This window comes from Mesorhizobium sp. C264A (assembly GCF_040324515.1).
In the GTDB taxonomy this organism is placed as follows: Bacteria; Pseudomonadota; Alphaproteobacteria; order Rhizobiales; family Rhizobiaceae; genus Mesorhizobium.
The window spans coordinates 1,525,281-1,637,932 of sequence record NZ_JAMYVY010000001.1 but is presented as its reverse complement, the minus strand read 5'-3'; the positions used below and the strand labels follow the sequence as shown (position 1 = coordinate 1,637,932).

Below are 112,652 nucleotides of genomic sequence, written 5' to 3'. Positions count from 1 at the left end.
GCGGCGCGGCCTTCGGCGCAAGTTCGGCCAGCACGCCCAGCCGATCGAGAACCTTGAGAGCAGGGTTCATCAGCGCCGTGGTCCGGCCATCGGGCCCGCCTGCTTCGGGTCCGACCAGGGTTACCGGAAAGCCCGCCTCGGCGAAACCGAGCGCCGCGATCAGTCCGGCAGGGCCGCTGCCGGCTACCAGTATCCGTGCTGTCTCGCGATGATCCAAATTGGACTTCCAGTTTGCGATGCAGGTGTCTACCCATGGATATAGGTCAGACCATGCGGCTTGATCAACGCGGCGATTAGGCTCATTCGGTTGTCATGACCGGCCAGCAGGACGATTTCAGCCATCTCGACCGCGCCGGCCGCGCCACGGCAAGCCTGGCCCGCAGCCCCCGCCTGACGGTCAACATCGCCATCGCCGGCGGCATTCTGCTCGCCTGGTTCATTCTCGGCGCCATGGCGATCCGCGGCGCCGAAGGCCGGCTCCCCGGCGTACCAGGCGATGTGGTCCTGCGATATCTGCCGCAACTGCCGCTGCCGGATGTCCTCGACCGCTTCTTCGGCATGTGCCTGACGCCCGCACCACTTGATGCCGGCGGCGCACCGGTTCTGGCGCTGATCGTGATGTGGTTTTTGATGGCCGTGGCGACGATGCTGCCGTCGGCGGCGCCGATGATCCGTACCTATTGTGAAATCGCCGACACCGCCCGCATCAAGGGCGAGCCGGTGGCCCATCCGCTGGTCCTGGTTGCCGGCTACCTCTCGACATGGCTTGTCGCCTCTATCGGCTTCGCGGTGCTGACGTTGCTCGTCCACGCATTTGCGTCCTCCGCTCGATTGCTCGATCCGGTGAGCGGCCTTGCCGCGGCGGCCGCGCTGCTGGTTGCCGGCCTCTACCAGTTCAGCAGCCTCAAGCAGGCCTGCCTGACAAAATGCCGGAACCCGTTCTCGACACTGTTTTCCAACTGGAGCGCGGAGCCGGGTGGCATCTTCCGGCTAGGGCTGAAGCAGGGCCTGTGGTGCCTCGGCTGCTGCTGGGCGCTGATGCTGGTGATGTTTGCCGTCGGCGCGATGAACGTGTTCTGGATGGCGCTGATCGGCCTGTTCACCTTGATCGAAAAACAGACCACCGGCAGCCTTCCAACCCGAGTGGCCGGTGCGATACTGCTTGTCTGGGTAGTCGCCCTGCTAGTAGTCTCGGCATGACGGGGGATAATTCCATGGCAGAGCAAGGCTGGGCAATGAAAGGAGAGCTCGTACTCTCCTGCAATTGCACGGTTTTTTGTCCTTGCGTGCTGTCGCTTGGCAGCCATCCGCCGACGGAGGGTTATTGTCAGACCTGGGCGGGTTTCCGCATCGACGCAGGCCATTTCGGCGAGGTCGACCTGTCCGGCCTCAATCTCGGACTGGTCATGGAAATCCCCGGTTATATGAGCCGCGGCAACTGGACCGCAGGCCTGTTCATCGACAAGCGCGCCTCCGTCTATGCGGTGAAAGCGCTGACCAGGATCTTCACCGGAAAGGCCGGCGGAACCACCACGCTGTTGTCCATCCTTGTCGGCAAGTTCCTCGGCGTCGAGCAGGTGCCGATCACCTACGAGACGCGTGACAAGACCCGTATTTTCCAGATACCGAAGATCATCGACGGGGCGGTCACACCGATTCCCGGCAAGGATCGCGAGAAGGATACCGTGATCGGCAATTCGGAATACTGGATCGCGCCGGAGATCATCGTGGCCAGGTCCGACAAGAGCAAGATGCGGGCTTTCGGCCGCAACTGGAACTTTGCCGGCCGCTCGGCCGAAATCTGCAAACTGGATTGGCGGGGCCCGTGAGCAAGAACACAACCGCCAGGAACGCCGCCAAAAAGATCACCGACCGGATTCCGAGGCCGAAGAAGAAGGTCACCTGGCCGCAGGCGCGGGCATTCTCGGTGCATCTGTTGACCGCGTCTGGCTCGTTCCTGGCCTTCCTGTCGCTGGTGGCGGCAAGCGAGCAACGCTGGACGGCGATGTTCTGGTGGCTGGGGCTGGCGCTGTTCGTCGACGGCATAGACGGGCCGATCGCGCGCAAGCTCGAGGTCAAGGAGATTTTGCCGACCTGGTCGGGCGAACTCCTCGACAACATCATCGACTATGTCACCTACGTGCTGATCCCGGCCTTCGCACTCTACCAGCGCGGCTTCATGGGCGAAGGGCTGTCGTTCCTGTCGGCGGCCATCATCGTGGTGTCCAGCGCCATCTATTATGCCGACACCGGAATGAAGACGAAGGAGAACTTCTTCAAAGGCTTTCCGGTGGTCTGGAACATGGTTGTGTTCACGCTGTTCGTCATCGAGCCCGGACAGTGGGTGTCCTTCGGCGTCGTCGTGGCGGCCGGCATCCTGACCTTCGTGCCGATCAACTTCATTCACCCCGTGCGGGTGGTGCGGCTGCGGCCAATCAATCTTGGCATGACGCTGCTCTGGTGCGCTTTCGGTGCGCTGGCGCTGGCGCAGGCGGCCCTTGCCGCCTTCTACGACCAGATCGGCGTTTTGGGCGAACAGGTCAGCGTCTTTACCAAGGTCGGCATCACCATCACCGGACTTTACCTCGCCTGCATCGGCGGTATCATGCAGTTCTTCCCCAAACTCGGCGCCAAGCCGGACACTAAGAAAGCCTGACCGCAGGAAAGCCCACAAATGTCCAAAGCAATCCGTATCCACGCCCATGGCGGTCCGGAAGTCCTGACCTATGAAGACGCCGATCCGGGACAACCCGGCGCCGGGCAGATCCTGGTCAGGCACACCGCGATCGGCCTCAATTTCATCGATGTCTATCACCGCATCGGCCTCTATCCGCCGCCCGGCGGCTTCCCGCTGATCCCCGGCGGCGAGGCGGCAGGTGTGGTTCTCGAGGTCGGCGCAGGCATCGACTGGCTGAAGCCGGGCGACCGCATCGCCTATGCCGTCAACGTCGGCGCCTATGCCGAACAGCGCGTCGTCGCCGCCGACCGCGTCGTCAAGGTGCCGGACCGCATCAGCGACGAACAGGCCGCCGGCATGATGCTTAAAGGCATGACGGCGGAGTATCTGTTGCGCCGGACCTTCAAGGTGAAGGCAGGCGACACCATCCTGTTTCATGCCGCCGCCGGCGGCGTCGGGCTGATCCTGGGACAATGGGCAAAACATCTCGGCGCCACCGTGATCGGCACGGCAAGCTCAACCGATAAGATCGAGCTCGCCAAGGCGCATGGCTTCGGCCATGTCATCAACTACAAGGAGCAGGATTTCGTCGCCGGGGTCGCCGCCATCACCGGCGGCAAGAAATGTGACGTCGTCTACGATTCGGTCGGCAACGACACATTCCCGGCCTCGCTCGACTGTCTGAAGCCGCTCGGCATGTTCGTCTCTTTCGGTCAGTCCTCTGGACCGATCCCGCCATTTTCGATGTCGCTGCTGGCGCAGAAGGGCTCGCTGTTCGCTACCAGGCCGACTTTGTTCGTCTACAACGCCAAGCGTGAAGACCTCGAAGTCTCCGCCGCGGCATTGTTCGACGTGGTGTTGAGCGGTGCGGTCGAGATCAAGATCAACCAGCGTTATGCGCTGAAGGACGCGGGCAAGGCGCAAGCCGATCTCGAAGGGCGCAAGACCACTGGCACGACCATACTGATCCCCTGATCTGCCTTGCTTTTCAGCGTTTTGCCGCGACGCCAGGCACTGTTTACCCGAAAAACCGGACGATCGGTTTGTTGTGCGAAGCAGGTCAATCTTTACCCCTTGAGTTTCCGCTGAAATTCTTGAAGCTCTTTCAAGGTGGGTGCTGCTTTCGCACGAGAGCGGCCAGCGCATACCATGCTGGCGGGAACACAGAACATGTCCGGGAACCGGATGGGAGGCACTGTGAGTGCAGATCATGATGGAGCGAACCTGCTTGAGGTTCGTGGCCTGACCAAGATATTCGGCACGTTGACGGCGTGCGATCATATCGACCTCAACATCGCCAAGGGCGAGATCCACGCGCTGCTTGGCGAAAACGGCGCCGGCAAGTCGACGCTGGTCAAGATGCTGTTCGGTTCGCTGGAGCCCAATTCCGGCGAGATATTCTGGAACGGCGAAGCGGTGCGGATCACCAGTCCGGGCATGGCGAAGAAGCTCGGCATCGGCATGGTGTTTCAGCACTTTTCGCTGTTCGAGGCGCTGACCGCGGCCGAGAATATCGCTCTGTCTCTGGATGACGGCTCACCGATCAGCTCGATCGCGGCCAAGGCGAGGGCGCTTTCCTTCAGCTATGGCCTGCCGCTCGATCCGGACTCGCTGGTCGGCGATCTCTCGGTCGGCGAACGCCAGCGCATCGAGATCATCCGCTGCCTGTTGCAGACGCCGCAGCTCATCATCCTCGACGAGCCGACCTCGGTGCTGACGCCGCAGGAAGCCGACAAGCTGTTCGAAACGCTTGAGCGCCTGCGCTCGGAGGGCAAATCCATCCTCTACATTTCGCACCGGCTGGAAGAGGTCAAACGCATCTGCGACCGCGCCACCGTGCTGCGTCACGGCAAGGTCGTCGGCCATTGCAATCCGCGCGAGGAAACGGCTTCGTCGCTGGCTCGCATGATGGTCGGCAACGAGGTGAAGGCCGTGGTGCGTGCGCCGGCCGAAGGCATCGAGACCGCGCAGCCGCTGCTCGAAATCCGCGCCCTCAGCCGCAAGCCGGCAACGCCGTTTTCGATTCCGCTGAAGAATATCAACCTCACTGTGCGCGCCGGCGAGGTGATCGGCATTGCCGGTGTCGCCGGCAACGGCCAGGGCGAGTTCTTCGAATCCGTCTCCGGCGAGGTGCTGCAGCAGGACGCCGCATCCGTGCGCATCCGCGGCAAGGATGCCGGCTCGCTCTCGATCACAGGCCGGCGGCTGATGGGCGCTGCCTTCGTACCGGAAGAACGCCTCGGCCATGGCGCCGCGCCGCGCATGAAGCTTTCGGAGAACCTGCTCCTGTCGCGCCACGCCACCGACGGCAAGGTTTTTGTCGGCACCGGCGGCACGGTCAAAAGCGGTGCGGTCTATGCCGCCGCCCAGCGCATCATCGTGGTGATGGATGTGCGCAAGAGCGCGCCCGATCCGGAAGCCGCGGCCCTTTCGGGCGGCAATCTGCAGAAATTCATCGTCGGTCGCGAACTCGACCGCAGCCCTGCCGTCATGGTCGTCAACCAGCCGACCTGGGGCGTCGACGCCGGCGCCGCCGCCCACATCCGCCAGGCGCTGATCGAACTGGCGCGCAGCGGCTCGGCAGTTCTGGTCATCAGCCAGGACCTCGATGAGCTGTTCGAGATTTCGGACGCGATCGCGGTCATGCACAATGGCGAATTGTCGAAACCGCTGCCGATCGCCGAGGCAACTTTCGAAAAGATCGGCCTGTTGATGGGCGGCGCCGAGCCCGGCCACGCCGAACATGTTCTGGAGACGGCATGATGCGCCTCGAACTCGTCAAACGCCCGCAGCGCTCTATGCTCTTTTCGGCGCTGTCGCCCTTCATCGCCTTCGCCCTAACGATCATCGCCGGCGCGGTTCTGTTCGCGCTGCTCGGCGTCAACCCGCTGAGCGCATTTGAGATCTATTTCATCGAGCCGATCAGCCAGGTCTGGCAGTTGCATGAGCTGGCGATCAAGGCCGCGCCGTTGATCCTGATCGCGGTCGGCCTGTCGGTCTGTTACAAGGCCAACATCTGGAACATCGGCGCTGAGGGACAGTTCATCCTCGGCGGCATTTTCGGCTCGGCCATTCCGGTGCTGTTTCCCGGGTTCGAAGGCCCACTGGTGCTGCCGCTGATGCTGTTGTTCGGTATGGTCGGCGGTGCCGCCTATGCAGCAATCCCGGCTCTCTTGAAGACGCGCTTCGGCACCAACGAAATCCTGACCAGCCTGATGCTGGTCTATGTCGCCCAGCTTTTCCTCGACTGGCTGGTGCGCGGCCCCTGGCGCGATCCACAGGGCCACGGTTTCCCGCAGACGATCCAGTTCAACGACTCGGCGGTCCTGCCGGAACTGATGCCGGATGCCGGCCGCGCCAATTGGGGTTTTGTCTTCGCGCTTGTTGCAGCCGTGCTGATCTGGGTGCTGATGAGCCGCCTGCTCAAGGGTTTTGAGGTCCGCGTGCTCGGCTCCAGCCCGAGAGCAGGGCGCTTCGCCGGTTTCGGCCTCAACCGCATGGTGTTCTTTGCCTTCCTGCTGTCGGGCGCGCTGGCCGGGCTTGCCGGCATTTCGGAAGTCTCCGGCGCCATCGGCCAGCTCCAACCGGTGATTTCGCCCGGCTACGGCTTCACAGCGATCATTGTGGCGTTCCTCGGCCGGCTCAATCCGCTCGGCATCGTCGCCGCCGGCCTGGTGCTGGCGCTGACCTATCTCGGCGGCGAGGCGGTGCAAAGCGCGCTCGGCATCTCCGACAAGGTGGCGCGTGTGTTCCAGGGCATGCTTTTGTTCTTCGTGCTCGGCTGCGACACGCTCATCCACTATCGCATCCGTCTGGTCGGCATGGCGCTGACGAAAAGCGCGGCGAAGCTTGAAGCCGCGCCGAAGTTGAAGGAAGCCCGCTGATGGACATCGCCGTCAACATCCTTTTGACCATCGCCACGGCGGCGACGCCGCTTTTAATAGCGGCCATCGGCGAACTGGTGGTCGAGCGCTCCGGCGTGCTCAACCTCGGCGTCGAAGGCATGATGATCATGGGCGCCGTCGGCGGCTTCGGAGCCGGCTATCTCACGGGATCGCCCTGGATGGGCCTGTTGGCGGCAATTGCCATGGGCGCGGTGTTCTCGCTGCTGTTTGCGGTGATGACGCTGTCGCTCGCCACCAATCAGGTGGCGACCGGCCTGTCGTTGACGCTGCTCGGCCTCGGCCTGTCCGGCATGATGGGAACCAGCTTCGTCGGCCAGCCCGGCGAGAGGCTGCCAAATCTCTACGTTCCGGTGCTCACCGACATTCCCGTGGTCGGCAGGTTGCTGTTCGGCCAGGACCCGATCTTCTACATCTCGATCGCGCTGACGGCGGCCGTCATGTGGTTCCTGTTCAAGACCCGCACCGGCCTCACCCTGCGCTCGATCGGCGACAGCCACACATCGGCGCATGCACTCGGCATCAAGGTCATCCGCTACCGCTATCTCGCGGTCATCTTCGGCGGCGCCTGCGCCGGCCTTGCCGGCGGCCACCTGTCGCTGGTCTACACGCCGCAATGGGTGGAGAACATGAGCGCGGGCCGCGGCTGGATCGCGCTGGCGCTGGTCGTCTTCGCCTCTTGGCGGCCGTGGCGCGTGCTGGCCGGCGCCTACATCTTCGGCGCGGTGTGGATCGGCCAGCTTCATGCACAGGCATTTGGCATTCCGGTGCCTTCGCAGCTGCTTTCTTCTCTGCCCTATCTGGCAACCGTCGTGGTTCTCGTTCTAATCTCGCGCAACAAGCGTCTGACGATGATGAACACGCCGGCTTCCTTGGGGCAGCCATTCGTTCCGGATCGTTGACAACAAAAACAAACGGGAAGCTCCAAGGCTAAACTCAGAGAGGTAACACAATGAAAAAACTGTTTATCGCGTTGATGACCACGACCGCCGCCATGTCACTGGCGGCGTCGGCGCAGGCCGCCGACAAGTTGAAGGCATGCTGGGTCTACACCGGCCCGATCGGCGATTTCGGCTATTCCTACCAGCACGACCAAGGCCGCCTCGAGGTGGAGAAGGCGCTCGGCGACAAGGTCGAAACCGCCTATCTCGAGAACGTCTCGGAAGGTCCCGATGCCGATCGCGCTTTCGAGCGTCTGGCGCGCGAAGGCTGCAAGATCATCTTCGGCACCTCTTTCGGCTTCATGGACCCGGAAGTGAAGGTCGCCAAGAAGTTCCCCAAAGTGATGTTCGAGCACGCCACCGGCTACAAGACCGCTGACAATCTCGGCATCTACAATGCGCGCTTCTATGAAGGCCGCTACGTGCTCGGCCAGATCGCCGCCAAGGAATCGAAGGCAGGGGTCGCCGGCTATATCGTTTCCTTCCCGATCCCCGAAGTGGTGATGGGCATCAACTCCTTCATGCTCGGCGCGCAGTCGGTCAACCCGAACTTCAAGGCCAAGATCGTCTGGGTGAACTCCTGGTTCGATCCGGGCAAGGAAGCCGACGCGGCCAAGGCGCTGTTCGACCAGGGCGCCGACATCATCGTCCAGCACACCGATTCCACTGCGGCACTGCAGGTGGCGGAAGAGCGCAAGCTGCACGGCTTCGGCCAGTCCTCCGACATGATCAAGTTCGCGCCGAACGCGCAGCTGACCTCGCTGACGGACGAATGGGGGCCGTACTACATCAGCCGCGTTCAGGCAGCGCTCGACGGCACCTGGAAGCCGGACAATGTCTGGCTCGGCATCAAGGACGGCGCCGTCAAGCTGGCGCCCTTCACCAACATGCCGGACGATGTGAAGGCGATGGCCGAGGCAACCGCGAAGAAAATCGCAGATGGCTGGAACCCCTTCACCGGACCGGTCGCCAAGCAGGACGGCACGCCGTGGCTCAAGGACGGCGAAGTCGCCGACGACGGCACGCTGCTCGGCATGAACTTCTATGTGAAGGGCGTCGACGACAAGTTGCCGCAGTAAGTATCGGAAACGCAAAAGAGAAGGGGCGCCGCGCGGCGCCCCTTTTCATTTCGCGGGCTGCACGGCCTCGACTGCGAAACCGCGCCTAATGCATGTCGCCCAGAAGTGTGCCGCGGTTCTGGGGCACGGACATGCATCAAAATAAAGACTTAAAGCGCCTCGTATGAATCCGTTTCAGCGCGACGCGCTTTAGGGCAGTGCCAAAAATCCGAGGGCGCCGGGAGGCGCCCTTTTGGCAATTTTCTAAACCGCCGAGCCGTAAAGGTCGTAGGCGTCGGCGCGGTCGATCTTGACCGTGACGATGTCGCCTTGGCGCAGCGGACGGCGCGACTGGATATGCACCGAACCGTCGATCTCGGGCGCGTCGTATTTTGTCCGGCCCTTGGCAGACGTGCCATGCGCCTCGTCGATCAGCACCGGCAGGCGCTTGCCAACCTTCTTGGCCAGCTGCGTCGCCGAGATCTTCTGCTGGCGCTGCATGAAGCGATGCCAGCGCGCTTCCTTGATCTCCTGCGGCACCTGTTCGAGGCCGAGATCGTTGGAGCGGGCGCCGCGGACCGGCTCGTATTTAAAGCAGCCGGCGCGATCGATCCTGGCCTCGTCCAGCCAGTCGAGCAGCATCTCGAAATCCTCGTCGGTCTCGCCGGGGAAACCGACGATGAATGTCGAGCGTATCGCCAGATCCGGGCACACCTCGCGCCAGCCGCGAATGCGCTCCAGCGTCTTTTCGCCATGGGCTGGACGGCGCATGTTCTTCAGCACCTGCGGCGAGGCGTGCTGGAAGGGGATGTCCAGATAGGGAAGGATTTTTCCATCCGCCATCAGCGGGATGACATCGGCGACATGCGGGTAGGGGTAGACATAGTGCATGCGTACCCAGATGCCGAGCTTGCCCAGCTCCTCCGACAGGTCGAGGAATTTCGCCCGCACTTCGCGGTCGCCGAACATCGACGTCTGGTACTTGATGTCGATGCCGTAGGCGCTGGTGTCCTGCGAGATGACCAGCAATTCCTTGACCCCGGCCTTGGCCAGCTTCTCGGCCTCGCGCAGCACATCGGCCGCCGGGCGCGAGACGAGGTCGCCGCGCAGTGCGGGAATGATGCAGAAGGTGCAGCGGTTGTTGCAGCCTTCGGAAATCTTGAGATAGGCGTAGTGGCGCGGCGTCAGCTTGACGCCTTGCGGCGGCAGAAGGTCGATATAGGGATCGTGGCTGGGCGGCGCCGCCTCATGCACCGCGGCCATCACGCTCTCATAGGCCTGCGGGCCGGTGATGGCGAGGACGTTGGGGTGCTTCTCTCGGATGACGTCCGGCTCGGCGCCGAGGCAGCCGGTGACGATCACCCGGCCGTTTTCCGAAAGCGCCGAACCAATGGCGTTGAGCGATTCGTCGCGGGCTGAGTCGAGAAAGCCGCAGGTGTTGACGACGACAAGGTCGGCGCCGTCATGCTTGCGCGCGATCTCATAGCCTTCGGCGCGCAGGCGCGTGATGATGCGCTCGGAATCCACAAGCGCCTTCGGGCATCCAAGGCTGACGAAACTGACGCGAGGCGCAGACATGAGAAAACATTCCGGGTTTTTCGGGATCGGCGGCCAGTACCACACTTATTGCGGCATTGGTATGGGCAGCGGCTGCGGCGAACGCGACCACTGCCTCCGGCAGATACCCACGCTGCTACAGAAGCTGTGGGACCGGCAGCGTCAGCTCACCACAGGACTGACATGCGGCCAGACCTCGACAACGCCGCGATAGACCATATCGATCGCGACGTAGAGAATGATCAGCAAGCCGACATAGGCGATCCAGCGGTGGCGATGCAGCAGCTTGGCAATGAAGCTCGCGGCCAAGCCCATCAAGGCGATTGACAGCACCAGGCCTATGACAAGCACCGGAAAATGATCGCGCGCCGCACCTGCGACCGCCAGCACATTGTCCAGCGACATCGAAACATCGGCGACGACGATCTGCAGGGCCGCCTGGCCGAGCGTCTTGCGCGGCGCCTTGCCCCCCACCGTTCTGTCGCTGTTGAGGTCGGAATCGGACAGGGCCTCGGTCGCCTCGAACTCGTCGGCATGCGACGTCCGCAGCTCGCGCCACATCTTCCAGCACACCCACAACAAAAGGATGCCGCCGGCCAGCAGCAGGCCGACAATGGCAAGAAGCTTGACGGTGACGGCGGCAAACAGGATGCGCAGCACAGTCGCCGCCAAAACGCCGATCAGGATGGCTTTCTTGCGCTGCTCGACCGGCAGGCCGGCGGCGGCAAGGCCGATGACGATGGCATTGTCGCCGGCAAGCACCAGATCGATGGCGATGACCTGGAGGAGGGCCGTCATGCTTGCAGCGCTGAAAATGTCCATCGACCGGAGCCCCTTGCTGTATCGGCGTGTTCGTCGTCGGATATGCCGACGCCCTAACGTGTATGGTTCCCGCGCGTCAAGAGACTGCCGGCGCAATTCCAGGAAAAGTGCGTAGCGGTTTTCCGTCCGGAATTACGCAAAAACAAAGAGTTACAGTGGGTCAGCTGCTCCATAAAAAGGCTGAACCGCTCTAACCGCCGACGCTGAAAGCCACGGGAATAGGGAAGGTCGTTCTGCCAGAGAGAATTCTGGTCGCAGCGAATTCAGTCGTAGAGATTGTACTTCGCCCAGTCGGCTTCCGGAATCTCGTCGCCGATGCGGTAACGGAACTGCAGGACCTCCATATGGTCCGGCGCCGTCTCGCATTTGAACTTCAGCCGGTACCACTGTCCCTTGCTGCGGAAGGCAGCACCCGGGCTGCGGATGACATCGGCTTTCATTTCCGGCGTCGCGAAGGCGTAGGCGACGACGCGGTCTGCCTTGTACTTGTGGTCGTCATGGCTGATGCGGTCGAGCACTTCGGCGTCGCATCTCTGCTCCAGCCGGGTCTCCGGGTCGAGTTTCAGCAGGCCGGCGCGCAGGGCGGCGTCCATCGCGTGGGCGGGCCAGGCCAGCGTCACCGAGGCCAGCGCCGCAAGGAATAGTTTTTTCATGGGCGGGAGAGCGACCATAACTCGCGTGAAAAATCAACCGGAGTGCCATTTTGGGGCAGCCGGATATGCGCGGAAATCGCCGTTGGCCGGGCAGGGTGTTTTGACGCAGCCGCTTTGATACGTCGCCGGCGCCATTCTTATTTGTCCGGGCTGCCATGCACCGATTGCCTGTTTCGCCATCTTTGCGCTTCTCGCGATCGCGGCAGCCACCGCCACGGCCGCAAGGCGATATAGGCAGCGAGGAAGGTTCTCTGTGCAAGGCCGGCCTCGCTGTGCCAGACCTCCCTTATCCCCGCCGCCCGCAATGCCCTTCGTTGGGTGCTGTTGCGTTCCCAGCGCCGGCTGATGCTGCCCGCCCGGTAGTATTTGTGGCAGAGCACTTGCGGCACGCGGACAAAGCCGCCGAGCAGCGACAGATGCAGAAGCCAGGTCCAGTCGGCGCTGAATTCGCCTTGGCTGTTGGGCTTGATCCCGCCGCTGCGGTGGAACGCCCAGGCCCTGAATACCCCACGGTTGGGGACCCACCATCCATGCGGCTGGCGCGCCATCACCCGGCCACGCGCAAAACCGTCCTGCAAGCCCTCCAGCAGGTCGAACTTCCACGTGGCACTTTCGCCGCTGACTTCGATCACTTCGACATCGCTGAACGACAGTACGGCCTCGGGATTGGCATCGAGCGCCCGCACCAGCGCCTCGATATAGGTTGGATCGATGACGTCGTCATGGAAGGCAAAGAACATCAATTCGCCGCTGGCATTGGCCATCAGGTCGTTGGAGTTCTTCAGCCATCCCAGGTTTTTGTCCCGGCGCAGGATACGGACATCGTCGCGGCCGCCGGCGAAGGCCGAAACGATCTCGAATGTCGCGTCGGTCGAATTGTCCTCGCCGACCAGGATCTCGATATTGTCCCAGGTCTGCGCGGCGAGGCTGTCCAGCGTACGCAAAATGAATGCCGCCGAATTGTAGCATGGCACCAGCGCGGTGACCTTCGGCCGCCAGCCGGATCGAAGCTCGACTTGTTTCTGCGCTACCTGCTTCGCGCCGCCGTGTTCTGTCTCACCCATTCACTCGATCCCGCAGATTTGCCGCGCCAGCCTGTCGGCAAGCCACGGCGCCGTCGAATATTTACCTGTGTCGACCGAGATGTAGTTGCCCAGGCGGTTGACCCCGAATTGGTCGCGGCGATGGATCGTGGCTTTCGGGTCGCTGAGCGAACCACGCCCTTGCGCAAACACGAAGCCGCCGCGTACCTCAAGTTCCTCGGCATCGTCGAACATGCTGGAAACACTGGGCACCAACCGAGCGAGCGTGGCGCGAACGTCGCCGATGAACCGCTGTCGTGCGTCGGCATCGAGCGCTTGTGGCGTTTCGATCGACAATTCGCCACTCTCCGCAAGCAACCCGCTCGGATACCAGGAGAGATAGAAGTTGCGCCCGTTATAGTTTTTTATGTCGCCGAACGGGCCAAGGGCGACGACCGCGCACGGCACATCGACAGGCTGCCTGGTGCGGCCGAACAGGCAAAGCCGGTAGCGGTGCGACCATCCGTGAACCGGCTCGATGCCGGCCGTGCGGTCGACAGCCAGCCGCCCCTCCCAAAGGCAATTGACGACGATGTCGAACGCCTCACTTTTTTCGCCTGCGACCGCCACGCGCCATTTCCCGTCAATTCCGTCCACCGGCTGTGCCGACAGGACTTTGGCCGCCATTCGCAAGCCGGTGTTGGGTTCACTCCGAAGCACGGCGCAAAGCCGGTCGGCAACCCATCGCGTGTTGACGGATCGCTCCGGCACCTGGAAGCCGCCGACGATCTGGTCCGAGTTGGTGACATCGGCCAATTCAGTTTTGGAAAGCCGATTCGATCGCGCCGCCGATACGTCGGCAAGGTAGCTGGTGGCGTCAGCGTGGCTGCGCACCAATACATCTACACGTTCAAAGATCGCCCCCAGCGCCTCGACAGCGACGACCGAGTTGCGATGGACCAGATAAAGGTCTTCCGAAAAGGTCGTGTGCGCTTCCAGATTGCTTCCGATCAGCTCGGAAACAAGCCTGCCGAAACACAGTCCTCCCGAAAGCAGATGCCGGGCGGTCAGCAGCGAGGGATCGTTCCCGTAGAGATAGCCGAGATGAATCTTGCCCTCGTTCCAACGGCTGGCGCAGACCATCGGCTCGCTCTCCTTGTCGAAGAGGGACACCGCGTAGCCTCTGCGGGCCATCATGAGAGCGAGGCTGGCGCCCATGATGCCGGTGCCGAGAATAGCCATTCTGCCGCGAGGCGCTGTCATGTCCTGGCGCGCATCGCGGCCTCTCCTTTCCTGACGATTGTCATCAGGGATACGAGACGTAGTCTTTAGGGTCGTAACGTAAGCCCGCCAGATGCCGGTCGAAATTTTACCGGTTGTGTGCGTCAAGTTCTGCAAAATGGGCGATCATGATGCTGGTCATGCGGCTTGGCGCAGAGCGAGCTTCTTGTGCTCGCGCAGATCATCCATGTTGATATAGCGGTTGGCCTCCATCCAGTTTTCGTTGGTTTCGACGGCCAGCGCCCTGACCAGGCGCAGGCAGCTTTCGGTGTTGGGGAAGATGCGCACGACATAGGTGCGCCGGCGGATTTCCTCGTTGAGCCGCTCCAGCATGTTGGTGGATTTGAGATGCTTGTGGTGCTGTCTCGGCAGCCTGAAGAAGGTCAGGGTTTGTTCGATGGCATCCTCGGCCCAGCCTGTCAGGCGCGGATAGCGTGCCGACCATTTGGCAAGCCATGCGGCAAGATCAGCCCTGGCCTCTGCGAGATCGCGCCGGTCGTAGAGCCAGCGCAATTCCTGCAGGCAGTCGTCGCCGTGCTTCCTCGGCAGATGATCGAGCGCGTTCCTGAGGAAGTGCACGTAGCAGCGTTGCCAGGCGGCTTCGGGGATCACCTCGCCGATCGCTGCCACCAGGCCGGCGTGATCGTCGGACACAACCAACTCGACGCCCTTGAGGCCGCGCGCCTTGAGGCCGACGAGGAAGTCCCTCCAGGCCGAGCGGCTCTCGCGATTGGCCATCTCCACGGCCAGGATCTGGCGCCTTCCGTCCCAGTCGATACCGACCGCGATCAGCACCGCCTGGCTCATGACAACACCGGCTTCACGCACCTTCTCGTAGCGCGCATCGAGGATGAGGTAAGGAAACGGCTCTTGAAGGGGGCGCCTGGCAAAGGCAGCGAGGCTCTCGTCCAGCCGCTTGTTGATGGCCGAGATCGACGAGGCCGAGAAGGCATGGCCGCACAGTTCTTCCGTGATCGCCTTCACCTTGCGGGTCGACACGCCCTGGACATACATCTCGGCCAGTGTCGCCACCAAGGCCCGCTCGGAACGCTGGTAGCGCTCGAACAGCTCGGTGGAGAAGCGCCCGGCCCGGTCCTGCGGAACCCGCAGCTCGAGCTTGCCGACCCGCGTCACAAGGGTACGGCCGTAATAGCCCGAGCGATAGCCAAGCCGTTCGGGCGTGCGCTCGCTCTTCGAGGCACCCAGCGCCTCGTCCATCTCGGCCTCAAGCACCTCCTGCATCACCGCACGGAGCACTTCGTGCAATCCATCCGGGTTCGAAAGCAAAATGTCTTTGACGGCAGCGCTGGTCGATTTACCTTCTGTCTTGGTCATGGTGGCGTTCCTTCCAGGGAATCGGTGACGTTGAACATCACCAGCCTGCCATGACCGCCCTCTCTCAGCGAATTTGCAGAACTCTCAGCACACTACCATTTTACCTCAGACTAGCGCTTATATCAAAAGACAGGGAATACAACCACTTAGGCGGTGTTTGGGAACACTGCAGCGGATCGGTGTCGAGCTCGGCCTCAGGCCGATAGGTGCCGACTACCGAAGGTCGCCGCGCCGTCACGACTTCTGAGTCGCGGCCGAAACCACGGCTTAAGACCTTGGTCCGAGCGGTCTAGGACCTTTGAGTTCGGAAGGCCGGCCGGTTCCAAGGAGGGTGATCTACTTCAGCAATTTCAAAGAGTTATGCTGGTTGGCGTTTCGCCGGCCGACCGCTTCGTTCTCGCAATGAAAGCACAGCTATATCCAAGTTTAGCCTTTGTGTTAGCGATTCCTCATGTTGCCCGCTATAGCGGTTAGTGGCGGTGGCAATCTCGGAGGTAGTTATGACATCCCGAAAGACCCTTTTTGCTGCATTTGCGGTATTCTCGCTTCTGGTGTCGCCGGCCCTGGCTGCTGCTGGTGGCAACGGCCATGGTAACGGCCATGGCAATGGTAACGGTAACGGCAATGGCAAAGGCAATAGCGGAGGAAACGGTAATGCCGGCGGCAATGGCGGAGGCGGCGGTTCGCTCGGCAAGTCGGCATCCGCCAAGGGCCAGGTCGCCAAGGCCGCTACCGGTTCAGTGTCCAAGGAAAAGAATATCCATGCCAAGCTGGGCCGGTTGAACTCACTGCAGCGCAACGCCAACGCCTTTATGCACTCCAAGAGCAAGAACTTCGCTGGCGTGCAGGCTTTTGTGACACAGTCGGCAATAGCCAAGAACGCTCAATCGGCGCTCGATGCCGCTAATCAGGCGGTTGCCGACGCCAAAGCGGCGCTCGACGCGCTGAATGCGAAAGCGGCTGACCCGAATACCCCGCCCGAAGATGTCCCGACGCAGGCCGACCTCGATGCAGCACAGGCAGCGCTCGATGACGCCACCCAGGATGCGGCCGCTGCTCAGACCGCCGCCACAGCTGCCGCTGCCAACGTCCCATCGATCGATGCAGCCCTTGCCCAAATGGCCAACAAGCCCGTTGACCCTGAGGTGACAGATTGGGCCAATAGCGTACTTGCCGACAAGATCGACCAAGTAGCCGCCAAGCTGGCGCCGGCCGCGCCCTAAGGCCCCATGCGGCGGCAGCGATCCAATCGACGATAAGCCGTCGGGTCCGCCCGGCGGCTGCACCTTTCTCGCCTATCTGCAGCGTTGGTCCCAATGCAGGTCCGAGATTCTGGTCATGGCTATTTTGCGAAATCTCCAGCCGGGCCGCCGTCCTCAAGGCTGAATTCATGCGTGCTTCGCGCATCTTCATCGACCACACGAAACCAATGCTCCTGAAGCGCTCTAGGCGACACCCTTTGGCCCGTGACCTTCTCTACCGCAGATAACGGATCATCGGCGCTCGTGGCCTGAGTTGAGACACACTCCTCTCCATGCCACTCTTCCACCTGGTACTCTGGCATGCCGGCCTACCTACCGCTCCCCAGAGCCTTCGCTTCCCGCTCCAGCGTCTCGCGTCGGTTGCCGTGCTTCGCGATCAATTCCTTGACCTGCTGCGGGGTGATGCCGGCCTTGGTGGCGAAATACTCGACTTCATAATCCTCATCGGCAGAGACGCGGTCCCGATCGCGGAAGTCCGTCTTCGTTTTGTCGTCAGCCATTTGCTTTGCTCCTGGTTGAATGATCAACCGCAACGTGCAGCCGCAGCCTTTTGTTGCAGCGGAGCCCGGATTTCCGAAACGGTCACATGGGAAAACGGCCCTCAGTCGCAGGAGGTGCTGGTGTTGCTGTAACTTTGAACGGAACGGTTCTTCTCCTTGACGGTTGTGACGTGAAGGAGATGCCTCATGTTTGAAAGTGTGATGTGGTTGATCGTCGTTGCTGGTGGGCCACTGTTGCTGGCCCTATTGATGGCATACGTTCTTATGACCCGACGCCACCGTGGTCCTGCAGAACGCATGGAAAGCGACCGCGCGACCAAACGGCTCTATCGCCAGGACGAACGTTGATCCTGAGGCTGGCGCAACGTTTGCGCTCACGCTGGCCCGCTGCCTCGCGGTGGCAGGCTTCTTCGTTTTAGGAAGTTAGGAATAACTTAGGAAAGATTTGGCCCTCTTTGAAAATACAGAGGCAATTCAGCACGGTAGCCAAATATCTGGCGGAGGGAGTGGGATTCGAACCCACGGTGGGCTTGCACCCACGCCGGTTTTCAAGACCGGTGCCTTAAACCGCTCGGCCATCCCTCCAACGTGACTTTTCAATCATCTAGGAACATCAACCGACCCAGTGAACGACAGTTGGTATCGAATGATACCTATCCTTCCGGACCAGCTTGCGGTTCATTTCTCTAGAGCGTTGCCCATCGCCAAGTCAACCATCGGCGCTGCCATGGATAATAGGGGGTGGCGTTCGTTACCCGAACGGAGCTGCGAACCCGTTTTCGAAGGAGCCGGGATCTAATTGCGATCCTTGCTGCCGACCTGCACAAGTTGCAGAAGACCCAGCACGACAAGTGCGAGCAAGGTAGCCAAAGCCGCGATCTGCCAGAACCCGAGCCCAACCGCCAGGCCTATGGCGCCTGCCAGCCACATGCCCGCCCCAGTGGTAAGCCCTTGAACCTCGCCCTTGGAGAAGAAGATCAAGCCCGCGGCCAGAAATGCCACGCCGGCAGTCGTGGCTTCGATCAAGCGGATAGGATCAATGGCGATTTCCTGACCATCGAAGACGTGAAGATGAGTAATCTCGATCGTGAGGATGGCAATTAGAGCCGTCGCAACACAGACCAGGATGTGTGTCCTCAATCCGGCCGGTCGGTTACGCCATTCGCGTTCGATCCCAACGATGGAGCCAAGGACGGCCGCGAGCAAAAGCCTGGCTGAAATTACGGAAAAGGGCAGCCACGTCTGTTGCCCGAAACGTTCAATGAATTCATCCATGAGGCGCAGAACGTATCTCGGGTCGGTCGGTTCCAGGCAGCCGCGCTTCATGCCACAGGTTCACTTCCAGACTCCAAAGGACAGAGGTCTCGGATGCCTCCTCACAGGCGCCCGGCCAGCCCGGGACCTGGCCGCCACATTCCTGCCCGGTTCCGGACACAATCGATTAATACGCTGATAAACAATTCCTGCGCACAAGGGATGGGGATTGGCGCGTCGCAGGCATTGCTCATCTGGCTCCGCCGAAATTCTAGAAGCGGCGCCTGTGTCGAGACGGTAGGGGACATCGGAAAACATGCAGACCACGACGCATCGGCGTCTTCGTCGCGCTCCTGCTTTGGTGTTGTGCGCTCTTTCGGCTGCGTTGCTGGCCGCGTGCGCGTCGCCGCAGTCCGAGCCGAAAGCCATGGTCTACAAGAAGCCTCGCTCCAAGGAATATTTTGCCGAGACCGAGTACGGCGTGAAGGCCAGCCCGCGCGTTCAGTACATGCGGCGCGGCGGCGGCCGCGACCAGTTGGGCAAGCCCTATCAGGTGCGCGGCAAGTGGTATTACCCCAAGGAAGACAAGCGCTACGCCAAGGTCGGTCTCGCCTCCTGGTATGGCGATGCCTTCCACGGTCGCCTCACAGCCAATGGCGAAGTCTACGACATGACCCATCTGACGGCGGCGCATCCGACCATGCCGCTGCCAAGCTACGCCCGTGTCACCAACACCGAGACCGGAAGCTCGGTCATCGTGCGCGTCAACGACCGCGGCCCCTATCACGAGGGACGCATCATCGATGTCTCGGAACGCGCCGCGCAAATGCTCGACTATGCCAAGGTCGGCACGGCCAGGGTCAAGGTGGAATATATTGGCCGCGCACCGCTCGACGGCGACGACGACCAATATCTGGTCGCCTCCTACCGCCCGGGCAACCGCCCGGACCCGTCCGATGGCTTGCCGACCGGCGTCATGGTGGCGATGAACGGACCTTCGCCGAGCCTATCTGTTGGCGCACCCCCTGCCGTAGTGCCGTTTCCTGGTCAGTTGACGAATTCCGACACACAGCCAGTGATGTCGATGCAGGCACCGGCCTCAAGCGATGTGACGCTGCCTGAATTCGGGCCGATCGTGCCTCAGCGCCCGGAATCGCCCTTTGCCGTGGCTTCGCTCTCCTATGCGGATGAGCGCGTACAGCGCGCCGACGTCTTTGCAGCGCTTGACGACCAGGGCATGTCGCCAGCCGACATCCTGCAATCGTGGAAGAAATCCAACCCGCAGGCATCGCCTGCCGTTTCCGACTATGTCGCCGCCGGATCCTTCGACGATGCCGCCGAGGCAAAGCGGGTGGCTGCGGCTCTCGAACCGTTCGGCAGGACCGAAATCCAGAGCACCGAACTCGACGGCAATGACTGGTACGCGGTCAATCTCTATCCGGATGGCCATGGCAATGTCGACGACCTCTTGCGCGCGGCATGGTCGCATGGCGCGCCGGACGCGCTGGCTGTGCGCAACTGACCAACAAAGGCACGCCGGTTTTGTCATTGCGCGGTTGATCCGCCGGGAAGAAGCCTGATAGCGTTGCGGCAAGTTTCTGCCGGCTAACAGTCGAGCCTCTTCATGCGATTTCGCCTTTTCCACCCTTTTGCCGGGCTTTTTGGCCTTGGCTTCTTGCTTGCCGCGCTGGTTCCGGCCAACGCGCAGCTTTTCGAGACCAAGGCGACGCAGGCTTTCATGATCGATGCCGAAACCGGCACGGTGCTGTTTTCCAAGGATGCCGACCAACCGATCCCGCCGGCCTCGATGGCCAAGCTGATGACGATGGAGATGGTCTTCAACGCCATCAAGTCGAAGCGCATGAGCCTCGACGACACCTTCGTGGTTTCGGAAAATGCCTGGCGCAAGGGCGGTGCGCCTTCGGGAACGTCGACCATGTTTGCCAAGCTCAAATCGGCGATCCGGGTCGAGGATCTGATCCAGGGGGTCACCATACAGGCCGCCAATGACGGCTGCATGGTGCTGGCCGAAGGCATGGCCGGTTCGGAAGAGAATTTCGCGGCGCAGATGAACGATCGCGCGCGCCAGATCGGGCTGCCGAAATCGACATTTGTCAATTCCACCGGCCTGCCGGCCGACGGCCAGCAGACGACAGTGCGCGAACTGGCGCAGCTTGGCCTGCATATATGGCGCGAATATCCGGATCTCTATCTCTATTACGGCCGGGCCGATTTCACCTGGAACAAGATCTCGCAAAAGAATCGCAACCCGTTGCTGGCCATGGGCATCGGCGCCGATGGGCTGGCGGTCGGGTCGAGCGAGGCGGGCGGTTTCGGCATTGTCGGCTCGGTCAGCCATGACGGAACCAGGGTGTTCGCGGCGATGAGCGGATTGGCCAATGATCGCGAGCGCGCCGAGGAAGCGCGCAAGCTGCTCGAATGGGGCGTCCGCTCCTTCGAGAAGACCGAGATTTTCGCCAGCAACGAAGTGGTCGGCGAGGCCCAGGTGTTCGGCGGCGCCAAATCCAGCGTAGCGCTGAAGGCAAAGGCGCCGATCGACGTCCTGCTGCCGATCGCCAACCGCGACAAGCTGACCGCCAGGATCGTCTATCAGGGGCCGGTATCGGCGCCGGTGGAGGAGGGGCAACCCGTCGGCGCGCTGCGCGTCTGGATCGGCGATACGCTGAGCCAGGAAACGCCGCTTTTCGCCGCGGAATCGGTCGGCGTCGGCACACTGCCGCAACGCGCGTTTGATGCCGCCAGGGAACTGGCCGTAGGCTGGCTGCGTTGAGTTCCTGCGGCGTGGACCTTTTCTCGGGCGCGGACTAAGACACCAGCGCAAAGCAGGACAAAGGCCTTTCGATTGGCAAGCGGATTTTTCATCACCTTCGAAGGCGGCGAGGGCGCCGGCAAGTCGACGCAGATCGAACGGCTGGCCCAGAAGATGCGCGCCAAGAAATACGATGTCCTCCTCACCCGCGAACCCGGGGGGTCACCCGGCGCCGAGGCGGTCAGGCACGTGCTCCTGTCCGGCGCCGCCGAGCCTTTCGGGCCGAAGATGGAGGCGCTGCTGTTTGCCGCCGCGCGCTCCGACCATGTCGAGCAGGTCATCCGGCCGGCGGTGGAGCGCGGCTCCATCGTGCTTTGCGACCGTTTCCTGGATTCGTCGCGCGTCTATCAGGGCGTCACCGGCGGCCTCGATCCGGCTTTCATGGAAGCTCTGGAGGAGGTCGCCATCAACGGCATGATGCCGGACATGACGCTGATCCTTGACATTGACCCCGCCGAGGGCTTGCGGCGCGCCGCCGCGCGGCGTGGCGCCGAGGACGGTCCGGACCGCTTCGAAAAGGAGACGCTGGACATCCACCAGCGCCGCCGTGACGCCTTCCTGGCGATCGCAACCGCCGAGCCGGACCGCTGCATCGTGATCGACGCGTCGGCGCCTCCCGCTACGGTGGAGGATGTCATCACCGCGGTGGTGTTCGCCGCACTTGAGGCGAGGGCGCCCGCGCGCAACCGACAGGCGGCGCCCGCATGATCTTCGAACGCATCGCTCCCGAGCAGCACGACACGCTGGACGGTGTACCGGAGCCGTCCGAGACGCTGCGCCTGGTCGGCCATGAGCAGGCGGCCGCGATGCTCGCTGCCGCCTATCGCTCGGGAAAACTGCCGCATGCGGTGATCTTTGCCGGGCCGATCGGCATCGGCAAGGCGACGCTTGCCTTTCACCTGGCGCACCATCTGTTGAAGCATCCGGCCTTCGACCAGGCGCCGGATGTGTTTGCCGTTCCCGATCCGGCCTCATCGCTGTTTCGCCAGATCGCCACCGGGGCGCATCCCGGCGTGCTGCATCTGACCAGGCCGCTGAACGACAAGACCAAGAGCTTCAAGACGGTCGTCACCGTCGACGAGATCCGCAAGGTCAACCGCTTCCTGTCGCTGACCTCGCATGACGGCAGCTACCGGGTGGTGATCGTCGATCCGGCCGACGACATGAACACCAACGCCGCCAATGCCTTGCTGAAGAACCTCGAGGAGCCGCCGAGCCGCACGCTGTTCATCCTCATCGTGCATGCGCCGGGCAGCCTTTTGCCGACCATCCGCTCGCGCTGCCAGATGGTGCGGCTGACGCCGCTCGATGCCGGCAGCCTGATGAGCGTTCTGGAAACCGTCGAGCCGCCGCCACCTTCCGATCCTGCCGCGCGCGCGGCACTGGCGGAACGGGCAGGGGGCAGCGCCCGCAATGCGATCCTTCTGACCCAATATGGCGGGCTGGAGATTGCCGGCACGCTCGACGCCCTGGTCACGTCGGGCAGGAGCGACATCGCCGGCGCCTATCGCCTTGCCGAGGCCGTCGCCGGCCGCGACCAGGCGATCCAGTTCGACATCTTCAACCGCCGCGCGATCGATCTGCTCTCCACCGGCGCCAGTGAAGCCGCGCTGGCTGGGGATCTCGCGCGGGCGAAAACGCTGTCCGACACTTGGCACGAGGCGCTGAACGCCATATCTGAGACCGATACCTACAATCTTGACAAGAAGCAGCACGCCTTGACCATGATCGACCGCCTGAATTCCGCAATGCGAATGTGACCGGTTTCGGCATTGGGGCGGGATGGCAATCGCCGTCTCGATGCGATATCCACCGCTCACATTCATTCGGCCATTCATCACGGTTAATTCATGTCACGCGACACATTCTACATCACGACACCAATTTTCTATCCGAACGGCAAGCCGCATATCGGCCACGCCTATACGGTCATTGCGACCGACGCGCTGGCCCGCTTCCAGCGCCTGGACGGCAAGGACGTGCTCTCCCTCACCGGCACTGACGAACACGGCCTCAAGATGCAGCAGACGGCCGAGAAGGAAGGCATAACGCCACTCGCGCTTGCCGACCGCAACTCGGCGATCTTCCGTTCGATGACAGAGGTCCTGGGCGGCTCGAATGATGATTACATCCGCACGACGGAACCACGCCACTACGAGTCGTGCCAGGCGATCTGGAAGGCGATGGCGGCCAATGGCGACATCTATCTCGACCGCTACAGCGGCTGGTATTCGATCCGCCAGGAAGCCTATTTCGAAGAGAGCGAAACCACGCTCGGCGACGACGGCGTGCGCCGCGAGCCGCTTGGCTCGCCGGTCGAATGGAATGAGGAGGAAAGCTACTTCTTCAGGCTTTCCGCCTATCAGGACAAATTGCTTGCGCTGTACGAAAGCCAGCCCGATTTCGTCGGTCCGGCCGAGCGCCGAAATGAGGTGATGAGCTTCGTCAGGTCCGGCCTCAAGGACATCTCGGTCTCGCGCACGACCTTCAATTGGGGCGTGCCGGTGCCCGGCGACGACAAGCATGTGATGTATGTCTGGGTCGATGCCTTGACCAACTACATCACCGCTGCCGGCTATCCCGACACCAAGGCCGAGCAATGGCGCTACTGGCCGGCCACGCACATTATCGGCAAGGACATCGTCCGCTTCCATGCCGTCTACTGGCCGGCTTTCCTGATGTCGGCCGGCATCGAACTGCCGAAGCGCGTCTTCGCGCATGGCTTCCTGTTCAACCGCGGCGAGAAAATGTCGAAGTCGGTCGGCAATGTCGTAGACCCCTTCACCATGGTCGAGCATTACGGCCTCGACCAGGTGCGCTATTTCTTCTTGCGTGAGGTGCCATTCGGCCAGGACGGCAGCTACAGCCATGACGCGATCGTCAACCGCACAAATGCCGATCTCGCCAACGGTCTCGGCAATCTGGCGCAGCGCTCGCTGTCGATGATCGCCAAGAACTGCGGCGGCGTGGTGCCGCATCGCGGCGAGCTGACCGAAGCCGACAGCGCGATCCTCGACCAGGCGGTGGAAGCGCTGGGTACCGCGCGCCAGGCGATGGCGGAACAGGGCATCCATCTCGCGTTGGCGGCGATCTTCGGCGTTATGGCGGAAGCGGATCGCTACTTCGCCTCGCAGGCGCCCTGGGCGCTGAAGAAGACCGATCCGGCGCGCATGGAAACAGTGCTGTGGACGACCGCCGAACTGGTGCGGCGCGTGGCATTGCTGTGCCAGCCCTACATTCCGGGGTCGGCCGGCAAGCTGCTGGACCTGCTGGCGGTGCCGGCGGACAAGCGTGACTTCGCGCATGTCCATGCCGACTATGCGCTGGTGCCCGGCACGGCGCTGCCCGCGCCGGAGGGCGTGTTTCCGCGTTATGTCGAAAACCCTGAGGCGAGCGCCTGATGCTCGTCGACAGCCATTGCCATCTCGACTTTCCGGATTTCACCGAGGAGCGGGCGGCCATCGTCGCCCGCGCCAAGGCTGCCGGTATAGGTCACATGGTGACCATCTCGACACGCGTGAAGCGGTTTGCGCAAGTGCTTGAGATTGCCGAGAGTTTCGACGAAATCTATTGCTCGGTCGGCACTCATCCTCACAATGCCGGCGAAGAGCTGGATGTGACGGCTGAGGACCTTGTGCGCCTGTCCGCGCACCCGAAGGTGGTGGCGATCGGCGAGGCCGGGCTCGACTATTTTTACGACAAGGCGCCACGCGATGCGCAGGCGCAGGGCTTTCGCACTCACATAGCGGCCGCGCGCGAGACCGGCTTGCCGCTGGTGATCCATTCGCGCGATGCCGATGACGACATGGCTGCCATCCTCGAAGACGAAACAGGGAAGGGCGCCTTCCCCTTCATCCTGCATTGTTTTTCGTCGGGGCGACGGCTGGCAGAGGTCGGCGTGGCGCTTGGTGGCTATGTGTCCTTCTCGGGCATACTGACCTTCAAGAACTCCGCCGATTTACGCGCCATCGCAGCCGATGTGCCGCATGACCGGCTGCTGGTCGAGACCGACGCACCGTATCTGGCGCCGGTGCCGTTCCGCGGCAAACGCAACGAGCCGGCCTATATCGCGCATACAGCCAAGGTGCTGGCGGAGACGGTCGGCGTTGGCGAAGCCGAGATCGCGACGCTGACGACGGCAAACTTCTTCCGGCTGTTCGGCAAGATGCCGCGGCCCGCCGGGCTCTGACGCATGAGCGACCGGCTGCGCCTCACCATCCTCGGCTGCGGCTCGTCACCTGGCACGCCGCGCATCACCGGCGATTGGGGCAATTGCGACCCGGCCAATCCGAAAAACCGGCGTACACGCTCAGCCGCGCTCGTCGAGCGGATAGCAGCCAACGGCGCCAGAACCACGGTCGTCATCGACACCGGGCCTGATTTCCGTGAGCAGATGCTGATGGCGGCGGTCCGGCGCATCGACGCCGTCGTCTATACGCATCCGCACGCCGACCACATCCACGGCATCGACGATCTGCGCGGCTACGTGCTGGAGCAGCGCCATTTGATCGATGTCCATGCCGACCAGCCGACCATGCTCAGGCTGCGCGAAGCGTTCGGCTATTGCTTCGAGACGCCGCTTGGCAGTTCCTATCCGCCGATCGTCAGGCCGCACATCATCGATCACGCAAGGGCGGTGACGATCGAAGGCGAGGGCGGTGCCCTCACCCTCGAGCCGCTGCCGCAGATCCATGGCGACATCATTTCGCTCGGCTTCCGCATCGGCGGGCTGGCCTACTGCCCCGATATAAGCGACTTCCCGGATACCACCGCCGAGCGGCTGCGCGGCCTGGAAATGCTGGTCATCGATGCCTTGCAGTACCATACCCATCCCAGTCATCTGTCGCTCGGTCAGGCGCTTGGCTGGATTGAAAAACTGGCGCCGAAACAGGCCGTGCTGACGCATATGCATGTGCCGCTCGACTATGCCACGGTCAAGGCTGAGGTGCCGGCCAACGTCACTCCGGCCTATGACGGCATGGTGATCGAAATTCCTTTATGAGACAGCATGATACGAGCAGATCTTTATAAGGACGTTTGGTTCTTCGGCGCGAAGATCAGCAGCGTTCCAATCCGCTTATAGCCCATGCGGGGATAAAGCAGCGCTCCGGCACGCGTCGCCAACAGCATCGAGCACCGCGACGCATGCGCTTTGTCGTCATGCAGCATTTTGGCCATCAGCGCCTGGCCGATGCCTCGACGCCGGTATGAAGGCTCGACAAACATTGCCGAGCACCATGTGGCGCCGATGGCGTCTATGCTGCGCACACGCCCGACGATGGCGTCGCCATCGAGCGCCACATACTGGCGAAACGGCGCATCGTCGCCGAGTTGATCGTCTGGAAGTGGCCGCCTGCGTATGACCTTTCCCAGTTGTGCAGCGCGTTCAGCCGTCCTCACGCGTTCGATAGAGACGATTGCTGGCGGGTCTGGAATTTGGCGCAGCGACTGGATGAAAAAGCCTTCCGTCCGCAGCAGCCGGTAGCCGAGCGCCTTGTAGGCCGTTCGCGTTGGTTCGTCCGGGCCGTCATTCGCGATCACGACCGAAACGGCAAAGCCCGGCCGCGCATGCTGCCGCACGATGGCATCGGCTTCCTCGGCGGCGACGTCATGGACGATCCATTCTTCGCCACGGTAGTCGCGTGCATTCTTGCGCTCGGCATCGCGCATCAGCCACAAGGGTCCGACGCGGCTGGCTTCGTATGGAAAGGTGCGGCTCTTGTCGGTGCTGAAGCCGTGCACGAACACTTCGATCGCCGCTTCGATGTCACGCTTTCCTGTCGTCATCGACACAGCGTAGCGTTGGCCAACGGCTCATGCCAAGTCATCTGATGCTGGCCTCCGATCCAGCCAGCATCTTGAATCACAAAACCACTCTCACGCTTCTGTCAAAATCTGAAACGCTCTATGAAAGTCCGCGTCCTTTCCCAGCTGCGGCCTGATGCATAAGTTCCATAATCTATCTTATGCGACTTTCATATGTGGCTGCTGCTTCCATTAGGGGCCTGCCAATATACGCCCTGCTGACTGAGATGCAGGCCGGCGGCTCTGATTGCTTGGCGGGAGGAACGTTGACGAAGCAGTGGCGAAATGAGTTGGCGTGGTCTTCATTTCTCAAGGGATGGGGCCTTTCGCAAAGGCCTCGACTTCCTGGTCGACCGGCCCGCGCCGGGATAACGAACAGGAGCGTCATCCCGAAAAGCTTTCCAGGAGGCCGCTGAAGGCTGCTGCGATTGCAACAAGATGGAAGACGCCAAGGGCCAGCCATCTGGAGCCGCCGGCGCCCGCAACAAATGCCCCATAGGCAGGAAACTGCAGCGTAGCCAATCCGATGGAAAGGCTGGTGATCGTTGTGTTGGTCAAAAGCGTTGCCAGCATGGGGACCGGATAGAGAAGTCGCGCCAGCCCATAGTCGCCATGCCCGGCCCCGGCCGAATAGAGCGCCAGGAAAAAGGCGACCGGCGTGACGCCGAGGCCGACAAGGAACCCTGCCCGCGAGGAGAATTTTGGCGACGTCATCTGGCCATGGCCATGGCGGCCGGTGGGTCGCCGCCGGGTGGCAGTGGTACGGGAGCGTATCCGGAGTAGTCGGCGCGCAGGCGTGCCAGTCCGTTCGAACAGGACCGGAGCGCATCCTCCAGCATGAACATGTTCGCGAGCGGCATTGTGGCTTTGACAACGACGACCACGCCGCTGATTTCCCGACTCCGGATCAGGCCCCGGCGGCTGTGCAGTTCGGCGATGATTTTGTCGACATAGGCCGCCGACGTGTTCACCTCGACTTGCATGATCGGCTCGAAGAGCTGCACGCCCAGCTTGGGAGCGGCTTCACGGAAGCAGGCTCGGCCGGCGATCTCGAAAGTCAGGGGCGAGGAATCAGTATCGTGATACGCGCCGTCGATCAGCGTTGCCTTCACGCCAAGCAACGGGAAGCCAGCAAACGGGCCTGAAGACAGAATGTTCCGCAGCCCCTTTTCGACGCCCGCAACATATTCGTTCGGAAGCGCACCGTCGGCGACCTTGGACCCGAAGACGAAGTCCCAGCTACCGCCATTCGGCTCGAACGCAATCTTGACGCGGGCGAACTGACCCGTACCACCGGACTGCTTCTTGTGCGTGTAGTCCTGCTCGTGCTTACGGGTGATCGTCTCGCGATACGCTACCTTGGGCGCGCCGACATTCACCTCAATGCGAGACTCGCGGCGCAGGTGGTCGATGACTATGTCGAGGTGGAGTTCGTCCCTGCCGGCGACGATCGTCTGGCCCGATTCCGCATCCTGCTTGACGTGCAACCAGGGATCCTCGTCCGCCAGCTTCGACAAGGCAGTAGCTAGCTTCTCCTGATCGGCCCGCGACTTCGGCTCGATCGCGATTTGCAGCAGAGGCCAGGGCGCGGCAGACTTTTCCATCATGACGCCATGGTTGCAGATCGATCCGATGACCGCAACGGAGGGGTCTACGCCCGGCCGGCCGCCCTGCCCGTCCCTTTCGCTTCCTGACTGTGGACGCGCGCCAGAAAATCGCGCACCAGCGGAAGCGCCTCATCGAAATGGGTTTCGAGCAACCAGTGGCCGGCGCCGCCGATGAGATGAAGTTCTGCTTCCGGCAAATCGCGCTGGTAGGCATGCGCCGATTGCGCCGGCATGTAACCATCCTCGGGACCCCAAACGATGAGCGTCGGAGGTTGGTGCTCGCGCAGAAAGCTCTGATAGCGGGGGAACCAGCCGAGGTTCGCCTCCAACTTCTCCATCAGGTTGACCGCGAGCCGCCGGCGGATCGGCGTGTCCATCAAAGGCCAGTGGAGTTTCCAAAGATCGGGAGGCACGCGCTCGGCTACAGCGTCATCCACCTCTCCGACAAACTCGTGCCGGAAGCCCTCCTCGCTTACCGCCTCTTCCAACGGCCGATGCTTTTCGGGCGTCTTCTCATTCCAATAGGCTTTTATGGCGGCGTATTTCGGCCCGAGAACGTCCTCGTAGATGTCACCGTTCTGGATAATGAGTGCGGCGATGCGCTCGGGATGTGCGATGGCGTGGCGCAGTCCGATCTGAGAGCCATAATCGTGCAGCCAGAGAGCATAGCGCGACATGCCGAGCGCATCGCCGAAAGCTGTCAGAAACCCGGCATAGGCATCGAAATCATAGCCAAAAACCGACGTTTCGGGCGTGGCGCTGTAGCCAAAGCCGGGAAAGTCCGGCGCGAATGTATGCCAGCGATCGGCAAGTGCCGGCATCAACCTTCGGAATTGATAGGACGAGCACGGATAGCCGTGCGGCAGCAGGAGGACGGGAGCATCAGGCGGGCCGTCTTCGCGATAGAAGATGCTGTTTCCGTCAACGTCGATCCGGCGATGTTGCAATTCTACCTCCTTGCTCAAAGCTTGCCCGCCACTTTGTTTACGGCGCTCCGGCAAGAAGGTTCCCTTGAAGTCAGGGCGTGACGGCTTCCGGCTCTCCATTGCCCGACAGGATCTGCAGCGTTCCGCGCGTGGCGTTGCGGAACGCATCGTCGAAACTGACGCCACGTACCTGCCAGCGATACTCCTTATCCTTGAAGCTGAGCCGCCAGTCGCCGACCCAGCCCAGCGCTTCCTGGCGCCATACCAAAGTGCCGGCAAGCAGGGCGTCCCCATCCAGCGTGTTGGCCACGTCGGCGAGCGCGACGTCGGACGGCCGAGGCAACTCCAGCGGCAAACCGGTCCGGTGCGCCGCGTCCGCCAGCGCAACGCGCATATCCGCCGCAAGCTCGCCGCCGCCATCGCGCACCAGCGTGAAGCCGTCGCCTTTCATCGGCCTTACATCCAGCAGTGCGACGATTTTTGGCCGCGGCACCGCCCACGGTTTGCGCCCGAGCGACGCCAGCAAGGCATCGATCTTGTCCGGGTCGAAATCGGCGGTGATGTAATGCGGCCGGTCGTGGGTGCCCTGCTCGTCATGCGGCGGGCGGTTGTTGAGCAGGTCGCGGTAGCCGACACCAGTGACATAGTCGGCCGCGTGCCGGCTCATGTCCGCAACACGCGGGTCGCCGATCAGCCGCGGGTCGCCGGAAACCTTGACCAGCACCTCTTCAAGGCACGGCGCCAGGCCCCACGCCCGGTTCTCCTCGCCAGTGCCGCTGGTCACCGATTGCGCGCGGTAGAGGCTGGCGGCGCGGTCGATGTCGGCGGCAGCGACCGGAAAGACAATCAGCACAGCCAGCGCCGCTGCCACAAAGCCCAATTTCAAGCATCCAGGCACCCGCCGACCCTCCCGAAACGGTCCGGAACATCCGTTGGAGCCATACTCCTGATCATCAGGGAATTTCAAGGTGCCGCCCATCAAGGCGTATCGCCGACGATGCGCCGGTGTACGCCGTCCAGGCTCTCGGTGAGCGCCTCGAAGACGTTTCGCGCCGTGAGTTCGCGAAGAACCTGTTCGTTGATGCCGCCGCGCGTCGCATAGTCCTGCGCCAGATGCATGAAGTCGGCATCCGGCGACATATCAGGAGCGCTTCCCAAGGCTTTGAAAAGCGAGGCGATGTAGTCGCGCCCCTTTCCTTCCTCGACGCCATTCTTCTTGAGCCAGCTGTTGATCGTATCGAGATATCTGAAGTAGCTTGCATAGGTCGCGGTGACCACGCTCAGCGCATTGAATTCGGCTGGGTTCTCGACCTCGATCACTTTCCCCAGACTGCCGAACAAGGCAGCGACAGTGGCATCCGGCGGGCAGATGATCGTTGCCCCCAGCCGGTGGGCAATCATCGGCATGGGCAGCGCTTTCATCACCTGGTGCGCGGGTGCGGTCAAGCCGGCAATCTCCTCGCGCGGCAGCGTGGCGATCAAGCTGATGAGGTGATGCTCGCGCCGAAACCGCAAACCCGGCAGGACGTCATGCGCAATTTGCGGCCGGACAGCCAGCATGACTAGGTCGCATTGATCGAGAACCGCCTGATTGTCATCAGCGATACACACATCCGGATAACGGGCTGCCAGCTCTGCGGCGATCTCTTCATTGCGCGGCGACAGCAGCACGGAGACGGAGTTATCCGCGACGGATTTGAGCCCGCTGACAATGGCCGCTGTAAGGGCACCCGTGCCGATGAAGCCCAGTTTCATCGCGCCTGTCTCTGGTTCATCGGTCACAGCGGCGCATGCTCGAGCCGTACCTGATAGCTCAGCACGCGCTTTTCACCGGGCGCGATCAGCATCACGCCCGGCTTGTCCGCGAACTCGCCATCGAAATCCACGGGGCTGGCAAGCCCGTGCCAGGGTTCGATACACAGGAACGGAGCGCCGCCCGGCTTCGACCAGATGCCCAATTCCTTAAAACCCTGCCACGACATCTCGATCGCCGCACCGTTCGCGGCGGCATAGCGCACGCTGGTGCTGGCCGGCCGGTCGAGGATCACGGCGTCTGCCTCGAACAGCTGTTCGGAAAGCGCCAGCGTTTTGCCTTCGATTGGCGTCGGCCGCGGTGCAGCCAGCACCAGGCCATCCTTCAGCCGGCGGATCGGCGCCGGCTCGTCCTGGGCAAAGGTCAGGTGGTAGTCTGTCTTGGCGAGCCCCGGCTGCAATGGCCAATTGAAAGCCGGATGTGCACCGATGGAGGCTGGCAGCGTCTCGTCGCCGGTGTTGGCAATCTCGAAGCTCACACCAAGTTCGCGACGCTCGAGCGTGTAGGTGATGGCAAGGCGAAAGGCGAACGGATAGCGCGTGCGTGTATCGGCATCGTCGGTCAACACCAGCGTGCAGGATCGGGGGCTCGCGTCAGCCCACACAAATGGCTTGTCGCGGGCAAATCCGTGCTGCGTCAGGGGATAGACCTGGCCCCGATGGCGAAGCTGGTCGCCCTTCAGCCGGCCGACGATCGGAAACAGCACTGGCGAATGCCGCCGCCATTCCGGCCCGGCCTGCCACAAAAACTCCAGACCCTCGGCATTGCGCAAGGAGACGAGCTCGGCCCCCTGCCCGACAATGGTCGCCGAAATGCCGTCGCCGTGAAGCGTCACTTGTTCCATGCGTTCTCGCGGAAAGCTGCGTGCGAGCGGCAGGTTAGCAAAAGCCCGCATGGACTCAAGGGCGCAGCGACATCGCGCTGATAGAGGAGCGATGTCTCGACGGCAAAAACGACAGTGGCCGGAGATTCTCCTCCGGCCACTGCGAGATCGAGATTGTTGCCCTGCTACGGTTCGACTATTCGCGTTCGCCGGTGAAGTTCAGCAGCAGCTGGAAGATGTTGACGAAGTTCAGGTAGAGCGACAGCGCGCCGAAGACGGCGAGCTTCTGCTGCGATTCCGCGTCGAAATTCTCAGCATACTGTTCCTTGATCGTCTGCGTGTCCCAGGCGGTCAGGCCAACGAACACCGCGATGCCGATCACCGAAATGGCGAACTGCAGCGCGGTCGAGCCGAGGAAGATGTTGACGACGCTGGCGATCACCACGCCGATCAGACCCATGATCAGGAACGACGAGAACTGGGTCAGGTCGCGCTTGGTCGTGTAGCCGTAGAGGCTGGTGGCGCCGAACATGGTGGCGGTGATGAAGAAGGTGCGCGCGATGCTGGTGCCGGTGAAGACCAGGAACACCGAAGCCAGCGACAGGCCCATCACCGCGCAGAAGGCCCAGAACATCAACTGGGCGCTCGCCGCCGACATCGTCTGCATCTTGAACGAAAACAACAGCACGAAGGCGAGCGGCGCCAGCATCACCACCCATTTCAGCGGGCTGGAAAAGATCGGCACGTAGAGGGCCGGCGTCGAGGACACCACCATGGCAACGATGCCGGTGACGACGAGGCCGATGCCCATATAATTGTAGACGCGCAGCATGTGGCTGCGCAGGCCCTCGTCATAGACGGCGCCGGCGCGCGCGCCAGTGCCCATGCGGTATCCGAGGTCAGGGGTATTCATTGCGGGTTCTCCTTATGTGGTCTCAGTAAAGCGTCTTGATCAGTAAAGTGTCCTGATCAGTAAAGTGTCTTGGCAAGCGTCTCGGCGGTGCGGTCGAGGTCGTGGACATCGCTGCGCGCGACGACCGCGTACGCGACCTCGCCGATCTGGAAATAGGCAGAGGAGATGTCGCCGGAGGGCGCGATGGCAGGCTTGACCACGTCGAAGGTTCCGGGCCGGATCGCAAACAGCGAGACCAGCCCCATATCCTTCGTCTCCAGCGCCACCTCGACGCTCGGCCCGAAGCGCGACGGATAGATCTGGACGTCGCGGACCTTCCAGTCCTTGGGCAGCGATGGCATGACGATTGCGGTGGCGGCGCGGATTTCGTCGCCATTGTAGTTGGGCGCCTCCAGCTGCGAGGGCATCGCCTCGCGCATGAGCGTCGTCTTGTGCGCCCGGATCGCTTCTTCGACATAGGCGGGCGGCGGCGGCGAAGCCACGACCTTGGTCACCAGCAGCGGCCCGAAGAGGCCGTTCGCCAGCCAGCCGGCAGCGACAAAGATGGCGACCGCGGCCGCCCGCTGCAGCACGGCGAAGACGCGGCGACTGGCCAGCCCCCTGCCCAGCCGGCGCGCGACTTCAGTCGTCGCCGGCCGCGCCATGCCTGTGGAAGCAGCCAGCGCCAGGCGCAGTTCGTCGCGCGTCCTCAAGTCGGACATCACCCGCGCCGCAGCCTCCGGACGAGCCGACAGGAACGCCTCGACCTCGATGCGGCGCGCGACATCCAGCTGGTCGTCGACATAGGCGTCGAGATCGGTATCGGTCACCGGGTCCCGCAACAGGTCGGTCATGACGGGTCTCCCACGATCCTCAGATGGCTTTTGGCCGGCGAAGGTGCAGCGTTTTCCATCTCGCGCAGTGCTGCGCGCGCCCTGCCGATACGCGACATCAGCGTGCCCAGCGGCACCCCGCTGGCGTCGGCGGCCTGCTGGTAGGAAAGGCCCTCGATGGCGACCAGATGCAGCGCCGAACGCTGCTCCTCCGGCAGACTGAAAAAGGCCTCGCGCACCTGCGCCAGTCGCACGGAATGTTCCTGCGGCGCCGGCGTGCTGGCATCGGTGAGATAGCCGGCCTGCTCGACACGCGCTGATTCCGACCGGCGCGAGCGCATCTTGTCGATGAAAGCGTTGTGGACGATCGACAGCAACCATGCCCGCAGATTGCCGCCCGAGCGGAATGTGTCGCGCCGCTCGTAGGCGCGCACCAGCGCATCGTGCACCAGATCCTCGGCGTCAGTGCCGTCGCGCGTCAGCGAGCGTGCGTAGCGCCTGAGCGAACCCAGCTGTCCGACAATATCGAAGCGTGGCATCGACCGTTTCATGCCCCGTTTACGAAACAGGCGGGGATCTTAATCCATCGCCACCAAAACTTTTTTGCGTCGCCACAATAGGCATCATGCAATCAGAAGTCCGCTGCGCACTTACCCATCTCCCGTGCGGCAGATGTTTGCTTTATGGATGAAGTCTAGCCTTATCCGTCTGTCCCAGGAGCAAAAGATGGCCAATGGTAGTCGTGTAACGGGTTTTGCAGCGTTGCCGATCGTCGGCAGGGTGTTCATCATCTTTGGCATTGTCGGACTGATCGCTTCCGGCGTGCTGGCCATCGTCGAGATGTACGGCCCTCGTACCGCTTCGGCGACAGGCAGGATTGTCGCCGCCGAATACAATCCCCGCATCGAGTTCTCGACCGCCGACGGCACCGTCATCCGCTTCAACAATGCCGTCCACAGCTCGTTCTGGGGTGATGGCGACAGCGTCCCTGTCGCTTACGACGCAACCAATCCGCAAAATGCCTCCGTCGACAGCTTCGCCGGACGCTGGTTCCTTGCCGGGCTGGCCGGCATGCTCGGCGGTTTCTCCCTGCTGACCGGCATCGGTCTCGCCGTGATTGGACGGGTGCTTATCCGGCGGATTGGAATGAACCCGTCGCCATAGCCGCCGACCCCTGCCGTACAGACAAAGCTTGGCGTAACGGTCCAGTACGCTAGCGGACTGGCGCAGATGGAAGCACTGGCGAAACGCGGCCGCTTTGCGTATTACTCCGCCGCCATTGGAGCCGTATTGATGTTCGAGACCCTGCAACCTGCCCCGGCCGACAAGATCATCGCCTTGATCGGCCTCTATCGCGCCGATCCGCGCCCCGGCAAGATCGATCTCGGCGTCGGCGTCTACAAGGACCGCGACGGCAGGACGCCGGTCATGCGCGCCCTGCGCGAGGCCGAGAAGCGGTTGCTGCAGGACCAGGACACCAAGACCTATCTCGGCCTTGCCGGCGACACCGGCTTCAACACGGCGATGGTCAAGCTGGCCTTCGGCCCCGCTGCCGACATGACGCGCATCCGCGCCGCGCAAGCGCCTGGCGGTTCCGGCGCGCTGCGGCTGGTGGCGGAGCTGTTGAAGCGGACCCGCCCCGACGCAACCGTCTGGCTGTCGGACCCGACATGGCCGAACCACCCGCCGGTGATGCGCGGGGCCGGCCTCAAGGTGCGCGATTATCCCTATTTCGATGCCGTTTCCGGCGCGGTGCGCTTCCACGAGATGCTGGCAACGCTTGGCGCAGCCGAGCCCGGCGATATCGTGCTGCTGCATGGCTGCTGCCATAACCCGACCGGCGCCAATCTCGATATCGCGCAATGGGCCAGCGTCACCGATCTTGTCGTCGAGCGCGGGCTGTTGCCCTTTGTCGACATTGCCTATCAGGGCTTTGGCGAAGGCCTGGACGCCGATGCGGCCGGCTTGCGCCTTCTCGCGGGCAAGGTGCCTGAAATGGTCGTTGCCTCGAGCTGCTCGAAGAACTTTGCCGTCTACCGCGACCGCGTCGGCGCGGCGATGATCCTGGCGAAGAATAGCGCGCAAGCCGATGTCGCGATGAGCCAGATGCTGGCGGCGGCGCGCGCCATGTATTCGATGCCGCCGGACCACGGCGCCGCCGCCGTGCGCATGGTGCTGGAAGATGATGGCCTTCGCGCCGACTGGGAGGCGGAGCTGGAGGAGATGCGGCTGCGCATGCTGAGGCTGCGGGTCCAGTTCGCCGACGCGCTGCGCCGGCAGTCCAACTCCGACCGCTTCGACTTCATCGCCAGCCATCGCGGCATGTTTTCCAGGCTTGGCCTGACCGAGGCGCAAGTCGAGCGGCTGCGTGCCGAGTATGGCGTCTACATGGTCGGCGACAGCCGCATCAACGTCGCCGGCCTGCCCGAGGACGGCATGGATGACCTCGCCAAGGCGGTTGTGTCGGTACTCGGCTGATACGGCTGAGCTGTGGACAAGGTCAGGCCGCCAGCTGACAGCGTTGGCCGCACGACAGGCAGCGGGATAGCATTCGCCGCATGAAACCTTCGCGCGACATTTCCCGGCTGATCGAGATCATGGCGGCGCTCAGGGCGCCGAAGACCGGCTGTCCCTGGGACATCGAGCAGGATTTCTCGACCATCGCGCCCTATACGATCGAGGAAGCCTATGAGGTGGCGGACGCCATTGCGCGCGGCGATCTCGACGATCTGCGCGACGAACTCGGCGATCTCCTGCTGCAGGTCGTCTACCACGCGCAGATGGCTGAGGAAGCCGGCGATTTTGCCTTCGGTGATGTGGTCGAGGCCATCACCACCAAGATGATCCGGCGCCATCCGCATGTCTTCGGCGACGAGAAGGCGCGCAGCGCCGGCATGGCAAAGGGCATGTGGGAAAAGATCAAGGCTGAGGAAAAAGCCGAAAAGCGAAGTGCGCGCCTCGCCCGCGGCCTCGACCCCGAAGACCATGGCAAGGGTTTCCTGGACAGCGTGCCCGTCGCCCTGCCCGCTTTGACTCGTGCGCTGAAGCTGCAGGAAAAGGCAGCGCGTGTCGGTTTCGACTGGAGCGAGGCAGCACCCATCCTCGACAAGATCGAGGAAGAGATCGGCGAGCTGCGCGAGGCACTGGCTAAGGGCGAAACGGCTGAGATCAAGGACGAATTCGGCGACATGCTGTTTGCCGTCGTCAATCTGGGGCGTCACCTCAAGCTCGATTCGGAAGCGGCGCTTAGCGGCACCAACGAAAAGTTCCGCTCGCGCTTCCACTATGTCGAGCGCGCGATCGATGCATCGGGAAGCACGCTCGAAAAAGCCACGCTGGACGAGATGGAAGTGCTCTGGCAGCAGGCCAAGGGCGTGAAATAATCAGGCTTACTGCCTGTTTTTGCGGTGCAATCGGCTTTCGATCTCTTGCCGGGCGGTGTGCGTGGCCTTGAGTGCGATGGTCGCGCTGCCATCCTCATTGTCTACCCGCGAAACGACGTCGCCGTTACGGTATAGCCAGTCGACAAGGCCGAACTGCGGCGGTTCGATCGTCACCGTCAATTCCTCGAGTTCGCCCGACATCCTGGTCTCGATCAGCGCCTTCAGCGCATCGATGCCTTCGCCGGTGACGGCCGAGATGGCGATCGGCGGCGCCTTGTTGGCGTCAGTGCCGTCGGCAAGCAGACGCTCGCGGTTGCCGTCGTCGAGCAGGTCGACCTTGTTCCACACTTCGACGACGCGCTTGGCATCGCCGGCATCGACGCCGAGATCGGCGAGAATGCGCTCGACGTCCTCGGCTTGCGCTGCGGTATCCGGATCCGAAATATCGCGCAGGTGGATGACCAGATCGGCCTCGACGACCTCTTCCAGCGTGGCGCGGAAGGCGGCGACCAGATGCGTCGGCAGGTCCGAAATGAAGCCGACTGTGTCCGACAGGATGATCGGCGTGCCGTGCGGCAGGCGCACGCGGCGCAGCGTCGGGTCGAGCGTGGCAAACAGCATGTCTTCGGCCAGCACGTCGGCCCCGGTCAGCCGGTTGAACAGCGTCGACTTGCCGGCATTGGTGTAGCCGACGATCGCCACCACCGGGAACGGCACCTTCTTGCGCTTGGCGCGGTGCAGGTCGCGGGTGCGGCGCACCGTTTCCAGCTCATGCTTGAGCTTGATGATTTTTTCCTGCAGCTGCCGCCGGTCCGATTCGATCTGGGTTTCGCCGGGGCCGCCGAGGAAGCCGGCTCCGCCGCGCTGGCGTTCAAGGTGGGTCCAGCTCCGCACCAGGCGGCCCTTCTGGTAGTTGAGATGGGCAAGTTCGACCTGCAGCGTGCCCTCCTTGGTCCGCGCGCGCTCGCCAAAAATCTCCAGGATCAATCCGGTGCGGTCGAGCACCTTGGCATTCATTTCTTTTTCGAGATTGCGCTGCTGCACCGGCGTCAGCGGATGGTCGACGATGACCACCTCCGCGTGACCCTCTTTGACGATCTCGGCGAATTCCGCGACCTTGCCGCTGCCGAGCAAGGTTGCCGGGCGTGGATCGTTGACGGTGACCACCGCCGTGTGGATCAGATCCAGGTTGATGGCGCGGGCAAGGCCGACCGCTTCGTCGTGGCGCGCATCCGCCGAACGCGTCAGCCGTGGACGGTTCGTTTCGTCATCGTTGCGCTGATGCCGGGTAAGCACCGGCACAATGACAACCGCCCGGGTCGGACCTGTGGCTTCCGTCCCGGAATTATGTGCTGGTTTCCCGCGGACGCCGCGGTCCGCGTCTTTTTCACGTGCCAATCAGGCGCCCTGGCTTTCCTCGCCATCGAACATCTGAACCGGCTGGCTCGGCATGATCGTGGAAATGGCATGCTTGTAGACGAGCTGGGAGTGGCCGTCACGGCGCAGCAGAACACAAAAATTGTCGAAGGAAGTGACCACGCCGGTCAGCTTGACGCCGTTGATGAGAAAGATGGTGAGTGGATTTTTGCTCTTGCGAACAGAATTCAGGAACAGGTCCTGAAGGTTTTGCGATCGTTCCGCCATTGTTCTTGTCTTTCGCCGATCCCCTTCGGTTTGCAGGCTAATGCGCCAAATTAGCGGGCACATGTCAAGCTTGCAAACACCCCCTTGCCGTCAGTAACGACAAGCAGAACGAGATATATTGATGTGCAGTCCGTCTGTGCGGTTATCAGGCTGGACTTTTTTCCGCAACGTCAAAAAAGGCTTGCCGCAATGAAAGTGTTATCGAACCGGGGTGCCCATTGGCGACCGCGGCACCGTCGATTGCCACGACCGGCATGGCGATTGTCGTTGCCGAACTGATGAAAGCTTCTCGCGCAGCCTTGGCTTCAGTGACTGAAAAACCGCGCTCCTCGATCGTCAACCCGAGCTTTGCCGCCACTTCGAACATGGTCGTGCGGGTGATGCCGCGCAGGATGCCATGCTCCGCCGGCCGGGTGACCAGAACGCCGTCCCTTGTAACGATCCAGGCGTTGGACGAGCCGCCCTCCTTGACGTTGCCATCGGTGTCGACGAACCAGGCTTCCTGGGCGCCGGCCTCCTTGGCTTTCTGCTTGGCCAGCACGTTGGGCAGCAGGCCGGTGCTCTTGATGTCGACCCGGTCCCAACGGTTTTCCGGCACGGTGATGACCTTGATGCCCGCCTCGGCTCGCTTGGCGGCCGCCGCCGGGTCGGCCTTTCTGGCCGTAATCACTAGCGATGACGGTGTATCGGCGGGGAAAACGAAGTCGCGGCTGGCAACACCGCGCGTAACCTGGACATAGACCAGGCCGTTGACGACGTGGTTGCGCCGGACGATTTCGCGCAGAAGAAGCGGCAGCACACCCTTGGTGACCGGCCAGTCGATCGACAATTCGCTAAGGGAGCGGCTCAGCCGGGCAAGATGGCGCGGCATGTCGACGATAAAGCCCTGCGCCACCTCGCAGACCTCGTAGACGCCGTCGGCGAATTGATAGCCGCGATCCTCGATATGCACGGCAGCGTCGGCATGGGCGACATAGCGCCCGTTCACATAGGTAATGCGCGGCATGGGTGATCCCTCAGAAAAGTCCCGGTTTTTCTATGCGATTCCGCCGCTGCCGTAACCGGCAATTGAATGGGCCACAGCCCGCTGGACCAACAACAACGGGGGTCAGACCCCCAGCGACTTCAGTTTCCGGTGCAGCGCCGAGCGCTCCATGCCGATGAATTCGGCCGTCTTCGAGATGTTGCCGCCGAAACGGTTGATCTGGGCGATCAGATAGTCCTTCTCGAACTGTTCGCGCGCCTCGCGCAGCGGCAGCGCCATGATGTGCTGGTCGGACTGGTTCGGCGTGCGCGGCATGACATCGCCGATCTCCGACGGCAACAGGTCGGCGGTGATCGGCGCATCGATATCGTCGCCACGCGCCAGGATCATCAGCCGTTCGACATTGTTGCGCAGCTGGCGGACATTGCCCGGCCAGTTGTGCGCCTGCAGCACGGCAAGCGCATCGTCGCCGATGCGGCGCGGCTTGATGCCGGCCTGGCGAGCGATCTGCTTCATGAAATTGTCGACGAGATAGGGAATGTCCTCTCGCCGCTCGGCCAGGCCCGGCACCATGACCGGAACCACCGCCAGGCGGTGATAGAGGTCTTCGCGAAAACGGCCGTCGGCGATCATCGCCTCCAGGTTCTGCGAGGTCGAGGAGATGATGCGGACGTCGACCTTGACCCGCTTGGTGCCGCCGACCCGCTCGAACTGCTGTTCGACCAGCACGCGCAAAATCTTGTTCTGCGTCTCGCGCGGCATGTCGGCCACTTCGTCGATGTAGAGAATGCCGCGGTGCGCCTCTTCAAGCGCGCCGACCTTGCGCTCGGTGCCGTTCGATTCGGTACCGAACAGCTCGATCTCCATGCGCTCGGGCGTGATGTTGGCCGCGCTCAGCGTCACGAAGGGCGCGCCCTTGCGCGTCGACAGCGTGTGGATGGCGCGCGCGGCGAGCTCCTTGCCCGAGCCGGACGGACCGATGATCATGACGCGGCTGTTGGTCGGCGCCACGCGCTCGATGGTCTGGCGCAGCTGGCTCATCGCCGACGACATGCCGATCAGGTCGAAGGTTTCGCCGCTGCGCTGCTTGAGGTCGGACACCTCGCGCCGCAATTTCGAGGTTTCGAGCGCCCGCTCGGCGATCAGGATCAGCCTGTCGGCCTTGAACGGCTTCTCGATGAAATCATAGGCGCCGCGGCGGATGGCCGACACCGCTGTCTCGATATTGCCGTGGCCGGAGATCATCACCACCGGCAGGCTCGGATGCATCGTCTTGATCTCGTCGAGCAGCGCCAGCCCGTCGAGGCGCGAGCCCTGCAACCAGATGTCGAGGAAAATCAGCCGCGGCGCCCGGTCGGCGATTGCCGCGAGCGCGCTGTCGGCATCGAATGCCGTGCGGGTTTCATGCCCTTCGTCGCTCAATATGCCCGCGACGAGTTCACGGATGTCTTCCTCGTCATCGACGATGAGAATATCAGACGCCATTACCGACCTTTTCAGTTTCTCGTTCGTGTTCCGTTTCGCCTTGACCGCGTGGCGGCGCGGTTGCGGCAGCTGGCGGCAGGATGATCGAGATCATCGCGCCGCGTCCACCGTGGAAATCCGCGGGCGCATCGTGCAATTCGAGCCGCCCGCCATGGTCCTCCACGATCTTCTTGACGATGGCGAGACCGAGCCCGGTGCCCTTCTCGCGCGTCGTCATGTAGGGCTCGAGCAGCCTTTGGCGGTTCTCGCGCGGCAAGCCTTTGCCATTGTCGATGACGTCGATTCTGATCGCGCCATTCTGCCGGGCAGCTTGAATCCGGATTATGCCGTGCGAACCGTCCTTTTGTTCCAGCCCGTCAATCGCCTCGGCCGCGTTCTTGATGACGTTGCCGAAAGCCTGCGCCATCAATCGGCTATCGAACGTGCCCTTGAGCGGTTCGTTGCCGAACACGCGTTCGAAAGCAATGTCGGCGCGGCTGACTTCGACCAGGAACGACGCCTCGCGCAGCGATTCACGCAGATCGATGGCTTTCATCTCGGGCTTGGGCATGCGGGCGAAAGCCGAGAACTCGTCGACCATGCGGCCGATATCCTCGACCTGCCGGATGATCGTGTCGGTGCACTGGTCGAAAATCTCGCGGTCCTCGGTGATGACCTTGCCGAAGCGTCGCTTGATGCGCTCGGCCGAGAGCTGGATCGGCGTCAGCGGGTTCTTGATTTCATGTGCGATACGCCGCGCCACATCCGCCCAGGCCGACGAGCGCTGTGCCTGGACGAGATCGGTGATGTCGTCGACCGTCACGACGTAGGATTTCTCCTCCTCGCCGTCGTCGCCGGCCTCGATGGTGATCTGCACGTTGAAGGTACGCTCGGCGCCGGTGCGATAGAAGGTGACCTGCTCGCGATAGACCGGCTTGCCGGATTTGCGGCCGATCTCGAAGACACGCCCGACATGCGGTAGCACGGCGGACAGGTTCTGCCCCAGCGCCGCCGTGGCCGATATGGCCAGCATCGTTTCGGCCGATTTGTTGACGATGGAGACGATGCCGTAGGGATCGACGCCGATGACGCCGGCGGTGACGCCGGCCAGCACCGCTTCCGAGAAACGACGCCGTTCGTCGATCAAATCCTTGGCCGACAGGATCTCGTTGCGCTGCGATTTAAGCTCCAGCAGCATCTTGTTGAACGTATCGCCAAGCGAGGCGACATCGCCGTCGGAAGGCCGTACCGGAACGGCGACATCGAGATTGCCGGTCGCAACCTCGTCAGCCGCGCCGATGAGTTGACGGATGGGCCGCACCAGACGGTCGGCCACCGCTATGCCGGTCCAGATGGCCGACAGGATGATGATCAGCGTCAGTGACAGATAGGGCAGCGCGAACGCCACCTGCGACGTCCGCCTGTTGTCTTCCAGGCCGCGATATTCGGCGGTGTTGGACTGGACGATCGCCCTCGCCTTGATCACTTCGGGGTCGACCAGGCGATTGGTGTAGAGGTAGAGGCCTTCGATCTCCCGCAGCTTGATGATGGCGCCCATGATGTTGCGCGTCTTCGGCTCGATCAGCACCGGTTTGCCGTCGGCCGCGGCGCTGACCGCGCCCTCCGGCGGTGGCGGCATAGAGAAATCCGCATCGGTCTTCGCGCTCATGACAAAGGAGCCGTCTTCCCTGACCAGCGCCGCATGCACCAGGCTCCTGCCCACGGCTTCCTTGTTCATCAGGTCGAGAAAGCCGGTTCGATCGAGGCCGTAAAGCGTGCGCGAGGCGTCGAGATCGTAGGCCATCGACAGCGTCGTGCCCTGAAGATTGCGAGCGTTTTCCTGCACATAGGCGTCGGCGATCGACAGCGACGAGTTGACGATCGCCTTGGTGCGGATTTCGAACCAGCGGTCGAGGCCGATATCGAGCGTGATCGAGGCAATGATGGCCACCATGATGGCGGGGATGGCCGCGACCAGCGCAAACATCGTCACGATGCGCACATGCAGCCGTGACGCCGCCTTGCCGTGCCGGCGCGCCATGGTGATGCGATGCACCTCGCGGCCGACCAGGGCGATCAGCGCCAGCACAAATAAGGCATTGGCCGCAATCAGCGTCAGCGTTGTGTTTGCGTCTGGCGTGATCGGCGTGGCGCCGACAAGTATCGCAAACGAGATTGCCGCCGTAACCAGCGCGCCGGCAATTGCCACAACGCCGGGCAACGCAAGCAGCCGCCGTCCATCCCTCTGGCCGGGTCTGCTGAAAAGCGGTTCGTTTGATGTCAGAGCTTGCGAAGCCATGTCGCCGTCTAAGAGCCAGTGATTGCGTTGGATGTATGCAACGCATTGTGGCGATTATGCAACAAGTGTGGCCGTGACGGAAATCTTTCGGCCGCCGATCCCCTGAAAAGGGGATGACCTCGCGTCACTTCGGGCAGCAGGCGCTCATGGTCTCGACGATTTGTAGACGTTGACGCCCAGCTCGCGAATCTTCTTGCGCAACGTGTTGCGATTCAAGCCGAGCAATTCGGCCGCCTTGATCTGGTTGCCGCGCGTTGCCGTCATGGAAGCGAGCACCAGCGGATATTCGACCTCCGACAAGATGCGTTGATAGAGACCTGCCGGCGGCAAATCACCGGCGAAAGAGGCGAAATAGCGCTGCAGGAAGTGCTCCACCGCCTGGCCGATGGACAGATCGTCCGGGATCAAATTGCCGCCGCCGGGAACGACCGGCCTTTCGCCTGTCTTCAGTTCGGCCTCGATGATCTCGGCTGATATTTCGTCCTGCGAATAGAGCGCCGCAAGCCGGCGCACCAGGTTTTCCAGCTCGCGCACGTTTCCCGGCCACGGATAGCGCTTCATCAATTCGATGCCGCCGGTCGAAATGCGCTTGGTCTGCAAGCCTTCGCTGGCGCCGATCTTGAAGAAATGCCGCACCAGATCGGGAATGTCTTCCGATCTCTCACGCAAGCCAGGCAGCCGAAGCGGCACGACATTCAGGCGATAGAACAGATCCTCGCGGAAAAGCCCCTGGTTGATCAGCGTGCGCAGATCCTTGTTGGTGGCGGCGACGATGCGCACATCGGTCTTGATCGGGGTGCGCCCGCCGACAGTGGTGTATTCGCCTTGCTGCAGCACGCGCAGCAGCCGCGTCTGCGCCTCCATCGGCATGTCGCCGATCTCGTCGAGGAACAGCGTGCCGCCCTCGGCCTGCTCGAAGCGGCCTGTCGAGCGGTTCTGTGCGCCGGTGAAGGCACCCTTCTCATGACCGAACAGTTCCGATTCGATGAGGTCGCGCGGGATTGCCGCCATGTTGATGGCGACGAACGGACCGCCTCGGCGGCGGCCATATTCGTGCAGCGCGCGCGCCACCAATTCCTTGCCGGTGCCGGACTCGCCCGAGATCATCACCGTCAGATCCGTCTGCATCATGCGCGCCAGCATGCGGTAGATGTCCTGCATGGCGGCCGAGCGGCCGACCAGCGGCATGGCGTCAGGCTGTTCTTCCGGTCGCGTATCGATCTTCGGTCGGCGCGGCTCTGACAGCGCACGATTGACGATGTTGAGCAGCTCGGTCAGGTCGAACGGCTTCGGCAGATACTCGTAAGCACCTGTTTCGGAAGCACGAATCGCCGTCATGAAAGTGTTTTGCGCGCTCATCACGATGACCGGCAGCTCCGGCCGGGCCTTCTTGATGCGGGGCAGCATGTCGAAGGCGTTCTCGTCCGGCATGACAACGTCGGTGATCACCAGATCGCCCTCGCCCGCCGCCACCCAGCGCCACAGCGTCGAGGCGTTGGAGGTCACGCGCACCTCATGGCCGACGCGCGACAGCGCCTGATTGAGCACGGTGCGGATGGCCGCATCGTCGTCGGCGACGAGAATATTGCCGCGAACCGTCATTTGCGGTCTCCTTCGCCTTCATCATCGGCAGTGTCGATGGGTGTTTCTTTCCAGGCCGGCATCAGGATTCGGAAGGTGGTGCCGCGCGGCGTCGAATCGCATTCGATGATGCCGCCATGCTCGCCGACGATTTTCGCCACCAGCGCCAGGCCGAGCCCCGAGCCGTTCGGCTTGGTGGTGATGAACGGATCGAACAGGATCGGCAGAATGTCTTCCGAAACGCCGGACCCATTGTCGCGCACGCAGAATTCAAGCGGTAGCGACACGCGGTCCTGGGTTCCGGGAACGGAAACGCGGATGCCCGGCCTGAACGCGGTCGACAGCACGATCTCGCCCTGCGGGTCGCCGCCGATCGCCTCGGCAGCGTTCTTGACCAGGTTGAGAAACACCTGGATCAGTTGGTCGCGGTTGGCGAAAACCGGAGGCAATGATGGATCATAGTCCTCCAATATCCTGATTCTCTTGGCAAAACCGTTCTTCGCGATTGCCTTCACATGATCCAGCACGACATGGATGTTGACAGGATAGCGGTCAATCGGCCGCTCGTCGGAAAACACTTCCATGCGGTCGACGAGGGAGACGATACGATCGGTCTCGTCAGTGATGAGGCGGGTCAGCGCGCGATCCTCGTCGGACGCCGAGAGTTCGAGCAGCTGTGCGGCGCCACGTATGCCGGACAGCGGGTTCTTGATCTCATGTGCCAGCATGGCGGCAAGGCCGGTGACCGAACGCGCGGCACCCCTGTGTGTCATCTGCCGGTCGATCTTGTCGGCCATCGAGCGTTCCTGGAACATCACCACGATCGAGCCTGGGAATTCCGGCACCGGCGCGACATAGAGATCGACGACCTTCTCGATGCCGAGACGCGGCGACGACACGTCGACACGGTATTCGTTGACCGGCGCACGGCGCTCGCGCACCTGGTCGACCAGCTGCAGCAACGGGCTGCCGAACGGGATCAGCTTGGAGAGTGTGTTGCGGGCAAGCATGTTGGCACTTGAGCGGAAGAAGTCTTCCGCATCGGCATTGGCGTAGGTGATGAACCCGTCCGGATCGACCATGATGACGGGACGGCGGATGGTGTTCAGCACTATACTGGCGGCATCCGCCATGTCGGAGCTCGGTGTGACGGTGGCGTTCATGCGGCGCTCCGCAAGGGCGTGGCTTCGCCGGAAAACACCTCATGCAGCAAGGCAATGACGCGGGCGGGTTCGAAAGAGGTGAGGATGGCTTTCCGCCGCTCATCGGAAACGCCAGCAGCGTGGCGGTCGAGATACCAGCCGAGATGCTTGCGCGCCTGGCGCAAGCCACTTTCGACGCCGTAAAACGTCAGCATGTCCTCGTAGTGGGAAACGATGTAGTCGGCCATGGCTTGCGGGCTTTCCGGCACGCCGGAGAGCGCGTCGCCCGCAGCCGTCGCCGCAATGCGGCCCGCCGTCCATGGCGCGCCATAATGGGCACGACCGATCATCACCGCGTCGGCGCCCGACTGTTCAAGGATTTCGGCGACCTCCGCGGGCGAGCCCACATCGCCATTGGCGACCACCGGGATCGAGACGGCGTCCTTGATGCGGGCGATGGCGCCCCAATCGGCCTTGCCTTGATAAAACTGGCAGCGCGTGCGCCCATGCACGGTCACCATTTTAACACCGGCCTCTTCGGCGCGGCGCGCCAAAACGGGTGCATTGAGCGCATTGTCGTCCCAGCCGAGCCGCATCTTGACCGTGACCGGCACTGGGACCGCGCCGATCACCGCTTCGATCAGCGACAACGCATGGTCGAGATCGCGCATCAGCGCCGAGCCGGCATAGCCGCCGGTCACCTTCTTGGCCGGGCAGCCCATATTGATGTCGATGATGTCGGCGCCCTCGCCGGCAGCGATGCGCGCGCCCTCGGCCATGTGCTCGGCCTCGCGGCCGGCAAGCTGGACCATATGGACGGGCAGCCCGGAATGACGGATGCGCAGGTCGCATCCGGCCCTGCCCTTGGCAAGCTCGCCGCTCGCCACCATTTCCGACACGACCAGGCCCGCGCCATGCGCGTAGGCGCGCTGCCGGAACGGCTCGTCCGTTATTCCCGACATGGGCGCGAGGAAGACGCGGTTGCGGATCGTCACGCCGCCAACGTCGAGCGGCGAAGCCAATTTTGTCACTTCAGGCATGCACAAAAACCAAGCATATCGAATTGCTGCACATTCTCTAGCCATAAGAAAGGCATTGTGCAACGCGCAATGACGTCACATTGCGGCGCATTTGGGAAAATGCTGGCCTTCGCCATAAGCCGCGACTAAGCCTCTCGGCATGACAGACGCAAGCGAAAAACCGGCCGAGGCGACGACCGACAAGGTCGGCGTGATCATCGTTGCAGCCGGCCGCGGCGCGCGTGCCGGACAGGCCGACGGGCCGAAGCAATATCAGCGCATCGGCGGCCGTGCCGTTATCGCGCGCACGCTGGAGACGTTCCTGGCGCATCCTGAAATTGGTCCCGTCGTCGTCGCGATCCATGCCGATGACCACGCGCTTTTTGACAAGGCAGCCGGCGTATATGCCGAGCGGGTTACCGCCGTGGTCGGTGGCGAGTCGCGCCAGGCATCGGTCCGGCTCGGCCTGCTGGCGCTGAGGGACCGTACGCCCGGCCGTGTCCTTGTCCATGACGCGGTGCGGCCCTTTGTCGACGCGGCCCTGATCGACCGTACCATCGCCGCCATTGGCGAGCGGCAGGGCGCGCTGCCCGCTTTGCCCGTCGCCGATACGCTGAAGCGCGAGTCGACGACCGGCATGATCGAAGAGACGGTGCCAAGGGCCGGCCTTCATGCCGCCCAGACGCCGCAAGGCTTTCCGTTCTGGCCGTTGCTCGCCGCGCACGAAAAGGCCCATCATCTCGGCAAGGCGGATTTCACCGACGATGCCGCGATCGCCGAATGGGCGCATATTCCGGTGAAAATCATTCAGGGGTCGCCGGACAATGTCAAATTGACTTGGGCAAGGGACATTGCGATGGCGGATCAGCGGCTTACTGGCGAGCGTTTTCCAGACATTCGCACCGGCAATGGCTATGACGTGCACGGCTTCGAGGCCGGCGACCACGTCACCCTGTGCGGCGTCGCCATTCCGCACGGCAAGAAGCTTTCCGGCCATTCGGATGCCGATGTCGGCCTGCACGCGCTGACCGATGCGCTGCTCGCCACTTGCGGCGCGGGCGACATCGGCACGCATTTCCCGCCTTCCGATCCGCAATGGAAGGGCGCGGCGTCAAAGATCTTCGTCGAGCATGCGGCCAGGTTGGTGCGCGAACGCGGCGGCCGCATCGCCAATGCCGACATCACGCTGATCTGCGAGGCGCCGCGCGTCGGCCCGCATCGCGAGGCCATGACCAACGCGCTGTCGGCGATGCTGGGCATTTCCAGCGATCGCATCTCCATCAAGGCGACGACCAACGAAAAACTCGGCTTTGTCGGCCGCGAGGAAGGCATCGCCGCCATCGCCACCGCCAGTGTCGTCTTCCCCGGGGAGGTTCCCGCATGAACAACAGCGATCTTGCCAACGCCCTGCTCCAGGTCTGCCAGCAGCGCGGCATCATGCTGGCGACGGCCGAGAGCTGCACCGGCGGCATGATCATCTCGGCACTGACCGACATTGCCGGCTCGTCCGCTGTCGTCGATCGCGGCCTCATCACCTATTCCGATGAAGCAAAGATGGAGATGCTCGGCGTCTCGCCCGCCACACTCGAGGCGCATGGCGCCGTCTCGCGCGAAACGGTTCTGGAGATGGCGACGGGCGCTCTGGCGCGCTCGCGCGCCGGGCTTGCGCTTGCCGTCACCGGCATTGCCGGCCCAGGCGGCGGTTCGCCGGAAAAACCGGTCGGCCTCGTCTGGTTCGGAGTTGCCCTAAGAGGTGGGCCGGTGGCTGCCGAGCTCAATATGTTTGCCGACAATGGCCGCGACTTCATCCGCCGCGAGACGGTCAAGCATGCGCTGGAGATCGGGCTGCGCGCGCTCGGCGACACTCATGAGATGGGCGTCGTTCTGTAGATGACGTCCGCACGTTTTTCGAAGGCTTCGGAAAACATGCGGAAGGCGCGATCGAACATGGTGCCCATCAACACGCCGAGGATACGGCTCTTGAACTCGTAGTCGATGAAGAAGCGAACGTTGCAGCCGCCGCCGTCGGCCGGCTCGAAGCGCCAGATATTGCTTAGATATTTGAACGGCCCATCGATGTATTTGACGTCGATTGTGTTCTCGTCCGGCTTCAACAGCACCTGCGTCGTAAAGGTCTCGCGGATCGCCTTGTAGCCGATGCTCATATCGGCGAGGAGAATGGTGCGGCCATCACGTTCCTTGCGAGAGCGCACCGTCAGCGCCTCGCAAAGCGGCAGAAATTGCGGATAGGTCTCGATATCGGCGACCAGAGCAAACATCTGCTCCGGCGTGTGGGCAACGCGGCGTGTGGCTTCGAATTTCGGCATTGAAGCAGGATTTAACTGGCTTTTTTGAGCTGCGCCTCACGCGCCGCCCGCAGCCTGGCGAAATCGTCACCGGCATGATGCGAGGAGCGCGTCAGCGGGCTCGACGCCACCAGCAGGAAACCCTTGGTCTTGCCGATCGTCGCGAAGGAGTTGAACTCCTCCGGCGTGACGAAGCGGATCACGGGGTGGTGTTTCTTTGACGGCTGCAGATACTGGCCAATGGTCATGAAGTCGACATTGGCCGAGCGCAGGTCGTCCATCAGCTGCAGGATCTCGTTGCGCTCTTCGCCGAGGCCGACCATGATGCCGGACTTCGTGAAGATCGACGGGTCGAGCTCCTTGACCCGCTGCAACAGCCGGATCGAGTGGAAATAGCGGGCACCCGGCCGCACCGTCAGGTAGTTCGACGGCACGGTTTCGAGATTGTGGTTGAAGACATCGGGCTTGGCCGCCACGACGATCTCCAGCGCGCCTTCCTTGCGCAGGAAATCGGGCGTCAGGATTTCGATCGTGGTCAAGGGCGTCGCTGCTCGGATCGCCCGGATAACCTCGGCGAAATGCTGCGCGCCGCCATCGGCGAGATCGTCGCGGTCGACCGAGGTGATGACGACATGGGTCAGCCCCATCTGCTTGACGGCGTGCGCGACGCGTGCCGGCTCATCGGCATCGAGCGCGGTCGGAATGCCGGTGGCGACGTTGCAGAAGGCGCAGGCGCGCGTGCAGATCTCGCCCATGATCATGAAGGTGGCGTGCTTTTTCTCCCAGCACTCGCCGATATTGGGGCAGCCGGCCTCTTCGCAAACCGTGACCAGCTTGTGCGACTTCACGATCTCGCGGGTTTCGGCATAGCCCTTCGACATCGGCGCCTTGACGCGGATCCAGTCGGGTTTGCGCAGCACGTCCTGATCAGGCTTGTGTGCCTTCTCGGGGTGCCGCAGGCGCGGCGCGTTGGCGATCGTGTCGAGAACAGTGACCATCTCAAACCTGACTTGTTGGCGTCTGCCCGTCGGCATTCGCCCTTCTGGCGTCATCTAGGACTTTTCGGTGCAAAGAAAAAGGCTGCGGCGGCGCATGCCGCCACAGCCTTTTTCGCATAGCGGTAGTCTAGCGGCGTATCAGCCGCCCGGCAAAGATCAGCAGGCAGGCGCCGATGAAGCCGGTGATCAGGTAGGCGAGCCAGCCGACACCGAAGGGTTCGATGTTGAGCGCCCTGAGAATTGCGTTCAGCACCACCGCGCCGACAATGCCCATAATGATGTTCATCAAGACGCCGGTATTGCTCTTCATGACCATCTCGGCCAGCCACCCGGCCAAACCGCCGATGATGATGGCCGCAATCCAGCCCACGCCATTCACGTCCATATGCCAACTCCTCCAGTGTCAGGTGAAAATGCATCCGGAAACGAACTGTCTTGCCGTAAGGTTCCTCCGGCGCATGCGTCTGAGTCTCGCGGCAGCAATTTATCACGCGTTGAGCGCACGGCCATAGGCATCGAGCACGCTTTCCTTCATCATCTCCGACAGCGTCGGATGCGGGAAGATGGTGTGCATCAGTTCTTCCTCGGTGGTCTCCAGGTTCATCGCCACGACAAAGCCCTGGATCAGCTCCGTCACCTCGGCGCCGACCATATGCGCGCCGAGCAGCTGGCCGGTCTTCTTGTCGAAGATGGTCTTGATGAAGCCCTGGTCCTCGCCAAGCGCGATCGCCTTGCCGTTGGCGCCGAACTGGAAGCGGCCGACACGAATGTCCTTGCCTTCGGCCTTGGCCTTGGCTTCGGTGAGCCCGACCGATGCGACCTGGGGGTTGCAATAGGTGCAGCCCGGGATCTTCAGCTTGTCTGTCGCATGCACGCCGGGGAAATCGGCGATCTTTTCGATACACACCACGCCTTCATGCTCGGCCTTGTGGGCAAGCATAGGCGGTCCGGCGACATCGCCGATAGCGTAGATGCCGGGAACGTTGGTCTTGCCATAGCCGTCAATGACGACGCAGCCGCGATCGGTCTTCACGCCGAGCGTCTCGAGGCCGAGATTTTCGATGTTGCCCTGCACGCCGACGGCCGAGATCATGCGGTCGGCGGTGATCTTCTCGACCTTGCCGTCTTTCATCTCGACGTGGGCAGTGATCGAGTTGGCACCCTTCTCGACCTTGGTCACCTTGGCCTCGAGGATGATTTTCATGCCCTGCTTCTCGAACTGCTTCTGCGCGAATTTCGAGACCTCGGCATCCTCGACCGGCATCACCGCCGGCAAAAGCTCGACCACCGTCACCTCGGCGCCCATGGTGCGATAGAAGGAGGCGAACTCGATGCCGATGGCGCCCGAACCCATAACCAGCAGCGACTTCGGCATCTCCTTCGGCACCATCGCCTCGAAATAGGTCCAGATCAGTTTGCCGTCCGGCTCGATGCCGGGCAGCGCGCGCGGCCGGGCGCCGGTGGCCAGAATGATGTGCTTGGCGGTATAGGTGCCCTCACCCTTGACGCCCTTGGGCACCGGCGGCTGCGGCTCCATCGGTTTCTTGGCCGTCTTGGAGACGACGATTTCACCCGGCTTGGAGAGCTTGGCCTCGCCCCAGATAACGTCGACCTTGTTCTTCTTCATCAGGAAGGCGACGCCGCCATTGAGCCTCAACGACACTTTGCGCGAGCGGTCGACGACAGCGGCCGTGTCGGCGCTGACCTTGCCGCCTTCGAGCTTCAGGCCGTAGTCCTTCAGATGATCGGAATAGTGCATGATCTCGGCCGAGCGCAGCAGCGCCTTGGTCGGGATGCAGCCCCAGTTGAGGCAGATGCCGCCGAGATGCTCGCGCTCGACGATGGCAGTCTTGAAGCCGAGCTGGGCGGAGCGCACCGCCGTGACATAGCCGCCGGGGCCTGAGCCGATGATGATCACGTCGTAGGATTCAGCCACGGGGTTTCTCCCTGATTTTTCTCTAGAGTTCCAGCATCACGCGCACCAATGGCGCCAGCGCCTGGCCGATATTTCGCGTGTTTTCGGCATCGAGATGGACGCCGTCGATCGGTGTGGTCTCGGCCACCGTGCCGGCATCGAAAAAGCCGCAGCCGGCCTCGTCGGCGAGCGCGGAATATTGCGGCGCCAGCCGCTTCGAGGCCTCGTCGCCGCCGGCAAACATTTCCTTGAATTCGGCATTGTCGGTGCGGCTGACCGCTGGTGGCGCGACGATCAGGATTTGCGGCGCGGCCCAGTCGAACGGATAATCGTGGCCGCGCACGATGTCGATCAGCCGCTGCACCCCTGCTTGGCCGCGACCGGATTGCCGTGGATCCAGGGCTTCATGTCGTTGGCGCCGAGCATGACGATGATCAGGTCGAGCGGCGCATGGCTGGTCAGGATCGTCGGCAGCACCTTGGCGCCATTGCGGTCGGCACCAGCCAGGTGATCGTCGAAAGCCGTGGTGCGGCCGTTCAGACCTTCGGCAATGACTTCGATATCATCGTCGCCCAACGCCGCCTTGAGCACGCTCGGCCAGCGATCTTCCAGCGCATGGCGCCCGAGGCTCGCCGCGTCATAGCCCCAGGTCAGGGAATCGCCGTAGCAGAGGATCGTCTTCATGCACCCGCACCCGCCTCCGCCCTAAGCCCGCGCCGTACGCGCCATCCCACGAACAGCCACTGCACGATAACCGTGGCGATGCTTGGCAAAATCAGACCGGCGACAACGGGGAGATCGCCCGACCACTGGGCCTTGCCCGACGGCTGAGAGAAGGTCCAGGCAATCAGCCCGATCCCGGCCAGCACGAACAACGCAATCCCAACAAGCCCCGTCAGGTTTATCGCCCTTTGCGGGTTTGGCACGAACTGCGCGATGAAAAACGCCACCGTCGCAACGATGGTGACCAGCGCCGAAACCATGAAGACCAGGATGTATTCGGAATTCGCATTGGTGACGATTGCCAGCCACAGCGCCACCAGCCCGCCGGCCAGGCCGGAAAGGATCAGGGCGAAAAGGCTGGTGACGAATTTCCGCACAGCCTTTTTCCTTCCTAGACCAGCATGCCCATCGGATTTTCGATCATGCGCTTGAAGGCGACCAGAAGTTCGGCGCCGAGCGCTCCGTCGACGGCGCGGTGATCGGTCGACAGCGTCACCGACATCACGTTGGCGATTTTGATCTCGCCATTCTTGACCACCGGCCGCTGCTCGCCGGCACCCACCGCCAGGATCGTCGCATGCGGCGGGTTGATGACGGCGGCAAAGTCCTTGATGCCGAACATGCCGAGATTGGAGACAGCCGTCGTGCCGCCTTGATATTCCTCAGGCTTCAGCTTGCGGCTGCGGGCACGGCTCGCCAGATCCTTCATCTCGTTGGAGATAGTGGACAGCGTCTTTTCGTCGGCGTGGCGGATGATCGGCGTGATCAGGCCGCCGGGGATTGACACGGCAACGCCGACATCGGCGTGCTTGTGCTTGACCATGGCGCTTTCGGTCCACGATGCATTGGCATCCGGCACCGCCATCAGCGCCATCGCCATCGCCTTGATCACCATGTCGTTGACCGAGAGTTTGTAGACGGGAGCCTCGCCCTTGTCGGTCTTCTTCGTCGGAGCAGCCGCATTGATCTGTGTGCGCAGCGCCAGCAGCGCATCGAGCTCGCAGTCGAGCGTCAGGTAGAAATGCGGGATGGTTGTCTTGGCCTCGACCAGGCGGCGCGCAATGGTCTTGCGCATATTGTCGTGCGGGACGAGCTCATAGGACCCTTCGGCAAACAGCTTCAGCACCTGTTCGTCCGACATCGCCTTGGGTGCCGCAGCCGGAGCCGCAGGTGCCGGAGCGCCGGCAGGTGCGGCCTTCGCGGCCGGTGCAGCCTTGGCGCCACCGCCGGCAATCGCCGCCTCGACATCGGCATTGACGACACGGCCATGCGGGCCGGTGCCGGTTACGGCGGACACATCGACGCCTGCATCCTTGGCGATGCGACGAGCCAGCGGCGAAGCGAAGGTGCGCTCGCCTGACGATTGGCTGATCTCCCCCCTTGTGGGGGAGATGGCCGGCAGGCCAGAGGGGGGCGCGACAGACTGAGAGGTCGGCGGGGCAGCGCCCCCCTCTGTCGACTTCGTCGACATCTCCCCCACGGGTGGGGAGTTTGACGCCTTATCCTGTTTGGCATCGGCTTTCGCGGGCGCGGCATCGCCGCCGCCCTTTGCCGCTGCACCTGCATCCTCGCCTTCGCCGGCGAGAATGGCGATCAGCGCATTGACCTTCACGCCTTCGGTGCCGGCCGGAACGACCAGCTTGGCGACCGTGCCCTCATCGACGGCCTCGACTTCCATCGTCGCCTTGTCGGTCTCGATCTCGGCGATCACGTCGCCCGGCGAAACCTTGTCGCCTTCCTTGACCAGCCATTTGGAAAGATTGCCCTCTTCCATCGTGGGCGACAGCGCCGGCATGGTGATGTTGATTGGCATGATGTCCTCCCGACCGGCTCAGCGATACGTGACGGCTTTGACCGCCTCGATGACCTCGCCGACATTGGGCAAGGCCAGCTTTTCGAGGTTCGCCGCATAGGGCATCGGCACGTCCTTGCCGGCGATGGTGATGACCGGCGCATCGAGGAAGTCGAAGGCGCGCTGCGAAACCTGGTTGGCGATGTGGTCGCCGACCGAACTTTGCGGGAAACCTTCTTCGACCACGATCAAGCGGTTGGTCTTCTTCACCGAGGCAATGACGGTGTCGAGGTCGAGCGGACGGATGGTCCTGAGATCGATGATCTCGGCATCGATGCCCATGCCGCGCAGCTCGGCTTCCGCCTTGATGGCATAGGTCATGCCGATGCCGAACGAGACGATGGTGACGTCCTTGCCCTGCTTGTGAATGCGCGCCTTGCCGATCGGCAGCACGAAATCGTCGAGCTTCGGCACGTCGAAGGACTGGCCGTAGAGGATTTCGTTTTCAAGGAAGATGACCGGGTTCGGATCGCGGATCGCCGCCTTGAGCAGGCCCTTGGCGTCGGCAGCCGTGTACGGCATCACGACCTTCAGGCCGGGAATATGGCTGTACCAGGCGGCATAGCACTGCGAATGCTGGGCGCCGACGCGGGCGGCCGCACCGTTCGGTCCGCGGAACACGATCGGTGCGCCCATCTGGCCGCCCGACATATAGAGCGTCTTGGCCGCGGAGTTGATGATCTGGTCGATCGCCTGCATGGCGAAGTTGAAGGTCATGAATTCGACGATCGGCTTCAGGCCGGCCATTGCCGCACCGACGCCGACGCCGGCAAAGCCATGCTCGGTGATCGGCGTGTCGACCACGCGGCGCGGCCCGAATTCCTGCAGCAGGCCTTGCGTGATCTTGTAGGCGCCCTGGTATTCCGCGACCTCCTCGCCCATGACGAAGACATCGCCGTCGCGGCGCATTTCCTCGGCCATGGCATCGCGCAAGGCCTCGCGCACCGTGGTCGAGATCATCTCGGTGCCGGCGGGAATATCCGGATCGGCGGCAGGTTTGGCTGCCGGAGCGGCGGGAACTGCCTTCGGAGCCTCGCCGGCATCCTGGGGAGCCGCCTTTGAGCCTTCCTCGGCTGCATCGGTCCGCTGACCGCCAGCGGAAACGGCATCCTGGGTTGAGGCAGGCTGGCCGCTCTTTTCGACATCGCCTGCACTTTCGCCGTCCTGCAGCAACACGGCGATCACCGCATTGACCTTGACGCCTTCGGTGCCGGCGGGAACCACGATCTTGCCGATCGTGCCTTCATCGACGGCCTCGACTTCCATCGTCGCCTTGTCGGTTTCGATCTCGGCGATGACATCACCGGCGACGACCTTGTCGCCCTCGTTCTTCAACCACTTGGAAAGATTGCCCTCTTCCATGGTCGGCGAGAGAGCGGGCATGAGAATTTCGATCGGCATGTCCTTGCCCTCCCGTTACAATACGATGTCGGTCCAGAGCTCGGACGGATCCGGCTCTGCGTCGTGCTGGGCAAATTCGGCGGCGTCGGCGACGATGTCGCGGACTTCCTTGTCGATGTTCTTGAGCTCGTCCTCGGTCGCCCACTTCTTGGCCGTCAGCCGCGCCTTGACCTGCTCGATCGGATCATGATCCGAGCGCATCTTCTGCACTTCTTCCTTGGAGCGGTATTTCGCGGGATCCGACATCGAGTGACCGCGATAGCGATAGGTCTGCATCTCGAGGATGATCGGACCGTTGCCGGCACGGCACCATTCGGTCGCCTGATCGCCGGCGGATTTGACCGCACGCACATCCATGCCGTCGACCTGAATGCCGGGAATCTTGAACGAGGCGCCGCGATGCGAAAAATTGGTTTCGGCCGACGAGCGCGACACCGAAGTGCCCATGGCGTAGCGGTTGTTCTCGATGATGTAGATCACCGGCAGCTTCCACAGCGAGGCCATGTTGAAGCTTTCATAGACCTGACCCTGATTGGCAGCGCCATCGCCGAAATAGGTCAGCGACACATTGTTGTTGTCGCGGTAGCGGTTGGCGAAGGCGAGACCGGTGCCGAGCGAGACCTGCGCGCCGACAATGCCGTGGCCGCCGTAAAAATGCTTCTCCTTGGAGAACATGTGCATGGAGCCGCCCTTGCCCCTCGACAGGCCGCCACGGCGTCCGGTCAGCTCTGCCATGACGCCCCGCGGTGACAGTTCCATCGCCAGCATGTGGCCATGGTCGCGATAGGCGGTGATCATCTGGTCGCCGTTGATCAGCGACATCTTCATGCCGGTGACGACCGCTTCCTGGCCGATATAGAGGTGGCAGAAGCCGCCGATAAAGCCCATGCCGTAGAGCTGGCCGGCCTTTTCCTCGAAGCGGCGGATAAGCAGCATGTGCCGGTAGGCGGCAAGCTCCTCGTCCTTGGTGAAGTCGGCCGGCTTGGGGGCGGAAAGCCCGGTTGATTTGGCGGATGTCGATTTAACGGATTTGGCAGGCGCTTTTTTGGCGGCGGTGGCCATGCATCACTCCCTGTTGGCGTCTCTTTGCGGACACTAAAGCAGACCATGTCTGCTCCGGGGAGGATCAGCTCCTCCCCACCGATTGGAAGGAAGCTAACATGCGAGACCGCGTTTCGCCATGCAGAAAAACGCATGGCTGGCATGCATCTAAACGCCTAGAATCATTGGAAATAAAAGCGATTAACCGAAATTAGGTTATTTCGAATTGGCCGGCAGCATGATGGTGATTTCATCGGGCTGGGACAGATTGAGCGCCCGGCGTGCCTGCTCGTCGAGCATATCCTTTTCAAGCGTGCCCTCATGCATCAGCTGGACGCGCCGCTCCAGATCGATCCGGCGCGCCTTGATGGCATCGTACTTGGCCTGCAATTCGATGGTCTGCGCTTCGAGCTGATATTTGGAATTGATGCCGAACTCGCCATGATAGGCATGGAAGCCGAAATAGGCCAGGAACGCCACGCAAAGCGACGGGATGATCAGCCGGCCGGTGTTTCTCTGCTTGTGCTGGCGTGTCCACATGGTCGCAATCCTTTGACCGCCATTTGTCGCTCGATTGTGCTTAATGGACGGTTACGGACAGGTGCATTAGCCAGCGGCCGCAACGAAAAAGGGCGGGAAAATCCCGCCCTTCCATCGTTTTCGCCAGTTCGGCAGAATTTAGGCTTTGACCACCGACTTGCCAGCGTAGCGCGCCTGCTTGCCGAGCTCTTCCTCGATGCGGATCAGCTGGTTGTACTTGGCCATGCGATCCGAGCGCGACAGCGAACCGGTCTTGATCTGCCCGCAATTGGTGGCGACGGCGAGGTCGGCGATGGTCGAATCCTCGGTTTCGCCCGAACGGTGCGACATGACGGCTGTGTAGCCTGCCTTGTGCGCGGTCTCGACAGCGTCGAGCGTTTCGGTAAGCGAGCCGATCTGGTTGACCTTGACCAGGATCGAATTGGCGACACCCATGCGGATGCCGTCGCGCAGCCGCGCCGTGTTGGTGACGAAGAGGTCGTCGCCAACCAGCTGCGTCTTGTTGCCGATCAGGTCGGTCAGGTACTTCCAGCCCTCCCAGTCGTCCTCGGCCAGGCCGTCCTCGATCGAGATGATCGGATAGTCGGCGGCAAGCTTGGCCAGGTACTTGGCCTGCGCCTTGGGATCGCGGGTCCTCTTCTCGCCCTCATAGACGTAATTGCCGTCCTTGAAGAATTCGGTCGCCGCACAGTCGAGACCAAGCGCGATCTCCTCGCCCGGCTTGAAGCCGGCCTTCTCGATCGATTCCATGATGAAATCGAGCGCCACCGGCGCACTCTTCAGATTGGGCGCGAAGCCGCCTTCGTCGCCGACATTGGTGTTGTGGCCGGCATCCTTGAGCTTCTTGCGCAGCGTGTGGAAGATTTCCGAGCCCCAGCGCACGCCTTCGCGCAGCGTCGGCGCGCCGACCGGCAGGATCATGAATTCCTGGAAATCGATCGGATTGTCGGCATGCGCGCCGCCATTGATGATGTTCATCATGGGCACCGGCAGCAAATGCGCCTTGGTGCCGCCGACATAGCGGTAGAGCGGCAGGCCGGCGGCTTCCGCCGCGGCCTTGGCGACCGCCAGCGAGACGCCGAGGATGGCGTTGGCGCCGAGCCGGCTCTTGTTGGGCGTGCCGTCGAGCTCGATCATGGTCTGGTCGATGTGGATCTGGTTTTCGGCTTCCAAGCCGCCGATCGCCTCGAACAGCTCGCCATTGACGGCCTCGACCGCCTTGAGCACGCCCTTGCCGAGATAGCGGGCGCCACCGTCGCGCAGTTCGACGGCCTCATGCGCGCCGGTCGACGCGCCCGACGGCACCGCGGCGCGGCCCATCGAGCCGTCTTCGAGGACGACGTCGACCTCGACGGTCGGATTTCCACGGCTGTCCAGGATTTCACGCCCGACAATGTCGATGATGGCGGTCATTGCGATGTCCCCGATTGATCGATTGAAAGCGTCGCGCCCCTCTTAGCCAAAGTGCCGCAAAAGGCAATCAGGAATGGCATGAAATAATGGTGACAGTCGCCCCATGCGCTCAGGCCGTGGGGCATGGGCGACGCCATCTGAACGCAAACAGCCCGCCCTGACGTCATATGTCTGGCGCGGCATGGGGTGGGTGCCCCGCCCCTGCGGCAATGCCTTTGTCACGAAACCAGGCGGCACACAAACTCCACCCGATGCTTCAAAAGAGGCTACCGCCAACGTGACAAACTTCACAATGCAGAGAATTCGAAGATGTTAGGGTCACATCTACAACGCGAACTATTTGGCGACCACAGTGAAATCAACAAACTTGAACTCTTTGGGGAGGCGGCAATGGCAGCGATTTCAGGTACTGGCTGGGAACTTCTTATTAGTCGCCAAGTCGAGCATACGAGGGGCACCAGACGCAGGACAGTTGGTACCTATAAAGTCTTTCACAACGGCACGGCAGTAACGGGTCTATCGGGGTTCGTGTGTGAATCTCGCGGCCCAGGCGACAATTCCAAAGAAGACAATGGCAGGCGCATCGAGCCCGGAACCTATCCACTGGCGACGCAGGCCGGAGGCAAATATGTGACCATCGGCTACACTGGCGGCAAGACGCCACCCAAACCTGGACTCGAACTGCTGAAGACCAACAAGCGCACCGAAATCCTGATCCATCCGGGCGTCAATTTCCTGTCCAGCGTCGGGTGCATCAATCCGACGAAGAAGGTGAGCGGTCCGCTTTCCGACATGGATTTCACGGAGAGCCGGACACGCGTAATCGCCCTCATCGACGATCTGAAAACCTTTGCCGGCGGTGGCTTCCCGAAAAGCAACGGCAAGCGAATTCCCAATGCTTCGGTGGTCGTCGAAGGCGAGCCGGTGCTCTCGACCGAGAGTGTCGAGAGCGTGCTCGAAGCCGTTGCGGGCGATCCGAACAAGGGTTTGCCAGCAGCGGTCTTCCAGAAATTCGCGCCGAGACCGGCAAGCGGTTCCAAGCGAACAATCTATGACGGTTACATCGGCGCCTTTACCTCCGACAAAGGCCTCAAGACACTTGGCCATCATGGCGTGTGCAACAACTATGATCGGCTGATGCATTTCTTCGCTCAAGCGGCGATGGAAACCGGTGGCTTCACCCTCATTCGCGAATCCCTGACCTACACGACCGTGGCGGCAATCCGGAACGCATGGAGGTCGCGAGCCGCGGGCAAGACGGATCAGTGGATCAAGGACAACCTGCTGCGCAAGCCGCAAGCCCTGGGCGACTGGGCCTATGGCGGCCGCATGGGCAATGTGAAAGGAACGTTGGACGGCTTCAATTTCCGCGGCGGCGGCACGTTCCAGACCACCGGGCGCGACGCGTACACGGCCAAGGGCAAGCTCGCCAAGGTTGACCTCGCCAATCATCCTGAACTGATCGAGGATCCGCAGACTTCGCTGCTCGCAGCTTGCGCCGAATGGAAAGGGTCAGGCTGCAATGCCTTTGCCGATGCCGGCCTGATCAAAAAGATCTCGCGCGCGATCAACGTCGGCAACGCCAATTCCGCCACGCAGGCCAATGGCGAAGCGGATCGGATCGCCTGGCACGAAAAGATTTTCAAGGCGGTGAAGAATGCCGGACTCCTCGGCTGAGCATGCCTCGGATCACGTTCGACAACACCACGTCATCATAATTCAGAGATAACAATCTCTGTGTCGACTAGGATGGTGATGCGCGGGGCGAAACAGGAGGAGTTTCGCCATGTCCGAGTTGAGCGGTATCGTGAGTTTGTTCCTGATCGCGGCGGCGTTCCTGACGTCCTGCGATACGCAGCAGCCGCCCAGGGCGGCGACGCAGCTGTCCACGCTTCATGCAGCAGAATAATTTAGAAACTGTCGGGTTGCACTGAAAAGGCCCCCGTTTCGGAATTCGGGGGCCTTTTCACGTCAGGCGTCAGCGCAGCTGATCAATGCCAATACGGCGTGACCTTGTAGTAATCATAGGAAGCGTCACGTGCGGCCTCGCCATCGGCGCCGGCCAGTTCATTGATCGAATAGGCGGGTGCTGCCTTCAGCTGCTCCTTCGAGAACGGCACGACATAGCCGCCCTTGTCCTCGTCATAGTCGAGGCTCGCCCACGGAATGGCGTGATACTTCTCGCCAATGCCGAGAAATCCACCGAACCCGATCACCGCGAACATGATGCCGTTCGACGTCTTGTCGAGCATGATGTCCTCGATGCTGCCGATGCTCGTGCCTTCGGTGTTGTAGACCGACGTGCCGATGACGCGCGAAGCGGCGATGGCTTCGGTGTGGCCTGTCTGGGTGGTCATGGCTGCTGCTCCTCATGTCGTTGATCGATACTTTGACAATGAGGTGCGCGGGCGAAAGTTCCCGTTTTTCGAGCGGCGGGCGGTTACTCCGCGAGGATGAACGTCACCTTCATGTTGACACGATAGGCCGCGATCCTGCCGTCCTCGACGACGATCTTCTGGTCCTGGATCCAGGCGCCTTCGACGTTCTTCAGGGTCTTTGAGGCGCGCTCAATCCCCTTCTCGATGGCGTCCTGAAAGCTCTTTTTCGACGACGACGTGATTTCGGTGACGCGGGCGACGGACATGGCTTCCTCCTGCCAAGACGCTCATTTGCAGCAGCGAGCCTACAGCCGGCTTATGCCTTCCACAAGCAGGGCAGCGCGCGCGCCATAGCCGAAACCATCAGCCTCGGTTCAGGTCAGCAGCATTCTTGGCGATGCGGTCGAATGCCATCAGTCTTTCGAGCAGCGCCGGCATGTCCTTCAGCGGCAGCATGTTGGGCCCGTCGGAGGAGGTCGAATTGTCGGGATCCTGGTGGGTCTCTATGAACACGCCGGCGACGCCGACGGCAACGGCAGCCCGCGCCAGCGTCTCGACAAAGCGGCGCTCGCCACCGGAGGAACCGCCCTGCCCGCCCGGCTGCTGCACCGAATGGGTGGCGTCGAAAATCACCGGCGCGCCGATCTCGGCCATCACGGGCAAAGCCCGCATGTCCGACACCAGCGTGTTGTAGCCGAAGGAAGCGCCGCGCTCGGTGGTCAGCACATTGGGGTTGCCGGAGCCGGTGATCTTGGCCACCACGTTCTTCATGTCCCAGGGCGCCAGGAACTGCCCCTTCTTGACGTTGATCACCTTGCCGGTCTTGGCCGCGGCGACCAGCATGTCGGTCTGGCGCGACAGGAAGGCCGGGATCTGCAGCACATCGACATGGTGCGCTACGATCGCGCACTGCTCCTCGGTGTGGACATCGGTCAGAATGGGAAGCGAAAACGCCTTGCGCAACTCGTCGAACACCGGAAGCGCCGCGTCCATGCCGGCGCCGCGCGTTGCCGACAGCGAGGTGCGGTTGGCCTTGTCGTAGCTGGTCTTGTAGACGAGGCCGATGCCGAGCTTGCCGGTCAGTTCCTTCAGCGCGCCGGCCATGTCGAAAGCGTGCTGGCGCGATTCGAACTGGCACGGGCCGGCGATCAACGCCAAGGGCCCGCTATTGTCGAAGACGACGTTGCCGACGGTTACCGACGAATTCGGCGCCATCGAATTAGGCCCTTGCGGCTTGCTCATGGGGTCTCCCGGAAGATGAAAGCCGCGCCCTGTCCGGATGCCGGCTGCACGACGATTTCGTTGCCCGCTATATCGTGCCCGACGGCGTTGTCTGCAAGCAGCCTCGCGACAGCGCCGACACTGCGGACTGAAAAGACAATCGCGGCGAAGCGAACTCTTGTCGGCGCACCGGCCGGAATGTCGAAGCGCGCGGTGAAAGCCGCAGGATCCAGAACGGTCAGACGCGCATTCGGCAGGTCGAAGACCGCGCTGCTCTGCTGCTCCGAGCCAACCACTGTCGAGATCAGGCTGATCTGTGTGGAAGGCACATCGCTGACCGCAACGACTTCGGCAATGCCGGTCACGCCATTGGCATGAGCGTGCAGCGCCGTACGGTCGATTTGAGGGGCGTTGATCCGCTCGCAAGCGAACAGAAAGGCGTCCATCGTCTCGGCGCCGGCGGCGAAAGCCAGTTTGAACGAGGCCATGTCGCTCTTTCCGGCCGTGTCGGTGAAGGCGCGGGAAAAGCTCAGCACGTCCCCCGCCGACAGACCGGCCGAGACATAGCGCGCATGATCCGCATCGGCATCATCGGTGGCCAGCACCACGGCGGAAAAGCCCTCATCGCCCAGGCTGGCGCGATAGAGCCGGTCGCGGGCGACAAAGACATTGCCGCCGGCGATCGCACTCGCTGCCACCTGTTCATTCCCAACCGCCAGCGGTTCGAGATAGGTGCCGTCGGCAAGGAAGACGCAGCAATTTTCGGTGCCGAAGGGATGAATGCCGGTTGGCGCGACGATGAAGCCAAGCGATGTCAGCCGCGCCCGCGCCACGGCGAGGCTCGCCGTCGGCAGCACCAGATGGTCAAGCGGATGGGTCGTGCTGGTCATGCCGGCGCGGTGTGCATCATTCCCGAAATTGGTTCAAGGCCTCTTGCCGGCCCGATCAGGCCGTCGCCACGATATCGGCCGAATAGCGCAATTCGCGCAAGGGTTTGACTCGGCTGGTCGTCTCGGCATAGAGCGGGTGCGCCTTGTATGCGGCAAGCGCGGCCTCATCCTCGAACTCGGCATAGACGACCACGTCGATCGCATCCGACAGCGGATCGACCTTGGTGTTGAGCGTCACCTCGAAGAGGCTTGAATGCGGGATCTTGCCCAGTGTGAGCAAGCCCGTGCGCACGGCCTCGACATCGTCCTTGCGCCGCGCGCTGAAGAAAACGATATGCCGGATCACGCCTGCCTCCACGTTCGATTTGCGGCATGTTTTGTGTGAGCGGGACCGTCGCGTCAACCGCCACGATGTCGCGCCCGGCAATGCCGGCAGGCGACTTTGCAGAGGCGCAAAAAGCTAGGCTTTGCCGGTGACGTAGCGCACGACGCGCGACATCTCCCTGACCGTCGTGTCGAGATAGCGGCCCTGATTGTAGAGGCCATCCCAGATCAGGAAAAAGGCGATGGCGGTGATGACGATGACGTAACGCATGGCTGAAACTAACGTATGTGGCTGTTCCTAACCACAGCGATTTCACCGGCGGTCGCTCGCCCTCACCGATTCTGGCCCCAGGCACGCCACCTGGGCCAGTGCCGGGCACGGCTTGCCTCTTGAAGTTCCGGTCGATGCGGTGGAAGATTGTGGCGAAAATTTAAGCAGGCTACGGCGTTCGCGCCTGGCGAATGAAAGTGGAGGATGTGGAGGCCGGCAGATCTTGCGCCGCCCCCGCGGAAGTCCAGGGGGGTGTGAGATGGCTGTCAGGGAATACAAAGGCATCGGCGACGCCATCAGGCTGGACGAACTCAATTTCGCCGAGATCGTCAAGGGCCTGCCGGCCAAGGCGCGCATGGTGCTGTCGGCGGCGATGAAATTGCCGCGCGGTTCGCTGAAGGTGAGGATGCCGGATGGCCGGGCGGTGCTTGTCGGCGGCAACGGACCCGGGCCGGATGCCGAGCTGGTGTTGAAGAACTGGCGCCTGCCCGGCCGTGCCTTTTCCGGCGGCACCATCGGCGTTGCCGAATCCTACATGGACGGCGACTGGGAAAGCCCTGATGTAACCAGCTTCCTCGAACTGTTCGTCGTCAACTCGGCCGTTGGGGAACGCATTGCCGGCGGCGCCAACTGGCTCATCAACACGGTCCAGCGCATCCGCCACTGGTTCAACGAAAACACCCGCACCGGCTCGAAGCGCAACATCTCGGCGCATTACGATCTCGGCAACGCCTTCTACAAGCAATGGCTCGATCCCAGCATGACCTATTCGTCGGCGCTCTATGCGACCGGCGCCAACGACCTGGAAAGCGCTCAGGCCGCCAAATACCGCGCGCTTGCCAAGGATACCGGCATCGGCACGAAGGACCATGTGCTCGAGATCGGCTGCGGCTGGGGCGGTTTTGCTGAATTTGCCGCGCGCGAGATCGGCTGCCGCGTCACCGGCCTGACCATCAGCCGCGAACAGCACGATTTCGCCAAGGCGCGCATCCAGAAGGCGGGACTGTCTGACAAGGTCGACATCAAGCTGCAGGATTACCGAGACGAAACGGGCACTTACGACCGCATCGCCTCGATCGAGATGTTCGAGGCGGTCGGCGAAAAATATTGGCCGGTATTTTTCGGCAAGATGAAGGCATGCCTGAGGCCCGGCGGCACCGCCGGCCTGCAGATCATCACCATCAACGAGGCCGCTTACGACACCTATCGGGCGCGGCCGGATTTCATCCAGCGCTATGTCTTCCCAGGCGGCATGCTGCCGACGCCGTCGATCCTGAAGACGCTGGGCAGCGACCATGGCCTTGCCCATCTGCGCGAGCGCGTCTTTCCGGACGACTATGCCCGCACGCTTGCCGAATGGCGCAACCGCTTCTGGGCGTCGTGGGAAAAGATCGTCCCGCTCGGCTTCGACGACCGCTTCAAGAAGCTTTGGGAATTTTATCTCCACTATTGCGAAGCCGGCTTCAGGGCCAGCTACATCGACGTGCGCCAGGTGGTCTACAAGGCCTGATCCGAAGCGTGATTGAGCGGGCGTATGCCCGCTCGTTTTCCCTGTTACCTGCGCGTTTGCCTCAAAGCAGGATGCGATACTTCGCAAACCCGGATTCGCCCTCGCCGGCCGGCTCGATCTTGAGCGATTTCACTCCCGATATAAAATCCTTCGCTTTGGGGCCGGTCTCGAACACGACGCTGGTGCCGGGCAGCGGCGTGAACGACCAATTGTCGTCGGCCAAGGGATTGATCGTGCCTTCGCTAACGACGTAGCGCACGATCACGTCGCGGTTGGTGTCCGGCGCCTCGTAGATGATCTTCGAGGCATTGATGTCGGGGAAATTGCCGCCACCGCCGGCGCGGTAATTGTTGGTGGCGACGACGAATTTCGCTGCCGGATCAATAGGCTTGCCGTCGAAGCTGAGGCCGACGATGCGGTTCGAGCCGGCATTGGCGACGCCACCCTTGGCATCGTATTTCGGCAGCTGCGACAGGTCTATTCCGTAGCTGACGCCATCGATCACATCGAAATTGTAGGACGGGAATTCGGTGTCGATGAGCGCCTGGTCGGCCTTGCCCGGCTCGATCTTCCTGAAAATGCCGGCCGACATTTCCAGCCATTCCTTCACTTGCGCGCCGGTGATTTCGACGGCGCGCACCGTGTTCGGATAGAGATAGAGGTCGGCGACGTTCTTGATGGCGATGTCGCCCACCGGCACGTCGGTATAGTAGTCGGCGCCGTTGCGCCCGCCGGCCTTGAAGGGTGCTGCCGCCGACAGCAGCGGCACATCCTTCCACTGCGTGCTCTTCAATATGTCCTTGAGGTACCAACTCTGCGCCTGGTTGACGATCTGCACCGACGGATCGTCGGCGACCAGCGCGAAATAGGAATAGAGCGGCGCCGAGGTCTTGCCGACCGGTCGGCGGACATAGGCAAGTGTCGCCTCATGGTCCGCCTTCAGCGCATCGACGACGCGCTGGTCGTCCGCCACCGTCGGCTTGTTTGCCTTGTCGACGCGCTGGTAGATCGGCCTTGCCTCCGATGTGGCCGAGGCTACGCGCCATTTCGATCCGTCCCGTTCCAGAAGCAGATCGATCAGTCCCATATGCGAGCCCCAGAAACCGCCCATCACGGCGGGCTTGCCCTGCAGCGTGCCTTTCTCGGTGTCGACGCCTTCGAGCGCCTGAAAATCCTTCTTACCGGGGAAGACGAGATGCTGATGGCCGGTGAACACCGCATCGATGCCTTCGACGCCGGCGACGAAGAAGGAGGCGTTCTCCATGCCGTCGCCCTGCTTGATATCGATGCCGGAATGCGAGAGCGCGATGACGATGTCGGCGCCCTCCTCCTTGATCTGCGGCACCCATGCCCTGGCCGCCTCGACGATGTCGCGCGTCCTGACATTGCCTTCCAGGTTCTTCAGGTCCCAGACCATGATCTGCGGCGGCACAAAGCCGATGATGCCGATCTTGATCGGCTGCTCGGCGCCCGACCCGTCCTTGATCTTCTTGTCGAGGATGACATAGGGCTTGAGGTAGAGCTTGTCGCCGCGCGGTTTGGCGGCAAGCTCGGTGCCGCGGATCAGATTGGCGCAGACGAAGGGGAAATTGGCTCCGGCCAGCACCTTGTCGAGGAACGACAGGCCGTAATTGAACTCGTGATTGCCGAGCGTCGAGCACTCATAGCCCAGCAGGTTCATGCCCTTCATGATCGGATGCAGATCGCCTTCCTTGAGGCCCTTCTCATAGGCGATGTAATCGCCCATCGGATTGCCCTGCAAAAGATCGCCATTGTCGATCAGCATCGCATTGGTGGCTTCCTTGCGCACCGCCGCGATCAGTGAGGCCGTCCGTGACAGGCCCATCGTGTCGTTGGCTTTGTCTGCGTAGTAGTCGTAAGGCAGCACATTCACATGGATGTCGGTGGTCTCCATGATCCTCAGATGCGCCTGATTGGCCTGCGCGCGGGCGGAAAACGGATGGAGCATGATCAGCGCCCCGCTGGCGGCCGTACCGGCAAGAAAACTACGGCGGGAGACGGGGTAATTGAGATGCGGCATTGGTTTTCCTTCCCAGCGACGTGACAAGATCCCAGCCCCGAGCGGAAGCTTCGCGCCGAAAACCGGCCATGTCCATCGGGAAGTCAGTCGATCAGCTAAAGGTGACGGCTGGATGAATATCCTTGGCCGCGGTTGAGAACCTCAGCCCTTGTTATCATCGCCCTGGGTGATCAGCCGCGCGCTGCGCTGGCCGGTGAAATAGATCCATAGCCAGCTAAGCGACACCGAGAGCCGGTTGCGAAAACCGATCAGGAAGTAGATATGCGCCACGCCCCACAGCCACCAGGCAAGCCATCCCGTGAGCTTGATCGAGCCGAAATCGATCGCGGCTGCCCACTTGCCGATCGTCGCCAGGTCGCCGGCATGTTTGTAGCGGAAAGGGCGCGGCGCGCTATCGCCGGCCAGCCGCGCCCTGATCGTCGCGGCAACATGCTTGCCCTCCTGCTTGGCCGAGGGCGCCACGCCGGGCACCGGTTTGCCGTCCGGCCGCAAGACATGCGCGGTGTCTCCGATGACGAAGATTTCAGGACTGTTCGGCACGGTCAGATCGGGCTCGACCATTACCCTGCCCGCCCGGTCCACCGGCGCGCCCAGCCACTCTCCCGCGGGCGAAGCCGCTACGCCGGCGGCCCACAGGATGGTTCGCGCCGGCAGATGCGTCTCGCCAAAGACGACGCCTTCGGCATCGAGGCGCGTGACGGCGCGGCCAAGCTCGACCGTGACGCCCCGCCGCTCCAGCGCCTTGCGCGCATAGTCGGACAGCTTTGGCGCGAAATTGGCTAGGATCCTGTCTCCGGCCTCCACCAGCACCACACGCGCCTCACGCGTGTCGATGTTGCGGAATTCGCCGCGCAGCGTTTCATGCGCGAGTTCGACAATGGTGCCGGCAAGCTCCACGCCGGTCGGGCCGCCGCCGACGATGACCAGTGTCAGCAGTGCCTGGCGCGTGGCCGGATCGGTCTCGCGCTCGGCCTGCTCGAAGGCGAGCAGGATGCGCCGGCGAATGGTAGTTGCGTCTTCAAGCGTCTTCAGCCCAGGCGCGAAAGGCTCCCATTCGTCGTGGCCGAAATAAGCATGACGCGCGCCGGTGGCGAGCACCAGCGTGTCGTAGGGAACAGAACTGCCGTCCTCAAGCAGCACGCGTTTGCCTGGGCGGTCGACGCCGGTGACGTTGCCGAGCAGGGTCGTCACGTCCTCGCGCTTGCGCAGCAGATGACGGATCGGCCAGGCAACTTCCGAGGTCGCCAGCGAGGTGGTCGCCACCTGGTAGAGCAGCGGCTGGAAAAGGTGATGGTTGCGCTTGTCGATCATGGTGATGCGCACGGGTGCGCCGGCCAGCGCCCGGGTGAGTTCGAGACCGCCGAACCCTGCGCCGACGACAACGACATGATGGCTGGTTTCACTCATCGCATTCACCCCTGTTTGTCTCTCTTTATCTAGTGATTTTTGTGCACCGCAACAATGTCGCGGCGCGCTAGACTGCCGCGCGTAAGGCTGCCCAGGACTCGTCGCCGGATGTCGCGAATGCCTATGTCGGCAAGCCTGGACGGGTATAGCCTTGCAGGGGCTGGAACCACGGGAGTGAAGCATGGCCAACGACGATGACAAAGATCGCAAAGGGCGGGCGCAATATTCTTCGCCGCCTTGCTTCATGCACGAACTCGATCCGGAATTTCGCGCGCCATTGACCGACTGGACCGATGTGCGCCGTTGGCGCAAGGCCGAGCGCGAGCGTCTGATCGCGGCACGGTTGGCGGTTTCCGCCGATGCGCGGGTGGCGATGTCGCGGGCTATCGCCGAAGGGCTCGACGCGGCAATCGGCGACATTGCCGGCCGCATGGTCAGCCTCTATTGGCCGTTTCGCGGCGAGCCGGACCTGCGGTCGTGGATGGCGTCGATCAACCAGCGCGGCGGCCGCACGGCACTGCCAGTCGTCATCGAGAAGGGCCAGCCGCTGATCTTCCGCGCTTATGTGCCTGGCGACCGGCTGGAAAAAGGCGTCTGGAACATCCCTATCCCCGCCGAAGGCGACCCGGTGCTGCCCGACATCGTCATCTCGCCGATCGTCGGCATCGACCCGCGAAACTACCGCCTGGGCTATGGCGGTGGCTTCTTCGACCGCACGCTGGCTGCCATGCCGTTCAAGCCATTGGTCGTCGGCGTCGGCTACGAACTGCAGCGCATCGCCACCATTTACCCGCAGCCGCACGACATCCCGATGGACCGGCTGGTGACCGAGGCTGCTCAGGGCTAGGCCAGTTCCGGCTTCATCCCCATGGCGGTCCGGTCGACGATCTCGCGCAAGGCAAACGACGAATTGATCTTGGTCACATGCGGCATCGCCGATAGCCACTCCTTGTGGATGCGCTCATAGTCGACCAGATCCTTGGCGGCGATGCGCAGGATATAGTCGTATTCGCCCGACATCAGGTGGCACGACAGCACATTGGGGCAGCGCTTGATCGCCGCCTCGAAATCCGACAGCGTCTTTTCGAATTGCCCCGACAGCGATATGTGCACGATCGCCGTCATCTGGTGGCCGAGCGCGGCATTCGAAAGCCGGGCGTGATAGCCGCGGATGGTGCCGGATTTCTCCAGATTGTCGAGCCGGCGCGAACAGGCCGACTGCGACAGGCCGACCCTTTCGGCGAGCGCCGCATTGGGTATGCGCCCATCCTTCTGCAGAGCCTCGAGAATGGCGATATCGATCCTGTCGAGCGGCATTTCTCGTGATTCCTGCGAAATTTCCTTGATTTCGCGCAACGATTATCGAAACGCGTGACCCCGCGCAAGCGCATTCGCAAACACCTGCGCAACGATTCGTGGTTCACTCGGTTGATACAGGGAACGAGCCCAAAGGGCCGGATCAGGAGAGAAATATGCGCGTCGGCTGCCCCAAGGAAATCAAGAACCACGAATACCGCGTCGGCCTGACGCCGGGCTCCGTCCGCGAATATGTCGCGCATGGTCATGAAGTGCTGGTCGAAAGCGGCGCCGGCGCCGGCATCGGCGCCGATGACAATGCCTACCGCGCCGCCGGCGCCACCATCGCCAGGACCGCCGCCGACGTGTTCGCCAAGTCCGACATGATCGTCAAGGTCAAGGAGCCGCAGCCCAACGAATGGGCGCAGCTGCGCGACGGCCAGATCCTCTACGCCTATCTGCACCTGGCCCCGGATCCGGAGCAGACCAAGGGCCTGCTCGCGTCCGGCGTCACCGCAATCGCCTATGAGACCGTAACCGACGACCGCGGCGGCCTGCCGCTCTTGGCGCCGATGTCGGAAGTTGCCGGCCGCCTGTCGATCCAGGCCGGCGCGACCGCGCTGCAGAAGGCCAATGGTGGCCGCGGCGTGCTGCTCGGCGGCGTGCCCGGCGTACTGCCCGGCAAGGTCACGGTGCTCGGCGGCGGCGTCGTCGGCCTGCATGCCGCCCGCATGGCGGTCGGCCTCGGCGCCGACGTCACCATCATCGACCGCTCGATCCCGCGCCTGCGCCAGCTGGACGACCTCTTTACCGGCCGCGTCCACACCCGCTACTCCACAGTCGAGGCGCTTGAGGAAGAATGCTTCTCGGCCGACATCGTCGTCGGCGCCGTGCTCATCCCGGGTGCTGCTGCACCCAAGCTGGTGACCCGCGAAATGCTGTCGGGCATGAAGAAAGGCTCGGTGCTGGTCGACGTCGCTATCGACCAGGGCGGCTGCTTCGAGACTTCGCACGCCACCACCCATGCCGAGCCGACCTATGAGGTCGACGGCGTGATCCATTACTGCGTCGCCAACATGCCGGGCGCCGTGCCGGTGACCTCGGCGCACGCGCTCAACAACGCGACGCTGCATTATGGCCTGCAGCTGGCCGACAAGGGCCTGAAGGCGCTGGTCGACGACCACCATTTGCGCAACGGCCTCAATGTCCACAGGGGCAAGATCACCAATCGCGCCGTCGCCGAAGCACTCGGCTATGAGCTGGTCGAACCGAAAGTGGTTCTGGCTGCCTGACCAGACCTAAATCCTGATCTCACCTAAATTGGGAAGACTTGCTCCCGTCAGCCCGCCGGCTCATCCCGGTGGGTTTTTTCTTGCGGGCAAAACACCGGCAACAAAAAGCGGAGCCAAAGCCCCGCTTCCTCGATATCGAGATCCCCGCCGGTTCATCCGCGGTCGGCAACCCATCGACACTCACCTTTGAACGTATGAATGCGACGGCAGTACGACAGTTCGCCGCCAGTCGGCGCGCCACCGTGTGCCGGCGATAGTCGCGGCGCTGTGTGAAGCGTTTCACATCAGCCATCCGAAAAACCTGCACAGACAGGGGTGCCAACTTGACGGATCGAGCCGTCACACGGTTCCCAACTGCCCGCCAGACCAACGGCGGGCATTTTTTTGTCAGGCACGTTCGATTCGGCACTGATAACAATTGTTGCGTGCCGAGCGGACATGGACGTAGGCGATATCGTCGCGTTCGAGCAGGGTTTCGGCCCGCGCCGTGATTGCTGAGGTCACGATGACGCCGCCACTGCCGTAGACGATGCGATTATCCCCGTCATAGCCACGCACGATGTAGTCGGGGCTTTCGAACACCTCTGGCAGCTGCTCGGTCTCGGCGGCGCGTTCGCATTCTTCCGCATGCAGGAAGATCGGACCAGTTTCAGCGTAAGGCTGCAGATCCGGGAATGGGCGATAGGCCAGAACGAGATAGACGTCGCCCGCGGCGATGTTCTTCAGACAGTGCCGGCAAGGGATGCCGTCGCCGTCGGAAATCTTTCGCTCGGGCGTGTGGCCGTAGGCATCCGGGCCTCCAAACTGCAGGGCTCTGACCTCCTGGGTTGGCAAGGCTTTGAACTGAATGGTCATGGCAGAAATCTCCGGTGTCGTTGACCAGAAATTATGCATCCATGCCGATGCTTCCCACCCGATTCCTGCCAAGTATCGAAGCGTCAATTGGGTATCATCAGCCGGCGCTATCGAAATCTCGATGAATCTGCATGGCGGTCGGTCTCGCAAAACAAGCCGGCTAATTAGGATGTCATGGCCTCATGACGCTGGCCGAGCGCTCGGAGAACGGCAGCGGATGCACGATCTCCTTCTTTTGCGCCACCGGCGCAAAACCGAGCTTCTGGTAGAGCGGCAAGGCCGCCGGATGGTCGAGCGTGCAGGTCTGCACCGTCACCCGCTTCGGCTGATACGACCAGGCGGCGGCGATCGCCGCGCCCAGGAACCAGCGGCCGATGCCTAGCCCGGTCGCATGCTCCATCATGCCGAAATAAGCGAGCTCGACCTCTTCCGGCAGATGCGGCTTGAGGTCGAAGAACCCGGCCGGCGCGCCGTCAAGATAAAGCACCCGGATGTCGCGGTCCTCGCGGTGAATGCCGGCCGCAAGCTCTTCATCGTCCAACCGCAGCACATTGACCCAATGCCATTTGCGCCCCACCCGATCCATCAGATAGCGGTAGAAATGCAGCGGAATGTCCTTGGTCTTCAACAGCGCGATCTGCCTGTTGTAGGGCACCGGCGGCGAATAGGCCGGCGGCACATGCATTTCCAGAAACGTCACCGTGACTTCGATGTCTTCCAGCACACCGTTTTCCATCGCCGTCATTCCTTGCCCGTTGCAACGGGCGTATCGGATAGCCCGCCCCATTCCGTCCATGAGCCGTCATAGAGCCGGTTGTCGGTGTGACCGAGCGTCTCCAGCGCCAGCGTGATGACCGCCGCCGTCACGCCGGAACCGCACGAGGTCACGATCGGTTTCGACAGATCGATGCCGGCATCTTCAATGGCCTTGCGCAACTGGTCCTTCGACAGCAGCGCGCCGTCCTGCGACAGCGCCGAATAAGGCAAATTGTGCGCGCCGGGCATGTGGCCGGAGCGAACGCCGGCGCGAGGCTCAGGCTCGGTGCCGGTGAAACGGCCGGCGCCACGGGCGTCGGCAATCTGGCTTTCTTTCGTTTCGACGATGCGACGCATGTCGGCTAGGCTGGCGACGCGGGCGGCGTCGAAATCTGCGTGGAACACGTTTGGCGCGATCTTGGTCGGCTCCGCCGTCACCGGCCGGCCGGCCGCCTTCCAGCGGTCGAAGCCGCCATCCAGCACATAGACCTGGAACACGCCCATGACACGGAACATCCACCAGGCGCGCGGCGCCGAGAAGAAGCCCGGACCGTCATAGACGACGATGGTGTCGTCGGCCGAAATACCCATGGCGCCGACATATTGCGCGAAATGCTGCGGCGAAGGCAGCGTGTGCGGCAGCTTGGCATCTGGGTCCGAGGCCGCATCCTGGTCGAAGAAGCGCGCACCCGGAATATGCGCTGCCTCATATTCGGCGCGTGCATCGCGCTTCTGCGCCGGCAGGTACCAGGACGCATCGACGATCGTCAGGCCGGGCTCGCCAAGACGGCTCTGCAACCAGTCCGCATCGACTGTGAAAGGGCTGTCATCGGCCATCGTTGTTCTCCTGCCTTGTTGGCCGACTACTATATTTTGGCGGCCATTCGGTTCCGGATCCTGTTTGGCCCGACAATCTGAATGCGCGGCGAGCGCACGACGTAGTCAGCCGCAGCAGTGTGTTGATTCTGATTGTTTTCGTGTTTCGTGGCGAGTACGGAGTGATGGTTATGATCTGGGATGGGCGGGGTCAATAAAATCTCGACATGAGCAATCTCTTGTTTTCCCGAACTCCGAGCAATCCGGCTTCGCTCGGGCTTGTTTGCAATTTTCTTGCACACTATCCGCCTTTCGATGGTTACGAGTTCGGCTTGATGGTGAAGACGCTACGCTATCAAATGGATCAGCAGACACATATGATCGGCTCGATCGACGACGTTATCGTGGCCTACGTTGGATGGATCCAGACCAGTCGCGAGATAGCGGAGGCATGGGCGAAGAATGGCGGTCCGCTCAATCCTTTTCCCGGCGGCGACGCTACCGCCGTCACGGTGCTGGCGACGCGGTCTTCGTCCCATATCCTGCCACTTATCAAGAACGCCAAGCTCATAAACCTTGACAAGTCGGTGTTCTGGAAACGCGACTTCATTGACAACCGCGGCTCGGTCAAGCGTGCCGTCCGCAAGCGCGACATCTGATGAGTTCAGCCAAGCCTGCCGAGGCACTGACGCAAGAAATACTTATCCGGCTGGATGACCGGTATGCCGCAATGTTCGTGCGCATCTGGCGGCCAGCCGGCACGCCTCACGCCACAGTTTTCTGCCTTCACGGCTTCACCGGCAATGGTGCCGATTTTAACTACCTCGCCACATTCTTGTGCCGCAATGGTTTCCTGGTTGTCTGCCCAGACCTGTTGGGGCGCGGGCGTAGCGCCTATCTGGGCTCCGGCTACGATATCAACGTCTATTCCAAGTGCCTGCGCGCGCTTGGCGAGTTCGCCGGCACGGAGAACCACTTCATCGGCACTTCGTGGGGCGGCACGATCTTGCTGTTGTTTCTGCACATGACTCGCTCCAAGGCCACGAAAATCGTTCTCAACGACGTTCCAATGCTCGGCGGCCCTAAGGTCGACGCTATGAGAGACAACGTCATGAAGGAAAGTGCGCTTAAATTTGAGAGCCGTGCGGCTGCCAAGGACTATCTGGCCACCACCAGATCCCTCATGGGGCCGGTCGAGGACGCAGTGTTCAATCGCTATGTGGAGAACCGGATCGCAGCCGGTCCCGAAGGCTTCCGGCTCGCCTATGACCCCGCAACGACGGGAAATTTTGGCGCACTGACCGGCCGCCAATACGATCTTTTCCCAATCGCTGCCAAGATCGACGCCCACGTTCTGTTGATGTACGGCCGCGACAGCCAATTCGTCGACCGGCAGGCCATCGAGCGCACACGGCTCGCACGGCCTGATCTGTGGCTTGTCGACAACATCGATGCTGGCGATCCGCCATCGCTGATGACGCTGGACCAGGCTCTGCTCATCCTGGGGTTCCTGTCTGCGGCCTAAATCTGGCGTGTGATTGTGGGTTGGTTCCGGATATGCATTTCGACGATTTGTACAGTGAATACATCTCGGCGACCTATGATCGCCAAAGCTCAACCGAAAATCCCGCCAAGATCCTGATTTGCACCACTCCGCGAACGGCCGGGCATTCCTATTGCCAAACCTTGCAACAGTTCGGCTTGGGAATCCCAACCGAGTATTTTCAGTGGCAGTATGCCTTGCCGCTGACGATACGCTGGTCGGCCGACAACACAATTGATCTTGAAAAACTCAACGAGCGGGCAATGGCCTATGGTCGCCAGCTCCTGGCGAAAAGGACTGAGAACGGTGTGTTCGCCGCCAAGATCTTTTTTGAAAACCTGCCATTCGCACGCAATTCAATCGGCAACGACGACGGCAACTCGTTCTATGTCTTCCTCTCAAGAAGAAACAAGGTGGATCAAACCATAAGCCTGCTTTCGATGCTCCATACTGGCCAGCCGTTCGACAGTCGGGAGACGCTGCCTGGAATCCCCAAGGTGACAATTTTGACCGAGAGGGTTGCCAGGGATACCGCCCAACATATTTTCGACAGCGAAATCAGGTGGAAAAATTACCTGAACACCCTTGATCAGAGCAGAGTGGCTGAGGTCTGCTACGAGGACTTCGTCGCCAACCAGCAGGAAAACGTTTCCGCCACGATGAGCAACTGGTTCCCAGGTTTCGAGTTGAAATCAAAAGCCGTATCGACGGGTGCGCGCTATGCGCATGATGCCGAACTCAAGGCGATGATCAAAAGGCAATTTGGGGACTATGTCGCTCGGTTTTGGCAGGACCATGCCTGACCCTGCGTTTCATCGACGCGAAACACTGACGGAGGCACCCTGCGCCGGGCGCAGTGCCAGCGCATAGTCGAACCGGATGACATCGTCGGCCCGGCTAAAAGCAAACTGGCGTACAATGGCAAGGACTGCCTCCCGAACTTCCAGCCGGCCGAGACGTGCGCCACCGCACATGCGCGGTCCGGTGAGGAAAGGAATGAAGGCCCTCCGATCAAAGCTGTTGTCGAGGAACTCCTTCCGGCTGGCATCGAAGACACGCGGGTTTGACCAGAAAGCCGGGTTCTGGTGCACGCCGACGACCGACACCATGATCAATTGCCCGGCGTAGAGACGCCGACCTTCGAGAACCGTGTCGGCACCGACTTCCCGGGTCAGGAACGGAATCGGAGGGAAAAAGCGCATCGTTTCGTTGATCATGCAATCGGTATACGGCGTCTGCGCATCGCCCGAGAGAACCTCGGCATGGATACGGTCTTGCACATGCTGGTTTGCCCCGAGTCGATCGATCACCCAAAGTGCGGTCGTCACCGATGTCTCGACGCCTGCGAAGAAGTTCATGACAAACTCCTCCACCGGCGAGAAGCCTTCGATATCTGTGGCTTCGCTTCTAAAGCGGTCCATCTCCGCAGCGGCGCGGGGATCCGCCATCAGCAGCGATGCGAAATCGGCGACCACCGCGCGAGCGTCCTGGATGGCGTTCCCACGTTCGGCGGTCGTCGGCGTCACCCAGGAATAATATTGGAGACGCCTCAGAACGTCGCGGACCCTGTCGAGCAGCAACAGCGTCGCCGCCATATCGGGAACAAGGCCGAAAGCCCGGTAAAATATGGTCATCGACGCGGCGAACAACGCTTGCTGGATGGCTGGTAGCGTGGCGTCGCTACTGGACAGACAGGTGGCGAAGATTTCCGCAACGGGATGCTGCTGCGCCGGCTTGGCGGCCGCCAAATAGACGTCCTGGGTGATGGTACGCCGGACCGACCAATCCTGATCGTTCGTGTTGAAACGGCTGAAACCGAGCGCCGAGATCAGGGAGAAGTTCTTCCGAAAGAGCTCCGGCGCCTTGACGATTGTGTCGACGGCTTCCGGATTGTCAAAGACAACCAGGTTGCCGAAGTCGCTGGGCCGACCACTCGTTTCCGCCTGCCCGCCATGAGCAAAAAGCGCATAGACGAGGTTGTTGAGAACGCTTTCGATTTGTATCCGGTCGTCCATCGATGCCCCCCGCGCAGCCGTAGACACCAGGCGGCCAGCGCCGACATCTCGACCAGAAACTCCTACGCTATCATATTCGATTCGCAGAGATAAAACGGGTTCTGTGGCAAACGCGTAACACTGCCCGATAAATGATGATGGCAGCTATGACGAAAGGTGCCGCTGCGGTAGTGTGCGAGTGGGCTAATATCAATTCAGTTCGATTCCAGGCGGGGAAAAATGCGAAATCAGGTTTCAAGTAAGCTTCTTGCTACGGTTGCAGCGTCTGCCGCTTCGGTGACATCAGTTGGTGTGGTCGCGGCTCATGCCGCCGATGCACAGGTAACCGATCCTGCAGTGGTCGATTCCCGCATCAAGATTGCCTTCGAAGGCGCGGTCTATCAATCCAACGTCGACAAGCTTGGCGATACCAGCGACAAGCTCGGCAGTGGCAATGATTTCGGCGATCTCTACGGATCAGTGGCGCTCACCAAAGCGATTTCTTCGGATGTGGACTGGAGGCTCGCTGGTACTTTTCACGCCGGCCAGGACAACGACTTTAGTCTGAATGTCCCGCAAAGTGGCGGCGTCATCGGCCTGTCGTTCGGCAACAGCTACAATTTCCAGACGCTCGACTTCGATGTCGGCAAGCATGTCGAGGCGCAGGGCGCCGACATCCGGTTCTTCGGCGGTCTGCGCTTGCTGCACTCCAAGGAGAAGCTGAATTTCAATGTGAGCGCCACTCCCAATGATCCGGCCGACAAGGGCGGCAACGCTGACAAGCTTGGCTCATCCGAGTTCTACGGCATCGGTCCGCGCCTCGGCGCCGAAGTCTACTATCCGCTGGGTGAGACGTGGGGTCTTACCGGTGCGGTTTCGGGCTCGGCTATGTGGGGCCGACGGACGGACAAGTTTAGCCTCCACGAACATGAGAGCGATCCAAGCGATCCTACTCCTGATCCAGATATCAACGTCAGCGAAAGCCAGCATTCCAACAAGGTTGTTACCAGCATAGACCTTTCCGGTGGCGTGACTTTCAAACCGTGGGAAAATACCACGTTCACCGCAGGCTATCGGGTCGAACAGTGGCACAATCTGCTTGAGATGGCGGACAAGAGCACCCAGACATTCAACGGCCCGTTCCTGCGCCTCGAAGTCAAGATGTAGGCCGGCGGTTCGAGCCTCCCAGCTCGGACTACTGCTTCGAATGGATTGCAATTGACGGAACAGGAAGTGGCGTTTGAATCTAGGGTTGCCGTCAATGGCAACGTCAAACTGCACTACACAGCGGCGGGCTCAGGCCCGCCGATTGTGTTTCTGCATGGCATTCCGGATCACGGAATGGGCTGGCGCCGGCAGATGCAAGCGCTCTGCGACCGATATCGGGTGATCGCGCCGGACCTGAGGGGCTTCGGACAAAGCGATGGACCACAAGGCCACGGCAACTATGCGCTGACCCACCTGGTCAACGACGTGCTGGCTGTTCTTGCAGCGGAAAAGCTGACCCAGGCCGCTATTGTCGGCCATGACTGGGGTGGCATCATCGCATGGTGGCTGGCCATACGCGTGCCGCAGGTCGTGCGCCATCTCATCCTCCTGTCGGCACCGCACCCCCGCAACTATCTGCGTGCGGTCGCCGATCCGGCCAATGCCGAGATCATCGGATATGTACGTGGCTTCCAGGTCCCGGGCGCCACCCAGATGCTGGACATCGACAAACTCGCCACCTGGGTCGCCGATCCGCAGGACAGGCAGGCCCTGACAGATTCGCTCAGGCGATCCGATCCGGAAGCGATGCTGGGCTACTACAGGGCCAACATACCGCTTGGCAGGGTGCCGGATCTGGGCCAGCTGCCTTTGGTCAAGGCGCCGACCCTTGTGCTGTTTGGCTCCGACGATCCCTATGTGCCGTCAAGCGCTTTTGACGGGACCTTCCGAGAAGTCGACAACGTTACCGCCGTGATTGCTTTGCCCGGGGCTGGCCACTTCATCCACCATCAAGCAGCCAAGTTTGTCACCGAGCAGATCGAAGCATGGGTTGAGCGATCACCGTCCAGTTTCCGACACCTTGGTTAAGCCAAGGTGTCTCAGACCGGCTGAGCAATATAGAGGCCACGTGCTATTTGACCCTAATTCGCCGGCAGCGGTCCGAAGCGAATGCGAAAACGCCGGTTTTCGCGGCCCTTCTTCTCGATCTTGCCGATATGGATTTCACCGACTTCGCCGGTGCTTTTGACATGGGTGCCGCCGCAGGGCTGGCTGTCGATCGAAGCGTTGTCGCCGATGCAGACCAGGCGGATCTTACCGGTGCCGGCGGGCGGCCGGACATTCTTGGATTTCACCAGGCCAGGATTGGCTGCCAGTTCCTCGTCGGTGATCAGCCTGATGAAGATCGGATGATCGGCTCGCACCAGTTCCATCAGCCCGGCGGTGACGTCTTCCCTGGTGAAGCCGGCATCGGGAGCGTCGAAGTCGACGCGGCTGTCATCTTCGGAAACCGCAGCACCGGTAATCGGAAACGGACAGACTACGGTGAGCAAATGGCAAGCTGCGTGCATGCGCATCAGGAGATGCCGCCGCTCCCAGCCGATGGCGAGTTTCACCCGCTCGCCGACCTCGGGTGCCGGTTGCTCCGGCGCCGGCACATGGATGATCTCGTCCTTGGTCTCGCCGGTGATGGTGGCGGCAATGGCGATGCGGCTGCCGTCGGCGCGCTCTAATGTGCCGGTATCGCCAGGCTGGCCGCCCGATGTGGCATAGAAGATGGTCCGGTCGAGAATGATGCCGCCGCGCTCGTTGATGGCGACAACAGTGGCGTCAGCCGCTCTGAGATAGGCGTCGTCGCGAAACAGCGCTTCTGTTCTGTGCGCCATCAGGCGACCTTCTCATACGGCACCGGAATTGTGCTGCGCTCATCCATCCAGCCCGGCACCGGCAGGTTCTTCTCGCGCAGGAATTCCGGGTTGAACAGCTTCGACTGGTAGCGCGTGCCATAGTCGGCAAGGATGGTCACGATGGTGTGGCCGGGGCCAAGCTCGCGCGCCAGCCGTATCGCGCCGGCAATGTTGATGCCGGTCGAACCGCCGACGCACAGGCCTTCTTCCTGGATCAGGTCGAAGACGATCGGCAGCGCCTCTTCGTCCGGCACCTGGAACGAGAAGTCCGGCGTGAACCCATCGAGATTTGCCGTGATGCGCCCCTGCCCTATCCCTTCGGTGATCGAGCTGCCGTCGGACTTCAATTCGCCACTGGTGTAGAAGGAATAGAGCGCCGCACCCAGCGGATCGGCGAGCGCGATCTTGACGTTGCTGCTCTTGGCCTTCAGCCCGAAGGCGACGCCGGCCAGCGTTCCGCCCGAACCCACCGCCGAGACGAAACCGTCGACCTTGCCGCCGGTCTGCATCCAGATTTCTTCCGCCGTGGTGCGGATATGGCCGTCGCGATTGGCAACGTTGTCGAACTGGTTGGCCCAGATCGCGCCGTTCGGCTCCGACCTCGCCATCTGCTCGGCCAACCGCCCCGACAGTTTCACGTAATTGTTGGGGTTCTTGTAAGGCACCGCCGGCACTTCGATCAGCTCGGCACCAAGCAGCTTGATCGTGTCCTTCTTTTCCTGGCTCTGGGTGTCGGGAATAACGATCACTGTGCGATAGCCCAGCGCCTTGGCAACCAGCGTCAGGCCAATGCCGGTATTGCCTGCCGTGCCTTCGACGATGACCCCGCCCGGCTTCAACAGCCCGCGCTGTTCGGCGTCGCGGATGATGAACAGGCCGGCGCGATCCTTGACCGACTGGCCGGGGTTCATGAACTCGGCCTTGCCCAGGATCTCGCAGCCGGTCTGCTCCGAGGCCTTGTTGAGGCGGATCAGGGGCGTGTTGCCGATCGCTTCGATCACAGAACGGGGCATCCGGGATTCCTTATGTAGCTGCGGCGAGACCCTAGAAACCCGAAGCTTGCGTTTCAAGGCAAGAATTCGCCTGGTCCAGTCGCATTTCGGGCACTGCAATCTCCCGCGGCCGGACAACGCGCGATGACGATCATTTCAACCAGTACGGAAAAGCGCTCTTTTCATTCGATTTTTTCACCGCTAGAGCACTAATGACAGATCGGCAGGGCGCAGAATGACACTTTACCGGGCCAACCCGAAGCACGGCGTCGCCTGGATAACCGGCGGCAGCAGCGGCATCGGCCGTGCGCTGGCCAAGGACCTCGCGGCAAAGGGCTTTGTCGTCGCGGTCACCGCACTCGACGGCGACCCACTCGACGCGCTCATCGTCGAGACGGCGCAGATGCCGGGACGTGTCGTCGCCTACCCTTGCGACGTCACCGATGAGCCGCGCATGGCAAGCACGGTGGCGGCGATTGAAAAGGAGCTCGGGCCGATCGTGCTCGCCGTCTTCAACGCCGGCAACTACATCGCCACGCCCGGCGAAGACCTCAGGGTCCGCGACTTTCGCCAGACCTTCGAGGTCAACTATTTCGGTATCATCAATGGCCTCGTCCCGCTCATGGAGCGCATGCGCATCCGTGCGCGCGGCCATATTGTGCTTGTCGGATCGGTTACCGCCTATTTCGGCTGGCCGACCACGGCGGCCTATGGCGGCTCGAAGGCGGCGATCAACATCTTGGCCGAGTCGCTGAAATACGATTTCGACAAGATGAATGTCCGGATCCAGGTGATGAATCCGGGCTTCATCGACACGCCGCTGACCGAAAAGAACATGCTGCCGATGCCGGGACTGATGCCGGTCAACCGCGCCTCGCGCCGCATGCTGCGCGGCATCGAGCATGGCGGCTTCGAGGTTACCTTCCCTCACCGGCTGAGCTGGGGGCTGAAGGTGCTGGCACTGCTGCCAAGGCCAGTCTGCCGGTGGTTCATCAGCACGGCGACCCGCTGGACAGGGCGGCCGCTGAATTTCGACCGCAAGCCGCCGAACCAATAGCTGTCCACAGTCCGGCTGTTGCCTGACTGCACCGGCCGCCATAGGCTTTAGAATTGTTGTGGAGTCTGAGATGGGGCGACGGATCGTGCTTGCGGTGCTGGGCGTCGTCATCATCCTTGTCTTGGCCCTCCTGCTTGGTCCGCGCGTTCCCGTCGACACAACAATCAGCTTCGACCCCAAAGTGATCGGCGACGATCCGCAAGCGTATATTGCGCGCGAAGAGGCTGCCGTGCCCAACGTTCGCGACGGGCTCGAGAAAGAAATCATCTGGGCCGATCCGATGGTTCACGCCAGGACGCCATTGGCGATCGTCTATATCCATGGCTTTTCGGCATCGAAGGGCGAGGTTCGCCCGCTGGCCGACGAGGTCGCCGACCAACTCGACGCCAACCTTTTCTACACCCGCCTCACCGGTCATGGGCAGGACGGCGCTGCTATGGCGCAAGGCAGCGTCAATGCCTGGATCAACGACTATGAGGAGGCGCTCGCCATCGGCCGAGCCATCGGCGACAAGGTGATCGTCATCGGCACCTCGACCGGTGGATCGCTGGCGGCATGGGCGGCGACTGAGCCTGGCGCATCGGACGGCGTCGCTGCAATCGCATTCATCTCGCCGAATTTTGGCATCAGGGCTTCAGGCGCCGAGCTGCTGACCATGCCCTGGGGCAGGCAGATCGCCGATTTCGTCGGCGGCAAGGAGCGCAGCTTTCCGACCCGCAACGCGCTGCACGAGAAACTCTGGACGCACACATATCCAATGGCAGCTGTGCTACCGATGGCGGCGCTGACCAACCTTGCCTACGCAGCGCCTGTGGAGAAGGCAACCATACCGGCGCTGTTCATCTTCTCGGATTCCGACAAGGTGGTGCGCCAGGATCGCACCCGCGAAATCGCCGGCCGCTGGGGCGCACCGCATGAACTGGTGCCCGTCGACGACAATGGCGATCCCGACAACCACGTCATTGCCGGCGACGCGCTGTCGCCCTCGACCACGGCATTCCTGGCGCAGCGGATCGTCGTCTGGGTTCAGGCAATTGCCGGGCAGCCCTAAACGAAAAAGGTCGGCCGAAGCATTGCCCCGGCCGTCCTCATATTCAATCGTCAGCAATCAAGCCAGGCTCGACGAGCCTGACCGGTTCGTCTGATCAGGCAGCCCGCGCCGCGGGCCGCTTGCCGCCGAAGCGGCGCTTGTTGTTGCCCTTGAAGGCCTTGGCGCCTTCCGGCTTGCGCTCGCTTGCACCCGCAAAGGCCGGCTTGTCACCAAAACGCTTCTTGGCGAAGCCGTTGTTCTGGCCACCGGGCCGCCTGCCGTCGCGACGGCCATTGCGGTCGTTGCGATCGTTGGCGGGCTCGAAGCGCTCGTTCTTTTCGGCCGGATTGCGCACCGGATCCGGGCTGCCGAGATGGTCGGCAACGATCGGCAGCTTGCTGCGGATGATGCGCTCGACCTGACGCAGCTTGCTGTTTTCGGAAGGATCGCAAAGCGTGATGGCGATGCCGTCCATGCCGTTACGGCCGGTACGGCCGATGCGGTGGACATAGCTTTCGGCCTCATCCGGCAGATCGAAATTCACCACATGGCTGATGCCGGGGACGTCGATGCCGCGCGCCGCGATATCGGTCGCCACGAGAATGCGCACCGAGCCCTCGCGGAAATCGTTGAGCGCCTTCTGGCGGGCGTTCTGCGACTTATTGCCGTGGATGACGGCGGCCTTGAAGCCGTCGCGCTCGAGGTCCTTGGTCACCCGGTCGGCGCCATGTTTGGTGCGCGAAAAGATGATGACGGACTTCATGGCTTCGTCCGCGAGCATCGTCGACAGCACCTGGCGCTTCTGCTTGGTGCGGGCAAAGACGACGCCCTGCACGATCTCGGCGGCCGCGGTGCTCTGCGGCGCGACTTCGACGCGGATCGGGTTCTTCAACAGGCCCTTCGCCAGCTCGGCGATTTCGTTGGGCATGGTGGCCGAGAACAGCACCGTCTGACGGTCGGGCGCGGTCGCCTTGGCGATCCGCTTGACGTCGTTGATGAAGCCCATGTCGAGCATGCGGTCACCCTCGTCGAGCACCAGCCATTTGGTGTCGGAGAGAATCAAGTCGCCCTCGCGCACCAGGTCGGTCAGGCGGCCGGGCGTGGCGATCAGGATGTCGACGCCGGGCGCAACCTTCTTCACCTGGCTGAAGCGCGAGACGCCGCCCAGCACGAGAGCGGTCGAGACATGCGCGCCCTTGGCGAGGATCTTGATGGTGTCCTCGATCTGGACGGCGAGTTCGCGCGTCGGCGCCAGGATCAGCGCACGGGTGGTCTTGGCCCGGCGCTTGGTGCCGAGCGCGATGATCTTCGACAGGATCGGCAGCGCGAAGGCCGCGGTCTTGCCGGAGCCGGTCTGGGCGATGCCGAAGATATCGCGGCCTTCCATCTGCGGCGGGATCGCCTGCGTCTGGATCGGCTTCGGCTCGGTGAAGCCGGCGCCATGCGTCGCCTTGAGCAGCGCGCCGGTGATCCCAAGAGCTGCGAAACCGGTGAGTTCCGTAGTGTTGCCGGCCGAGATTGCGTTACCGGCTGAGGTGTTTTCGTTGGTCAAAATAGTCTTCTTTCACGCGGTCTTGGCCGCAAACATCGATGGCGGCAGGGCGCAACCTGCCGTCGAAAAATTTGATATGAAACGACAAGGCGGGCGGACGGTAACGTCCACTCGGCTGCGCTGTCGTGCCCGCAGGCGTCATGCCACGGGGCTCTTTCGCCACTTCGTGATGTATCGGAAAGAGAGGCCGATATACCGGAAAGAGGGAAAACAGACGCAACCAGTCTCATTTGTCGAGAAGGCCGGAATCTCCGGCCCAAGCGCCTATGGGCTGCATATGGCTGAGTTCGCTCCGGAATGCAAGGGGCCACATGTTGCAGCGCAATAATCGAGGCCGAAAGCGGCGCTTGCACACGCCTGCAGGCATCATTACCACAAAGGCAGCTGCCATTTCTGGGGACCGAGCGATGAAGGACGTGCTGAAGGAACTTGAGCGCCGCCGCGAGATCGCCCGCATGGGCGGCGGCCAGGCCCGCATCGACGCCCAGCACAAGAAGGGCAAGCTCACCGCGCGCGAGCGCATCGATGTCTTTCTCGACGAAGGCTCGTTCGAGGAGTTCGACATGTATGTCGAGCATCGCTCGACCGACTTCGGCATGGAGAAAACCAAGATCGCCGGCGATGGTGTCGTCACCGGCTGGGGCACCGTCAATGGCCGTCCGGTCTATCTCTTCGCCAAGGATTTTACCGTCTTCGGCGGCTCGCTGTCGGAGGCTCACGCCGAAAAGGTCATCAAGGTGCAGGAGATGGCGCTGCGCAACCGCGCGCCGATCATCGGCATCTACGACGCCGGCGGCGCCCGCATCCAGGAAGGCGTGGCGGCGCTAGGCGGCTATGCCGAGATCTTTCAGCGCAACGTGCTCGCATCCGGCGTCATTCCTCAGATTTCCGTGATCATGGGCCCGTGCGCCGGCGGCGACGTCTATTCGCCTGCGATGACCGACTTCATCTTCATGGTGCGCGACACCTCTTACATGTTCGTCACCGGGCCGGATGTGGTCAAAACGGTCACCAACGAGACGGTGACGGCCGAGAGCCTTGGCGGCGCGTCCGTCCACACGACCAAATCGTCGATTGCCGACGGCGCCTACGACAATGACGTCGAGGCGCTGTTGCAGATGCGCCGGCTGGTAGACCTTTTGCCCGCGTCAAATACGTCGGAGCTTCCTGAGATCGAGTGCTACCAGTCGGTCACCGACCATGATCTGTCGCTCGACCGGCTGATCCCAGACAACGCCAACAAGCCTTACGACATCAAGGAGCTGATCCTCAAAGTTGCCGATGAAGGCGATTTCTTCGAGATCCAGCAGAACTTTGCCAAGAACATCGTCACCGGTTTCGGCCGCGTCGAAGGCCGCACCGTCGGCTTCGTCGCCAACCAGCCGATGGTGCTGGCCGGCGTGCTCGATTCCGACGCAAGCCGCAAGGCGGCGCGCTTCGTGCGCTTCTGCGACTGTTTTTCCATTCCCATCGTCACCTTCGTCGACGTCCCCGGCTTCCTGCCCGGCACCGCGCAGGAATATGGCGGCCTGATCAAGCATGGCGCGAAACTCCTGTTTGCCTACGCCGAGGCGACCGTGCCGAAAATCACCGTCATCGCCCGAAAAGCCTATGGCGGCGCCTATGACGTGATGGCCTCAAAACATCTGCGCGGCGATATGAACTATGCCTGGCCGACGGCGCAGATCGCGGTGATGGGGGCGAGAGGCGCGGTCGAGATCATCTACCGTAAGGATATCGGCGACGCCGAAAAGCTCGCAGCCCACACAAAGGCTTACGAAGACCGCTTCCTGTCGCCCTTCGTCGCCGCCGAACGCGGCTATGTCGACGAGGTGATCATGCCGCATTCGACCCGCCGCCGCATTGCCCGGGCACTGCGCATGCTGCGCAACAAGGACATGCAGAACCCTTGGAAGAAGCACGACAACATCCCGTTGTAACATCCAATGTCGCGACTGATCATCAGCGCCGGTCGGCGGTTTGGCAGGTTCACGGTCCTGTTTTTCGTTGTTCCCGCCCTCGTCATCTTCTGCGTCTGGATGTCCCTGCTCGACAACCATCCGATCTGGTTTATGGCCAGCGGCTTCGTCGTCATGCCGATCGCCACCACGGCCTTGGCATTTCTGTTCGGCACATTGTTTGCGGGCTTCCGACGCAGCAAGATCAAAGGCGTCAGTGAAGCAGAAGCGCCCGGCCTGTGGGCGCTGTGGCGGAGCGTCGCCGGACCGCGCCGTGCTGCGCGCACGGTTGTCATACTAGAGGGCAACCTGAACGCCAGCGTGCGCGAGGAGCGCACGCTTCTCGGCCTTCTCGGCAATCGGCTGTTTCTAACCATTGGCATCCCTCTCCTCGCAGTGACCGATGAAAGAGCGCTTGCCGCGATCCTTGCCCATGAGGACGCGCATGTGCGCAACAAGGATACCAATGGCAGCCTCAATCTCGCTGAGTTCGAAAACGGTTTCGGATTTGTCTTCGAGTATGCCCCGCCCGGAACCACGATCACAGGCAGCCTGCTCCACGCCGCTATCGGCTGGCTGTCGCAATCGTTCGAGCGGGAAGAAATCCGGCTTTCGCGCGAAGCGGAGATCAAGGCAGATCGACACGCGGCATCCTCCGGCGACGCCGAGCACGCCGCACGCGCGCTGTTGCTTCTTGCCACGGCAGACGTGCATTTCGCGGAGACGGTCTATGACCCTTTGCAGCATGAATTGCGAGGTGCTTTGCGTCCGCCGCGACCGCCGCTCGAGCGCATGCTGGAAGCTGCCGGCCAGCTGCGAGAACCCATTTGCCTCAATGTTTGCGCCCGCAAGGCGTGGGCAAGCCCGGATGACGCAAAGTCCACCCATCCATCATGGGCTCAACGGCTGGCGGCGCTTGGCTACACGGAGCCGCCCGACCTGGACCCGATCGCCGTGACCGCGCTCTCGACGCTGCTGAACTCGAGCGTAGCACAGCGCCACATTTCGGAATTCGACACCAAATGGACTGCGCGGATGGAAGACTATCTCCAGCGCTGAACTGGTGGTCGCCCAACTCGCAGGCTCACTCCTCTTCCGCCGCCCCGAACCCCGCATCCCTGGGGGCGCTGGTCGCGCTCGCCCAAGGCGTTGCGTGGTTGTCGATGCGCATCTGGAAGATGAAATAGGTCGGCGAGCAGTAGCCGATGCCTTTCACCTTGGCGGCGCCCGGCGTGTCCGGCGGCAGCGACTGGCACATATAATCCTCGCGGCAGAAATGATCGGCCGAACATCCGGGACGGTTGCCGCGGTTGACCGCGCCGCCGAGGCACTGGTCGAAATTGTTGGTGGCGACGCAGGTGTCGAATTTCTTGCCGCCGACCATGCCGCAAATTTCCGATGGCATCGGCTTGCCCGTCTTGAATGCGGCGAAGCTGCGGTCCTTGTCGTCGCAGGCGCGATAAGCGATGCCTGCCGGTACGCCGATTTTCGGTGGCCGGCAGGTGTAGGCGGTCCGCGAAAAGGTCGGCGCAAAAGCAGCGAACTGGCCGGTGATCTTGTAGCGGTCGTTGAACGGCTGAGACGGGTTGCTGGCGATCGACCCGGTCAGGCAGGGATGGCCCGAAAACATCTTTGGACTGTCCGTGGGCAACAGACATTGCGCCAACGCGGTATGCACGCCTGAAGCCGTCGCGAGCGGCGTGCAGACGGTGCCGCCACCGCATTGCCAGGTCGCGCCGAAGCGTTTTGCATCATCCGGCATCAGGCACGGCATCGCGATCTCGGCCGGGGCGTAGTCGACATCGCCGGCATCGGTCCATGTCGCCGGCGGCGCGAAGGACAGCGGCCGGTAGCGGTTCGGCTCCTTGCCTTCTTCCGTCGCGCGCAGCCAGGCCTCACGTCGCGCAATCTCGGCATGGAGATGCGGCGAGATGCCGACCTCGATCCGGTTGAGAGGCGACGTCGTTTTGTCGTCGAGGCCGATGAAGTGAAAGCCGGCCGTCGAGCCCGCCTGGTGGCACCCCTGGCAGGCGCCATTGTCCAGCCGCTCGACCAGCGCCTCCGGTGTCCGCACCAGCTTTAGCGCCGCATAGTCCAAGCCGGCGAAATCCGCTGGCTGGAACAGCGGCGTGAACGGATGGTTGGCCCGTCTCGCGCTGCCGAAGGTCGACCACGAGATGATTTTCTTGGCCAGGAATTCGTCGGGGATTTCGTAGACGCCGAGATCGACGGCCGCGACATTGGCGCTGACGTAGTCGGCGAGCCCTTTCTTCAGTGCGGCATCATCCGAGAGCCGCGCAACGTCAGGCGTATTCTCCAGCGGCTTCTCGCTGATGGCAGCGCCATCGATACCGAAGATCCGCATCAGATAGGCCGCCTGCCCGCCGAATTCGGTCTCCTGTCCCGAGGGAAAACGCACCACCTGCGCATTGAGTTCAAGCTGCTTGAACGTCAGTTCCTCCGGTGCCAGCGAACCGCCGGCCAGCCAGCCGGCATCGACGTTTTCGTCGATCTGCGGTGTCCAGCGCCCGGCAACGCCGACGCAGCCGCCATCGGCATCCGGCGCCACGCTGTAGACGGCGTTGAAATTGAATGGCAGCCGCGATGCCAAAACCTTGCCGTTCTTGCGGAAACTGTAGGCCAGGCGATAGATGAAGCGCACCTCGCCACAGCTCTTGTCGCCAGCCAAAACATTGAAATCGCGCCGGTCGAGCCGGTTGACGACGCCGACCAGGCGGAAGCGCGCGGCCTCGGTCTTCAGCCAGCGCATATCCATGATGCGGCCGACATTGCCGTCGGTCACCTCGTAGAGCGTGCGCCCGCCGGCCTTTATCTCGGCCCGCAGCGCGGCAATATCGGCCGCAACCATGTCGACAACAGCACGATAGGCCGGCGCCTCACTGTAGAGCGTCTTCAGATCGTCCGCGCCGTCGACGGCGAAAATGCGGGCGAAGCCAAAACCCTTGGCATCGAGGGCGGCGAGCACCGCCGGATCGTCGACGATGGTCACGGGCTCTTGAGCACGCACGCCATGTGACGCGAACAGCGCGATGATGGCCGCAACGACGAACGCGAAATGCTTCATCTGATCGCCACCTTCTGCCGTGCATCGACCAGTTCACGCAGCACCGGCACCAGTGCCAGCGGGAGATCCTCGGCGATCAGACCCGGTCCAAAGCGGCTGCCGGCCTCGGCGTGTATCCAGACCGCTGCGCAGGCGGCCTCGAATGCCTGCATGCCCTGCGCCAGCAGCGCGGCGACAATGCCCGCCAGCACGTCGCCGGAACCAGCGGTGGCGAGCCATGGTGCACCATTGGCGTTGATCACCGCGCGGCCGTCCGGCGCCGCGATGACGGTGTCGGCGCCCTTGTAGACCATGATGGCGTTGGCTCGTTCAGCGGCTGCGCGCGCCTTGGCGAGTTTCGACTGCTTCTTGTCCTTCGCGATGTCGGGAAAAAGTCTGGCGAATTCGCCTTCATGCGGCGTCAGCACCAATACCGGCCCCAACGGGAGCAGCGCGGCGTCGAACAGGGCCTGAGGCTGATGCGCCAATGACGTGATGGCGTCAGCATCCAAGACAATGGCAGGGCGCTGAATTCCGAATGAACTCGTCGACGTGCGGTTTAGGTCAGCGACCGTCGCGATCAATTGCAACGCGAAATCCCCCACTTTGGGTTTCGGCCCGAGCCCTGGTCCGAACACAAGTACTTCGGGGTGCCTCGCCGACAAAAATTCCTGCACTTCCTCCATCGAACCGGCCTCGCGCAGCATGATCGATGTCAGATGCGCGGCGTTTACCTGCATGGCATTTTCAGGCGAGAGCACGGTCACCGCCCCTGCCCCGGCTCTGGCTGCAGCCATCGCCGACAGCCGCGCCGCACCTGTCGCGCTCGGCCCGCCGGAAAAGACGCTGACGTGGCCGCGCTTATACTTATGTGTATCGACCGCCGTTTTCGGAAAACTGTATAGCCAGAAGTCAGGCGTGTTCTCGAACGTCTTGATCTTGAACTCATCGACGATCGCATCCGGAATGCCGATATCGGCGATGATGATCTCGCCGCAGAGGCTGCGCCCCGGCATCAGCAGATGGCCGGGCTTTTTCCGCACGAACGTCACCGTCACGTCGGCCTTGAAATAAGCGTTGCTCAAGCCGGTCTCGCCCGACACACCAGAAGGCAGATCGATTGACACCACAGGCACGCGCTCCGCCGCGGCCAATCCTGAGACGGCAGAGGCATGCAGGGATATCTTCTTCGACAATCCCGCACCATAGAGCGCGTCCACGACGACTTCACCCGGTTCCGGGTAGCAGTGTCCGATGTGCTCGACCGGCAGATTGCAGGCCTCGGAAGCTCGCGCCGCATCACTCCCGGGCTTCTGCTTGCCTTCGGCCCAGAGCGCCACATTCACACCAGCCTCGGCCAGCAACCGCGCTACAGCATAGCCGTCGCCACCATTATTGCCGGGGCCGCACAGCACGTGCACGCGGCTTGCTGCGGGATAGCGTGCCAGGACCACAGCAGCGACCGCTTCGCCGGCGCGCTGCATCAGGCCATAGCCGTCGAGCGGACCGGCCGCGATCGCCAGCCGGTCGGTCTCGCCCATCTCGGCCGGCGACAGGACTTCATTGCTCATGGATTGCCGATCCGCATTTCGTTCAAGGCCGACCCCTTTGTCCCTATCGAGCATTGTCCAGTTTCGGATTCGAAGCAAACGGCCAGGTGCTGCGTTGGCGTGCGGCCAATCCTTTCGCAGACTGGTGCCACGGATCCGCGCAGGCCTGCAAAATGCGCAATCTGCCTAATTATCGTGCAGACGCCCGAAGCGGCAATGTGTAGGCTTCGGGCAGCTTTGCCGCAGCCGAAGCAGAGGATGACGCGAATGTGCATCCCGGCGCGGCGCGGCATTGGAATTGCGCGAAACCGCTTCGCGTGGGCTGAAATTGGCACAGTTCGTGCTTGATGGAGGCGCAAGCGGGGCGCACAACCCGTTTTTTTGGCAGTGGAGGCCACTTTCTACATGAAAAAGATCGAAGCGATCATCAAGCCGTTCAAGCTAGACGAAGTGAAGGAAGCGCTTCAGGAGGCCGGTCTGCAAGGCATTACCGTGACCGAGGCCAAGGGCTTTGGCCGCCAGAAAGGCCATACCGAACTCTATCGCGGCGCCGAATATGTCGTCGACTTCCTGCCCAAGGTGAAGATCGAAGTCGTGCTGGGCGACGACGCCGTCGAAGGCGCCATCGAAGCCATCCGCAAGGCGGCGCAGACCGGCCGCATCGGCGACGGCAAGATCTTCGTCTCCAACATCGAGGAGGTCGTTCGCATCCGTACCGGCGAAACGGGGATGGACGCCGTCTGAGCTTTCTGATTTCAGATTAACGTCTCCTCGAAACGTCATCACACAGGGAAGAAACGACATGACGACAGCCAAAGACATCATGAAGCAGATCAAGGACAACGACGTGAAATTCGTCGACCTGCGCTTCACCGATCCGAAGGGCAAGCTGCAGCACGTGACGATGGATGTCATCGAGGTCGAGGAAGACATGTTCGCCGACGGCGTCATGTTCGACGGCTCCTCGATCGCCGGCTGGAAGGCGATCAACGAGTCCGACATGGTGCTGATGCCCGATGCGGACACCGTCCACATGGATCCGTTCTTCGCCCAGTCGACCATGGTCATCCTGTGCGACATTCTCGATCCGGTCTCCGGCGAATCCTACAACCGCGATCCGCGCGGCACTGCAAAGAAGGCCGAGGCCTACATGAAGGCCGAAGGCATCGGCGACACCATCTATGTCGGCCCCGAAGCCGAGTTCTTCGTCTTCGACGACGTCAAGTACAAGGCCGATCCCTACAACACCGGCTTCAAGCTGGACTCGACCGAACTGCCGTCCAACGACGACACCGATTACGAGACCGGCAATCTCGGCCACCGCCCGCGCGTCAAGGGCGGCTACTTCCCTGTGCCGCCGATCGACAGCGCGCAGGACATGCGCTCCGAAATGCTGACCGTGCTCGCCGAAATGGGCGTGCGCGTCGAAAAGCACCATCACGAGGTTGCCGCTGCCCAGCACGAGCTCGGGATCAAGTTCGACACGCTGGTCCGCAACGCCGACAAGATGCTGATCTACAAATATGTCGTGCACCAGGTCGCCAATGCCTATGGCAAGACGGCCACCTTCATGCCGAAGCCGATCTTCGGCGACAACGGCTCGGGCATGCATGTCCACCAGTCGATCTGGAAGAACGGCAAGCCGACCTTCGCCGGCAATGAATATGCCGGCCTGTCGGAGTCGTGCCTGTTCTACATCGGCGGCATCATCAAGCACGCCAAGGCGATCAACGCCTTCACCAACCCGCTGACCAACTCCTACAAGCGCCTTGTACCTGGCTATGAAGCCCCGGTGCTGCTCGCCTACTCCGCGCGCAACCGTTCCGCCTCCTGCCGCATTCCGTTCGGCTCGTCCCCGAAAGCCAAGCGCGTCGAGGTCCGCTTCCCCGATCCAGGCGCGAACCCCTACCTCGCTTTCGCCGCCATGCTCATGGCCGGCCTCGACGGCATCAAGAACAAGATCCACCCGGGACAGCCGATGGACAAGGATCTCTACGATCTGCCGCCGAAGGAACTGAAGAAAATCCCGACCGTCTGCGGCTCGCTGCGCGAAGCCCTGCAGAGCCTGGACAAGGATCGCGGCTTCCTGAAAGCCGGCGGCGTCTTCGACGACGACCAGATCGACAGCTACATCGAGTTGAAAATGGCCGAAGTGATGCGCTTCGAAATGACCCCGCATCCGGTCGAATACGACATGTACTATTCGGTCTGAGCTGACCATCCACCGACATTGAAAAACCCCGGCGGCGACGCCGGGGTTTTTGTTTGGACTTGCCGCTTCTTTAAACCAGTTCGGCACGTGTCCCTTCCTGCCCAAGCTCGATATCGAGCAATTGTGTGACGCTGATACCTTCCAATATTGCTTGATCAGTAATGCTTTTGATTCGATCGTAGTTTTCAAGGAAGACCACGTAGTGCTGCCTCGCAACTTTGATCATTTCTTCGTGCGGTAGCTGCGCTACAACATGACGAATTTCCCTGTGTCGTGCCGCGCGTTCTTCATTCGTATCTACCTCGGCTATCCCTAGCTCTTCCTGCCCCAGCAACTCGACCCAAGAATCGAAGGCCATCATCTTCTTTGATAAATCACCTTCGACTCTGCGGTACAAAATGACGCCCAAGCCAATTATCGACATTGCTTGTTGAGGGTGATGCGAATCCAAAAATGCATCAGGGTCTCTGTCGGCATGTTTCAAGAAATTCGCCACACCGGACATTGCCTTCCAACCTTCGTTCCTCAGGAGCGCATCGAGTTGAGCCGCAAAACCATCTCCGACCCGGTGAGGATAAATGTCGAAGAGCACCTTAAGAACGGCAAAGGCCAGCGTGTGTATGGATAAGCTGTCGCCATTTTCGAAATAGAGATCGATGGCCGTCTCAAGCTGTCGACGCGCCCCTTCGGTCTTGGTGATAGGCATCCGAATTTCCTTGCTCTTGTAGTTGCACCGCGTTCTTGGAATGTTCTATAGTGCCAAGTGCTGAAGGGTGTACTGATTCACTCCGCTGAGGAAGCATCTACTTGGCTGCTCGCACTGCCACTGTTTCGATTCCAGACATTGATGAAATGTCCGACGATGAGTTGGCAGAATTCGCGTTCATGCGGGACGGACGATGGAGTAGCCACACCAAGGCGCTTCTTCGACGCTTCAAAACCAGCCGTCTGAGTCTGAACAGGGGATGGGCCGCAACATGGTATGGATGGGCGTGTCCATGCTGCAATCGGACCAAGCCGCAGTTTGCCCGACTTAACTCGGCAGGGGTTCTCTTGTGCGAGCTTGAAGTCCACCACGATCACCTCGCCGATCGAGCAGGCAGGCTATTCGAGGAACTCAATCCCCTCACCGACGACAAGGAGTTCGCCGTTCAGCGATCGAAAGCCAAGAGCGCTATGCTTCAGTTTGTCGAGCGATTTGACAGAACGCCGGTGTGTATCGACTGTAATCTCGCGGACAACCGGGCAAAGGCCCTCATAGGCGAAGAGGTCGATCGCCATTTCACGTTTTCGCCAAGGGAGATAGCGACTTTCATCGTTGTAACCGACAATCACGTCCATGGGATTGATGTTGACAAGGCTCACGAGATTTGGACGCAGGTAAAACCGGATTTTGAAGATCGGCTCGACTTTGCCGAACGCATGGGGAAGCGGTTTGCCAACGGCAAAAATCGCCGCGAGAGCGCCCCGTCGCGGGTTAACTTCTGGATGGATGAGCCCTCGGTGGTATGGGAGCAATTCTGTCGGGCGACGCCCGGTCTCGGCAACAGTGTCGGCTGGCGGGTGATCGAGCGATCTGTCTCCAGGGATGCAGTAGGCAAGTCGGCCAAGCGTAAAGATAGCGCTCCCGGTCGACCTCCCACCGATGCCGAATATGCAGGCATCGAAGTGCAGAACAGGGGCCAGAAGCATTGGCCTAAGGTTGGTGAGGACTGGACGTGCGGATGCTGCAAGCGCACGAAACGGCAAATATGTCGAAAGTCTCGCAACTCCGGTGAGTGGACCGCCAAAATCCATGTCCTGTATGACTGGATAGTGGAAGAAGACCCGACCGCGCTCTACTGGCGAGGGGCTGAGACCATCGCGCACATGGTAATTGGCAATCATATCCCGGTGCTCGTCTGCCAAGATTGTCGCCACGTTCAAGCTGAGGTTTGCAAGCTGACGGGGCTAAGCTCGTGGTCCCTTACCATTCAGGATACTAACGCGGCGATTAGCAGTGTGGCTCCGCACCAGATGCACGAGGCGGACTATGAATTGGCGAAAGAGACGGCAGCTAACAACCGCGAACTGGTAGCCGCCGTTGAGGAGTACCATGAGCACGAACGTGAGGCGCGCGCCCGGCTGGGCCGTGCCAAGTGGCTCACGAGGCTACATCGGTGCTCTTTCGATGAAGTCTGCGACACCCTTGCATATGAGTATGCAGAGCCCCGCGGTATCGATCTAGACGAAGGCCAAGCCTACTTGACTTGGCTCCTCGCGGAAGCGCAGCGCTTTGAACGATTAAGGGCTCTGGAGTAGGTCTGGCGGTCAGTACGAGGGATGCCATCCGGCCGCAAGCCATGCGCGGAACTTACTTGATCCTTGGCAAATGGAACCCTACATATGGGACGTGAACAGCGCGGAGGCCGAAAGCTTCTTCGCAGTGGTTGATAGCCACGACAACTGATCCTGAACCGGAGTTGAGAAATGGCCCCTTTGCCAGTCTATTCGACGTTGTTTTCCTGCCTTCATGACGAACCTGCCCCCGTTGGTAACATCGGGAGAGGCACTCACTATTCCGTCCTTCGCAGCATGGAATGGCGAAATGTCCTGCGCGAGCCGCTTAGCTCGGCTCAGATCCATGACTTCGCAGTGATCTGGGACGAAGATCACGACACCCGTGTCATACCGGCCATCGAGCGGATTTATGTGGCCGGCCTATTGTCGCCGGTGCAATTCATCGGCGAGCGCAAGGGTTTCCTTACGGTCATCGTCGCTGCCAATTTCTTCTTCCACGGGGACGGGACTGAACTGGAGAACTATCGAGAGGCGATCCACCAGATTTCCGCCAACCTCGAATTCGACAGCTGGACCTCCGAAGTCGGAACGTTCGACCGGCAGCTGGGATCTCCGCACCAGACGGACACGGTGGGCATCATATCCGACCACGATGAGAAGGTGCAGACCTACCTGCGAAACATTGACAATCTGTGGCGGCTTGGGACGCGATACTACGAGCCGAAGCGGGACACCCTTGTGGCTAGCCTTTTCCAGCCGGCCCCCCTCCCTTCACGTTGCCTTTACCTATCGTCCCCTCCTCCTGATGCGAAGGCTAACGATGGCCAACGGCTACAACCGCGGCGGGCTCAGACTTAAAAAGCCCTGGCGTTTCCGCAGGGCTTTTATGTCGCAGAAATGTTCGGTCGCGGCGCGACGCCGCGGCCTCACCGAAAACAGGATCAGGCGGCCGCCGAAACCTGGGCGCTGGTCGAAACCTCCGCGATGGTCTTCAGGATCTGCGAAGCGATCTGGTAGGGGTCGCCCTGCGAATTCGGGCGGCGGTCTTCCAGGTAGCCCTTGTAGTCATTGTTGACGAAGGAATGCGGCACGCGGATCGAGGCGCCGCGGTCGGCGATGCCGTAGCTGAAGCGGTTCCACGGCGCGGTCTCATGCTTGCCGGTCAGGCGCTTGTCATTGTCCGGGCCGTAGACGGCGATGTGGTCCATCAGGTTCTTGTCGAATTGAGCCATCAGCGCTTCGAAATAGGCCTTGCCGCCGACTTCGCGCATATAGGCGGTCGAGAAGTTGGCGTGCATGCCCGAACCGTTCCAGTCGGTGTCGCCAAGCGGCTTGCAGTGATACTCGATGTCGATCTCGTATTTTTCGGTCAGGCGCTGCAAGAGATAACGGGCCATCCACATCTGGTCGGCGGCCTTCTTGGAGCCCTTGCCGAAAATCTGGAATTCCCACTGGCCCTTGGCCACTTCGGCGTTGATGCCTTCATGGTTGATGCCTGCTGCGAGGCAAAGGTCGAGATGCTCCTCGACGATCTGGCGCGCGATCGGGCCGACATTCGAATAGCCGACGCCGGTGTAGTACGGGCCCTGCGGCGCCGGATAGCCGCTCTCGGGGAAGCCGAGCGGACGGCCGTCCTTGTAGAAGAAATACTCCTGCTCGAAGCCGAACCAGGCGCCCTCGTCGTCGAGGATGGTGGCGCGCTTGTTGGACACATGCGGCGTCACGCCATCTGGCATCATCACTTCGCACATCACCAGCACGCCATTGCTGCGGGCCGGGTCCGGGAATACGGCGACCGGCTTCAGCACGCAGTCGGAGCTGTGGCCTTCGGCCTGCTGCGTCGAAGAACCGTCGAAGCCCCACAGCGGCAGCTGCTCGAGCGTCGGGAACTCGGCGAACTCCTTGATCTGGGTCTTGCCGCGAAGATTGGGGACCGGCGTGTAACCATCGAGCCAGATATACTCGAGCTTGTATTTCGTCATTCTAGAGCCTCTCGTTGCTTGATCACCGAACCTGGATGACGCCGGCGCGCCGAGCCATCCAGCAGCCCAGCTGCCGGTCGATAAAATGCAAACCGTGTGCCAGATCAGTTGGTCAGGGTGCGGCAAAAATGCCCTTTCATCCCGCCGGTGATGGCAAGCCGCCTAAGCAATGCGCCCGGATCAATCAAAGGCAGAATTTGCTTAAATAACAGGCAAATGCCGATCTTTCTTTAGGCATCTTGCCTAAAAGGATTGCAGGACCTACCTTGATGGAAAGATGAATCGAAGAGCCTCTCCAGAAGAAAGGAGACCGACCATGGAAATCACCTCAGCCCGTCCGTCGGCCAAAATCCTGATGTTCCCGGTGGCAGCGCGTGCGGGTGCCTCAAATTTAGGCGTAAAGGCCAAGTTTGCGGCAGAGCTTGCTTCGCTGCGCGATCACCCGCTTCACCATGGCGAGGCCTGGTATCATGAGGCCGCCATTGCGGAGGCCGAACAGCCTCGCAAGAGCTAGGCGTCTTCCGCGCTGATAGATCGAACAGGCCCACAAATCAAAAACCCGGCGCGATCGCTCGCGCCGGGTTTTTTGTTTGATACAGGGCCGTCGGCTACTGCTTGGTATGCAGGTCGGTGCCGAGCGTATCCCTGACGAAGATCATGCCGATGATCAGCGTCACCGCCGCGATCACCACCGGATACCAAAGGCCGTAATAGATATCGCCCTTGTAGGCGCTGAACGCGAACACGATCGCGGGCAGCAGGCCGCCGAACCAACCATTGCCGATGTGATAGGGCAGTGACATGCCGCTGTAGCGGATGCGTGTCGGGAACATCTCGACCAGGATCGCCGCGATCGGCCCGTAGACCATGGTCACGTAGAGGACCAGGATGAACAGGATGCCGATGACCTTGGCCCAGTTGACCTGTGCGGGGTCGGCAAACATCGCGAACGCGCCCGCTGCCGGAACGCTGTAAACGGTCACCTCGGTGGCGCCCGCGGCCTCATCCTTGGTCAGCACCTTGTCCTTGATCGCCTGTTCGGTCGGGACTGCGGTCTTCTCGCCGGCGCGGATGGCCGCCGCATCGAGCTTCAGTTCAGGATTGGCCGCGACAAAGGCGTCGAGCTTCTGGTCGGCAACCTTGGCGGCAGCACGCTTCAGCGGATAACCGCCACTCTGAAGCGCGAGGTTGATACCCTTCTTGAAGGCAGCGTCGCTGGCAGCCTTCTTGTCGCCCGCGGCCTTGGCATCATAAGACGCCACGGTTTCGCTGCCGATCATGACACTCGCCGGGGTCCCCGCCGCCGCCGTCGAGACGATGTCGTAAGGCACCGAGTTCTTGGCAAGGAAATCGGTCGCGATATCGCACGAACTGACCGGTACGCGTGTTCCGGTCGGGTTGAACTGGAAGTTGCAGTCTCCCGGAGCCGCCGTCACCGTGGCGCGCGTGTTCTGCTGTGCGGTGGCGAGCGCCGGATTGGCGGCCCAGGTCAACGCCTTGAACAGCGGGAAGGTGGTGACGACCGCCAGCGCAAGGCCGGCCATGATGATCGGCTTGCGGCCGATCTTGTCGGACAGCCAGCCGAAGAAGACGAAGAAGCCCGTACCGAGTGCCAGCGCAATGGCAATCATGATGTTCACCGACTGCGCGTCGACCTTGAGCACATTGGCCAGGAAGAACAGTGCGTAGAACTGACCATTGTACCAGACCACGGCCTGACCGGCGGTGAGGCCGAACAGCGCCAGGATGGCGATCTTGGCGTTTTTCCACTGGCCGAAGGCTTCCGACAGCGGCGCCTTGGAACTCTTGCCCTCTTCCTTCATGCGCAGGAAGGTCGGCGATTCCGAAAGCGACAGCCGGATCCAGACCGAAATGCCGAGCAGGATGGCCGAGACCAGGAAAGGAATGCGCCATCCCCAGGCGTTGAAGGCGTCCTTGCTTACAGAATTCTGCACCAGCAGGATGACAATCAGCGACAGGAACAGGCCGAGCGTCGCCGTCGTCTGGATCCATGACGTGTAGAAGCCGCGACGGTCATCCGGCGCATGTTCCGCGACATAGGTCGCGGCGCCGCCGTACTCACCGCCAAGCGCCAGGCCCTGCAGCATGCGCAGCGCGATCAACAGGATCGGCGCCAGAATGCCCAGTGTCTCTGAGCCCGGAAGCAGGCCGACAAGGAAAGTCGACAGACCCATGATCATGATGGTGACAAGGAATGTGTATTTGCGGCCGACGAGATCGCCGATGCGGCCGAACACCAGCGCGCCGAACGGGCGCACGATGAAGCCGGCGGCGAAGACCAGCAGCGTGAAGATGTAGCGGGTGCTTTCGGGAAACGAGTTGAAGAAGGTCAAGCCGATCGCGCCGGCCAACGCTCCGTAGAGATAGAAATCATACCATTCGAAAACCGCGCCCAGCGAGGAGGCGAAGATGACCTTCTTCTCCTCTCGTGTCATGCCGCGGCTGGCTCCGCCGGCGGTCGATGCCAATGCCATTGAACTGTCCTCCCGTGAAATCCCGTCTGTCCTCGAGGCTGGGCGTCATCGTCGGCGTTCCCTCTGAACGCGACTCGAACCAGCCATCGGCGTAAAAAATGACAGAAAGCGACCGCCGGAGGCAGACAGACCTTGGATTTATGACTTTGGTATTAGGTGCAGTGCGGCAAAAGGCCGAGGATCAGGTCTTCAGCGCGTCGAGCAGGCCGACGGCCGCCATCATGTCGCGTTTGCGGGCCGAGCGGCGTGCGACAGCCTCGGCGTCCTGGCCCCAGTGCTCGACCTGCCAGTCCTCGTCGACATGGCCGGCGGCCCACGCCGCGTCGCCGTCGAGCGCGCCGTAATCGACCGCCAGCGCCAGCAGCGCCGACCCGGTCAGCGAAGTCATGACATGGATTGCAGCCAGCCGCAGCGGCTCGGCACGCTGGGCAAGATGGGCGCCGAGGACGGCGAGGCTTTCGCGCGGCTGCTCGACATGGATGATGCCCTCGGCGAGGTTGAACCGAGCCCCTAATGTCGCCCTCGCCCAGTCGATCACCGGATCCCAATGCTGGTTCTGCCGCTCGACCAGCCCCTGCGGCGCGTCGGCGCGGTAGCAGGTCAGATCGGACGAGGCGAAGCGCAAGACGTCCTCCAGCACCGCCTGCGGGTCGCTGGCGACGCCGTCGATGGCGGTGTTGACCAGACGCAGCACCGGCATCGTGACCGGGTCGATGGTCTCGCCCTGTGCAGCGAACTCATTGGCGACCAGGGCGGCGGCCTTTTCGGTCGGCAGCGCCAGCAGCGCCTTGCCCGGCGTGCGCACCGGCTTGCCATCGAGGTGGACGACAAAACCGTCCTCCACAGCTACGACCGACACGTCCTTGTAGAAGCGCTTCGGCAGGTGCGTCTTCATCTGGATCTGCGCGCGGCGGACCGGATCCGGATCGGACAGATGCTTTCCCGCTTCGAGGTCGTTGAGGATGTCACGCATGGTCGAACTTTCTATCCAGGTACCTGCTTGCGCGCCGGCCGGTTGACGATGATCAGGCCGACAGCGATCAGCCCAAGCGCCACAAAGATCCTGGTCGTCGGCGCCTCGCCCAGAATGATAGCGCCGCAGAGGACGCCGAACACCGGCGACAGGAAAGCGAAGCTCGACAGGGCCGATGCCGGATAGCGCCTGAGCAGCCAGAACCACAGCACATAGGTGAAGGCAACTATATAGAGCGACTGGAACAGCAGCGCCAATGCCGGCAAGGCACTGACCGCGCGGATCGGTGGGCCGGCGAAAGGCAGAACCAGGACACCGACAATGGCCGCACCGGCCAGCTGATAAAGCAGCAATTTCTCGGCACTGGTCTCGACCAGTTTCGAACGCTTGATGACGATACTGGTCGCCGCCCACAGGATACCGGAGCCGAGGCTGAGCAGATCGCCCATCAAGGTCACGTCGGTGCCGCCGGCAATCCCGTCGGAAAACACCGCCACCAGGCCGCAGAAGGCGAGAACGAGCCCGCCAAGCTTGCGCGCGTTGATACGCTCACCGAGCAGGAAATGGCCGCCGACCAGGACCCAGAACGGCATGGTGTTGACCAGCAGTGTGTTGCGGGCAACGGTCGTGTATTCCAGCCCGATATAGAGGCACAGGAACTCGACGCCGAACAGCACGCCGACGATGATGCCGGCGACAAGCGACCCGTCGGCCTTAAACAACCTGATGCCGCGCAGCCAGCACCAGCCGAGCACACAGAGCCCGCCAATGATCGAACGTGCGATCGAGACGAAAACCGGATCGAAGCCGGCATAGGAGATCTTGGCGGCGACGTAGTTCAGGCCCCAGGAAAAGGTCAGCCCGACCATGATGGCAGCAGCCGCCAGATCGACCGCATCGCGGCGATCCAATGCCGAGGCAACGGCCAATGTCAGTCCTCCGCGCTGGCGTCGTCGAAGCCGATCAGGTTCCAGCTCTGGCGCATATGCGGTGGCATCGGCGCGGTGACGTCGATGACGCCCTTGTCCGGGTGCGGAATGACGATGCGGCGCGCATGCAGATGCAGGCGGTTTTGAATGCCGCCCGGAAAGTCCCAGTTGGTGTCGGCCTCGAAATATTTGGGGTCGCCAAGGATCGGGCAGCCGATATAGGCGGCATGAACGCGCAGCTGGTGGGTGCGGCCAGTGTACGGCTCCATTTCCAGCCAGGTCATCGTCTGAGCCGCCTGCTCGATGATGCGATAGTAGGACACGGCGTGGTCGGCGCCCTTTTCGCCATGAGCTGCCACGCGCACGCGGTCGCCGTCCTCGGTCGGCTCCTTGATCAGCCAGGTCGAGATCTTGTCCTCGCGCTTGGGCGGGACACCTTTGACCAGCGCCCAATAGGTCTTCTTGGTCTCACGCGCCCGGAATGACTCGGAAAGCTTCATCGCCGCAAGCCTGGTGCGGGCAACCACCAGCACGCCCGATGTGTCGCGGTCGAGCCGGTGAACCAGGCGCGGCTTCTCGCCCTTCTGGCTGCGCCAGGCCTCCAGCATGTCGTCGACATTGCGGGTGACGCCCGAGCCGCCTTGCACCGCCAGGCCCGCCGGCTTGTTGAAGACGAAGACTTTTGGATCTTCGTGGATCAGCATCTTGGCCAGCACATCGGCGTCGCCCTTGTTGCGGATCGAGTAACCCGTAAGCGCACTCTCGCCCTTCTTGTCGACCTCGAGCGGCGGCACACGCACCACCTGGCCGGGCTCGACACGGCTGTCGGCCTTGACCCGGCTGCCATCGACGCGGATCTGGCCCGAGCGCAGCAACTTCTGCAGATGGCCAAAGCCGAGGCCGGGGAAATGGGTCTTGAACCAGCGATCGAGCCGCATGCCCGCCTCGCCGGCCTCCACCGTGATCTGTTCTACGCCTGCCATGATTTTCGCTTTATCCGTTTCTAACGCGTGACCCCGAAATCTACTCCGGCTTTCGGAAAGGATCATGCGCAAGATCAAAGTTTCTGCAGCGCGTCCAGAGGATGCGGCGTGCTCCAGGTCGGGGCAATAACACTATGAAACGGTTCTTGCGAGCCAAAGTCCCAGAAACAGGGCGATAATGGCGCCAACGACGCTGGCAAGCGCATATCCCAACGCCGTCAGCGTCGCTCCGCGCTCCCACAGGGTCGCGAAATCGAGCGAAAAGGCGGAGAAGGTGGTGAAGCCGCCAAGGATGCCCGTGGCGACGAACAGCCGGAGCTCATTGGAACCGCCGCGCCGCATCAGCGCGGCGACGAACAGCCCCATAACAAAGGAGCCGAGGATGTTGATCGCCATTGTCCCCCAGGGGTAGTTGGGGCCGACGAGGCGCAAGGCGCCGATGTTGGTCAGGTGGCGGATGCCGGCGCCGATGCCGCCGCCGACCACAACAAGAAGCAGATTGAACATGCCCGTTTACTGCCCGGCCAAGGCAGTGCGGTCAATCCCTTCAGGCTAACGCCTCAGGTCGTCTCGACCTTCTTTGCCTTGCTCGAGCCGATCATCTTCCAGTTCTTGTAGAACATGGAATTGATGCGCTCGACGGTGACCGAAACGATGGCGAGAAGTCCGGCGATGAAGCCGGGGAACGGCGACGGGCGGATTATGTCCATGAACACGCAGTAGCGGCGTCCGTCATACTCGTTGACCGAGCGGTGCAGCAGCGTGTCGTCGAAAATATAGAGCGGGTTGTCGTGCCAGTAATTCCTGGCGCCGTTGCATTCGACGAAAACCTCTGCCTTCACCGGCAAGAGATTGTAGAGGATGCGCAGGCTGAGCCGGAGCGGTCCGAAATGCCAGGAAGTCGATTCCTTGCCTCTGAAGACAGACACGGCAATGGTCTTGATGTATTTGAAATCCTTGTTGAATTCCGCGACATTGTCGATCCGGTGCTTGCCGTACCACTGATAGACATACATGCCGCGACGACCGGTGCCGAAATTGGCGTCGATATCGGCGATGATCTCGTCCTTGCGCGCCTTGAAGACGTCAAGAACCTCGTTGACCTCGCGCTGATAATCGGCGGGAAACTGCTCCAGCTTCCACACGCCCGGGTTCCTGTAGCAAACGAGGTCCACCAGCAGATTGAAGGGCGACAGCAGCCAGGTGAAGATGCCATTGCCGAGGAAATAGCCGCGCAACAGCGACAGATCCTTGTTGGCGTTGCGCAGCACATCGATCAGGCCGCAGACGATCCAGATCGTGGTCAGGATCGGAATGAAATAGAATCCGAGCGCGAGCAGCGGGACAGCAATCACAGCCTGGCGAAGCATTTTGCGAAGGGATTTTGTCATTTTCTGTTCGCGCGGCGCGCTGTCCCCGTTCCGAATTATCGCCCGTCCTGGCAGCCTCCCGGCCGAGTCATGCGACGTGATAGGGCTTTTTGTCATGCGGTACAATCACACTGCTGTGACTGGCGGGGACAGAATTTCAGTTCATCGCGGGCAGGCCGAGTTCGTCCCGTTTGTCCCGCGCACCTATTTCTCCCGCTCGCTGCGCAGCTTTGCCCAATAGTCCAGCCGTTTCTTGATATCGCGCTCGAAGCCGCGTTCGGGCGGATCGTAAAAGGTCTGCCGGCCCATCTTTTCGGGGAAATAGTCCTGGCCGGAAAAGGCATCGGGCTGGTCGTGATCGTAGCGGTAGCCGGCGCCGTAATCCTCCTCTTTCATCAGCTTGGTCGGCGCGTTGAGGATGTGCTTGGGCGGCAGCAGCGAACCGAACTCCTTCGCCGCCCGCGTGGCTGCCTTGAAGGCGGTATAGACGGCGTTGGATTTGGGCGCGGTGGCGAGATAGACGGTGGCCTCGGCGAAGGCCAGTTCGCCTTCGGGCGAGCCGAGATAGTCGTAGGCGTCCTTGGCGGCGTTGGCGATAACCAGCGCCTGCGGGTCGGCCAGCCCGATATCCTCCATCGCCATGCGCACCAGCCGGCGGCCGAGATAGAGCGGATCCTCGCCGGCGTCGAACATGCGGGCAAGATAATAAAGCGCCGCGTCCGGGTCGGACCCACGCACCGATTTGTGCAGCGCCGAGATCAGATTGTAGTGACCGTCCTGGCCCTTGTCATAGATCGGCGCGCGGCGCTGGACGATGCGCTGCAGCCCTTCGGGATCGAAAACCTCGCCGGGTTTGGCGGCGCGCCAGACTTCCTCGGCCAGCGTCAGCGAGGCCCGGCCGTCACCATCGCTCATGCGGATGAGCATCGCCCGCGCCTCTTCGTCGAGCGGCAGCGCCCTGCCCTCTGTCTCCTCCGCGCGCGTCATCAGCTTGGCGATGCTCTCCTCGCCCAGCGAGTGAAACACCAGTACCCGCGCGCGCGACAAAAGCGCGGCGTTCAGCTCGAAGGACGGATTTTCGGTCGTGGCGCCAACCAGCACGACGGTGCCGTCCTCCATGACCGGGAGAAACGAATCCTGCTGGGCGCGGTTGAAGCGATGGATCTCGTCGACGAACAGCAGCGTCTGGCGGCCATTGGTGCGACGCAGCTTTGCCGCCTCGAACACTTTCTTCAAATCGGCAACGCCGGAAAACACCGCTGAGATCTGCTCGAAGGCAAGGCTGGTCTCGCCGGCCAGCAGCCGCGCCACGGTGGTCTTGCCGGTGCCGGGTGGCCCCCAGAAAATCATCGAGCCGAGCGAACCGGAGTTGATGAGCCGCGTCAGTGCGCCGTCGGGGCCGGTCAGATGCTCCTGGCCGACGACCTCGCCAAGGTTTTTCGGGCGCAGCCGATCGGCCAAAGGCCGGCCGGGCGGCGCTCTTTCCGGTTCATCGACGCTGAACAGATCGGCCATCTAGGTCTTCTGGTTGGAGCACGATCCTCAGAAATGGGAAGATCGCCTCAGTAACGCAACACCTGGCGCAGTATCTGCCCGCCGCGCTCGACGGTAAAGCGCCACCAGCGTGTATCCTGCTGGGCAAGCTGCGCCAGTGTCGCCGCCGTATCGACCGTCGTGCCGTTCACCTCGCGCACGATGTCGCCCGGCTGGAAGCCGAAATCGGCGGCCGGCGAATCGCGGTTGATGTCGACCACGGTGACCCCCTTGAGGTCGGTGCGCAGGCCGAGCCGCTGGGCGAGCCTGGGCGACAGTTCCGCGACCTTGGCGCCGGAGAATGGGCTGCGGCCATGCAGGGTCACTTCCGACGCCTTGGCTCCTTCCGGCGCGCGCTCCAGTGCAATCTCCATCGTCGCCTGCTGGCCCTTGCTCAGGATGGCGAAGGTCGCCTTGGTGCCGATCGACAGGGTCGCCATGCGGTAATCCAGCGCCTCGATGCCTTCGACCGTCGTGCCATTGAGCTGCAGCACGACATCGCCGGGCTTCAGCCCTGCCTTGGCCGCCGGTCCGGCTTCCTCAACCGACGACACCAGCGCGCCGGTCGGCTTCTCCATGCCGAGCGATTCGGCGATCTGCGGTGTGACCGCTTCGAACTCGGCGCCTATATAGGGCCGCTCGAAGAAATCGAGCCCGGCCTTGGCCGCGTCGGCGAAGGCGCGCACCATGTTGGCGGGGATGGCAAAGCCGATGCCGATCGAGCCGCCGCTGCGGCTGTAGATGGCGGTGTTGATGCCGACCAGCTGGCCGCCCATGTTGATCAGCGCGCCGCCGGAATTGCCGGGATTGATGGCGGCGTCGGTCTGGATGAAGTAGCCCGAATCCGAAACGCCGATATGGCTGCGGGCAAGCGCCGAAACGATGCCGCTGGTGGTGGTCTGGCCGACGCCGAACGGATTGCCGATGGCCAGCACCAGGTCGCCGACCTCGAGCGCGTCGGAATCGCCGATGGCAATCACCGGGAACGGCTTGTCGGAGGTGATCTTGAGCACGGCGAGGTCAAGCGTCTCGTCCTTGAGCATGACCTTCGAGGTGAATTCGCGCCCGTCGGCGGTCGCGACCTTGACCTCGTCGGCATCCTTGATCACGTGGAAATTGGTGACGACGACGCCGCTCGGGTCGACCAGCACGCCCGAGCCGAGCGAGGATTGTGCGCGCGGCTGCGCGCGGCCGAAGAATTCCTCGAAGAAAGGATCGCCGTCAAAGGGCGACGTGACCTTGGCCGTCTGCGAAGCATAGACATTGACCACCGCCAGCGCCGTCTGCTTGACCAGGGGCGCAAACGACAGCTGTACCTCTTCGCGGCCGAACGGCACGCGCTTGTCGGGACCGGAGGTGCCGTTCTCGCCTTCGACGCCATGCAGGAGGTCGGTCAGCACATCGGAGAGCCCCGGATCGGCTGGCTTGGCGGCGTCCTCGGCCAGAGCCTGCCTGACTGTCGGCGCGGCTGCGAACGCCATCATGGCGAAGAGCAGAACAAGAGACAGTCGGTTGGCGCGCATTCGCGAATCCTCCAAGGCAAGTTCGGGGGCATTGTCCCGACGATTGTGCAGAATGAAAGGCTAATGCACTGAAATGCGGCGATTGTCGTGCAAAAGCACTTGGCCGGCAGGCAAAAAAGCCTGGCGAAGCATGCCCTCGCGACAATGCAAAAAAGGGGCCCGAAGGGCCCCTTGAAGTCATTCCTGAAAAACCGAGCCTTATGCGGCAGCGGCTTCCTCGTCGGTGCCTTCGGCCTCGATGCGGGCGCGGTCGCCGGCGCCCTTGGCCGAGGTGTCGCGATCGACGAACTCGATGACTGCCATGGCGGCATTGTCGCCGTGGCGGAAGCCGGCCTTCATGATGCGCAGATAGCCGCCATTGCGGGTGGCGTAGCGCGGCGCGATGGTGTCGAACAGACGCTTGACGACGCCTTCATTGCCGATCTGGGCAATCACCTGGCGGCGCGCATGCAGGTCGCCGCGCTTGCCGAGCGTCACCAGCTTCTCGACGATCGGACGCAAATCCTTCGCCTTCGGCAGGGTGGTGACGATCTGTTCGTGCTCGAGCAGCGACACGGCGAGGTTGGCGAACATCGACTTGCGATGGCTAATGCTTCGGGCGAAGCGGCGGCCTTTAAAACCGTGGCGCATGGCTCTTTTCCTTCTTCAGTTGTTCAAGAGGCCGTGGCCTCTGATGGTTTTCCGCATGACCGTCGGATCGAGCGGCCCACGCCGCCGATCCTTGGAAATTCATGCTCAATATTGGTCTTCGTAACGCTTGGCGAGGTCTTCGATGTTTTCCGGCGGCCAGTCCGGCACTTCCATGCCGAGGTGCAGGCCCATCGCCGCGAGCACTTCCTTGATCTCGTTCAGCGACTTGCGGCCGAAGTTCGGGGTGCGCAGCATCTCGGCTTCGGTTTTCTGGATAAGATCGCCGATATAGACGATGTTGTCGTTCTTCAGGCAGTTGGCCGAACGCACCGAAAGCTCGAGTTCGTCCACCTTCTTGAGCAGCGCCGGGTTGAAGGCGAGCTCGGTGACGGCCTCGGTGGCGACTTCCTTCTGCGGCTCGTCGAAATTGACGAACAGGCCAAGCTGGTCCTGCAGGATGCGGGCAGCGAAAGCCACCGCGTCCTCCCCCGAGATCGAACCGTCGGTCTCGATAGTCATGGTCAGCTTGTCATAGTCGAGAACCTGGCCCTCGCGGGTGTTCTCGACCTTGTAGGAGACCTTCTTGACCGGCGAATACAGGCTGTCGACCGGGATCAGGCCGATCGGCGCGTCTTCGGCGCGGTTGCGGTCGGCCGGCACGTAACCCTTGCCGGTGTCGACGGTGAATTCCATGCGGATTTCAGCGCCCTCGTCCAGCGTGCAGATGACGTGGTCGGGGTTGAGGATCTCGACGTCGCCAACCGTCTGGATGTCGCCAGCCAGAACCGCACCCGGGCCCTGCTTGCGAACGACCATGCGCTTGGGACCATCGCCTTCCATGCGGATGGCGATTTCCTTGATGTTGAGGACGATGTCGGTCACGTCCTCACGCACGCCGGCAATCGACGAGAATTCATGCAGAACGCCGTCGATCTGCACGGCGGTGACAGCCGCACCGCGCAGCGAAGACAAAAGCACGCGGCGCAGCGCGTTGCCGAGCGTCAGGCCGAAGCCACGCTCGAGCGGCTCGGCGACCAGCGTGGTCAGCGTCTTCTTCTTCGACGAGAACTCGATCTTGTTCGGCTTGATCAGTTCCTGCCAATTTTTCTGGATCATGATGCTTTCCTTCCGTTGACCCGCCACCATCCAATCGTGGCGGGCGACCTGGAGTGCCGTGGAGGAGCGCCTTGAGGCGCTCGCGCGGCGTTCGGTAATGTCTTAGACGCGGCGCTTCTTGCGCGGGCGGCAGCCATTGTGCGGGATCGGCGTCACATCACGGATCGAGGTGATGGTGAAGCCGGCCGCCTGCAGGGCGCGAAGCGCCGATTCACGACCGGAGCCGGGTCCGCAGACCTCGACTTCGAGCATGCGCATGCCGTGTTCCTGGGCCTTCTTGGCGACGTCTTCGGCAGCCATCTGGGCGGCGAACGGGGTCGACTTGCGCGAACCCTTGAAGCCCTGGGCACCGGCCGACGACCAGGCAATGGAATTGCCCTGCGCGTCGGTGATGGTGATCATCGTGTTGTTGAAGGTCGAATTGACGTGGGCAACGCCCGACGAGATGTTCTTGCGTTCGCGACGGCGAACACGAGCGGCTTCCTTGGCCATGATAGTCCTTTCAGTTGATCTCTACACCGCCGTAATGCCAGCGGCTCCACCTTTGAAAGCGAGTCGTGAGCAGGGACTAGCGAATAGGGGACCGCTACTCGCTAATGGCTACTCGCTATCGCTCACTTACTTCTTCTTGCCGGCGATCGACTTGGCCGGGCCCTTGCGGGTGCGTGCATTGGTGTGCGTGCGCTGACCGCGAACCGGCAGCGAACGGCGGTGACGCAGGCCGCGGTAGCAGCCGAGGTCCATGAGACGCTTGATGTTCATCGACACTTCGCGGCGCAGGTCGCCTTCGACCTGGTAGTCGCGGTCGATGGTCTCGCGGATCTGCAGCACTTCCGCGTCGGTCAGTTGGTTGACGCGGCGCTCGGCCGGGATGCCGACCTTGTCGACGATCTCCTGGGCGAACTTCTTGCCAATGCCGTGAATGTACTGAAGCGCAATGACGACGCGCTTGTTGGTCGGAATGTTGACGCCGGCTATACGAGCCATATTCTTCTCTTCTCCATGTGGGACCGGCCGGCCTTCAAAACAAGGCATGCGCGGCGCTGTTCAAATTACCCCGCGTCCGGTGGAGGCCGGCCCTTGCGGGAGTTCCCTAGTTTCAATGCGGCTGCCTTGCCCTTGCGGACAAGCAAGCCTCATGCCTGATAGGAAGACGGGCCGCCATAACCCAGCGAACCGTTCCAGTCAAGCGCAATCTTTACTTTACCGTAACGGTCTCCCGCGTCACCGCCGCGAGCAGCGCTTCAATCTCCGCCGTCACGGTGTCGACAGGAGCCATGCCGTCGACACTCCTAAGCGAGCGTTTGGCGTAATAATAGCCGATCAGCGGCGCCGTCTTCTTGTAATATTCCCGCAGGCGCTCTTCGAATACCACCGGATTGTCGTCCTTGCGCACCGGCTGTCCGGCGGCCTTGGCGTCGTCGGCGCGCTTGACGATGCGGCCGACCAACGCTTTGTCGTCGACGACGAACTCGATCACGGCATCGAGGCCAATGCCGCGCTCGGCGAGCATCGATTCAACCGCATCAGCCTGCACCAGCGTGCGCGGATATCCGTCGAGGATGAAACCGTTGGTGCAATCGGGCTGGTCGATGCGCTCGGCCACGATCGCGTTGACAATGGCGTCGGAAACCAGCTCGCCGGCATCCATCACCGCCTTGGCGCGCTTGCCGACTTCAGTGCCGGCCTGTACGGCGGCCCGCAGCATGTCGCCCGTCGACAGCTGCGGTATGCCGTATTTTTCTACCAGTCTTTGTGCTTGCGTCCCCTTGCCCGCTCCTGGCGGCCCAAGCAATATCAATCTCATCTGGCCTTCTTCCCCCCGCGCAGCTTCGACTTCTTGATCAGGCCCTCATACTGGTGCGCGATCAGGTGACCCTGGATCTGCGCCACCGTATCGAGGGTTACACTGACCACGATCAGAAGCGATGTGCCACCGAGGTAGAATGGTACGCCAGTCGCCGAAATCAGGAACTCGGGCAGCAGGCACACCAGCACCAGATAGATGGCGCCGACGACGGTGATGCGCGTCAGGACATAGTCGATGTAATCGGCAGTGCGCTCACCCGGACGGTAGCCCGGAATGAAGCCGGAATGCTTCTTGAGCTGGTCGGCGGTGTCCTTCGGATTGAACACGATGGCCGTGTAGAAGAAGGCGAAGAACACGATCATTGCCGCATAGAACAGCATGTAGAGCGGCTGGCCGTGGCCGAGCGAAGCGAGCACGGTGCTTGCCCAGGCCGGCAGGTTTGTCGTCTGCGAGAAGCCGGCGACCGTTGCCGGCAGCAAAAGCAGCGACGACGCGAAGATCGGCGGAATGACGCCCGACGTGTTGAGCTTCAGCGGCAGATGCGAGGTATCGCCCTGGAACATGCGGTTGCCGACCTGGCGCTTCGGATACTGGATCAGCAGGCGGCGCTGCGCGCGCTCGAAGAA

111 protein-coding genes, 1 tRNA gene and 2 pseudogenes (2 of these 114 cut by a window edge) are annotated in these 112,652 nt (G+C 62.1%); 41 read left to right on the top strand and 73 right to left on the bottom strand.

Translation table 11 applies throughout. The annotated features are described in order from the left end of the window. A protein-coding gene (locus NKL04_RS08025; protein WP_023702252.1) for a UbiH/UbiF family hydroxylase crosses the window boundary here: on the bottom strand, positions 1-217 show its beginning. Its footprint begins 995 nt before the window's first position; only the first 217 of its 1,212 coding nucleotides appear in the window; it begins with the start codon at positions 215-217; the stop codon falls past the left edge of the window. A gap of 95 nt (positions 218-312) precedes the next feature. Here NKL04_RS08025 and NKL04_RS08020 point away from each other — a divergent pair, with 95 nt between their 5' ends. The 8 genes from NKL04_RS08020 to NKL04_RS07985 all read left to right on the top strand — a co-directional run bounded on the left by NKL04_RS08020 (position 313) and on the right by NKL04_RS07985 (position 8,599). After that, on the top strand, positions 313-1,200 hold the full coding sequence (locus NKL04_RS08020; protein ID WP_023702251.1) for a DUF2182 domain-containing protein: 888 nt from the start codon (positions 313-315) through the stop codon (positions 1,198-1,200). Positions 1,201-1,214: 14 nt separating this feature from the next. Next, a complete protein-coding gene (locus NKL04_RS08015; protein WP_023702250.1) occupies positions 1,215-1,829 on the top strand; it encodes a DUF1326 domain-containing protein in 615 nt (204 codons plus the stop codon). After that, complete coding sequence (gene pcsA, locus NKL04_RS08010; protein ID WP_023668966.1) at positions 1,826-2,656, top strand: phosphatidylcholine synthase; 831 nt, start codon at positions 1,826-1,828, stop codon at positions 2,654-2,656. The genes NKL04_RS08015 and pcsA overlap by 4 nt, the downstream gene beginning before the upstream one ends. Before the next feature lie 18 nt (positions 2,657-2,674). After that, entirely contained in the window at positions 2,675-3,652 is a 978-nt protein-coding gene (locus tag NKL04_RS08005) for a quinone oxidoreductase family protein (RefSeq protein ID WP_023702249.1), read from the top strand. 210 nt (positions 3,653-3,862) lie between these two features. Further along, positions 3,863-5,440, top strand: coding sequence for an ABC transporter ATP-binding protein (locus NKL04_RS08000; RefSeq protein ID WP_023702248.1), 1,578 nt, complete (start codon positions 3,863-3,865; stop codon positions 5,438-5,440). Beyond that, positions 5,437-6,561: an ABC transporter permease gene (locus NKL04_RS07995; protein ID WP_031193354.1), complete on the top strand. Its 1,125-nt coding sequence runs from the start codon at positions 5,437-5,439 to the stop codon at positions 6,559-6,561. Before NKL04_RS08000 ends, NKL04_RS07995 begins: the two co-directional genes overlap by 4 nt. Continuing rightward, entirely contained in the window at positions 6,561-7,481 is a 921-nt protein-coding gene (locus NKL04_RS07990; protein WP_023682526.1) for an ABC transporter permease, read from the top strand. The genes NKL04_RS07995 and NKL04_RS07990 overlap by 1 nt, the downstream gene beginning before the upstream one ends. 50 nt (positions 7,482-7,531) lie before the next feature. Continuing rightward, a complete protein-coding gene (locus NKL04_RS07985) occupies positions 7,532-8,599 on the top strand; it encodes a BMP family ABC transporter substrate-binding protein (protein ID WP_023668961.1) in 1,068 nt (355 codons plus the stop codon). Positions 8,600-8,842: 243 nt separating this feature from the next. On the opposite strand, the gene rimO is transcribed toward NKL04_RS07985, so the two are convergent. From rimO to NKL04_RS07955, 6 genes are all read right to left on the bottom strand, one after another. Beyond that, complete coding sequence (rimO, locus tag NKL04_RS07980) at positions 8,843-10,156, bottom strand: 30S ribosomal protein S12 methylthiotransferase RimO (RefSeq protein ID WP_023691314.1); 1,314 nt, start codon at positions 10,154-10,156, stop codon at positions 8,843-8,845. Positions 10,157-10,297: 141 nt separating this feature from the next. Continuing rightward, on the bottom strand, positions 10,298-10,957 hold the full coding sequence (locus NKL04_RS07975) for a TerC family protein (protein ID WP_023668959.1): 660 nt from the start codon (positions 10,955-10,957) through the stop codon (positions 10,298-10,300). Positions 10,958-11,220: 263 nt separating this feature from the next. After that, positions 11,221-11,628: a DUF930 domain-containing protein gene (locus tag NKL04_RS07970; protein WP_032997417.1), complete on the bottom strand. Its 408-nt coding sequence runs from the start codon at positions 11,626-11,628 to the stop codon at positions 11,221-11,223. A 119-nt stretch (positions 11,629-11,747) separates the two neighbouring features. Further along, positions 11,748-12,674 carry a glycosyltransferase family 2 protein gene (locus NKL04_RS07965; RefSeq protein ID WP_023702245.1) on the bottom strand — a complete coding sequence of 309 codons (927 nt, stop codon included), beginning with the start codon at positions 12,672-12,674 and terminating at the stop codon, positions 11,748-11,750. Beyond that, positions 12,675-13,874 (bottom strand): FAD-dependent oxidoreductase, encoded by a 1,200-nt coding sequence (locus tag NKL04_RS07960; RefSeq protein WP_023702244.1) that lies wholly within the window; start codon positions 13,872-13,874, stop codon positions 12,675-12,677. Between the two features lie 177 nt (positions 13,875-14,051). After that, positions 14,052-15,248: an IS256 family transposase gene (locus NKL04_RS07955; RefSeq protein ID WP_352723478.1), complete on the bottom strand. Its 1,197-nt coding sequence runs from the start codon at positions 15,246-15,248 to the stop codon at positions 14,052-14,054. 500 nt (positions 15,249-15,748) lie between these two features. Between NKL04_RS07955 and NKL04_RS07950 the strand changes: the two genes are divergently transcribed. Further along, the gene (locus tag NKL04_RS07950) at positions 15,749-16,471 is read left to right on the top strand and encodes a hypothetical protein (RefSeq protein WP_352723477.1); all 723 of its coding nucleotides are present in this window, start codon (positions 15,749-15,751) and stop codon (positions 16,469-16,471) included. Positions 16,472-16,818: 347 nt separating this feature from the next. Here NKL04_RS07950 and NKL04_RS07945 read toward each other — a convergent pair whose 3' ends face one another. Continuing rightward, complete coding sequence (locus tag NKL04_RS07945) at positions 16,819-17,010, bottom strand: DUF3606 domain-containing protein (protein WP_023668952.1); 192 nt, start codon at positions 17,008-17,010, stop codon at positions 16,819-16,821. Between the two features lie 186 nt (positions 17,011-17,196). On the opposite strand from NKL04_RS07945, the gene NKL04_RS07940 reads away from it, so the two are divergent. Next, the gene (locus tag NKL04_RS07940; protein WP_023691300.1) at positions 17,197-17,358 is read left to right on the top strand and encodes a hypothetical protein; all 162 of its coding nucleotides are present in this window, start codon (positions 17,197-17,199) and stop codon (positions 17,356-17,358) included. 147 nt (positions 17,359-17,505) lie between these two features. Here NKL04_RS07940 and NKL04_RS07935 read toward each other — a convergent pair. Both NKL04_RS07935 and NKL04_RS07930 read right to left on the bottom strand, forming a co-directional pair. After that, positions 17,506-17,595, bottom strand: a tRNA-Ser gene (locus tag NKL04_RS07935). 210 nt (positions 17,596-17,805) lie between these two features. Next, positions 17,806-18,285: an MgtC/SapB family protein gene (locus NKL04_RS07930; RefSeq protein WP_027050850.1), complete on the bottom strand. Its 480-nt coding sequence runs from the start codon at positions 18,283-18,285 to the stop codon at positions 17,806-17,808. A gap of 295 nt (positions 18,286-18,580) precedes the next feature. Between NKL04_RS07930 and NKL04_RS07925 the strand changes: the two genes are divergently transcribed. The 7 genes from NKL04_RS07925 to NKL04_RS07895 all read left to right on the top strand — a co-directional run bounded on the left by NKL04_RS07925 (position 18,581) and on the right by NKL04_RS07895 (position 26,096). Beyond that, a complete protein-coding gene (locus tag NKL04_RS07925) occupies positions 18,581-19,786 on the top strand; it encodes a septal ring lytic transglycosylase RlpA family protein (protein WP_023701721.1) in 1,206 nt (401 codons plus the stop codon). Positions 19,787-19,888: 102 nt separating this feature from the next. Then, entirely contained in the window at positions 19,889-21,055 is a 1,167-nt protein-coding gene (locus NKL04_RS07920; protein ID WP_023706566.1) for a D-alanyl-D-alanine carboxypeptidase family protein, read from the top strand. A 72-nt stretch (positions 21,056-21,127) separates the two neighbouring features. Continuing rightward, positions 21,128-21,802, top strand: a complete 675-nt coding sequence (tmk, locus tag NKL04_RS07915) for a dTMP kinase (RefSeq protein WP_023701723.1) — start codon at positions 21,128-21,130, stop codon at positions 21,800-21,802. Next, complete coding sequence (locus NKL04_RS07910; RefSeq protein WP_023701724.1) at positions 21,799-22,854, top strand: DNA polymerase III subunit delta'; 1,056 nt, start codon at positions 21,799-21,801, stop codon at positions 22,852-22,854. Before tmk ends, NKL04_RS07910 begins: the two co-directional genes overlap by 4 nt. A gap of 90 nt (positions 22,855-22,944) precedes the next feature. Then, positions 22,945-24,495 carry a methionine--tRNA ligase gene (gene metG, locus NKL04_RS07905; protein ID WP_023701725.1) on the top strand — a complete coding sequence of 517 codons (1,551 nt, stop codon included), beginning with the start codon at positions 22,945-22,947 and terminating at the stop codon, positions 24,493-24,495. Further along, on the top strand, positions 24,495-25,283 hold the full coding sequence (locus NKL04_RS07900) for a TatD family hydrolase (RefSeq protein ID WP_023696113.1): 789 nt from the start codon (positions 24,495-24,497) through the stop codon (positions 25,281-25,283). The genes metG and NKL04_RS07900 overlap by 1 nt, the downstream gene beginning before the upstream one ends. Before the next feature lie 3 nt (positions 25,284-25,286). Then, the gene (locus NKL04_RS07895) at positions 25,287-26,096 is read left to right on the top strand and encodes an MBL fold metallo-hydrolase (RefSeq protein ID WP_023682541.1); all 810 of its coding nucleotides are present in this window, start codon (positions 25,287-25,289) and stop codon (positions 26,094-26,096) included. A gap of 23 nt (positions 26,097-26,119) precedes the next feature. On the opposite strand, the gene NKL04_RS07890 is transcribed toward NKL04_RS07895, so the two are convergent. The 10 genes and pseudogenes from NKL04_RS07890 to NKL04_RS07845 form a co-directional block, all read right to left on the bottom strand. Continuing rightward, entirely contained in the window at positions 26,120-26,881 is a 762-nt protein-coding gene (locus NKL04_RS07890; protein ID WP_023701726.1) for a GNAT family N-acetyltransferase, read from the bottom strand. Positions 26,882-27,283: 402 nt separating this feature from the next. After that, the gene (locus NKL04_RS07885) at positions 27,284-27,613 is read right to left on the bottom strand and encodes a hypothetical protein (RefSeq protein WP_023688469.1); all 330 of its coding nucleotides are present in this window, start codon (positions 27,611-27,613) and stop codon (positions 27,284-27,286) included. Further along, positions 27,610-28,509 (bottom strand): annotated as a pseudogene (locus NKL04_RS07880) (translation factor GTPase family protein); the annotation flags it as partial. The pseudogene NKL04_RS07880 and the gene NKL04_RS07885, both read right to left, overlap by 4 nt. 41 nt (positions 28,510-28,550) lie before the next feature. Then, the gene (locus tag NKL04_RS07875; RefSeq protein ID WP_245271441.1) at positions 28,551-29,471 is read right to left on the bottom strand and encodes an alpha/beta fold hydrolase; all 921 of its coding nucleotides are present in this window, start codon (positions 29,469-29,471) and stop codon (positions 28,551-28,553) included. 52 nt (positions 29,472-29,523) lie between these two features. Beyond that, positions 29,524-30,303, bottom strand: a complete 780-nt coding sequence (locus tag NKL04_RS07870) for a DUF8605 domain-containing protein (RefSeq protein ID WP_245260834.1) — start codon at positions 30,301-30,303, stop codon at positions 29,524-29,526. Positions 30,304-30,410: 107 nt separating this feature from the next. Beyond that, positions 30,411-31,214 (bottom strand): pyrroline-5-carboxylate reductase, encoded by an 804-nt coding sequence (locus NKL04_RS07865; protein ID WP_245271440.1) that lies wholly within the window; start codon positions 31,212-31,214, stop codon positions 30,411-30,413. Further along, positions 31,211-32,089: an aldose 1-epimerase family protein gene (locus tag NKL04_RS07860; protein ID WP_023701731.1), complete on the bottom strand. Its 879-nt coding sequence runs from the start codon at positions 32,087-32,089 to the stop codon at positions 31,211-31,213. Before NKL04_RS07860 ends, NKL04_RS07865 begins: the two co-directional genes overlap by 4 nt. Before the next feature lie 175 nt (positions 32,090-32,264). Then, positions 32,265-32,981, bottom strand: coding sequence for a Bax inhibitor-1/YccA family protein (locus tag NKL04_RS07855; RefSeq protein WP_023668937.1), 717 nt, complete (start codon positions 32,979-32,981; stop codon positions 32,265-32,267). A 56-nt stretch (positions 32,982-33,037) separates the two neighbouring features. Then, the gene (locus NKL04_RS07850; RefSeq protein WP_023691287.1) at positions 33,038-33,814 is read right to left on the bottom strand and encodes an anti-sigma factor family protein; all 777 of its coding nucleotides are present in this window, start codon (positions 33,812-33,814) and stop codon (positions 33,038-33,040) included. Then, on the bottom strand, positions 33,811-34,344 hold the full coding sequence (locus NKL04_RS07845; protein WP_023668935.1) for a sigma-70 family RNA polymerase sigma factor: 534 nt from the start codon (positions 34,342-34,344) through the stop codon (positions 33,811-33,813). Before NKL04_RS07845 ends, NKL04_RS07850 begins: the two co-directional genes overlap by 4 nt. Before the next feature lie 175 nt (positions 34,345-34,519). On the opposite strand from NKL04_RS07845, the gene NKL04_RS07840 reads away from it, so the two are divergent. From NKL04_RS07840 to mazG, 3 genes are all read left to right on the top strand, one after another. Next, positions 34,520-34,957 carry a DUF3592 domain-containing protein gene (locus tag NKL04_RS07840; protein WP_198029318.1) on the top strand — a complete coding sequence of 146 codons (438 nt, stop codon included), beginning with the start codon at positions 34,520-34,522 and terminating at the stop codon, positions 34,955-34,957. 129 nt (positions 34,958-35,086) lie between these two features. Beyond that, entirely contained in the window at positions 35,087-36,271 is a 1,185-nt protein-coding gene (locus NKL04_RS07835) for an amino acid aminotransferase (RefSeq protein WP_023701733.1), read from the top strand. Between the two features lie 80 nt (positions 36,272-36,351). Then, positions 36,352-37,176, top strand: a complete 825-nt coding sequence (gene mazG, locus NKL04_RS07830; RefSeq protein ID WP_023688462.1) for a nucleoside triphosphate pyrophosphohydrolase — start codon at positions 36,352-36,354, stop codon at positions 37,174-37,176. A 6-nt stretch (positions 37,177-37,182) separates the two neighbouring features. On the opposite strand, the gene hflX is transcribed toward mazG, so the two are convergent. The 8 genes from hflX to dusB form a co-directional block, all read right to left on the bottom strand. Continuing rightward, positions 37,183-38,574, bottom strand: coding sequence for a GTPase HflX (gene hflX / locus NKL04_RS07825; protein WP_023688461.1), 1,392 nt, complete (start codon positions 38,572-38,574; stop codon positions 37,183-37,185). Continuing rightward, the gene (gene hfq / locus NKL04_RS07820) at positions 38,575-38,820 is read right to left on the bottom strand and encodes an RNA chaperone Hfq (protein ID WP_006202172.1); all 246 of its coding nucleotides are present in this window, start codon (positions 38,818-38,820) and stop codon (positions 38,575-38,577) included. Between the two features lie 145 nt (positions 38,821-38,965). Continuing rightward, complete coding sequence (locus NKL04_RS07815; RefSeq protein ID WP_023701734.1) at positions 38,966-39,826, bottom strand: D-amino-acid transaminase; 861 nt, start codon at positions 39,824-39,826, stop codon at positions 38,966-38,968. Between the two features lie 102 nt (positions 39,827-39,928). Beyond that, positions 39,929-41,290 (bottom strand): nitrogen assimilation response regulator NtrX, encoded by a 1,362-nt coding sequence (gene ntrX, locus NKL04_RS07810; RefSeq protein WP_023668929.1) that lies wholly within the window; start codon positions 41,288-41,290, stop codon positions 39,929-39,931. Continuing rightward, positions 41,280-43,568: a sensor histidine kinase NtrY-like gene (locus tag NKL04_RS07805; RefSeq protein WP_023668928.1), complete on the bottom strand. Its 2,289-nt coding sequence runs from the start codon at positions 43,566-43,568 to the stop codon at positions 41,280-41,282. Before NKL04_RS07805 ends, ntrX begins: the two co-directional genes overlap by 11 nt. 144 nt (positions 43,569-43,712) lie before the next feature. Continuing rightward, positions 43,713-45,170: a nitrogen regulation protein NR(I) gene (gene ntrC, locus NKL04_RS07800; protein ID WP_023701735.1), complete on the bottom strand. Its 1,458-nt coding sequence runs from the start codon at positions 45,168-45,170 to the stop codon at positions 43,713-43,715. Next, positions 45,167-46,312, bottom strand: a complete 1,146-nt coding sequence (locus NKL04_RS07795) for a two-component system sensor histidine kinase NtrB (RefSeq protein ID WP_023706549.1) — start codon at positions 46,310-46,312, stop codon at positions 45,167-45,169. Before NKL04_RS07795 ends, ntrC begins: the two co-directional genes overlap by 4 nt. Next, entirely contained in the window at positions 46,309-47,331 is a 1,023-nt protein-coding gene (gene dusB, locus NKL04_RS07790) for a tRNA dihydrouridine synthase DusB (RefSeq protein ID WP_023701737.1), read from the bottom strand. Before dusB ends, NKL04_RS07795 begins: the two co-directional genes overlap by 4 nt. 139 nt (positions 47,332-47,470) lie before the next feature. Here dusB and NKL04_RS07785 point away from each other — a divergent pair, with 139 nt between their 5' ends. Both NKL04_RS07785 and NKL04_RS07780 read left to right on the top strand, forming a co-directional pair. Beyond that, positions 47,471-48,694 carry a bifunctional 2-C-methyl-D-erythritol 4-phosphate cytidylyltransferase/2-C-methyl-D-erythritol 2,4-cyclodiphosphate synthase gene (locus NKL04_RS07785; RefSeq protein ID WP_023701738.1) on the top strand — a complete coding sequence of 408 codons (1,224 nt, stop codon included), beginning with the start codon at positions 47,471-47,473 and terminating at the stop codon, positions 48,692-48,694. Beyond that, entirely contained in the window at positions 48,691-49,200 is a 510-nt protein-coding gene (locus tag NKL04_RS07780) for a CinA family protein (protein ID WP_023701739.1), read from the top strand. Before NKL04_RS07785 ends, NKL04_RS07780 begins: the two co-directional genes overlap by 4 nt. Here NKL04_RS07780 and NKL04_RS07775 read toward each other — a convergent pair. The 11 genes and pseudogenes from NKL04_RS07775 to eno all read right to left on the bottom strand — a co-directional run bounded on the left by NKL04_RS07775 (position 49,176) and on the right by eno (position 59,499). Next, positions 49,176-49,637, bottom strand: coding sequence for a type II toxin-antitoxin system RatA family toxin (locus NKL04_RS07775; protein ID WP_023701740.1), 462 nt, complete (start codon positions 49,635-49,637; stop codon positions 49,176-49,178). The two genes, NKL04_RS07780 and NKL04_RS07775, sit on opposite strands and share 25 nt — an antisense overlap. Before the next feature lie 11 nt (positions 49,638-49,648). Next, positions 49,649-50,614 carry a lipoyl synthase gene (gene lipA, locus NKL04_RS07770; protein WP_023688453.1) on the bottom strand — a complete coding sequence of 322 codons (966 nt, stop codon included), beginning with the start codon at positions 50,612-50,614 and terminating at the stop codon, positions 49,649-49,651. 127 nt (positions 50,615-50,741) lie between these two features. Continuing rightward, positions 50,742-50,999, bottom strand: a complete 258-nt coding sequence (locus tag NKL04_RS07765) for a GlsB/YeaQ/YmgE family stress response membrane protein (protein ID WP_023668920.1) — start codon at positions 50,997-50,999, stop codon at positions 50,742-50,744. 102 nt (positions 51,000-51,101) lie between these two features. After that, entirely contained in the window at positions 51,102-52,550 is a 1,449-nt protein-coding gene (gene lpdA / locus NKL04_RS07760; protein WP_023701741.1) for a dihydrolipoyl dehydrogenase, read from the bottom strand. Between the two features lie 22 nt (positions 52,551-52,572). After that, a pseudogene (locus tag NKL04_RS07755) lies at positions 52,573-53,213 on the bottom strand (SGNH/GDSL hydrolase family protein). Continuing rightward, positions 53,210-53,629 carry a hypothetical protein gene (locus tag NKL04_RS07750; RefSeq protein ID WP_023701743.1) on the bottom strand — a complete coding sequence of 140 codons (420 nt, stop codon included), beginning with the start codon at positions 53,627-53,629 and terminating at the stop codon, positions 53,210-53,212. Before NKL04_RS07750 ends, NKL04_RS07755 begins: the two are co-directional and overlap by 4 nt. Before the next feature lie 14 nt (positions 53,630-53,643). Further along, a complete protein-coding gene (locus NKL04_RS07745) occupies positions 53,644-55,065 on the bottom strand; it encodes a pyruvate dehydrogenase complex dihydrolipoamide acetyltransferase (protein ID WP_352723474.1) in 1,422 nt (473 codons plus the stop codon). Positions 55,066-55,083: 18 nt separating this feature from the next. Further along, complete coding sequence (locus NKL04_RS07740; protein WP_023691277.1) at positions 55,084-56,505, bottom strand: pyruvate dehydrogenase complex E1 component subunit beta; 1,422 nt, start codon at positions 56,503-56,505, stop codon at positions 55,084-55,086. A 15-nt stretch (positions 56,506-56,520) separates the two neighbouring features. Beyond that, on the bottom strand, positions 56,521-57,567 hold the full coding sequence (gene pdhA, locus NKL04_RS07735) for a pyruvate dehydrogenase (acetyl-transferring) E1 component subunit alpha (RefSeq protein ID WP_023682559.1): 1,047 nt from the start codon (positions 57,565-57,567) through the stop codon (positions 56,521-56,523). A 195-nt stretch (positions 57,568-57,762) separates the two neighbouring features. Next, a complete protein-coding gene (locus NKL04_RS07730) occupies positions 57,763-58,086 on the bottom strand; it encodes an FtsB family cell division protein (RefSeq protein ID WP_023682560.1) in 324 nt (107 codons plus the stop codon). A gap of 138 nt (positions 58,087-58,224) precedes the next feature. Continuing rightward, complete coding sequence (eno, locus tag NKL04_RS07725; RefSeq protein ID WP_023701745.1) at positions 58,225-59,499, bottom strand: phosphopyruvate hydratase; 1,275 nt, start codon at positions 59,497-59,499, stop codon at positions 58,225-58,227. A 186-nt stretch (positions 59,500-59,685) separates the two neighbouring features. Here eno and NKL04_RS07720 point away from each other — a divergent pair, with 186 nt between their 5' ends. Both NKL04_RS07720 and NKL04_RS07715 read left to right on the top strand, forming a co-directional pair. After that, positions 59,686-61,176, top strand: coding sequence for a glycoside hydrolase family 19 protein (locus tag NKL04_RS07720; RefSeq protein ID WP_198029319.1), 1,491 nt, complete (start codon positions 59,686-59,688; stop codon positions 61,174-61,176). Positions 61,177-61,285: 109 nt separating this feature from the next. Continuing rightward, a complete protein-coding gene (locus NKL04_RS07715) occupies positions 61,286-61,408 on the top strand; it encodes a hypothetical protein (RefSeq protein ID WP_023682563.1) in 123 nt (40 codons plus the stop codon). 82 nt (positions 61,409-61,490) lie between these two features. Here NKL04_RS07715 and NKL04_RS07710 read toward each other — a convergent pair whose 3' ends face one another. From NKL04_RS07710 to NKL04_RS07685, 6 genes are all read right to left on the bottom strand, one after another. Then, positions 61,491-61,856 carry a PRC-barrel domain-containing protein gene (locus NKL04_RS07710; RefSeq protein ID WP_023668909.1) on the bottom strand — a complete coding sequence of 122 codons (366 nt, stop codon included), beginning with the start codon at positions 61,854-61,856 and terminating at the stop codon, positions 61,491-61,493. An 83-nt stretch (positions 61,857-61,939) separates the two neighbouring features. Next, positions 61,940-62,143 (bottom strand): dodecin family protein, encoded by a 204-nt coding sequence (locus tag NKL04_RS07705; RefSeq protein WP_023668908.1) that lies wholly within the window; start codon positions 62,141-62,143, stop codon positions 61,940-61,942. A 97-nt stretch (positions 62,144-62,240) separates the two neighbouring features. Beyond that, on the bottom strand, positions 62,241-63,119 hold the full coding sequence (gene kdsA / locus NKL04_RS07700; protein WP_023706540.1) for a 3-deoxy-8-phosphooctulonate synthase: 879 nt from the start codon (positions 63,117-63,119) through the stop codon (positions 62,241-62,243). Next, positions 63,116-63,988, bottom strand: a complete 873-nt coding sequence (locus NKL04_RS07695) for a VOC family protein (protein ID WP_023701747.1) — start codon at positions 63,986-63,988, stop codon at positions 63,116-63,118. The genes kdsA and NKL04_RS07695 overlap by 4 nt, the downstream gene beginning before the upstream one ends. A 55-nt stretch (positions 63,989-64,043) precedes the next feature. After that, a complete protein-coding gene (locus tag NKL04_RS07690; protein ID WP_023701748.1) occupies positions 64,044-64,334 on the bottom strand; it encodes a Dabb family protein in 291 nt (96 codons plus the stop codon). 114 nt (positions 64,335-64,448) lie between these two features. Continuing rightward, a complete protein-coding gene (locus tag NKL04_RS07685) occupies positions 64,449-64,583 on the bottom strand; it encodes a hypothetical protein (RefSeq protein WP_023668905.1) in 135 nt (44 codons plus the stop codon). Positions 64,584-64,842: 259 nt separating this feature from the next. Between NKL04_RS07685 and NKL04_RS07680 the strand changes: the two genes are divergently transcribed. After that, positions 64,843-66,093, top strand: coding sequence for an SAM-dependent methyltransferase (locus NKL04_RS07680; protein ID WP_023701749.1), 1,251 nt, complete (start codon positions 64,843-64,845; stop codon positions 66,091-66,093). Between the two features lie 61 nt (positions 66,094-66,154). Here NKL04_RS07680 and NKL04_RS07675 read toward each other — a convergent pair whose 3' ends face one another. Next, positions 66,155-68,134: a bifunctional 2',3'-cyclic-nucleotide 2'-phosphodiesterase/3'-nucleotidase gene (locus tag NKL04_RS07675; protein WP_023701750.1), complete on the bottom strand. Its 1,980-nt coding sequence runs from the start codon at positions 68,132-68,134 to the stop codon at positions 66,155-66,157. Between the two features lie 141 nt (positions 68,135-68,275). Beyond that, positions 68,276-69,541 (bottom strand): NAD(P)/FAD-dependent oxidoreductase, encoded by a 1,266-nt coding sequence (locus NKL04_RS07670; protein ID WP_023701751.1) that lies wholly within the window; start codon positions 69,539-69,541, stop codon positions 68,276-68,278. A 181-nt stretch (positions 69,542-69,722) separates the two neighbouring features. Here NKL04_RS07670 and NKL04_RS07665 point away from each other — a divergent pair, with 181 nt between their 5' ends. Continuing rightward, positions 69,723-70,388, top strand: a complete 666-nt coding sequence (locus NKL04_RS07665) for a 5-formyltetrahydrofolate cyclo-ligase (protein ID WP_023701752.1) — start codon at positions 69,723-69,725, stop codon at positions 70,386-70,388. On the opposite strand, the gene NKL04_RS07660 is transcribed toward NKL04_RS07665, so the two are convergent. Then, positions 70,385-70,858: an Lrp/AsnC family transcriptional regulator gene (locus NKL04_RS07660; RefSeq protein ID WP_023668897.1), complete on the bottom strand. Its 474-nt coding sequence runs from the start codon at positions 70,856-70,858 to the stop codon at positions 70,385-70,387. The genes NKL04_RS07665 and NKL04_RS07660 overlap by 4 nt on opposite strands. A 155-nt stretch (positions 70,859-71,013) precedes the next feature. On the opposite strand from NKL04_RS07660, the gene ald reads away from it, so the two are divergent. Beyond that, positions 71,014-72,129, top strand: a complete 1,116-nt coding sequence (gene ald, locus NKL04_RS07655) for an alanine dehydrogenase (RefSeq protein WP_352723471.1) — start codon at positions 71,014-71,016, stop codon at positions 72,127-72,129. A gap of 387 nt (positions 72,130-72,516) precedes the next feature. Here ald and NKL04_RS07650 read toward each other — a convergent pair whose 3' ends face one another. The 3 genes from NKL04_RS07650 to sseA form a co-directional block, all read right to left on the bottom strand. Further along, the gene (locus NKL04_RS07650; RefSeq protein WP_023701754.1) at positions 72,517-72,984 is read right to left on the bottom strand and encodes a DUF1203 domain-containing protein; all 468 of its coding nucleotides are present in this window, start codon (positions 72,982-72,984) and stop codon (positions 72,517-72,519) included. A gap of 172 nt (positions 72,985-73,156) precedes the next feature. Beyond that, positions 73,157-73,720, bottom strand: coding sequence for a GNAT family N-acetyltransferase (locus tag NKL04_RS07645; protein ID WP_023701755.1), 564 nt, complete (start codon positions 73,718-73,720; stop codon positions 73,157-73,159). Positions 73,721-73,725: 5 nt separating this feature from the next. After that, positions 73,726-74,577, bottom strand: a complete 852-nt coding sequence (gene sseA / locus NKL04_RS07640) for a 3-mercaptopyruvate sulfurtransferase (protein ID WP_023701756.1) — start codon at positions 74,575-74,577, stop codon at positions 73,726-73,728. Between the two features lie 206 nt (positions 74,578-74,783). Between sseA and NKL04_RS07635 the strand changes: the two genes are divergently transcribed. The 3 genes from NKL04_RS07635 to NKL04_RS07625 are packed head-to-tail and all read left to right on the top strand — an operon-like array spanning position 74,784 to position 76,902. Next, positions 74,784-75,215 (top strand): hypothetical protein, encoded by a 432-nt coding sequence (locus NKL04_RS07635; RefSeq protein WP_023672793.1) that lies wholly within the window; start codon positions 74,784-74,786, stop codon positions 75,213-75,215. Next, entirely contained in the window at positions 75,215-76,081 is an 867-nt protein-coding gene (locus NKL04_RS07630; protein ID WP_023701757.1) for an alpha/beta fold hydrolase, read from the top strand. Before NKL04_RS07635 ends, NKL04_RS07630 begins: the two co-directional genes overlap by 1 nt. Before the next feature lie 32 nt (positions 76,082-76,113). Next, positions 76,114-76,902: a Stf0 family sulfotransferase gene (locus NKL04_RS07625; RefSeq protein ID WP_023701758.1), complete on the top strand. Its 789-nt coding sequence runs from the start codon at positions 76,114-76,116 to the stop codon at positions 76,900-76,902. 9 nt (positions 76,903-76,911) lie between these two features. On the opposite strand, the gene NKL04_RS07620 is transcribed toward NKL04_RS07625, so the two are convergent. After that, positions 76,912-78,114 carry a cytochrome P450 gene (locus tag NKL04_RS07620; RefSeq protein ID WP_023701759.1) on the bottom strand — a complete coding sequence of 401 codons (1,203 nt, stop codon included), beginning with the start codon at positions 78,112-78,114 and terminating at the stop codon, positions 76,912-76,914. 219 nt (positions 78,115-78,333) lie between these two features. Here NKL04_RS07620 and NKL04_RS07615 point away from each other — a divergent pair, with 219 nt between their 5' ends. Both NKL04_RS07615 and NKL04_RS07610 read left to right on the top strand, forming a co-directional pair. Further along, positions 78,334-79,260: an Lpg1974 family pore-forming outer membrane protein gene (locus NKL04_RS07615; RefSeq protein ID WP_156951491.1), complete on the top strand. Its 927-nt coding sequence runs from the start codon at positions 78,334-78,336 to the stop codon at positions 79,258-79,260. Between the two features lie 51 nt (positions 79,261-79,311). Beyond that, on the top strand, positions 79,312-80,169 hold the full coding sequence (locus NKL04_RS07610; RefSeq protein WP_023701761.1) for an alpha/beta fold hydrolase: 858 nt from the start codon (positions 79,312-79,314) through the stop codon (positions 80,167-80,169). A 53-nt stretch (positions 80,170-80,222) separates the two neighbouring features. On the opposite strand, the gene NKL04_RS07605 is transcribed toward NKL04_RS07610, so the two are convergent. Further along, positions 80,223-80,966, bottom strand: coding sequence for an alanyl-tRNA editing protein (locus NKL04_RS07605; protein WP_023672786.1), 744 nt, complete (start codon positions 80,964-80,966; stop codon positions 80,223-80,225). Next, positions 80,966-82,000, bottom strand: coding sequence for a cysteine synthase A (locus NKL04_RS07600; RefSeq protein ID WP_023701762.1), 1,035 nt, complete (start codon positions 81,998-82,000; stop codon positions 80,966-80,968). Before NKL04_RS07600 ends, NKL04_RS07605 begins: the two co-directional genes overlap by 1 nt. Positions 82,001-82,214: 214 nt before the next feature. Here NKL04_RS07600 and NKL04_RS07595 point away from each other — a divergent pair, with 214 nt between their 5' ends. After that, on the top strand, positions 82,215-83,036 hold the full coding sequence (locus NKL04_RS07595) for an SDR family oxidoreductase (protein WP_023698793.1): 822 nt from the start codon (positions 82,215-82,217) through the stop codon (positions 83,034-83,036). A 70-nt stretch (positions 83,037-83,106) separates the two neighbouring features. Continuing rightward, the gene (locus tag NKL04_RS07590) at positions 83,107-84,087 is read left to right on the top strand and encodes an alpha/beta hydrolase (RefSeq protein WP_023701763.1); all 981 of its coding nucleotides are present in this window, start codon (positions 83,107-83,109) and stop codon (positions 84,085-84,087) included. Between the two features lie 94 nt (positions 84,088-84,181). On the opposite strand, the gene NKL04_RS07585 is transcribed toward NKL04_RS07590, so the two are convergent. Next, entirely contained in the window at positions 84,182-85,618 is a 1,437-nt protein-coding gene (locus NKL04_RS07585) for a DEAD/DEAH box helicase (protein WP_023698795.1), read from the bottom strand. Positions 85,619-86,025: 407 nt separating this feature from the next. On the opposite strand from NKL04_RS07585, the gene NKL04_RS07580 reads away from it, so the two are divergent. Beyond that, positions 86,026-87,558, top strand: a complete 1,533-nt coding sequence (locus tag NKL04_RS07580) for an acyl-CoA carboxylase subunit beta (RefSeq protein ID WP_023701765.1) — start codon at positions 86,026-86,028, stop codon at positions 87,556-87,558. Positions 87,559-87,564: 6 nt separating this feature from the next. Next, positions 87,565-88,635, top strand: coding sequence for a M48 family metallopeptidase (locus tag NKL04_RS07575; protein ID WP_023701766.1), 1,071 nt, complete (start codon positions 87,565-87,567; stop codon positions 88,633-88,635). A gap of 25 nt (positions 88,636-88,660) precedes the next feature. Here the strand turns inward: NKL04_RS07575 and NKL04_RS07570 are convergent, their stop codons facing one another. Together NKL04_RS07570 and NKL04_RS07565 are read right to left on the bottom strand one after the other, a co-directional pair. Beyond that, positions 88,661-90,661, bottom strand: coding sequence for a hypothetical protein (locus NKL04_RS07570; protein WP_023701767.1), 2,001 nt, complete (start codon positions 90,659-90,661; stop codon positions 88,661-88,663). Next, on the bottom strand, positions 90,658-92,211 hold the full coding sequence (locus NKL04_RS07565) for a bifunctional ADP-dependent NAD(P)H-hydrate dehydratase/NAD(P)H-hydrate epimerase (protein WP_023701768.1): 1,554 nt from the start codon (positions 92,209-92,211) through the stop codon (positions 90,658-90,660). Before NKL04_RS07565 ends, NKL04_RS07570 begins: the two co-directional genes overlap by 4 nt. Positions 92,212-92,595: 384 nt before the next feature. Between NKL04_RS07565 and NKL04_RS07560 the strand changes: the two genes are divergently transcribed. Continuing rightward, the gene (locus NKL04_RS07560; protein WP_006205430.1) at positions 92,596-92,934 is read left to right on the top strand and encodes a P-II family nitrogen regulator; all 339 of its coding nucleotides are present in this window, start codon (positions 92,596-92,598) and stop codon (positions 92,932-92,934) included. Positions 92,935-92,992: 58 nt separating this feature from the next. Further along, complete coding sequence (gene glnA, locus NKL04_RS07555; protein WP_023672775.1) at positions 92,993-94,402, top strand: type I glutamate--ammonia ligase; 1,410 nt, start codon at positions 92,993-92,995, stop codon at positions 94,400-94,402. Positions 94,403-94,472: 70 nt separating this feature from the next. Here the strand turns inward: glnA and NKL04_RS07550 are convergent, their stop codons facing one another. Beyond that, positions 94,473-95,108, bottom strand: coding sequence for a hypothetical protein (locus NKL04_RS07550; protein WP_023701769.1), 636 nt, complete (start codon positions 95,106-95,108; stop codon positions 94,473-94,475). Positions 95,109-95,209: 101 nt separating this feature from the next. Between NKL04_RS07550 and NKL04_RS07545 the strand changes: the two genes are divergently transcribed. Further along, positions 95,210-96,703, top strand: coding sequence for a hypothetical protein (locus tag NKL04_RS07545; protein ID WP_156951492.1), 1,494 nt, complete (start codon positions 95,210-95,212; stop codon positions 96,701-96,703). A gap of 168 nt (positions 96,704-96,871) precedes the next feature. After that, on the top strand, positions 96,872-97,540 hold the full coding sequence (locus tag NKL04_RS07540; protein WP_023701771.1) for a hypothetical protein: 669 nt from the start codon (positions 96,872-96,874) through the stop codon (positions 97,538-97,540). An 83-nt stretch (positions 97,541-97,623) separates the two neighbouring features. On the opposite strand, the gene NKL04_RS07535 is transcribed toward NKL04_RS07540, so the two are convergent. Continuing rightward, entirely contained in the window at positions 97,624-98,664 is a 1,041-nt protein-coding gene (locus NKL04_RS07535; protein WP_023691256.1) for a glutamine synthetase beta-grasp domain-containing protein, read from the bottom strand. A 316-nt stretch (positions 98,665-98,980) separates the two neighbouring features. Here NKL04_RS07535 and NKL04_RS07530 point away from each other — a divergent pair, with 316 nt between their 5' ends. Continuing rightward, complete coding sequence (locus NKL04_RS07530) at positions 98,981-99,178, top strand: DUF2735 domain-containing protein (RefSeq protein ID WP_023698802.1); 198 nt, start codon at positions 98,981-98,983, stop codon at positions 99,176-99,178. A gap of 94 nt (positions 99,179-99,272) precedes the next feature. On the opposite strand, the gene NKL04_RS07525 is transcribed toward NKL04_RS07530, so the two are convergent. The 14 genes from NKL04_RS07525 to secY all read right to left on the bottom strand — a co-directional run. Continuing rightward, positions 99,273-101,159: an MFS transporter gene (locus NKL04_RS07525; protein WP_023701772.1), complete on the bottom strand. Its 1,887-nt coding sequence runs from the start codon at positions 101,157-101,159 to the stop codon at positions 99,273-99,275. Between the two features lie 181 nt (positions 101,160-101,340). After that, positions 101,341-102,132, bottom strand: coding sequence for an ATP12 family chaperone protein (locus NKL04_RS07520; protein WP_023688421.1), 792 nt, complete (start codon positions 102,130-102,132; stop codon positions 101,341-101,343). A gap of 11 nt (positions 102,133-102,143) precedes the next feature. Then, complete coding sequence (locus NKL04_RS07515) at positions 102,144-103,001, bottom strand: DMT family transporter (RefSeq protein ID WP_081740673.1); 858 nt, start codon at positions 102,999-103,001, stop codon at positions 102,144-102,146. A gap of 62 nt (positions 103,002-103,063) precedes the next feature. Then, on the bottom strand, positions 103,064-104,044 hold the full coding sequence (locus NKL04_RS07510; RefSeq protein WP_023701774.1) for an RluA family pseudouridine synthase: 981 nt from the start codon (positions 104,042-104,044) through the stop codon (positions 103,064-103,066). Positions 104,045-104,176: 132 nt separating this feature from the next. Next, complete coding sequence (crcB, locus tag NKL04_RS07505) at positions 104,177-104,551, bottom strand: fluoride efflux transporter CrcB (RefSeq protein WP_023682593.1); 375 nt, start codon at positions 104,549-104,551, stop codon at positions 104,177-104,179. Between the two features lie 53 nt (positions 104,552-104,604). Beyond that, entirely contained in the window at positions 104,605-105,435 is an 831-nt protein-coding gene (locus NKL04_RS07500) for an aspartyl/asparaginyl beta-hydroxylase domain-containing protein (RefSeq protein ID WP_023701775.1), read from the bottom strand. Positions 105,436-105,618: 183 nt separating this feature from the next. Beyond that, positions 105,619-106,929, bottom strand: coding sequence for a replication-associated recombination protein A (locus NKL04_RS07495; RefSeq protein WP_023701776.1), 1,311 nt, complete (start codon positions 106,927-106,929; stop codon positions 105,619-105,621). A 47-nt stretch (positions 106,930-106,976) separates the two neighbouring features. Next, a complete protein-coding gene (locus NKL04_RS07490) occupies positions 106,977-108,470 on the bottom strand; it encodes a DegQ family serine endoprotease (protein WP_023701777.1) in 1,494 nt (497 codons plus the stop codon). 198 nt (positions 108,471-108,668) lie between these two features. Beyond that, a complete protein-coding gene (gene rplQ / locus NKL04_RS07485) occupies positions 108,669-109,100 on the bottom strand; it encodes a 50S ribosomal protein L17 (RefSeq protein WP_023682598.1) in 432 nt (143 codons plus the stop codon). 105 nt (positions 109,101-109,205) lie between these two features. Further along, entirely contained in the window at positions 109,206-110,216 is a 1,011-nt protein-coding gene (locus NKL04_RS07480; RefSeq protein WP_023682599.1) for a DNA-directed RNA polymerase subunit alpha, read from the bottom strand. A gap of 102 nt (positions 110,217-110,318) precedes the next feature. Then, on the bottom strand, positions 110,319-110,708 hold the full coding sequence (gene rpsK / locus NKL04_RS07475; protein ID WP_006205444.1) for a 30S ribosomal protein S11: 390 nt from the start codon (positions 110,706-110,708) through the stop codon (positions 110,319-110,321). Positions 110,709-110,834: 126 nt separating this feature from the next. Continuing rightward, complete coding sequence (gene rpsM, locus NKL04_RS07470; RefSeq protein ID WP_006205445.1) at positions 110,835-111,203, bottom strand: 30S ribosomal protein S13; 369 nt, start codon at positions 111,201-111,203, stop codon at positions 110,835-110,837. A 211-nt stretch (positions 111,204-111,414) separates the two neighbouring features. Beyond that, positions 111,415-112,023 (bottom strand): adenylate kinase, encoded by a 609-nt coding sequence (locus NKL04_RS07465; protein WP_023701778.1) that lies wholly within the window; start codon positions 112,021-112,023, stop codon positions 111,415-111,417. Then, positions 112,020-112,652: the 3' end of a preprotein translocase subunit SecY gene (secY, locus tag NKL04_RS07460; RefSeq protein WP_023672761.1), read on the bottom strand. The gene runs 708 nt beyond the window's last position; 633 of the gene's 1,341 nt are visible here — the last part of the coding sequence; the start codon falls outside the window, past its right edge; the stop codon is at positions 112,020-112,022. Before secY ends, NKL04_RS07465 begins: the two co-directional genes overlap by 4 nt.

Excerpts from the sequence above, each read along its gene's own strand:
- NKL04_RS07625 (WP_023701758.1), top strand. The coding sequence starts at position 76,114 with ATGCATTTCGACGATTTGTACAGTGAATACATCTCGGCGACCTATGAT.
- NKL04_RS08015 (WP_023702250.1), top strand. The coding sequence starts at position 1,215 with ATGGCAGAGCAAGGCTGGGCAATGAAAGGAGAGCTCGTACTCTCCTGC.
- NKL04_RS07815 (WP_023701734.1), bottom strand. The coding sequence starts at position 39,826 with ATGCCGCGCATTACCTATGTGAACGGGCGCTATGTCGCCCATGCCGAC.
- NKL04_RS07910 (WP_023701724.1), top strand. The coding sequence starts at position 21,799 with ATGATCTTCGAACGCATCGCTCCCGAGCAGCACGACACGCTGGACGGT.
- NKL04_RS07465 (WP_023701778.1), bottom strand. The coding sequence starts at position 112,023 with ATGAGATTGATATTGCTTGGGCCGCCAGGAGCGGGCAAGGGGACGCAA.
- NKL04_RS07925 (WP_023701721.1), top strand. The coding sequence starts at position 18,581 with ATGCAGACCACGACGCATCGGCGTCTTCGTCGCGCTCCTGCTTTGGTG.
- NKL04_RS07900 (WP_023696113.1), top strand. The coding sequence starts at position 24,495 with ATGCTCGTCGACAGCCATTGCCATCTCGACTTTCCGGATTTCACCGAG.
- NKL04_RS07565 (WP_023701768.1), bottom strand. The coding sequence starts at position 92,211 with ATGAGCAATGAAGTCCTGTCGCCGGCCGAGATGGGCGAGACCGACCGG.
- NKL04_RS07525 (WP_023701772.1), bottom strand. The coding sequence starts at position 101,159 with ATGGCATTGGCATCGACCGCCGGCGGAGCCAGCCGCGGCATGACACGA.
- NKL04_RS07780 (WP_023701739.1), top strand. The coding sequence starts at position 48,691 with ATGAACAACAGCGATCTTGCCAACGCCCTGCTCCAGGTCTGCCAGCAG.
- NKL04_RS07785 (WP_023701738.1), top strand. The coding sequence starts at position 47,471 with ATGACAGACGCAAGCGAAAAACCGGCCGAGGCGACGACCGACAAGGTC.
- NKL04_RS07990 (WP_023682526.1), top strand. The coding sequence starts at position 6,561 with ATGGACATCGCCGTCAACATCCTTTTGACCATCGCCACGGCGGCGACG.
- mazG (WP_023688462.1), top strand. The coding sequence starts at position 36,352 with ATGAAACCTTCGCGCGACATTTCCCGGCTGATCGAGATCATGGCGGCG.
- metG (WP_023701725.1), top strand. The coding sequence starts at position 22,945 with ATGTCACGCGACACATTCTACATCACGACACCAATTTTCTATCCGAAC.
- NKL04_RS07660 (WP_023668897.1), bottom strand. The coding sequence starts at position 70,858 with ATGCCGCTCGACAGGATCGATATCGCCATTCTCGAGGCTCTGCAGAAG.
- NKL04_RS07515 (WP_081740673.1), bottom strand. The coding sequence starts at position 103,001 with ATGGTCGGGCTGACCTTTTCCTGGGGCCTGAACTACGTCGCCGCCAAG.
- NKL04_RS07960 (WP_023702244.1), bottom strand. The coding sequence starts at position 13,874 with ATGGCTATTCTCGGCACCGGCATCATGGGCGCCAGCCTCGCTCTCATG.
- NKL04_RS07480 (WP_023682599.1), bottom strand. The coding sequence starts at position 110,216 with ATGATCCAGAAAAATTGGCAGGAACTGATCAAGCCGAACAAGATCGAG.
- NKL04_RS07490 (WP_023701777.1), bottom strand. The coding sequence starts at position 108,470 with ATGCGCGCCAACCGACTGTCTCTTGTTCTGCTCTTCGCCATGATGGCG.
- NKL04_RS07715 (WP_023682563.1), top strand. The coding sequence starts at position 61,286 with ATGTCCGAGTTGAGCGGTATCGTGAGTTTGTTCCTGATCGCGGCGGCG.
- NKL04_RS07950 (WP_352723477.1), top strand. The coding sequence starts at position 15,749 with ATGACATCCCGAAAGACCCTTTTTGCTGCATTTGCGGTATTCTCGCTT.
- NKL04_RS07595 (WP_023698793.1), top strand. The coding sequence starts at position 82,215 with ATGACACTTTACCGGGCCAACCCGAAGCACGGCGTCGCCTGGATAACC.
- NKL04_RS07620 (WP_023701759.1), bottom strand. The coding sequence starts at position 78,114 with ATGGACGACCGGATACAAATCGAAAGCGTTCTCAACAACCTCGTCTAT.
- sseA (WP_023701756.1), bottom strand. The coding sequence starts at position 74,577 with ATGGCCGATGACAGCCCTTTCACAGTCGATGCGGACTGGTTGCAGAGC.
- NKL04_RS07510 (WP_023701774.1), bottom strand. The coding sequence starts at position 104,044 with ATGGCAGGCGTAGAACAGATCACGGTGGAGGCCGGCGAGGCGGGCATG.
- NKL04_RS07930 (WP_027050850.1), bottom strand. The coding sequence starts at position 18,285 with ATGGATGAATTCATTGAACGTTTCGGGCAACAGACGTGGCTGCCCTTT.
- NKL04_RS07745 (WP_352723474.1), bottom strand. The coding sequence starts at position 55,065 with ATGCCAATCAACATCACCATGCCGGCGCTGTCGCCCACGATGGAAGAG.
- ald (WP_352723471.1), top strand. The coding sequence starts at position 71,014 with ATGCGCGTCGGCTGCCCCAAGGAAATCAAGAACCACGAATACCGCGTC.
- hfq (WP_006202172.1), bottom strand. The coding sequence starts at position 38,820 with ATGGCGGAACGATCGCAAAACCTTCAGGACCTGTTCCTGAATTCTGTT.
- NKL04_RS07920 (WP_023706566.1), top strand. The coding sequence starts at position 19,889 with ATGCGATTTCGCCTTTTCCACCCTTTTGCCGGGCTTTTTGGCCTTGGC.
- NKL04_RS07945 (WP_023668952.1), bottom strand. The coding sequence starts at position 17,010 with ATGGCTGACGACAAAACGAAGACGGACTTCCGCGATCGGGACCGCGTC.
- NKL04_RS07520 (WP_023688421.1), bottom strand. The coding sequence starts at position 102,132 with ATGCGTGACATCCTCAACGACCTCGAAGCGGGAAAGCATCTGTCCGAT.
- NKL04_RS07740 (WP_023691277.1), bottom strand. The coding sequence starts at position 56,505 with ATGCCGATCGAAATTCTCATGCCCGCTCTCTCGCCGACCATGGAAGAG.
- lipA (WP_023688453.1), bottom strand. The coding sequence starts at position 50,614 with ATGGTCACTGTTCTCGACACGATCGCCAACGCGCCGCGCCTGCGGCAC.
- eno (WP_023701745.1), bottom strand. The coding sequence starts at position 59,499 with ATGACCGCCATCATCGACATTGTCGGGCGTGAAATCCTGGACAGCCGT.
- NKL04_RS07860 (WP_023701731.1), bottom strand. The coding sequence starts at position 32,089 with ATGGAACAAGTGACGCTTCACGGCGACGGCATTTCGGCGACCATTGTC.
- NKL04_RS07985 (WP_023668961.1), top strand. The coding sequence starts at position 7,532 with ATGAAAAAACTGTTTATCGCGTTGATGACCACGACCGCCGCCATGTCA.
- NKL04_RS07840 (WP_198029318.1), top strand. The coding sequence starts at position 34,520 with ATGGCCAATGGTAGTCGTGTAACGGGTTTTGCAGCGTTGCCGATCGTC.
- NKL04_RS07580 (WP_023701765.1), top strand. The coding sequence starts at position 86,026 with ATGAAGGACGTGCTGAAGGAACTTGAGCGCCGCCGCGAGATCGCCCGC.
- NKL04_RS07500 (WP_023701775.1), bottom strand. The coding sequence starts at position 105,435 with ATGACAAAATCCCTTCGCAAAATGCTTCGCCAGGCTGTGATTGCTGTC.
- NKL04_RS07675 (WP_023701750.1), bottom strand. The coding sequence starts at position 68,134 with ATGCCGCATCTCAATTACCCCGTCTCCCGCCGTAGTTTTCTTGCCGGT.
- NKL04_RS07855 (WP_023668937.1), bottom strand. The coding sequence starts at position 32,981 with ATGAATACCCCTGACCTCGGATACCGCATGGGCACTGGCGCGCGCGCC.
- NKL04_RS07895 (WP_023682541.1), top strand. The coding sequence starts at position 25,287 with ATGAGCGACCGGCTGCGCCTCACCATCCTCGGCTGCGGCTCGTCACCT.
- NKL04_RS07570 (WP_023701767.1), bottom strand. The coding sequence starts at position 90,661 with ATGAAGCATTTCGCGTTCGTCGTTGCGGCCATCATCGCGCTGTTCGCG.
- NKL04_RS07885 (WP_023688469.1), bottom strand. The coding sequence starts at position 27,613 with ATGACGTCGCCAAAATTCTCCTCGCGGGCAGGGTTCCTTGTCGGCCTC.
- NKL04_RS07630 (WP_023701757.1), top strand. The coding sequence starts at position 75,215 with ATGAGTTCAGCCAAGCCTGCCGAGGCACTGACGCAAGAAATACTTATC.
- NKL04_RS07495 (WP_023701776.1), bottom strand. The coding sequence starts at position 106,929 with ATGGCCGATCTGTTCAGCGTCGATGAACCGGAAAGAGCGCCGCCCGGC.
- NKL04_RS08005 (WP_023702249.1), top strand. The coding sequence starts at position 2,675 with ATGTCCAAAGCAATCCGTATCCACGCCCATGGCGGTCCGGAAGTCCTG.
- NKL04_RS07540 (WP_023701771.1), top strand. The coding sequence starts at position 96,872 with ATGGCCCCTTTGCCAGTCTATTCGACGTTGTTTTCCTGCCTTCATGAC.
- NKL04_RS07575 (WP_023701766.1), top strand. The coding sequence starts at position 87,565 with ATGTCGCGACTGATCATCAGCGCCGGTCGGCGGTTTGGCAGGTTCACG.
- NKL04_RS07605 (WP_023672786.1), bottom strand. The coding sequence starts at position 80,966 with ATGGCGCACAGAACAGAAGCGCTGTTTCGCGACGACGCCTATCTCAGA.
- NKL04_RS07600 (WP_023701762.1), bottom strand. The coding sequence starts at position 82,000 with ATGCCCCGTTCTGTGATCGAAGCGATCGGCAACACGCCCCTGATCCGC.
- NKL04_RS07665 (WP_023701752.1), top strand. The coding sequence starts at position 69,723 with ATGGCCAACGACGATGACAAAGATCGCAAAGGGCGGGCGCAATATTCT.
- NKL04_RS07975 (WP_023668959.1), bottom strand. The coding sequence starts at position 10,957 with ATGGACATTTTCAGCGCTGCAAGCATGACGGCCCTCCTCCAGGTCATC.
- NKL04_RS07590 (WP_023701763.1), top strand. The coding sequence starts at position 83,107 with ATGGGGCGACGGATCGTGCTTGCGGTGCTGGGCGTCGTCATCATCCTT.
- NKL04_RS07890 (WP_023701726.1), bottom strand. The coding sequence starts at position 26,881 with ATGACGACAGGAAAGCGTGACATCGAAGCGGCGATCGAAGTGTTCGTG.
- NKL04_RS07730 (WP_023682560.1), bottom strand. The coding sequence starts at position 58,086 with ATGTGGACACGCCAGCACAAGCAGAGAAACACCGGCCGGCTGATCATC.
- NKL04_RS07775 (WP_023701740.1), bottom strand. The coding sequence starts at position 49,637 with ATGCCGAAATTCGAAGCCACACGCCGCGTTGCCCACACGCCGGAGCAG.
- NKL04_RS07795 (WP_023706549.1), bottom strand. The coding sequence starts at position 46,312 with ATGAACGCCACCGTCACACCGAGCTCCGACATGGCGGATGCCGCCAGT.
- NKL04_RS07550 (WP_023701769.1), bottom strand. The coding sequence starts at position 95,108 with ATGCCTATCACCAAGACCGAAGGGGCGCGTCGACAGCTTGAGACGGCC.
- NKL04_RS07685 (WP_023668905.1), bottom strand. The coding sequence starts at position 64,583 with ATGCGTTACGTCATCGTCATCACCGCCATCGCCTTTTTCCTGATCTGG.
- pdhA (WP_023682559.1), bottom strand. The coding sequence starts at position 57,567 with ATGGCCACCGCCGCCAAAAAAGCGCCTGCCAAATCCGTTAAATCGACA.
- NKL04_RS07845 (WP_023668935.1), bottom strand. The coding sequence starts at position 34,344 with ATGAAACGGTCGATGCCACGCTTCGATATTGTCGGACAGCTGGGTTCG.
- NKL04_RS07805 (WP_023668928.1), bottom strand. The coding sequence starts at position 43,568 with ATGGCTTCGCAAGCTCTGACATCAAACGAACCGCTTTTCAGCAGACCC.
- NKL04_RS07970 (WP_032997417.1), bottom strand. The coding sequence starts at position 11,628 with ATGGTCGCTCTCCCGCCCATGAAAAAACTATTCCTTGCGGCGCTGGCC.
- NKL04_RS07670 (WP_023701751.1), bottom strand. The coding sequence starts at position 69,541 with ATGAGTGAAACCAGCCATCATGTCGTTGTCGTCGGCGCAGGGTTCGGC.
- ntrC (WP_023701735.1), bottom strand. The coding sequence starts at position 45,170 with ATGACGGTTCGCGGCAATATTCTCGTCGCCGACGACGATGCGGCCATC.
- dusB (WP_023701737.1), bottom strand. The coding sequence starts at position 47,331 with ATGCCTGAAGTGACAAAATTGGCTTCGCCGCTCGACGTTGGCGGCGTG.
- NKL04_RS07765 (WP_023668920.1), bottom strand. The coding sequence starts at position 50,999 with ATGGACGTGAATGGCGTGGGCTGGATTGCGGCCATCATCATCGGCGGT.
- NKL04_RS08000 (WP_023702248.1), top strand. The coding sequence starts at position 3,863 with ATGGGAGGCACTGTGAGTGCAGATCATGATGGAGCGAACCTGCTTGAG.
- crcB (WP_023682593.1), bottom strand. The coding sequence starts at position 104,551 with ATGTTCAATCTGCTTCTTGTTGTGGTCGGCGGCGGCATCGGCGCCGGC.
- NKL04_RS07535 (WP_023691256.1), bottom strand. The coding sequence starts at position 98,664 with ATGACGAAATACAAGCTCGAGTATATCTGGCTCGATGGTTACACGCCG.
- rpsM (WP_006205445.1), bottom strand. The coding sequence starts at position 111,203 with ATGGCTCGTATAGCCGGCGTCAACATTCCGACCAACAAGCGCGTCGTC.
- rimO (WP_023691314.1), bottom strand. The coding sequence starts at position 10,156 with ATGTCTGCGCCTCGCGTCAGTTTCGTCAGCCTTGGATGCCCGAAGGCG.
- NKL04_RS07850 (WP_023691287.1), bottom strand. The coding sequence starts at position 33,814 with ATGACCGACCTGTTGCGGGACCCGGTGACCGATACCGATCTCGACGCC.
- rplQ (WP_023682598.1), bottom strand. The coding sequence starts at position 109,100 with ATGCGCCACGGTTTTAAAGGCCGCCGCTTCGCCCGAAGCATTAGCCAT.
- glnA (WP_023672775.1), top strand. The coding sequence starts at position 92,993 with ATGACGACAGCCAAAGACATCATGAAGCAGATCAAGGACAACGACGTG.
- NKL04_RS07705 (WP_023668908.1), bottom strand. The coding sequence starts at position 62,143 with ATGTCCGTCGCCCGCGTCACCGAAATCACGTCGTCGTCGAAAAAGAGC.
- NKL04_RS07995 (WP_031193354.1), top strand. The coding sequence starts at position 5,437 with ATGATGCGCCTCGAACTCGTCAAACGCCCGCAGCGCTCTATGCTCTTT.
- NKL04_RS07710 (WP_023668909.1), bottom strand. The coding sequence starts at position 61,856 with ATGACCACCCAGACAGGCCACACCGAAGCCATCGCCGCTTCGCGCGTC.
- rpsK (WP_006205444.1), bottom strand. The coding sequence starts at position 110,708 with ATGGCCAAGGAAGCCGCTCGTGTTCGCCGTCGCGAACGCAAGAACATC.
- ntrX (WP_023668929.1), bottom strand. The coding sequence starts at position 41,290 with ATGGCGTCTGATATTCTCATCGTCGATGACGAGGAAGACATCCGTGAA.
- NKL04_RS07645 (WP_023701755.1), bottom strand. The coding sequence starts at position 73,720 with ATGGAAAACGGTGTGCTGGAAGACATCGAAGTCACGGTGACGTTTCTG.
- kdsA (WP_023706540.1), bottom strand. The coding sequence starts at position 63,119 with ATGAGCAAGCCGCAAGGGCCTAATTCGATGGCGCCGAATTCGTCGGTA.
- NKL04_RS07680 (WP_023701749.1), top strand. The coding sequence starts at position 64,843 with ATGGCTGTCAGGGAATACAAAGGCATCGGCGACGCCATCAGGCTGGAC.
- NKL04_RS07560 (WP_006205430.1), top strand. The coding sequence starts at position 92,596 with ATGAAAAAGATCGAAGCGATCATCAAGCCGTTCAAGCTAGACGAAGTG.
- NKL04_RS07635 (WP_023672793.1), top strand. The coding sequence starts at position 74,784 with ATGAGCAATCTCTTGTTTTCCCGAACTCCGAGCAATCCGGCTTCGCTC.
- NKL04_RS07530 (WP_023698802.1), top strand. The coding sequence starts at position 98,981 with ATGGAAATCACCTCAGCCCGTCCGTCGGCCAAAATCCTGATGTTCCCG.
- NKL04_RS07835 (WP_023701733.1), top strand. The coding sequence starts at position 35,087 with ATGTTCGAGACCCTGCAACCTGCCCCGGCCGACAAGATCATCGCCTTG.
- NKL04_RS08020 (WP_023702251.1), top strand. The coding sequence starts at position 313 with ATGACCGGCCAGCAGGACGATTTCAGCCATCTCGACCGCGCCGGCCGC.
- NKL04_RS07955 (WP_352723478.1), bottom strand. The coding sequence starts at position 15,248 with ATGACCAAGACAGAAGGTAAATCGACCAGCGCTGCCGTCAAAGACATT.
- NKL04_RS07615 (WP_156951491.1), top strand. The coding sequence starts at position 78,334 with ATGCGAAATCAGGTTTCAAGTAAGCTTCTTGCTACGGTTGCAGCGTCT.
- NKL04_RS07965 (WP_023702245.1), bottom strand. The coding sequence starts at position 12,674 with ATGGGTGAGACAGAACACGGCGGCGCGAAGCAGGTAGCGCAGAAACAA.
- NKL04_RS07650 (WP_023701754.1), bottom strand. The coding sequence starts at position 72,984 with ATGACCATTCAGTTCAAAGCCTTGCCAACCCAGGAGGTCAGAGCCCTG.
- NKL04_RS07695 (WP_023701747.1), bottom strand. The coding sequence starts at position 63,988 with ATGACCAGCACGACCCATCCGCTTGACCATCTGGTGCTGCCGACGGCG.
- NKL04_RS07940 (WP_023691300.1), top strand. The coding sequence starts at position 17,197 with ATGTTTGAAAGTGTGATGTGGTTGATCGTCGTTGCTGGTGGGCCACTG.